Annotated in this window: 103 protein-coding genes, 8 tRNA genes and 2 pseudogenes (2 of these 113 cut by a window edge); 77 read left to right on the top strand and 36 right to left on the bottom strand. The window is 62.0% G+C overall.

The features are described from left to right. From DSOUD_RS12310 to DSOUD_RS12275, 8 genes are all read left to right on the top strand, one after another. Positions 1-617: the 3' portion of a type 1 glutamine amidotransferase gene (locus tag DSOUD_RS12310; protein ID WP_053551293.1), read on the top strand. Its footprint begins 82 nt before the window's first position; the window shows 617 of its 699 coding nt (coding positions 83-699); its start codon lies off the left edge, out of view; its stop codon occupies positions 615-617. A 194-nt stretch (positions 618-811) separates the two neighbouring features. After that, a complete protein-coding gene (gene nifV, locus DSOUD_RS12305) occupies positions 812-1,942 on the top strand; it encodes a homocitrate synthase (RefSeq protein ID WP_423739500.1) in 1,131 nt (376 codons plus the stop codon). Then, positions 1,942-2,760 carry a GNAT family N-acetyltransferase gene (locus DSOUD_RS12300; protein WP_053551291.1) on the top strand — a complete coding sequence of 273 codons (819 nt, stop codon included), beginning with the start codon at positions 1,942-1,944 and terminating at the stop codon, positions 2,758-2,760. Before nifV ends, DSOUD_RS12300 begins: the two co-directional genes overlap by 1 nt. 79 nt (positions 2,761-2,839) lie before the next feature. Next, positions 2,840-3,268: a hypothetical protein gene (locus DSOUD_RS12295; RefSeq protein ID WP_053551290.1), complete on the top strand. Its 429-nt coding sequence runs from the start codon at positions 2,840-2,842 to the stop codon at positions 3,266-3,268. A 108-nt stretch (positions 3,269-3,376) separates the two neighbouring features. Continuing rightward, complete coding sequence (gene resB, locus DSOUD_RS12290) at positions 3,377-4,741, top strand: cytochrome c biogenesis protein ResB (RefSeq protein ID WP_053551289.1); 1,365 nt, start codon at positions 3,377-3,379, stop codon at positions 4,739-4,741. 31 nt (positions 4,742-4,772) lie between these two features. Next, positions 4,773-5,609 (top strand): c-type cytochrome biogenesis protein CcsB, encoded by an 837-nt coding sequence (gene ccsB / locus DSOUD_RS12285; protein ID WP_053551288.1) that lies wholly within the window; start codon positions 4,773-4,775, stop codon positions 5,607-5,609. Between the two features lie 240 nt (positions 5,610-5,849). Beyond that, positions 5,850-7,871 (top strand): monovalent cation:proton antiporter family protein, encoded by a 2,022-nt coding sequence (locus DSOUD_RS12280; protein ID WP_053551287.1) that lies wholly within the window; start codon positions 5,850-5,852, stop codon positions 7,869-7,871. A 27-nt stretch (positions 7,872-7,898) separates the two neighbouring features. Next, complete coding sequence (locus DSOUD_RS12275) at positions 7,899-9,143, top strand: RelA/SpoT domain-containing protein (RefSeq protein WP_053551286.1); 1,245 nt, start codon at positions 7,899-7,901, stop codon at positions 9,141-9,143. Positions 9,144-9,253: 110 nt separating this feature from the next. On the opposite strand, the gene ablB is transcribed toward DSOUD_RS12275, so the two are convergent. The 10 genes from ablB to DSOUD_RS12225 all read right to left on the bottom strand — a co-directional run bounded on the left by ablB (position 9,254) and on the right by DSOUD_RS12225 (position 22,995). Beyond that, positions 9,254-10,093, bottom strand: coding sequence for a putative beta-lysine N-acetyltransferase (gene ablB / locus DSOUD_RS12270; protein WP_053551285.1), 840 nt, complete (start codon positions 10,091-10,093; stop codon positions 9,254-9,256). Next, positions 10,086-11,402 carry a lysine 2,3-aminomutase gene (kamA, locus tag DSOUD_RS12265; RefSeq protein ID WP_053551284.1) on the bottom strand — a complete coding sequence of 439 codons (1,317 nt, stop codon included), beginning with the start codon at positions 11,400-11,402 and terminating at the stop codon, positions 10,086-10,088. The genes ablB and kamA overlap by 8 nt, the downstream gene beginning before the upstream one ends. A gap of 177 nt (positions 11,403-11,579) precedes the next feature. Further along, the gene (locus DSOUD_RS12260) at positions 11,580-12,167 is read right to left on the bottom strand and encodes a MarR family winged helix-turn-helix transcriptional regulator (protein WP_082351258.1); all 588 of its coding nucleotides are present in this window, start codon (positions 12,165-12,167) and stop codon (positions 11,580-11,582) included. A 207-nt stretch (positions 12,168-12,374) separates the two neighbouring features. Then, positions 12,375-13,481: an Ig-like domain-containing domain gene (locus DSOUD_RS12255; RefSeq protein ID WP_053551282.1), complete on the bottom strand. Its 1,107-nt coding sequence runs from the start codon at positions 13,479-13,481 to the stop codon at positions 12,375-12,377. Between the two features lie 472 nt (positions 13,482-13,953). After that, positions 13,954-16,026 (bottom strand): putative bifunctional diguanylate cyclase/phosphodiesterase, encoded by a 2,073-nt coding sequence (locus tag DSOUD_RS12250; RefSeq protein WP_053551281.1) that lies wholly within the window; start codon positions 16,024-16,026, stop codon positions 13,954-13,956. A 139-nt stretch (positions 16,027-16,165) separates the two neighbouring features. Next, on the bottom strand, positions 16,166-16,441 hold the full coding sequence (locus DSOUD_RS12245) for a hypothetical protein (protein WP_157671863.1): 276 nt from the start codon (positions 16,439-16,441) through the stop codon (positions 16,166-16,168). A 24-nt stretch (positions 16,442-16,465) separates the two neighbouring features. Next, positions 16,466-17,893, bottom strand: coding sequence for an efflux transporter outer membrane subunit (locus tag DSOUD_RS12240; RefSeq protein WP_053551279.1), 1,428 nt, complete (start codon positions 17,891-17,893; stop codon positions 16,466-16,468). 20 nt (positions 17,894-17,913) lie between these two features. Beyond that, positions 17,914-20,997, bottom strand: coding sequence for an efflux RND transporter permease subunit (locus tag DSOUD_RS12235; protein WP_053551278.1), 3,084 nt, complete (start codon positions 20,995-20,997; stop codon positions 17,914-17,916). Positions 20,998-21,177: 180 nt separating this feature from the next. After that, positions 21,178-22,308 carry an efflux RND transporter periplasmic adaptor subunit gene (locus tag DSOUD_RS12230; RefSeq protein WP_157671862.1) on the bottom strand — a complete coding sequence of 377 codons (1,131 nt, stop codon included), beginning with the start codon at positions 22,306-22,308 and terminating at the stop codon, positions 21,178-21,180. A 102-nt stretch (positions 22,309-22,410) separates the two neighbouring features. Next, a complete protein-coding gene (locus DSOUD_RS12225; protein WP_053551276.1) occupies positions 22,411-22,995 on the bottom strand; it encodes a TetR/AcrR family transcriptional regulator in 585 nt (194 codons plus the stop codon). Positions 22,996-23,507: 512 nt separating this feature from the next. Between DSOUD_RS12225 and ilvB the strand changes: the two genes are divergently transcribed. Continuing rightward, positions 23,508-25,190: a biosynthetic-type acetolactate synthase large subunit gene (gene ilvB, locus DSOUD_RS12220; protein WP_053551275.1), complete on the top strand. Its 1,683-nt coding sequence runs from the start codon at positions 23,508-23,510 to the stop codon at positions 25,188-25,190. A 166-nt stretch (positions 25,191-25,356) separates the two neighbouring features. On the opposite strand, the gene DSOUD_RS12215 is transcribed toward ilvB, so the two are convergent. Next, positions 25,357-26,886, bottom strand: a complete 1,530-nt coding sequence (locus tag DSOUD_RS12215) for an SDR family oxidoreductase (protein ID WP_053551274.1) — start codon at positions 26,884-26,886, stop codon at positions 25,357-25,359. Between the two features lie 353 nt (positions 26,887-27,239). Between DSOUD_RS12215 and DSOUD_RS12210 the strand changes: the two genes are divergently transcribed. The 7 genes from DSOUD_RS12210 (at position 27,240) to DSOUD_RS12180 (ending at position 37,450) form a co-directional block, all read left to right on the top strand. Further along, positions 27,240-31,877, top strand: coding sequence for a PAS domain S-box protein (locus DSOUD_RS12210; RefSeq protein ID WP_053551273.1), 4,638 nt, complete (start codon positions 27,240-27,242; stop codon positions 31,875-31,877). Between the two features lie 166 nt (positions 31,878-32,043). Then, on the top strand, positions 32,044-33,210 hold the full coding sequence (locus DSOUD_RS12205; protein WP_053551272.1) for a sensor domain-containing diguanylate cyclase: 1,167 nt from the start codon (positions 32,044-32,046) through the stop codon (positions 33,208-33,210). 200 nt (positions 33,211-33,410) lie between these two features. Next, entirely contained in the window at positions 33,411-34,607 is a 1,197-nt protein-coding gene (serB, locus tag DSOUD_RS12200) for a phosphoserine phosphatase SerB (RefSeq protein WP_053552380.1), read from the top strand. Then, positions 34,604-35,296, top strand: coding sequence for a DNA/RNA nuclease SfsA (gene sfsA / locus DSOUD_RS12195; RefSeq protein ID WP_053551271.1), 693 nt, complete (start codon positions 34,604-34,606; stop codon positions 35,294-35,296). Before serB ends, sfsA begins: the two co-directional genes overlap by 4 nt. A 52-nt stretch (positions 35,297-35,348) precedes the next feature. Then, positions 35,349-35,753, top strand: coding sequence for a GxxExxY protein (locus DSOUD_RS12190; protein ID WP_053551270.1), 405 nt, complete (start codon positions 35,349-35,351; stop codon positions 35,751-35,753). 69 nt (positions 35,754-35,822) lie between these two features. Then, positions 35,823-37,070: a nucleotidyltransferase gene (locus DSOUD_RS12185; protein WP_053551269.1), complete on the top strand. Its 1,248-nt coding sequence runs from the start codon at positions 35,823-35,825 to the stop codon at positions 37,068-37,070. Positions 37,071-37,159: 89 nt separating this feature from the next. Continuing rightward, the gene (locus DSOUD_RS12180) at positions 37,160-37,450 is read left to right on the top strand and encodes a hypothetical protein (protein WP_053551268.1); all 291 of its coding nucleotides are present in this window, start codon (positions 37,160-37,162) and stop codon (positions 37,448-37,450) included. 91 nt (positions 37,451-37,541) lie between these two features. Here the strand turns inward: DSOUD_RS12180 and DSOUD_RS12175 are convergent, their stop codons facing one another. The 9 genes from DSOUD_RS12175 to hflK form a co-directional block, all read right to left on the bottom strand. Then, positions 37,542-38,171, bottom strand: a complete 630-nt coding sequence (locus DSOUD_RS12175; protein ID WP_053551267.1) for a nucleotidyltransferase family protein — start codon at positions 38,169-38,171, stop codon at positions 37,542-37,544. Between the two features lie 138 nt (positions 38,172-38,309). Further along, positions 38,310-38,939: a TPM domain-containing protein gene (locus DSOUD_RS12170; RefSeq protein WP_053551266.1), complete on the bottom strand. Its 630-nt coding sequence runs from the start codon at positions 38,937-38,939 to the stop codon at positions 38,310-38,312. Between the two features lie 71 nt (positions 38,940-39,010). After that, positions 39,011-39,739, bottom strand: a complete 729-nt coding sequence (locus tag DSOUD_RS12165; RefSeq protein ID WP_053551265.1) for a TPM domain-containing protein — start codon at positions 39,737-39,739, stop codon at positions 39,011-39,013. Between the two features lies 1 nt (position 39,740). Continuing rightward, positions 39,741-40,331: a LemA family protein gene (locus tag DSOUD_RS12160; protein WP_053551264.1), complete on the bottom strand. Its 591-nt coding sequence runs from the start codon at positions 40,329-40,331 to the stop codon at positions 39,741-39,743. 130 nt (positions 40,332-40,461) lie between these two features. Further along, the gene (locus DSOUD_RS12155; RefSeq protein ID WP_053551263.1) at positions 40,462-43,518 is read right to left on the bottom strand and encodes an AAA family ATPase; all 3,057 of its coding nucleotides are present in this window, start codon (positions 43,516-43,518) and stop codon (positions 40,462-40,464) included. Further along, positions 43,518-44,657 (bottom strand): exonuclease SbcCD subunit D, encoded by a 1,140-nt coding sequence (locus DSOUD_RS12150; protein ID WP_053551262.1) that lies wholly within the window; start codon positions 44,655-44,657, stop codon positions 43,518-43,520. Before DSOUD_RS12150 ends, DSOUD_RS12155 begins: the two co-directional genes overlap by 1 nt. Positions 44,658-45,070: 413 nt before the next feature. Beyond that, a complete protein-coding gene (locus DSOUD_RS18720) occupies positions 45,071-45,931 on the bottom strand; it encodes a hypothetical protein (protein ID WP_053551261.1) in 861 nt (286 codons plus the stop codon). A gap of 148 nt (positions 45,932-46,079) precedes the next feature. Next, the gene (gene hflC, locus DSOUD_RS12140; protein ID WP_053551260.1) at positions 46,080-47,009 is read right to left on the bottom strand and encodes a protease modulator HflC; all 930 of its coding nucleotides are present in this window, start codon (positions 47,007-47,009) and stop codon (positions 46,080-46,082) included. After that, the gene (gene hflK / locus DSOUD_RS12135; RefSeq protein ID WP_053551259.1) at positions 47,006-48,034 is read right to left on the bottom strand and encodes an FtsH protease activity modulator HflK; all 1,029 of its coding nucleotides are present in this window, start codon (positions 48,032-48,034) and stop codon (positions 47,006-47,008) included. The genes hflC and hflK overlap by 4 nt, the downstream gene beginning before the upstream one ends. Before the next feature lie 199 nt (positions 48,035-48,233). On the opposite strand from hflK, the gene DSOUD_RS18870 reads away from it, so the two are divergent. Genes DSOUD_RS18870 through aat form a run of 3 tightly spaced genes read left to right on the top strand, consistent with a single transcriptional unit; the run spans position 48,234 to position 51,537 of the window. After that, positions 48,234-48,539 (top strand): ATP-dependent Clp protease adaptor ClpS, encoded by a 306-nt coding sequence (locus DSOUD_RS18870; RefSeq protein ID WP_423739499.1) that lies wholly within the window; start codon positions 48,234-48,236, stop codon positions 48,537-48,539. Between the two features lie 22 nt (positions 48,540-48,561). Further along, positions 48,562-50,808 carry an ATP-dependent Clp protease ATP-binding subunit ClpA gene (gene clpA, locus DSOUD_RS12125; protein ID WP_053551258.1) on the top strand — a complete coding sequence of 749 codons (2,247 nt, stop codon included), beginning with the start codon at positions 48,562-48,564 and terminating at the stop codon, positions 50,806-50,808. Positions 50,809-50,826: 18 nt separating this feature from the next. Then, on the top strand, positions 50,827-51,537 hold the full coding sequence (gene aat, locus DSOUD_RS12120) for a leucyl/phenylalanyl-tRNA--protein transferase (protein ID WP_053552378.1): 711 nt from the start codon (positions 50,827-50,829) through the stop codon (positions 51,535-51,537). A 213-nt stretch (positions 51,538-51,750) separates the two neighbouring features. On the opposite strand, the gene DSOUD_RS12115 is transcribed toward aat, so the two are convergent. Both DSOUD_RS12115 and DSOUD_RS12110 read right to left on the bottom strand, forming a co-directional pair. Then, positions 51,751-52,479, bottom strand: a complete 729-nt coding sequence (locus tag DSOUD_RS12115) for a PilZ domain-containing protein (protein ID WP_053551257.1) — start codon at positions 52,477-52,479, stop codon at positions 51,751-51,753. Between the two features lie 148 nt (positions 52,480-52,627). Continuing rightward, positions 52,628-53,167, bottom strand: coding sequence for a cytochrome c3 family protein (locus DSOUD_RS12110; protein WP_053551256.1), 540 nt, complete (start codon positions 53,165-53,167; stop codon positions 52,628-52,630). 140 nt (positions 53,168-53,307) lie between these two features. Between DSOUD_RS12110 and DSOUD_RS12105 the strand changes: the two genes are divergently transcribed. The 3 genes from DSOUD_RS12105 (at position 53,308) to DSOUD_RS12095 (ending at position 55,634) form a co-directional block, all read left to right on the top strand. Continuing rightward, positions 53,308-54,420: a THUMP domain-containing class I SAM-dependent RNA methyltransferase gene (locus tag DSOUD_RS12105; protein WP_157671860.1), complete on the top strand. Its 1,113-nt coding sequence runs from the start codon at positions 53,308-53,310 to the stop codon at positions 54,418-54,420. 123 nt (positions 54,421-54,543) lie between these two features. Further along, positions 54,544-54,738 (top strand): 30S ribosomal protein S21, encoded by a 195-nt coding sequence (gene rpsU / locus DSOUD_RS12100; protein ID WP_053551254.1) that lies wholly within the window; start codon positions 54,544-54,546, stop codon positions 54,736-54,738. A gap of 260 nt (positions 54,739-54,998) precedes the next feature. Next, positions 54,999-55,634 (top strand): DUF3047 domain-containing protein, encoded by a 636-nt coding sequence (locus DSOUD_RS12095; RefSeq protein WP_053551253.1) that lies wholly within the window; start codon positions 54,999-55,001, stop codon positions 55,632-55,634. Positions 55,635-55,649: 15 nt separating this feature from the next. On the opposite strand, the gene DSOUD_RS12090 is transcribed toward DSOUD_RS12095, so the two are convergent. Continuing rightward, positions 55,650-56,573 (bottom strand): diguanylate cyclase, encoded by a 924-nt coding sequence (locus DSOUD_RS12090; protein WP_053551252.1) that lies wholly within the window; start codon positions 56,571-56,573, stop codon positions 55,650-55,652. A gap of 146 nt (positions 56,574-56,719) precedes the next feature. Here DSOUD_RS12090 and DSOUD_RS12085 point away from each other — a divergent pair, with 146 nt between their 5' ends. Then, the gene (locus DSOUD_RS12085) at positions 56,720-56,905 is read left to right on the top strand and encodes a hypothetical protein (protein ID WP_053551251.1); all 186 of its coding nucleotides are present in this window, start codon (positions 56,720-56,722) and stop codon (positions 56,903-56,905) included. An 11-nt stretch (positions 56,906-56,916) separates the two neighbouring features. Here DSOUD_RS12085 and hgcB read toward each other — a convergent pair whose 3' ends face one another. Genes hgcB through DSOUD_RS12070 form a run of 3 tightly spaced genes read right to left on the bottom strand, consistent with a single transcriptional unit; the run spans position 56,917 to position 59,566 of the window. Beyond that, positions 56,917-57,201, bottom strand: a complete 285-nt coding sequence (gene hgcB / locus DSOUD_RS12080) for a mercury methylation ferredoxin HgcB (RefSeq protein ID WP_053551250.1) — start codon at positions 57,199-57,201, stop codon at positions 56,917-56,919. Between the two features lie 58 nt (positions 57,202-57,259). After that, positions 57,260-58,456 carry a mercury methylation corrinoid protein HgcA gene (gene hgcA / locus DSOUD_RS12075; RefSeq protein WP_264175408.1) on the bottom strand — a complete coding sequence of 399 codons (1,197 nt, stop codon included), beginning with the start codon at positions 58,454-58,456 and terminating at the stop codon, positions 57,260-57,262. Positions 58,457-58,501: 45 nt separating this feature from the next. Then, on the bottom strand, positions 58,502-59,566 hold the full coding sequence (locus DSOUD_RS12070) for a 3-deoxy-7-phosphoheptulonate synthase (RefSeq protein WP_053551249.1): 1,065 nt from the start codon (positions 59,564-59,566) through the stop codon (positions 58,502-58,504). A 296-nt stretch (positions 59,567-59,862) separates the two neighbouring features. Here DSOUD_RS12070 and DSOUD_RS12065 point away from each other — a divergent pair, with 296 nt between their 5' ends. From DSOUD_RS12065 to gcvPB, 14 genes are all read left to right on the top strand, one after another. Continuing rightward, positions 59,863-60,159 (top strand): YggT family protein, encoded by a 297-nt coding sequence (locus DSOUD_RS12065; RefSeq protein ID WP_053551248.1) that lies wholly within the window; start codon positions 59,863-59,865, stop codon positions 60,157-60,159. 11 nt (positions 60,160-60,170) lie between these two features. Continuing rightward, positions 60,171-60,719, top strand: a complete 549-nt coding sequence (locus DSOUD_RS12060; protein WP_053551247.1) for a DivIVA domain-containing protein — start codon at positions 60,171-60,173, stop codon at positions 60,717-60,719. Further along, positions 60,719-61,012 (top strand): DUF167 domain-containing protein, encoded by a 294-nt coding sequence (locus DSOUD_RS12055; protein WP_053551246.1) that lies wholly within the window; start codon positions 60,719-60,721, stop codon positions 61,010-61,012. The genes DSOUD_RS12060 and DSOUD_RS12055 overlap by 1 nt, the downstream gene beginning before the upstream one ends. A 103-nt stretch (positions 61,013-61,115) precedes the next feature. Then, entirely contained in the window at positions 61,116-61,475 is a 360-nt protein-coding gene (locus DSOUD_RS12050) for a glutaredoxin family protein (RefSeq protein ID WP_157671859.1), read from the top strand. A gap of 100 nt (positions 61,476-61,575) precedes the next feature. After that, positions 61,576-62,124: an NADH peroxidase gene (locus DSOUD_RS12045; protein WP_053551244.1), complete on the top strand. Its 549-nt coding sequence runs from the start codon at positions 61,576-61,578 to the stop codon at positions 62,122-62,124. 250 nt (positions 62,125-62,374) lie between these two features. Continuing rightward, positions 62,375-63,466, top strand: a complete 1,092-nt coding sequence (locus DSOUD_RS12040; RefSeq protein ID WP_053551243.1) for an AAA family ATPase — start codon at positions 62,375-62,377, stop codon at positions 63,464-63,466. 99 nt (positions 63,467-63,565) lie between these two features. Next, positions 63,566-63,826, top strand: a complete 261-nt coding sequence (locus DSOUD_RS12035; protein WP_053551242.1) for an FmdB family zinc ribbon protein — start codon at positions 63,566-63,568, stop codon at positions 63,824-63,826. Positions 63,827-63,993: 167 nt separating this feature from the next. Then, positions 63,994-64,854, top strand: coding sequence for a bifunctional methylenetetrahydrofolate dehydrogenase/methenyltetrahydrofolate cyclohydrolase FolD (folD, locus tag DSOUD_RS12030; protein ID WP_053551241.1), 861 nt, complete (start codon positions 63,994-63,996; stop codon positions 64,852-64,854). Positions 64,855-64,926: 72 nt separating this feature from the next. After that, positions 64,927-65,574, top strand: coding sequence for a methylenetetrahydrofolate reductase C-terminal domain-containing protein (locus DSOUD_RS12025; RefSeq protein WP_053551240.1), 648 nt, complete (start codon positions 64,927-64,929; stop codon positions 65,572-65,574). Between the two features lie 13 nt (positions 65,575-65,587). Further along, positions 65,588-66,442 carry a methylenetetrahydrofolate reductase gene (locus tag DSOUD_RS12020; protein WP_053551239.1) on the top strand — a complete coding sequence of 285 codons (855 nt, stop codon included), beginning with the start codon at positions 65,588-65,590 and terminating at the stop codon, positions 66,440-66,442. 208 nt (positions 66,443-66,650) lie between these two features. Continuing rightward, positions 66,651-67,748 carry a glycine cleavage system aminomethyltransferase GcvT gene (gcvT, locus tag DSOUD_RS12015; protein ID WP_082351254.1) on the top strand — a complete coding sequence of 366 codons (1,098 nt, stop codon included), beginning with the start codon at positions 66,651-66,653 and terminating at the stop codon, positions 67,746-67,748. Between the two features lie 61 nt (positions 67,749-67,809). After that, the gene (gene gcvH, locus DSOUD_RS12010) at positions 67,810-68,196 is read left to right on the top strand and encodes a glycine cleavage system protein GcvH (protein ID WP_053551237.1); all 387 of its coding nucleotides are present in this window, start codon (positions 67,810-67,812) and stop codon (positions 68,194-68,196) included. Positions 68,197-68,239: 43 nt separating this feature from the next. Then, entirely contained in the window at positions 68,240-69,589 is a 1,350-nt protein-coding gene (gcvPA, locus tag DSOUD_RS12005) for an aminomethyl-transferring glycine dehydrogenase subunit GcvPA (RefSeq protein ID WP_053551236.1), read from the top strand. Further along, positions 69,586-71,040, top strand: a complete 1,455-nt coding sequence (gcvPB, locus tag DSOUD_RS12000) for an aminomethyl-transferring glycine dehydrogenase subunit GcvPB (RefSeq protein ID WP_082351253.1) — start codon at positions 69,586-69,588, stop codon at positions 71,038-71,040. The genes gcvPA and gcvPB overlap by 4 nt, the downstream gene beginning before the upstream one ends. A 60-nt stretch (positions 71,041-71,100) precedes the next feature. Here the strand turns inward: gcvPB and DSOUD_RS11995 are convergent, their stop codons facing one another. Then, the gene (locus DSOUD_RS11995) at positions 71,101-71,991 is read right to left on the bottom strand and encodes a TonB family protein (RefSeq protein ID WP_053551234.1); all 891 of its coding nucleotides are present in this window, start codon (positions 71,989-71,991) and stop codon (positions 71,101-71,103) included. A gap of 192 nt (positions 71,992-72,183) precedes the next feature. On the opposite strand from DSOUD_RS11995, the gene pta reads away from it, so the two are divergent. Next, the gene (gene pta, locus DSOUD_RS11990) at positions 72,184-73,185 is read left to right on the top strand and encodes a phosphate acetyltransferase (RefSeq protein WP_053551233.1); all 1,002 of its coding nucleotides are present in this window, start codon (positions 72,184-72,186) and stop codon (positions 73,183-73,185) included. 74 nt (positions 73,186-73,259) lie between these two features. Here the strand turns inward: pta and DSOUD_RS11985 are convergent, their stop codons facing one another. Both DSOUD_RS11985 and DSOUD_RS11980 read right to left on the bottom strand, forming a co-directional pair. Then, on the bottom strand, positions 73,260-74,177 hold the full coding sequence (locus DSOUD_RS11985) for a 3-oxoacyl-ACP synthase III family protein (protein WP_053551232.1): 918 nt from the start codon (positions 74,175-74,177) through the stop codon (positions 73,260-73,262). Positions 74,178-74,277: 100 nt separating this feature from the next. Continuing rightward, entirely contained in the window at positions 74,278-75,543 is a 1,266-nt protein-coding gene (locus tag DSOUD_RS11980; RefSeq protein ID WP_053551231.1) for an acetate kinase, read from the bottom strand. A 298-nt stretch (positions 75,544-75,841) separates the two neighbouring features. On the opposite strand from DSOUD_RS11980, the gene DSOUD_RS11975 reads away from it, so the two are divergent. Both DSOUD_RS11975 and tatA read left to right on the top strand, forming a co-directional pair. Beyond that, positions 75,842-76,012, top strand: coding sequence for a DUF362 domain-containing protein (locus DSOUD_RS11975; RefSeq protein WP_053551230.1), 171 nt, complete (start codon positions 75,842-75,844; stop codon positions 76,010-76,012). Positions 76,013-76,107: 95 nt separating this feature from the next. Then, on the top strand, positions 76,108-76,305 hold the full coding sequence (gene tatA / locus DSOUD_RS11970) for a twin-arginine translocase TatA/TatE family subunit (RefSeq protein WP_053551229.1): 198 nt from the start codon (positions 76,108-76,110) through the stop codon (positions 76,303-76,305). Positions 76,306-76,395: 90 nt separating this feature from the next. On the opposite strand, the gene DSOUD_RS11965 is transcribed toward tatA, so the two are convergent. Both DSOUD_RS11965 and hpt read right to left on the bottom strand, forming a co-directional pair. Then, the gene (locus DSOUD_RS11965; RefSeq protein WP_053551228.1) at positions 76,396-77,625 is read right to left on the bottom strand and encodes a DUF3426 domain-containing protein; all 1,230 of its coding nucleotides are present in this window, start codon (positions 77,623-77,625) and stop codon (positions 76,396-76,398) included. A gap of 24 nt (positions 77,626-77,649) precedes the next feature. Beyond that, positions 77,650-78,177 carry a hypoxanthine phosphoribosyltransferase gene (gene hpt, locus DSOUD_RS11960; RefSeq protein ID WP_053551227.1) on the bottom strand — a complete coding sequence of 176 codons (528 nt, stop codon included), beginning with the start codon at positions 78,175-78,177 and terminating at the stop codon, positions 77,650-77,652. Between the two features lie 184 nt (positions 78,178-78,361). On the opposite strand from hpt, the gene DSOUD_RS11955 reads away from it, so the two are divergent. Then, a complete protein-coding gene (locus DSOUD_RS11955) occupies positions 78,362-79,066 on the top strand; it encodes a DUF1573 domain-containing protein (RefSeq protein WP_082351251.1) in 705 nt (234 codons plus the stop codon). A 22-nt stretch (positions 79,067-79,088) separates the two neighbouring features. Here DSOUD_RS11955 and DSOUD_RS11950 read toward each other — a convergent pair whose 3' ends face one another. Beyond that, the gene (locus tag DSOUD_RS11950) at positions 79,089-79,655 is read right to left on the bottom strand and encodes an ATP-grasp domain-containing protein (RefSeq protein ID WP_269745874.1); all 567 of its coding nucleotides are present in this window, start codon (positions 79,653-79,655) and stop codon (positions 79,089-79,091) included. Positions 79,656-79,736: 81 nt separating this feature from the next. Next, a pseudogene (locus tag DSOUD_RS18865) lies at positions 79,737-80,032 on the bottom strand (glutathione synthase); the annotation flags it as partial. Positions 80,033-80,150: 118 nt separating this feature from the next. Between DSOUD_RS18865 and DSOUD_RS11945 the strand changes: the two are divergent. From DSOUD_RS11945 to DSOUD_RS11905, 9 genes are all read left to right on the top strand, one after another. Continuing rightward, positions 80,151-80,585: a ubiquinol-cytochrome c reductase iron-sulfur subunit gene (locus DSOUD_RS11945; protein ID WP_053551224.1), complete on the top strand. Its 435-nt coding sequence runs from the start codon at positions 80,151-80,153 to the stop codon at positions 80,583-80,585. A gap of 9 nt (positions 80,586-80,594) precedes the next feature. Continuing rightward, entirely contained in the window at positions 80,595-81,695 is a 1,101-nt protein-coding gene (locus DSOUD_RS11940; RefSeq protein ID WP_053551223.1) for a cytochrome b, read from the top strand. After that, complete coding sequence (locus DSOUD_RS11935) at positions 81,692-82,516, top strand: multiheme c-type cytochrome (RefSeq protein ID WP_082351249.1); 825 nt, start codon at positions 81,692-81,694, stop codon at positions 82,514-82,516. Before DSOUD_RS11940 ends, DSOUD_RS11935 begins: the two co-directional genes overlap by 4 nt. A gap of 3 nt (positions 82,517-82,519) precedes the next feature. Next, on the top strand, positions 82,520-83,728 hold the full coding sequence (locus DSOUD_RS11930; RefSeq protein ID WP_053551222.1) for a c-type cytochrome: 1,209 nt from the start codon (positions 82,520-82,522) through the stop codon (positions 83,726-83,728). A gap of 15 nt (positions 83,729-83,743) precedes the next feature. Further along, complete coding sequence (locus DSOUD_RS11925; protein ID WP_053551221.1) at positions 83,744-84,292, top strand: cytochrome c3 family protein; 549 nt, start codon at positions 83,744-83,746, stop codon at positions 84,290-84,292. A gap of 89 nt (positions 84,293-84,381) precedes the next feature. Beyond that, the gene (locus DSOUD_RS11920) at positions 84,382-87,168 is read left to right on the top strand and encodes a 4Fe-4S dicluster domain-containing protein (RefSeq protein WP_053551220.1); all 2,787 of its coding nucleotides are present in this window, start codon (positions 84,382-84,384) and stop codon (positions 87,166-87,168) included. Between the two features lie 21 nt (positions 87,169-87,189). Continuing rightward, on the top strand, positions 87,190-88,494 hold the full coding sequence (nrfD, locus tag DSOUD_RS11915) for an NrfD/PsrC family molybdoenzyme membrane anchor subunit (protein ID WP_053551219.1): 1,305 nt from the start codon (positions 87,190-87,192) through the stop codon (positions 88,492-88,494). After that, positions 88,494-88,940, top strand: a complete 447-nt coding sequence (locus DSOUD_RS11910; RefSeq protein ID WP_053551218.1) for a DUF3341 domain-containing protein — start codon at positions 88,494-88,496, stop codon at positions 88,938-88,940. Before nrfD ends, DSOUD_RS11910 begins: the two co-directional genes overlap by 1 nt. Then, positions 88,928-89,983, top strand: a complete 1,056-nt coding sequence (locus tag DSOUD_RS11905; protein WP_053551217.1) for a hypothetical protein — start codon at positions 88,928-88,930, stop codon at positions 89,981-89,983. The genes DSOUD_RS11910 and DSOUD_RS11905 overlap by 13 nt, the downstream gene beginning before the upstream one ends. A gap of 19 nt (positions 89,984-90,002) precedes the next feature. Here DSOUD_RS11905 and DSOUD_RS11900 read toward each other — a convergent pair whose 3' ends face one another. Continuing rightward, entirely contained in the window at positions 90,003-90,857 is an 855-nt protein-coding gene (locus DSOUD_RS11900) for an MBL fold metallo-hydrolase (RefSeq protein WP_053551216.1), read from the bottom strand. 121 nt (positions 90,858-90,978) lie between these two features. Here DSOUD_RS11900 and DSOUD_RS11895 point away from each other — a divergent pair. Then, positions 90,979-91,055: transfer RNA gene (locus tag DSOUD_RS11895), tRNA-Arg, on the top strand. A gap of 278 nt (positions 91,056-91,333) precedes the next feature. Continuing rightward, the gene (gene gloA, locus DSOUD_RS18525) at positions 91,334-91,714 is read left to right on the top strand and encodes a lactoylglutathione lyase (protein ID WP_053551215.1); all 381 of its coding nucleotides are present in this window, start codon (positions 91,334-91,336) and stop codon (positions 91,712-91,714) included. 43 nt (positions 91,715-91,757) lie between these two features. Here the strand turns inward: gloA and DSOUD_RS19195 are convergent. Both DSOUD_RS19195 and DSOUD_RS11885 read right to left on the bottom strand, forming a co-directional pair. After that, positions 91,758-92,098: pseudogene (locus DSOUD_RS19195) on the bottom strand (aconitate hydratase); the annotation flags it as partial. A gap of 105 nt (positions 92,099-92,203) precedes the next feature. Next, complete coding sequence (locus tag DSOUD_RS11885) at positions 92,204-92,899, bottom strand: pirin family protein (RefSeq protein WP_053551214.1); 696 nt, start codon at positions 92,897-92,899, stop codon at positions 92,204-92,206. A 728-nt stretch (positions 92,900-93,627) separates the two neighbouring features. Between DSOUD_RS11885 and DSOUD_RS11880 the strand changes: the two genes are divergently transcribed. From DSOUD_RS11880 to DSOUD_RS11760, 25 genes are all read left to right on the top strand, one after another. Beyond that, a tRNA-Pro gene (locus DSOUD_RS11880) sits at positions 93,628-93,704 on the top strand. A 3-nt stretch (positions 93,705-93,707) separates the two neighbouring features. Next, positions 93,708-93,784 (top strand) — tRNA-Arg (locus DSOUD_RS11875). 82 nt (positions 93,785-93,866) lie between these two features. Further along, positions 93,867-93,942, top strand: a tRNA-His gene (locus DSOUD_RS11870). A 195-nt stretch (positions 93,943-94,137) separates the two neighbouring features. Beyond that, positions 94,138-94,220, top strand: a tRNA-Leu gene (locus DSOUD_RS11865). A gap of 120 nt (positions 94,221-94,340) precedes the next feature. Next, positions 94,341-95,666: a trigger factor gene (gene tig, locus DSOUD_RS11860; RefSeq protein WP_053551213.1), complete on the top strand. Its 1,326-nt coding sequence runs from the start codon at positions 94,341-94,343 to the stop codon at positions 95,664-95,666. Between the two features lie 5 nt (positions 95,667-95,671). Next, positions 95,672-96,256, top strand: a complete 585-nt coding sequence (gene clpP, locus DSOUD_RS11855) for an ATP-dependent Clp endopeptidase proteolytic subunit ClpP (protein WP_053551212.1) — start codon at positions 95,672-95,674, stop codon at positions 96,254-96,256. 24 nt (positions 96,257-96,280) lie between these two features. Continuing rightward, positions 96,281-97,531 (top strand): ATP-dependent Clp protease ATP-binding subunit ClpX, encoded by a 1,251-nt coding sequence (gene clpX, locus DSOUD_RS11850; protein ID WP_053551211.1) that lies wholly within the window; start codon positions 96,281-96,283, stop codon positions 97,529-97,531. Between the two features lie 79 nt (positions 97,532-97,610). Continuing rightward, positions 97,611-100,028, top strand: a complete 2,418-nt coding sequence (gene lon / locus DSOUD_RS11845) for an endopeptidase La (RefSeq protein ID WP_053551210.1) — start codon at positions 97,611-97,613, stop codon at positions 100,026-100,028. Between the two features lie 105 nt (positions 100,029-100,133). Then, the gene (locus DSOUD_RS11840; protein ID WP_053551209.1) at positions 100,134-100,406 is read left to right on the top strand and encodes an HU family DNA-binding protein; all 273 of its coding nucleotides are present in this window, start codon (positions 100,134-100,136) and stop codon (positions 100,404-100,406) included. Positions 100,407-100,527: 121 nt separating this feature from the next. Beyond that, positions 100,528-100,604 (top strand) — tRNA-Asp (locus DSOUD_RS11835). Between the two features lie 12 nt (positions 100,605-100,616). Continuing rightward, positions 100,617-100,692: transfer RNA gene (locus tag DSOUD_RS11830), tRNA-Val, on the top strand. 33 nt (positions 100,693-100,725) lie between these two features. Continuing rightward, a tRNA-Asp gene (locus DSOUD_RS11825) sits at positions 100,726-100,802 on the top strand. 141 nt (positions 100,803-100,943) lie between these two features. Beyond that, positions 100,944-101,909 carry a peptidylprolyl isomerase gene (locus tag DSOUD_RS11820; RefSeq protein ID WP_053551208.1) on the top strand — a complete coding sequence of 322 codons (966 nt, stop codon included), beginning with the start codon at positions 100,944-100,946 and terminating at the stop codon, positions 101,907-101,909. Continuing rightward, entirely contained in the window at positions 101,906-102,958 is a 1,053-nt protein-coding gene (locus DSOUD_RS11815; RefSeq protein WP_053551207.1) for an SMP-30/gluconolactonase/LRE family protein, read from the top strand. Before DSOUD_RS11820 ends, DSOUD_RS11815 begins: the two co-directional genes overlap by 4 nt. 127 nt (positions 102,959-103,085) lie before the next feature. Continuing rightward, entirely contained in the window at positions 103,086-103,865 is a 780-nt protein-coding gene (locus tag DSOUD_RS18710; RefSeq protein WP_053551206.1) for a hypothetical protein, read from the top strand. A 10-nt stretch (positions 103,866-103,875) separates the two neighbouring features. Beyond that, positions 103,876-104,973, top strand: coding sequence for a cytochrome c3 family protein (locus DSOUD_RS11805; RefSeq protein WP_053551205.1), 1,098 nt, complete (start codon positions 103,876-103,878; stop codon positions 104,971-104,973). A 211-nt stretch (positions 104,974-105,184) separates the two neighbouring features. Then, positions 105,185-106,393, top strand: a complete 1,209-nt coding sequence (locus DSOUD_RS11800; protein ID WP_053551204.1) for a type II secretion system F family protein — start codon at positions 105,185-105,187, stop codon at positions 106,391-106,393. Between the two features lie 21 nt (positions 106,394-106,414). Beyond that, positions 106,415-108,145 (top strand): GspE/PulE family protein, encoded by a 1,731-nt coding sequence (locus DSOUD_RS11795; protein ID WP_053551203.1) that lies wholly within the window; start codon positions 106,415-106,417, stop codon positions 108,143-108,145. Beyond that, entirely contained in the window at positions 108,142-109,056 is a 915-nt protein-coding gene (pilM, locus tag DSOUD_RS11790) for a type IV pilus biogenesis protein PilM (RefSeq protein WP_053551202.1), read from the top strand. Before DSOUD_RS11795 ends, pilM begins: the two co-directional genes overlap by 4 nt. A gap of 9 nt (positions 109,057-109,065) precedes the next feature. After that, positions 109,066-109,623, top strand: a complete 558-nt coding sequence (locus tag DSOUD_RS11785; RefSeq protein WP_053551201.1) for a PilN domain-containing protein — start codon at positions 109,066-109,068, stop codon at positions 109,621-109,623. 1 nt (position 109,624) lies between these two features. After that, positions 109,625-110,197 (top strand): type IV pilus inner membrane component PilO, encoded by a 573-nt coding sequence (locus DSOUD_RS11780; RefSeq protein ID WP_053551200.1) that lies wholly within the window; start codon positions 109,625-109,627, stop codon positions 110,195-110,197. Positions 110,198-110,528: 331 nt separating this feature from the next. After that, positions 110,529-110,990, top strand: coding sequence for a hypothetical protein (locus DSOUD_RS11775; protein WP_053551199.1), 462 nt, complete (start codon positions 110,529-110,531; stop codon positions 110,988-110,990). After that, a complete protein-coding gene (locus DSOUD_RS11770; RefSeq protein ID WP_053551198.1) occupies positions 110,987-113,536 on the top strand; it encodes a cohesin domain-containing protein in 2,550 nt (849 codons plus the stop codon). Before DSOUD_RS11775 ends, DSOUD_RS11770 begins: the two co-directional genes overlap by 4 nt. Before the next feature lie 15 nt (positions 113,537-113,551). Then, positions 113,552-114,034 carry a prepilin-type N-terminal cleavage/methylation domain-containing protein gene (locus DSOUD_RS11765; protein WP_053551197.1) on the top strand — a complete coding sequence of 161 codons (483 nt, stop codon included), beginning with the start codon at positions 113,552-113,554 and terminating at the stop codon, positions 114,032-114,034. A gap of 5 nt (positions 114,035-114,039) precedes the next feature. Continuing rightward, a protein-coding gene (locus DSOUD_RS11760; protein WP_053551196.1) for a type IV pilin protein crosses the window boundary here: on the top strand, positions 114,040-114,106 show its 5' end (the start). Its footprint extends 344 nt past the window's final position; the window shows 67 of its 411 coding nt (coding positions 1-67); its start codon is at positions 114,040-114,042; its stop codon lies beyond the right edge, outside the window.

The following is a 114,106-nucleotide window of genomic DNA, read 5'->3' as shown; positions in this document are numbered from 1 at the left end:
GGGTGCTGCGCCTCTTTGCCGGCGATCCGATGCCTGACTCTTCCGAGACCTCCGCGGTCATCGTTCTCGGCGGCACCATGGGAGTGCATGACAGGGAGGATTTTCCTTTTCTCGAACCGTTGAGCGGCTTGATTCGGGACGCCGCCGACATCGGCACGCCCCTTCTCGGCATCTGTCTCGGCGGCCAGCTTCTGGCTCATGCCCTGGGGGGCGAAGTCCACAGCGGCTGCCGGGGGGAGAAGGGTTTGCAGCGGGTAAAGACCGTGGCGGACGATCCCCTCTTCGCCGGACTTCCTCCGTCCTTTTATGCCTTCCAGTGGCACAATGACTCCTTCTCCGTCCCTCCCGGAGCCGCTCATCTCGCCGTCTCGGAGATCTGCCCGGGGCAGGCCTTTCGCTATCGCAACACCTGGGGAGTGCAGTTCCATCCCGAAGTCGACCGCGCCACCGTCGCTGCCTGGAGCGCTACTGTCGACCCGGAGGGTCTTTTTGCCGAGAGGTTTGCCGCCGGCGAAAAAGAACACCGGGAACTGGCGCGGCGGATTCTGGGAAATTTTCTCGCCGTTTCCGCCCTCCGGAAGCCTTTTCCTGCTACCAAAGCGTTCAAGACTGCCTGATTTTGCGGCAGTCTGTGAGGGCTGCCGGCCGTCACCCCCGGGTTCAGCCCGATTCTCCCTTTGGCATGCCCCGTGCTAATTGAAAGACGAGTCACTTAAATAATACACCGGCAAGGATGCCGGTTAACGGGCAGCGCAGCCCCGGGATCCCTGGATCCCGGGGCTTTTTTTATGGGGAGGTCGGCATGGAGACCATGGCAGGGCGACGGATCATCATCGACGACACGACGCTGCGGGACGGCGAGCAGACCGCCGGGGTCGTCTTTTCCCTCGCGGAGAAAATCCGCATCGCCTCCATGCTCGACGAGATCGGCGTCGGCGAGCTGGAGTGCGGCATCCCGGCCATGGGGCCCGATGAGCAGGCGAGCGTCCGGGCCCTGGTCGATCTCGGCCTCAACGCCCGGCTGATCACCTGGAACCGGGCCCTGATCTCCGACATCCAGGCCTCCATCGATTCCGGTGTGAAGGCGGTGGACATTTCCCTCTCGGTTTCCGACCAGCATATCGTTCACAAGCTGCGGAAGGATCGGGCCTGGGTGATGGAGCAGCTCAGGGTGGCCCTCGGCTTCGCCAAGGCAAACGGCCTCTACGTCTCCGTCGGCGGCGAGGACGCCAGCCGCGCCGATCTCGACTTTCTCGCCGAGCTCATGAGCGTCGCCCGGGACATGGGGGCCGACCGTTTCCGTTACTGCGACACCCTCGGCGTTCTCGACCCCTTCACCATGTACGACAACATCAAGTTTCTGCGCTCGAAGGTCGATCTCGACATCGAGGTCCACACCCACAACGACCTGGGGATGGCGACGGCCAACGCCCTCGCCGGGCTGCGCGCCGGGGCGACCTTTGTCAACACCACGGTCAACGGCCTCGGCGAGCGGGCCGGCAACGCCCCCCTCGAGGAGGTGGTGATGGCCCTCCGTCACGCCTGCGGGGTCGAGACCGGCATCGACACCCGGCGCTTCGTCGAACTCTCCCGCTATGTGGGCCAGGCGAGCTGCCGGCCGGTCCCCGACTGGAAGGCGGTGGTCGGCGAAAAGGTCTTCTCCCACGAGTCGGGGCTCCACACCGACGGCGTGCTGAAAAATCCCCTCAACTACGAAGGGTTCGATCCCGGCGAGGTCGGTCTCCACCGTCATCTGGTGCTCGGCAAGCATTCGGGGAGCCAGGGGCTCATCCACCGCCTCGGCGAACTGGGGATTGAAGTCGACCGCCTGGAAGCCGTGGACCTGCTGGAGCGGGTGCGGGGGATCTCCCAGCGCAACAAGCGTCCCCTCAACGACGGCGAGCTGCTAGCCCTCTGCCGCTCCCTGCCGCGGGTCGCCTGATGGAGATCGCGGTTGCAGTGGAGGGGGATTGGCCGGACTTTCTCGTTCTGGCTAAGGACGAAGGGTGGCGGGTGCCGCCGGTCGAAGAGGCGCTTCTGACCGGAGTCCTTGCCCCCTGCGTCTCGGTGCTGCGGCAGCAGGGAGCCGCCTGCGGCTTCGTCAGCGCCGTTTGCCACGGCAGGAACGGCTGGATCGGCAACCTGATCGTCGCTCCGGCTGCGCGGCGCCGGGGGTATGGCGAGCGGCTTTTCGCCCACGCCCTGGCGGCGCTGGAGGAGAGGGGGGCCAGGTCCCTCTGGCTGACCGCCTCGGAGCTGGGGCGCCCCCTTTACGAGCGCCACGGATTTGTCGCCGTCGACGGCATCGAGCGCTGGATCTCTCCTCCCCGCGCCCGGAAGCCATCAGTCCCGGCCGCGATCCATGGCGCCACCGAGGCGCTTTCGGCCGCCGACCGCCGGGCCTGGGGGGAGAGGCGACTTCTCCTCCTCGGGGCCCTGACCGCCTCCGGGCAGCCCTTTGCCTGCAAGGAGACGGTGGCCCTTCTCCAGGGGGGAAGGGATTTGCAGGTGCTCGGCCCCTGGTACTCGGCGACCTGCTGTCCCCGGGAAAATCGCCAGGTTCTGTCGGCCCTGCTGGCGGCGGCCGACCCCGAAGTGGAGATCGCCTGCGACCTCCTGGCCTCCTCGCCCCTGCGATCCCTGCTGGCCGCCGCCGGTTTTGCGCCGGTCGGAGGGGCGGCGCTGATGGTTTCCGGCGATCGGGCGGGGGTCGATCTGAGGAGGGTGATGGCTCTGGCGAGTCTGGGGAGTATGGGCTGAAACGGCGCCGCGATTGCTGTTGCAAAAAACCTTGGGTCTGGCTTAGTATCTACCGGTACCCTTCCCGAGGAAGACGGCCTTGAGCTTTAAAGCATTTCTGACAAACAGACTGATCTGGTTCTCCCTCCTCGTCTATCTCCTGACCGGTTTCAGCAGTGCTTTCGGTGCCGTCTGGTGTCTTCACGCGGGGCAGGAGGGGCTGCCGCCTCTGGCGTCTCTGACCTGCTGTCCCGGCGAGGAAGGGTCCGTATCGCACGCCGGGGAGACGGACGTTCTTCGGGAAAGAGGCTGCGGTCCCTGCATCGACCTTCCGCTGGCTCCGCCGATTCTCAAGTCGCGCCTTCGCACCGGGCGCACCCTCGGCGCTCCGAGTCTCGCCCTCGCCCCGCCGGTTCTTTTCCGTTCCTTCCCCCCCGCCGACCTTCGCCTTGAGTCTTCTCCGCTGCAAACCCCGGCCGCTCCTTCCCCGGCACTGCTTCACCTTCGCACGGTCGTTCTGCTCAATTAACCCACCCCTGACCCCCCTTGAGCGTTTATTCCCTCCCCGAGCCTCAGCTTCACCGGGGAGAGGCCGTTTCTTCGTCCACTTTTGAATAATGACAGGAGCTAAAACGTTTTGAATTCAAAACAACCGACTTTTTTCCAGGTCATCTGGGATTTTTTCTGTTCCCTGAAACTGACCATTGTCACCCTGATTCTGCTGGCTTTGACCTCGATCATCGGGACGGTGATTCAGCAGAACCGCTCCCAGCAGGAGTACCTGGAGCTCTACGGAAAGAACCTCTACGATCTCTTCGAGACCCTGCAGTTCTTCAGCATGTACCAGTCCTGGTGGTTCCTCGGCCTCCTCACCGTCATCTCCCTCAACCTGACCGCCTGCTCGATCAAGCGTTTTCCCCGGGTCTGGAAGACCGTGACCGTGCCGCTGCTGGTCCCCGACGACGGGCACTACAAGTCGCTGGCCAATGGCGCCGAACTGCGCAGCCCCCTCCCTCCCCGGGAGGCCCTCCGGCGTCTGACGGCGACCCTCGGTCGCCGCTTCGCGCCGGCGACAATCACCGAACAGGACGGCAAAACCCACCTCTATGCCGAGAAGGGGGCCTGGTCCCGGTTCGGCGTCTATGTGACCCACCTCTCCATCCTGGTGGTCTTTGCCGGCGCCATCATCGGCAACATCTGGGGATTCAAGGCCTACGTCAATATCGAGGAGGGGACCTCCACGGACAAGGTCTGGGTGCAGGGGATGAAGGAGCCGCTCCTGCTCGGGTTTTCCCTGCGCTGCGACGATTTCGCCGTGACCTACTACGACGGCACCAACCGGCCGCGGGAGTTCATGAGCATTCTCGATGTCGTTGATGGCGGTCGGGAGGTGATTTCAGACCGCAAGATCGTCGTCAACGATCCCCTCAGCTACAAGGGGATCACTTTTTATCAGTCGAGTTACGGTCCGGCGGGGAACGCCACCCTCAAGATGCGGGTCAAGGTCCGGGAGACCGGCGAAACCCTGGAGGTTTCCGCCCGTGAAGGAGAGCATGTCCCGCTGCCGGACGGGGGCTCTTTTGCCGTCACCGGCTATGCCGAATCCTATGAGCGCTTCGGGCCGGCGATCCAGATGCATGTCAATACCCCCGATGGCCGGCACGGCAATCCCTTTATCGTTCTGCAGAACTTTGCCGGTTTTGACGAAAAGCGGGGCGGAACCTACGCCTTCACGCTCCTTGATTATGCAAAAAAGGAGTACACCGGCCTCCAGGTGAAAAAGGATCCCGGCGTCTGGGTGGTCTGGCTCGGCTGCCTGCTGATGATCGCAGGCTCCATCGCCGCCTTCTCCTATTCGCACCGTCGGATCTGGGTGACGGTGGAGGAGGGAGGAAAGGGCTCCATCATCCGGCTGGGGGGGAATGCCCATCGCAATCAGCCGGCCTTCGCCCTCTTTTTTGACGAGTTGTCCCAGGATCTCGGGAAAGAACTCGACGCCTGATTCAAACCGCCGTCCAAGGAGATCGTATTCCATGACCAGTTCCCAGCTCTTTAATATCACCACCATCGCCTATTTTGCGGCGATGATTCTCTTTCTCTCCTATCTCGTCATCCGCTCCCCCAGGGTCGGGCTGATTGCGACCCTCATCGCCTGGGCGGGGTTTGCCGCCAACAGCGGCGCGATTCTGGCGCGCTGGATGGAGGCCCGGGCCCTGGGGTTCGACCAGGCCCCCCTCTCCAACCTCTACGAGTCCATCGTCTTTTTCGCCTGGTCGATCCTCCTCTTCTACCTCCTCATCGACCTCCGCTACCGGCAGCGCGCCCTCGGAGCCTTTGTCCTCCCCTTCGCCTTCTTCGGGATGGTCTGGGCCCAGTTCGGACTCAACGACGCCATCGAGCCTCTGGTACCGGCTCTGCAGAGCAACTGGCTGACCTACCACGTCATCACCTGCTTCCTCGGCTATGCCGGTTTCGCCGTCGCCTGCGGCGCCTCCATCATGTATCTGCTCGTGGCCGGCAAAGACGGGCAAAAGCCGTCGGGGATTCGGGCTCTCTTCCCCGACAGCCGCATTCTCGACGACATCAACTACAAGGCGATCATGATCGGCTTTCCCCTGTTGACCCTGGGGATCGTCACCGGCGCCGCCTGGGCCAACTATGCCTGGGGCACCTACTGGAGCTGGGACCCCAAGGAGACCTGGAGCCTCATCGTCTGGTTCATCTACGCCGCCTTCCTCCATGCCCGCTTCACCCGGGGGTGGGTCGGCCGCCGGGCGGCCTACCTGTCCATCGCCGGTTTTGCCGCCACCATCTTCTGCTACCTCGGGGTCAACCTGGTTCTCTCGGGGCTCCATTCCTACGGGGGATAAGCTACCGGCCGATCGATACGGTAAATCACCCTTTGTAAGACCTTTATCCGCTGCTTGATCCCAGGCTGCGGGTAAAGGTCTTTTTTTCCGCTTTTTCTGCCGAGCCCTGAGGAAATGCCGGTCCCCCCGTCCTCTCCGGGACAATTAGGAACGACACCCAAGGCAGACTCTGTTAGACTTGCCGGAAGCGAAAATGGCCGGCTCTCCCTTTTTCGGACAACGACAGGAGTTTCGATTTCCATGCCCGAACTTTCCCTCCTTCAGGATATCCTGACCCTATTGGGGGTCGCCCTGGCCAGCGCCTGGCTCTTCAGCCGGCTGAATCTGTCGCCGATCATCGGTTATCTGGTCAGCGGAATGCTCGTCGGTCCCTACGGTTTCTCCCTGATCAGCGGCGTTCACGAAGTCGAGATCATGGCCGAAATCGGTGTGATCATGCTCCTCTTCACCATCGGCCTCGAATTCTCCTTTACCCGGATCCTGCGCCTCAAGGGGCTGATGTTCAAATGCGGCCTGACCCAGGTCCTGCTCACCGGCGCCCTGGTCTTCGCCGGCGCCCTTTGGCTGGGGCTCTCCACCCGAACCGCCGCCGTCCTCGGGATGGCCCTGGCCCTCTCCTCGACGGCCATCGTCCTCAAGCTCCTTATGGAGCGGGGAGAGGTCGACTCCGCCCACGGCCGGGTTTCCCTGGCCGTTCTTCTTTTCCAGGATCTGGCCGTCATCCTCTTTCTCGTCGTTCTCCCTCTTCTCGGGGGGACGGGGGGGGAATTTTCCCCGGTGGGGATCGTTCGCACGGCAGGCCTGCTGGTGGGGCTATTTGTCTTCTCCCGATACCTGCTGCAGCCGCTTTTGCGCTCCATCCTTCGCACCCGCGCCCCGGAACTCTTCCGCCTGACGATTCTCGCCCTGATCCTGGGGACCGCCTGGCTCACCAACGAGGCCGGTCTCTCCCTGGCGCTCGGCGCCTTTCTCGCCGGCCTGGCGCTGGCCGAATCGGACTATTCCCACCAGGTGCTCAGCGACATTATCCCCTTTCGCGACACCTTTCTCGCCCTCTTCTTCATCTCCATGGGGATGTTGGTCAACGTGGGGAGCCTCGTCACCGACTGGCCCCTGGTTCTCGGTCTTTTTCTCCTCCTTTCCCTCCTCAAGATCCTCGTCGCCACCCTGGCGGCCCTCTGGCCGCGCTATCCCCTGCGCATTGCCCTCCTCTCGGGGCTCTTCCTTTTTCAGGTCGGGGAATTCTCCTTTATCCTCCTGAAGAAGGCGATGCTTCTCGAACTCATCCCCGAGTCGGTCTACCAGGTGACCCTGTCGGTGATCGCCCTGACCATGATGGCGACCCCGCTCCTGATTTCCAGAGCTCCGGCGCTGGCCGCCCGGCTGGCCGCCTGGTTGGGCGGCAGGGAGGAGGTCGATTTCGAGGCGGAACTGGGAGGCGCGGCCGTTCTCGAGGGGCACGTGATCATCGCCGGCTACGGCGTCTCGGGGCGCAACGTCGCCCGGGTGCTGCGGGAGGTGCATATCCCCTATGTTCATGTGGAGATGAACGGCGAGGTGGTCCGCCGCGCCCGGGGGACCGGGGAGATGATCGTCTATGGCGACGCCACCTCCCCGGCGGTTCTCGAGGGGGTGGGGATCGAGCACGCCCGGGCGGTGGTCCTGGCGATCAACGACCCATCGGCCCTGGCTCGGGCCATCAGTGCCGCCCGGGAGCTCAATCCTTCCCTCTACATCCTCGCCCGGACCCGCTTTGTTCTCGAGCTCGATCACCTCACCGCTCTCGGAGCCGACGAGGTGATCCCCGATGAGTTCGAGGCCAGTCTGCAGCTCTCCGCCTGCCTCCTTCGCCGCTTTGCCGTCCCCGAAGGGCGAACGCTGAAGCTGATCGCCGGTCTGCGTCAATCCCATTACGGCGGCCTGCGCCGCCCGACAACGCCGCCGGCCGACCTTTCCCGCTACCTTTCCGCCCTGCAGGAAGGGGAGATCGAATTCATGGAGGTCCCTGCTACCTTCTCCGGTGTCGGCAAGACTCTGGCCGAACTGGCCTTCCGCAGCCGCACCGGGGTGACGGTGGTCGGCGTGCTGCGCAACGAACGGATCATCTATTCCCCCCCGGCCGAACAGCGCGTGGAAGGGGGAGATACCCTGGTGGTCCTCGGCGCCGCGCCGGAACTCGAACTGGCCAGGGCGCTACTGAAAACGACCGGGGAGGAAGCGCCTCAGGACGTTCAAAAAAGTGGAACTTCGGGAATGTCCTAGTCCTGTTTCAGAAAGAGAAGGGTGCCGATGGAAAAACCGGCGACAAGGAAGAATGGCGACACCTTTGACCGGGAGGCGGTTCGGGCGGTCTATCAGGCCCAGAAACCGGCCTATGAGGCGATTCTGCAGGATCTGCAGGGGGAGGTGCGCACCCTGCTGGAAAAAAACGGATTTACCCCGACCATTAAATTCCGGGTCAAGCGCTTCGAGGCCTACTTCGACAAACTGCTGCGGGTCAGCCGGCGCCCGGAGGGGGAAAAACAGCCGCTCATCACCGACGTCATCGCCCTGCGGATCGTTTTTCCCTTCCTCGAGGACGTCAATGCCGTCGAACGCCTCCTCTCCTCTGCCCTGGAGATCGTCGAATGGGAGCATAAAGGGGGGCACCACTCGTTCCGGGAGTTTGCCTACGATTCGGTCCATCTCCTCGTCAGAATCGATGACCGGCGCCTCGACGGCGGGGTGCCGTACGGTGCGGCGGTCTGCGAGGTGCAGCTGCGGACCATTCTCCAGGACGCCTGGGCCGAGGTGGAACACGAACTGATCTACAAGTCCGACATCTCCCTCCCCAACGAGTCGATCAAGCGCAAACTGGCCTCTCTCAATGCCACCCTGACCCTCTCCGATCTTATTTTTCAGGAAATCCGCGACTACCAGAAAGAGATCCGCTCCCGCGACCGCAAGCGCCGCCAGAGCCTGGAAGCCACCTTGTCGGGGGAACGATGCATTTCCATCACCCCTCCGCCTTTCCCTGATCTCCATCCGGCTTCCACGGCCGAGACGCCTCTTTTGAGCGGCGGCGTCTCACTGGAAAAGGCGATGCTCGAGGCGCTCCGGGCCCACAGCAATGACGAGCTGGAACGGGCCGTCGGACTGTACTCGCAGATATTGCGCATGAAGCTGACCGATCCGGTGCGCTCCCTGGTCTACAATCACCGGGGAATGGCCTATTTCGCCCTTTCGGACTACCGGCGGTCCCTGAAAGATTTCTCCCGGGCCCTCGATCTCGACGACGAGAATGTCCGCTGTCTCAACAACCGCGCCCTGACCTATCGGGTCCTGAAGCGTTTCCACGATTCCCTGCAGGAATACGATCGTTCCCTGGCCATCAATCCATCCCAGTTCGATGCCTTCTGGGGGCGTGCCCAGACCTGCTACGAGCTGCAGCTCTTCACCCAGGCGCTGGAAGACTGCCACCGGGCCCTGGGAATTCAACCCGGCTTCGCTCCGGCGCAGGCCCTCGTCAGGAGGATCGGCAACCGGGTGTTCTAGCCGACACGGCGTGATAAAGTCCAAACAGCACGGCCCCGACGAAGGATGGTTTTTTCGTCGGGGCCGTGTTGTTTTATGAAGAGAAGGGTTAACTGCGACTGAGGCGAAGTTTATGCCTGCAGATCCTTGTACCAGACGTTCATGCTCTCGAGTTTCCCCGAAATCTGGGTGTTGTGGGTCAGGGTGCCGCTGTAGGTGTAGCTGCTCTTGGCAAAGGTGATGTTCATGCCGTAGGAGTAGGCGCGGGCGATGGTGAAGGCGGTGCGGATCCCCTGGCGGCCGGCCGATTGCTCCAGGCGGGCGAGAAGGTAGTTGGCCAGCCCCCGGGAACGGAAGGCCGGATCGGTGGCGAAATCGGTCATCTCGGCGTTTTCCCCGGCAAGATCCTTTTCCGCCGAAGCCAGGGCGATTAATTCATCACCGTTCCAGATCCCGAAATAATCGACATGGGAGGCCATCGTCTCCTGCAGGTATTCCGGGTCGTGGATCGGAAAGGGGTAGGTGGCAAAGACCTGGCGGTAAAGCTGCGCCATGGCCTCTGCGTCCTCGGCCAGGGCCATCCGGCAGTGCAGGGGCGCCGCAAGAGGCGGCACCTCGAGGAGCGGCTCCTTCCCCTGGGCGGCGTCGAGTGCGGCCTGAACAAGGTCGGGATTGCGCTCCTCGCTCCGCTCGGCATCGAAGTATTTCCCCATGAAGCAGACGTCCCGCTCCCCCCGATAAAAACCGGGAATGGTCGCCTCGGAGAGGTAGCTGTTGGCCATGAAATCCTTCTTCGCTTTTGCCGGGACCTTGGCGAATATTTTGGTGTACCCCTCGGTGCGGGCGAGGTCGTCCAGATAGGGGAGGACGGCGGGGAGGTCGCCGGGGGCCAGGTTCATGAGATAGGCCCGGTTGCTGTGTTTGCCGTGCTGGATCGACGAATTGCCGATAGTGATGATTTCATCAGTCATTGTTGCGGCGCTCCATGCGTTCGTTGTTTTCCGGGGTCAGGGAAATGGTGGCGTCGTGGTCCGACAGCAGCATCTCGATGCCGGTGGCACCGATTTCCTCGGCCTCCTCCAGATTGAGCTGCAGGTGGCAGTCATCGCATTTGCGGTCGCAGAAGCCCGACTGGTAATTTTCCGGCTCCTGGTAGGTGGTGATGACGCCTTCGAAGTTGCGCAGCACCACCTTGTTGGTGGAGAGAGAGATGAGGTAGTTGGGCGTCAGCGGGATCTTGCCGCCGCCGCCGGGGGCGTCGATGACGTAGGTCGGCACGGAAAAGCCGCTGGTGTGGCCGATCAGGCTCTCCATGATCTCGATCCCCTTGCCGACCGGGGTGCGGAAGTGGGAGAGCCCGCGGGAGAGATCGCACTGATAGAGATAATAGGGGCGCACCCGGTTTTCCACCAGCTTGTGCACCAGGGATTTCATGATCCGCGGGCAGTCGTTGACTCCGGCGAGGAGGACGGTCTGGTTTCCCAGGGGGATACCGGCGTCGGCCATGCGCGCCAGGGCTTCCCGGGCCGAGGTGGTGATTTCCCGCGGATGGTTGAAATGGGTGTTGATCCACAGCGGGTGGTGCTTTTTGAGCATGGCCACCAGCTTGTCGGTCACCCGGTAGGGGAGAACCACCGGCATGCGCGTCCCGATGCGGATGACCTGCACGTGGGGGATCGTCCGCAGCTCGGTGAGGATCCAGTCGAGATAGTCGTCCGAGAGCATGAACGGGTCGCCGCCGGAGAGGAGGACGTCGCGGATCACCGGGGTGTTGCGGATGTAGTCGATGCCGGCGAGAATCGCGTCCTTCCCAGGAATCGAGTCCACGTCCCCGACCTTGCGCTTGCGGGTGCAGTGACGGCAGTACATGGCGCAGACATTGCTGATCTGCAGCAGCACCCGGTCAGGGTAGCGATGGGTGATGCCGGGAGTCGGGCTGTCCTTGTCCTCGTCCAGGGGATCGGCCATGTCGTGGCGGTCGATCTCCAGTTCGCAGGGGGAGGGGAAGGCCTGGCGGAAGACCGGGTCGTTGCGCCAGTCGTCGGTGTCGATCAAGGAGAGGTAATAGGGGGTGATGGAGAGGGGGAAGGTTTCGAGGGTCTCCTCGAGTTTCTTCCGTTCGTCGGCGCCGAAGGTGATCCCCAGAAGGGATTCGACGGTGGATATGTCCTGAATGGAATGTTTGCGCTGCCAGGCCCAGTCTCTCCAGTTCGACAGGGTGACTTTGTCCTGGGAAATCTTTCCGGCAAGTTCCTGCTGGTTGGGGCTGTAGATGGGCATTTGTTTCTCCTGGGTTGGGCAGAAATAGGTACGGGCGTCTTTGGTGGCGAAGCGGGTGCAGCCGCCAGGGACGTCGATTTCTTTCTGCTGAAGTCGTTGTGAAACTTATTGGGTTTCCAGGCCCCCCCGGGATCTTTATCGGAGGGCGCAGGGACGGCGTGGTTTCTTTTCGAGGCGTTACTTTGGGTGCGCGGGGGGCAAAAGCGGTCCGGTTTCCAGAACCGGTCCGGCGTCGATCTTGCGGGCGTCCATCAGATCGGCGACTTTTTCCAGAGCCCGGATGATGGTCACCTGCTCGGTTTCCGGCAGCGCCCTGAGGCGTTCGACCAGGGTCTCCTGAAGAGGGGAGGGGGCGCTTGTCGTCAGTTCCCGGCCTGCGGCGGTGATGGTGATCTGCACCTGCCGACGATCCCTGCTGCTGCGGCTGCGGTCGACCAGTCCCTTTTCCTCGAGACGGTCGACGATACCGACGATGGTGCTGGGGCTCAGGTAGACGATGTGGGCCAGGGCGGTCGGTGTCAAACTCTCGTGTTCCTGCAGAGCGAGGAGGCAGTTGAGCTGCGGGCCGGTGATCTGGTAGTCCTGGACCAGTTTGTGGGAATGAATTTCGATGGCGCGTATGATCTGCCGCAGCGACTGGAGGATGCGCAACTCATAACTTCCTTTAGGAATTTGCGGTACATAGCTCAGGATGGTCGCCCCCGGGTCGGCGGCAATGTCTGTCCCCTGAGCAAAACCCGAGGGTTTAGCCTCTCTGAAGGTCATGGCTCTTCTCTTTCCTGGTGGTCGTTCGAAAAAATGTCGATAAGAAAGGTTTCTGTCGAAATGTTTTCAATGCGAAGCAATTTATACCACCTTTGGGGCGCTGTGTCAAAAAAGGGGTGTCTTGGAAAGACCGCAAACGGCAACGGGCCGCCGGAACAGTAAACGATCCGGCGGCCCGCGGTGTTTTTACCCTGCCCGTACGTCCGCTCAGGGGGCGGTGAAGGCGCTGAGCTCCTCAATGACCCTGGTGATGCCGAGCGGAGTGCTGAACAGGCTGTCGCGCTTGACCGGACCGATTCCCGGGGCATACCACTTGGAGTTCCACTCCTGGACGACAAAAGCGGAACCGTCCCTGGAGAGGGTGATTTCGATCTGCGTCAGAGTATTGATCTTGGCCGTTGCTGTGAAATTGCCGGCTGGGAGGGAAAGATCCTCAAATTTTTCCATCAATGTGCTGATGGCGACGTCGCAGGTTTCATTGATCCCGTCGCCGTCTTCGTCCTGGCCGTAATCGATCCCGGTTTTGGCCAGAATCATCTGGCCTGCGCCTGGGGTCAAAGGGAAGACCATCTCCCGGTAGGGGGCCAGCAGCGGAGTAAGGGTGTCGGCGGGGTCGTCGGTGCCATAGTACCAGAGTCCGTCGCCGTCCTTGAGGCGATAGGTTTTCATGGTCAGGCCGTCGTCGTCGCGGTTCGATTCGGTATAGACATCAACGGTAATTCCATTGACAACGTCCGTTCCGGAGATCGTCAGGGTGTTGACGAAGGGACTTGTGTTGATCGTCCCGGTAAATTCCCAGGTGCGGCCGTTATCGGTGGGGAAATAGGTCAGAGGGTCCCCGGGAGAGGCGGACACAGTCGTAAAGGACCAGGTTTTTGGAAGTTCCAGATGGTCTCCGCTCATCCCCTTGAGGCCGGTTCCGATGGTCACCGTATAGGTTTCGCCATAGGCCAGGGAGGAAGCCGGAAAAGAAGTCAACGTCGATCCGAGGCAGACGACCTCGGCCGGGATGACCGCGCCGCCGGAGTTTTTCAGAATCATGGCCGTTGCTGCCGAGGCTGGATCGAGGGCTTCGCTGAAGTCGGCGCTGATCGAGGTAGAGACCGAAATATCCGTTGCGCCGCCTGCGGGACTGACCGCCGGGGCGGCAAGATAGGTGATGGTCGGCGTGACGGGTGTTGTCGGCGCAGAGTCCCCCCCCCCTCCGCCGCAGGCGACGAGAAGCGTCGAGAGAAGCAGTGCCGACAGGCTGACGGTGAGGGCTGGGGGTCGGAATGTCTTCGAGAAAATGCTGCCGGGACTCTGTCCTTTCATGACGCCTCCTTGGCCGGGTTGGCCGCCTTGCTGTCCTCAGGTGGATGCTGGTTTCAATTCAAGGGTAAAAAAGCCTTTTGCCGGATTTATCAGGCAGCTCCTCCGTCCATCCTTGCAGAAGTCCCGGCTTTTTCCGTCCCTTTTTCTTCCGGGGTTGTTCTTTAAAAAGTTGCTGTTTTTTAATTGGTTAACATACACGTATGGCTTGTCAATACGGCAAGGGAACTATTCAGCGCAGCTAGGAGCCTGTCGGACTATCCATGAGCCGGCTGCAAAATCGTCTATTTGGTCCATATCCGAGCTCCTTTTCGACCAATAGAGATGGCTATTGGCCCTCAAACGAGCTCGAATCTGTCCTCAAATAACCAATTTTTCGCTTCGGCCCGTATAGTCCGACAGGCTCCTGGGAGGGACAATTCTGGAGGAGGAAGGATGTTTCGGAATGATTCAGGGGTGCGAAACAGGCGGGATATCAGCGGAGAAATTCGATGAAGTCGGCGGCGGCAAGAGGGCGGGCGAAGAGGAATCCCTGCGCCTGCCGGCAACCGAGTTCGCAGAGGATGTCCCGTTGTTCTTCGATTTCCACGCCCTCGGCGATCGGCTCGAGGCCGAGATTCCAGGCGAGGGAGACGATGGAGCCGGCGATGGCCCTGCTCTGGGGGGCGTCTCCGAGGTCCCTGACGAAGGAGCGGTCGATCTTGAGGCGATGGAGGGGGAAGAGCCTCAGGTGACTCAGGGAGGAGAAACCGGAGCCGAAGTCGTCGATGGCGATGCGGACCCCCATGCGCGAGAGCGCCTGCAGGGTCGCCAGGGAGTTGTCGAAGTCGCTCATCAGCATGCTCTCGGTGATTTCAATTTCGAGGAACTGTGGAGCCAACCCGGTGGTTTCGAGGGTGCGGGTGATCTCCGTCACCAGATCGGTCTGCAGAAACTGGCGCATGGAAATGTTGACGGCCATGGTGACCGGCGGGTGGCCGGCGTCCTGCCAGGCCCGATTCTGGGCACAGGCGGTGCGCAGCACCCAGTCGCCGATGGGGATGATCAGTCCCGTTTGCTCGGCCAGGGGGATGAAGTCGCCGGGGGGGATCATCCCTTTTTGCGGATGCTGCCAGCGCAAAAGCGCCTCGACCCCCATCAGCTGGCCGGTGATCATGTCGACCTGGGGCTGGTAATGGAGAACGAACTGGTCCTCATCAAGGGCGCGGCGCAGGTCGTTCTCCATCTCCAGGAATTCATGGGCGCGGGCGTTCATGTCGGGAGTGTAGAACTGATAGTTGTTGCGCCCCATCTCCTTGGCGCGGTACATGGCGACTTCGGCGCATTTGAGGAGCCCTTCCGTGTCGAGTGCGTCGTCGGGAAAGAGGCAGATGCCGAGGCTTGCGGTGACCTGGACGCGGAAACTGTCGATCCGGATCGGCTGGTCGATGTCCAGCAGCAGGCGCTGGGCCATGGTGACGATGGAGGCGACCTGGCCGACGTCGTCGAGGAGAAGGAGAAATTCGTCCCCTCCCAGCCGGGCAAAGGTGTCGGATTTGCGAACCGTGCCGAGCAGGCGCCCGGTGATTTCGCAGAGCACCCGGTCGCCGACGGAGTGGCCGAGGGAATCGTTGATGGTCTTGAAACGGTCGAGTTCGATCAGGAGGATGGCGATTCGCCGCTGCGATCGCTGCGCCCTGGCGATGGCCTGGTCGAGGCGGTCGTGAAGGAGGTGGCGATTGGGGAGTCCGGTGAGGGTGTCGTGATTGGCAAGAAAGGCGAGATGGGTTTCCTTCTCGAGGAGGGAATCTTCAGCGGCCTCCCGTCTGCGTATCTGCCCCCGGAGGGACCCGACCCCGAGAGCGATTCCCCCCAGACCCAGAAACCACAGGAGTCCGTGTCCGAGAACGTAGGCGACAATGGTGCCGTGATTGGCGCTCCAGAGGGGAGCCAGGGGGATGGAGATGCTGATTCCGCCGCGGATATCGCCGATTTTGTACCCCTGTCGGCTATGGCACTTGAGGCACGCCTCCTCGACCCAAAAGGGGCGCATGAAGCGCAGGTATTCGGAGCCTTCCGTAGAGACGACGCTGGAAATCTCCTTTTCCCCCTCGGCGAAGCGTCGCAGGGCTTCGATCTCCCAGGGATCGGGGGCGTTTTGCGGGCGAAGGGGGTTGAGGCTGGTGAGGTGGCTGCGGATGCCGTGGCTCTTTTCGGCAAGATCGTAGACCATTCGGGTCATGTAGGCGGGATTGACCATGGTCAGGGTCCGTCCCGAGGTGGTCGTCACCTCCCTCTCCGGCACATCGAGGTAGGGATTGGGAGGAACCTGGGGGGAGACGGGGAGATAGACCGGTCCGTAGAGGGCGCCCCATCGCCGGTAGAGGAGGTCCTTGTCGAAGGCGTTGCGGGCGGAATTGCGGGCGATGCCGAGGATGGTGCGGTGGTTCTGGACAAGATTCCAGGCCAGGGAGGCGCCGATGCAGAGGGTCCAGGCGATCAGCAGGGCAAGGGTATAGCGGCGAAGGTCGAGGGGGCGACGTGCCTTTTGTGGTGTCGTTTCGCTCATGCGCCGGCCTCTCCCTGAATCGGTGTGCAGGTCGACGATAAATATAAGGTATTTTAATGGATTGTCGAGGAAAGAAAGGTGATTTCGGGAATTGATGAAAAGAAAAAGCGAGGAGGGTTTGCCGGAAGCCGGGGGAGAGTCAATCCCGGGAGCCTCTTTTCCCCTTGCTCCCGCCTCGCAGGCCGATCAGGGAGAAGAGGGCGAGGGGGAGGAGGTAGAGATTGGCGACAAAGATCCATTGCAGCTCCATCAGCGTCAGGGCCATCGCCTCGAAGCAAAGGAGGACGGCGACGACGGTCAGGCGCAGGAGGGCTCCTGCTCCGGCCGCGAACACCCGTCGCCCTCTCTTCCCCCGTCCCGGCAGAGCTCCGGCGAGCGCCGCTCCTTCCGCGGCCGTTTTATTTCCCCAGGCCATGCCGAGTCTCATCCAGGATCCCATTTACAGTGCGGCCTCTTCCCAACCGCCCCCCAGGGATTTGATCAGGGTGACCGTTGTCTGCAGTTGCCGGCCGAGGATGTCGGTGACCAGGCGCTCGCTCTGCAGGGCGGTGCGCTGGCTGTCGACGACCTCGAGGTAGCTCACCAGCCCGGCGCGGTAGCGCTTGTCCGAAAGGTCGGAGGCTCTGAGTGCGGCCTGCAGCGACCGCTGCTGCGCCTCTTCCTGTTTCTTGAGGGCGGTCAGGGCGGAAAGGGCGTCTTCCACGTCGCGGAAGGCGACCAGCACCTGCTGGCGGTAATTGGCCACCGCCTCCTCGTAGACCGCCTTGCTGCGCTGCAGATTGGCCCGATTCCGTCCGCCGGAGAAGATGGGGAGGGAGAGGCTCGGCCCCAGCCCCCAGGTGCGGTTGTCCCAGTTGAGGAGATCGGCCGTTTCACTGGAGGAAAAGCCGGCGTTGCCGGTGAGGCGGATCGCCGGGAAAAAGGCGGTTTTGGCGACGCCGATGCGGGCGTTGGCCGCCGCCATCGACCGCTCGGCGGCGGCGACGTCCGGGCGCCGTTCGAGGAGGGAGGCCGGCAGGCCGGGAGCGACGGCCGGCGCCCGGACGTCGAGGGGAGCCACGGCCAGGTTGAAAGTGGAGGGGTTCTGCCCGGCCAGGACGGCGAGGGCGTTTTCCAGCTTGCTGCGGCTTTCCTGCAGTCCGGCCTGTTCGGCCTCCGTCGCCGCCAGCTCGGCCCTGGCCCGGGCGACATCGAGTTCGCCGATCTGGCCGTTGTCGAAAAGGCTGGTCACCAGATTCAGGGACTGGCGGCGCAGGTCAATGTTGCGCTGCAGCAGGGCGCTCTGGGCGTCGACGGTACGCAGGGCGAAGTAGCTGCGGGCGACCTCTCCCTGCAACGTCAGGCGGATGGCCTCCAGGGCGGCCAGGCTCCCGTCGGCGTCAGCGGATGCCGCCTCGACGCTGCGCCGCACCCGCCCCCAGAGATCGATCTCATAGCTCAGATCCAAAGGGATATTGTAATAGTTGGTGATAAAGGAACTTGGCCCACTTGAGTCAATGCCGAATTGACTGAGTGATATTTTTGAACGTTGACCCGAAGCGTTCAAATCGACTCGCGGCAGGAATTCTGCCCGGCTGACGCCGAGGAGCGCCCTGGCCTGATCGAAGCGCGCCACGGCCGCCTGCACTTCCAGGTTGGCCGTGGAGGCCTTCTGTTCCAGTTCATTGAGGGCCGGATCGTTAAAGACCGCCCACCACAAGCCGCGGGATTGCTCATCCCGGGGAGCGGATTCCTGCCAGGACCCTTCGGCCTTGAAGCCGAGCGGAGTTTCCATGACCGGTCGGTGGTAGTCCGGGCCGAGGGTGCAGGCCGGCAGGGTCAGGATCAGCAGGGCCAGGGTGGCCAGGGTTCGAAGCGGTGATTTCATGATCGGTTCCTTTATTTTTGTCAGGCCCTGGCGGATTCAGGTACGGGGATCGTTGCCGGTTCATCCTCGCCCACGGCCGCTTTCCGCTTGCGGGCGATGAGGACGTAGGCGGCCGGCACTACAAAGAGGGTGAGGACGGTCCCCAGAGAGAGGCCGCCGACCAGGACCCAGCCGATCTGCTGCCGGCTTTCGGCGCCGGCGCCGTGGGCCAGGGCCAGGGGGAGGGAGCCGAGAACCATCGCCCCGGTGGTCATCAGCACCGGACGCAGGCGCAAGGTCGCCGACTCGATGACCGCTTCCAGCTTGGTCTTCCCGGCATCCTGCAGCTGGTTGGCGAACTCGACGATGAGGATGCCGTGCTTGGTGATCAGTCCGATGAGGGTGATCAGGCCGACCTGGCTGTAGATATTGAGGGAGTTGCCGGTCAACTCCAGGGCGAGGAGCGCCCCGACCATCGCCAGGGGGACGGTGAGGAGGATGATGAAGGGATCGACGAAGCTTTCGAACTGGGCCGAAAGCATCAGGTAGATGAAGGCCAGGGCGAGGATGAAGGTCACCGCCAGGCCGCTGTTCGAATCCTTGAACTCCCTGGACTGTCCCGTGTAGTCGATGCGGGCGTTGTCGGGGAGGATTTTGGCCGCCGTCCCCTCGAGATAGGTCAGGGCTTCGCCGAGGGCATAGCCGGGGAGGAGGTTGGCGCTGATGATGGCCGCCCGGCTGCGGTCGAAGTGGTTGAGGGACTGGGGACTGACCCCCTCGGCGATGGTCACCAGGTTGGAGAGCTGAACCGTCTCGCCGCCGCCGGTGCGGACGTAGATCTGGTTCAGGTCTCCGGGGGCGTTGCGCCGGGTCTCCTCGATCTTCACCTTGACGTCGTACTGCTTGCCGTCGACCTTGAAGCGGGTGACGTCCCGCCCTCCCATCATCGTTTCGATGGTGCGGCCGATGGTCGCGATATTGACGCCGAGATTGGCCGCCTTGTCGCGATCGATGGCCAGGCGCAATTCGGGGGTGTTGAATTTGAGATCGGACCGGGTGGCGACGATGTTCGGGTTGTTGCGGATCTCGGCCAAAAGATTTCCGACCATGGTGGAGAGTTCGTCGTAGGAGGCGGTGGTCTTCACCACCAGCTGCACCGGTTGATTCAAGGCCGGCTGGCCGAGGGACGGCGGGACGATGGGGAAGGCGAGGACGCCGGGAATGCCGAAGAGCTGGGGTCCGAGGGAGGCGGCAATCTCCTGCGAGGAGCGTTCTCGCTCGCTCCAGTCCTTGAGGTTGAGAATCGAGAGTCCTTCGGAAACCACGGTCCGTCCGGCAATGGAGAATATGTACCTCTTTTCGGGGACCTGCGCGAAGATCGCCTCCCCCTGCTTGATGTAATGGTCGGTATATTCGAGGCTCGACCCGTCGGGCGCAATGAAGATGGAGAAGAGAACCCCGCGGTCCTCGCTGGGGGAGAGTTCCGAGGGGAGCCCGGCCAAAAGCGCCCAAGTGCCGCCGGCCGCTGCCAGGGCGATGGCGACGCCGATGAGGCGGGTGCGCAGCGAGGCGCCGAGAACCCGGCGATAGAGGCTGTCGAGACCATCGAAGAAGCTCTCCATGATCCGGAAGAGGCGGTTGTGGCGGGCCTGGTGGCGAAGCATCTTGGAGCACATCATCGGCGTCAGCGTCAGGGCGACGAAACCGGAGACGATGACGGCGCCGGCCAGCGTCAGGGCGAACTCGGTAAAGAGTTTGCCGGTGCGCCCCTCCATGAGGGAGACGGGGATGTAGACGGCCGCCAGGGTGAAGGTCATGGCGATGATGGCAAAGCCGATTTCGCGGCTCCCCTTGAGCGCGGCCTGCCGGGGAGAGAGCCCATCCTCGATGTGGCGGTGGATGTTCTCCAGGACGACGATGGCGTCGTCGACCACCAGGCCGACGGCCAGGACGAGGGCGAGAAGGGTCAGGGTGTTGATGGTGAAGCCGAAGGCCCACATGAGGGCAAAGGCGCCGATCAGCGACACCGGTATGGTCACCAGCGGGATCAGCGTCGAGCGGAAGGATCGCAAAAAGACGAAGATGATCAGGAGAACCAGCACCACCGCTTCGAAGATGGTGGAAAAGACATTATTGATCGAGCGTTCGATGAAGATGGAGGAATCGAAGGCCATCTCGATGTTCATCCCCGCCGGGAGGGATTTGCGCAGTTCGGGGAGGAGGATTTTGAGCTCCGCCGAAATGTCGAGGGGGTTGGCCGTCGATTGTTTGACGATGCCGATGGCCACCGACTGCTCGCCGTTGAAACGCAGGTTGGTCCGCTCGCTCTCGGCGCCGATTTCGGCGCGGCCGATGTCCCTGAGGCGCACCAGATAGCCGTCGCTATTGCCGAGGACGATCTCCTCGAATTCCTCGGGGGTGTTCAGTGCGGTGTCGGTGAGTATGGTGAATTCGCGGGCCGCACTTTCTATCCGCCCCCCCGGGACCTCGAGGTTCTGGGCGCGCAGGGCGTTTTCCACATCCTGCGGCGTGAGGCCGCGGGCGGCCATTTTTGAAGGGTCGAGCCAGATGCGCATGGCGTAGCGGCGTTCGGCGAGGATCTGGGCCTCGGCGACGCCGGAGATCATCTCCAGCTGATCGGTGACGTGACGGTCGACGTAGTCGGTAATCTCGGTGGTCGAGTGACGGTCGCTGAAAAAGGCCATATAGATGATCGGCGAAGCGTCGGCCTCGACTTTGGCGATGATCGGTTCCTGGATCTCGAGAGGGAGTTTGCCGCGGATGCGCCCCACCCGGTCGCGGACTTCGGCGGCGGAGTCGTCGGCGTCGCGGTCCATGTTGAACTTGATGGAGATCTGGCTGACCTCCTGGCGGCTCTGGGAGGTGATGCTCTTGATCCCCTCGATCCCCGAAAGCGAGTCCTCGATGACCGTGGTGACCTCGGTTTCGATGATCTCGGGACTGGCCCCTTCATAGGCGGTGGTCACCGAGACCGTCGGTTCATCGATGTTGGGATATTCCCGCACCGAGAGGCGGTCGTAGGCCACCAGTCCGACCAGGAGGATAAAGAGGCTCATGACCGAGGCCAGGACCGGGCGCTTGATGCTGAGTTCGGAAATCTGCATGATCTATTGCTTTCTACTGTTTGTTGAAATGAACCGTTCACTCCCCATCAGGAATCGCGACTTGAAATGTACGGATTTTTTTACCACAGAGGCACAGAGGCACAGAGAAGTCTTTAGTATCATAGGTTTTTTACCTCTGTGTCTCCGTGCCTCTGTGGTGAGAGCTCCTTGTTCAGGAGGCTAATGGACCTTGGCGAACATCTGCGGATCGGCTTTTACGGCATTGACCGGGCTGCCGTCGCCGATCTTCTGCAGGCCGCCGGTGACGACGAAGTCGCCGGCGGAAAGGCCGGTGAGGATTTCCACCAGACCGTCGCGCCGCGGCCCGATCTCGATGGGGGTCAGCACCGCCTTGGCCTCGACCACCTTCATCACGAACATCTTGCCGGGCTGGGGAATCACCGCCTGCTCGGGGATAAAGAGGGCGCCCTCATGCTCTTCCACCACCAGGCGGCTGTTGACAAACTGCCCCGGGTGCAGCAGGCCGTCGCGGTTGTCGAGGAGGGCGCGGGCGGCGATGCTCCCCCCTTTTTCGTTGAAGCGGGGATCGATGGCGTAGAGTTCAGCGGCAAAATCCATGTCCGGGAAGGAGTCGGTGGTCAGGTTCAGCTTCTGGCCGACGGCAATGCGGGACGATTGTATCCCGGGGAGGTGGAGCTCCACCTTGAGACGGCTGATGTCCTCGAGATTGACCAGAGCCTGGCCCGGGGCGACGACATCGCCGACGCTGACCTGGCGCAGGCCGATCGTTCCGGAAAAGGGAGCCTTCAGCACCGTCTTGGCCAGCTGGGCCCGGGCCAGGCGGACACTGGCTTCGTCGAGCTGCCACTGAGCGTAGGCCTCGTCGCGCTCGCGCTCGGAAATGGCCCGGTCGGAGAGCAACGCCTCGGCCCGTTTGTAATTGGCCAGGTGCAGGGCGCGGGAGGCCTCGATCTGGTCGAACTGGGCCTGCAGTACCGTCCGGTCGAGGGTGACGAGCGGCTCCCCCTCCTTGACCTGCGTCCCTTCGGCAAAGTGGATGCGGGCAATGCGGCCGCCGATCTCGGGGCGGAGAATGATCGATTCGTTGGCGCGCAGGGTGCCGACGCTGGCGATCTCGCGCCGACCCGGAGCGACGATCACCTCGGCGACCTCGACGGTCGTTGCCGGGCGGGGCGGAGGGGAGGCCGGTTTGTTTTCGGCAAGGGCTGCCGGGTGGGTGAAGAGGGTGACGCCGATTGCGAGGGCGGCAAAAAGGGCCAGGGCCACCAGTGCGAGAATCTTTCCGCGCCGGCCCTTATTGAGCTCGGGATTTGACTGTCTCGATTCCATGGTCAACATGTCCTTGTTCTGGTTGAAAATCACGGAGTGACTGGTCACTCCTGAATGTGTTCCGAAAAAAATGGTTCCCTCTGGCCCGGCAAAAAGCTGCCCTTAGCGCTTGATCGCCTTCCACAGGGCCTGGATGGTGTTTTGAATCAGCTCTTCATCGAGATTGATAAATCCGGCCAGTTTGCTGCGGGTTAAAAAGAACGCCGGACCGGCGGTCAGGGCCATGAGGACTTCCGTGGGGAGGTTGACGATGAACCCCTCTTTTTTTGCCTCGCCGAAGAGAGCGACAAAGGGATCGGCTTCAAGGTTCTCGGGATCCTGCAGGCGAGCCTGGCGCACGGCGATGCCATAGGGGGAATTGTAGAACTGCTCGAGAAAACGAAACTCGCGGGGGTTCGCCGTCGTGTAATGAATCAGGTTGGAAAAAAGCTTGAAAAAACGCTCGGGAATCGGAAGGGTCGTGGCGTAATCGGTGAGAATCACTTCCCGGGCCCGGAGATCCATCTCCTTGTGGAGTTCCCGGATCAGGTCGTCCTTGTTCTCGAAGTAGCGGTAGAGGGTGCCGGTGCCGACTCCGGCCTTTTCGGCGATCATCGAGGTGGGTGACCCGTGAAAACCATTCTCGGCAAAAATTTCGAGGGCCGCCTGAAGAATGGCGCAGCGTTTATCTTTTTTCTCTTGGGTCATGGCGCCTCCGGTTGCGGACTGAACGATCACTCCGGAAGACTAGGCCAGTTCGGGACGCCGAGTCAAGGAGGAATTTTAATCGCATCCTTTACTTCCCTCCGAGGGCTAAAAACCCCCTTGACGATTCATGCAGCCTTCGTTATATTGACCCTCACTGGAGATAAAACAATGTTTCGTCAAATTATGGATATTCCTCTGCTATGGGTCGTCGTAGTCGTCGTAAGCTGACGGCTCGCTGCTGCCCACGTCGAGGAAACACTGACAGGACAGGGAGCGCGGGCAACATCCCGCGCTCCCTTTTTTCATCGGAAAAAAGGCCGCGGGGCAACCCGGCGGCCTTTTTTTTCGGATTCACAACCCGCACGAAGGGTTTTAGGCAAGAGACGCCGAGAGGTAATGCCGACCGCAGAGATGAAGGTTGTTTTTGAGATAAGTTCTCTCCACCTCTCCGCTCTTTGCGGCTCAGCGTTGAAATTTTTTTGAATCATCCCCAAACGGAAGGAGTGTTTGCCATGAAGACCGGAGCTCAGATTCTGCTCGAATGCCTCAAGCTCGAAGGGGTCGACACCATCTTCGGCTACCCCGGCGCCCGGACGCTGCTGGTGCACGACGCCCTGCTCGATGAACCGGGGATCAATCACATCCTGGTGCGTCACGAGCAGGGGGCGGCCCATGCCGCCGATGGTTATGCCCGCACCACCGGCAAGGTCGGGGTCTGCCTGACCACCTCCGGTCCGGGGGCCACCAACCTGGTCACGGGGATCGCCACCGCCTACATGGATTCGGTGCCGATGGTCGCCCTGACCTGCCAGGTGACGACCCGCGATATCGGCAACGACTCCTTTCAGGAGGCGGACATGATCGGCATCACCCGGCCGATCACCAAGCACAGCTACCTGGTGACCGACGTCAAGGACCTGGCCCGAATCGTTCGCGAAGCCTTCTTCGTCGCCCGCACCCGCCGTCCCGGTCCGGTCCTGGTCGATCTCCCCAGCGACGTCCTGGCGGCGAAGATCGAGGCGCAGATCCCCGGTGAGGTGGCCCGTCGCGGCTATCAGGAGAAACCGGCCGTCAATCTCAACCAGCTCAAGAAGGCGGCGGCGATGATCAACAAGGCCAAGCGCCCCCTGATCTATGCCGGCGGCGGCATTACCCTCTCCGGGTCGGCGGAGCTGCTGCGGTCCCTGGCTGCGGCGGGGACTATCCCGGTGACCCACACCCTGATGGCCATCGGCGTCATGGATCCCGCTTCGCCCCTGGCCGTGGGGATGCTCGGCATGTACGGCGCCTGGTACGCCAACAAGGCGGTCCATGACTGCGACTGTCTGGTCGCCCTCGGCGCCCGTTTTGACGACCGCGTCACCGGCCGGGTCGATGCCTTTGCCCCCCGGGCGAAAATCATCCACGTCGACATCGACCCGGCGAGCATCCGCAAGGTGGTCAAGGTCGACCTCCCCATCGTCGGCGACGTGCGCGAGGCCCTCGAAGTCATGATTCCGCTGATCGAGAAGAAGGATCGCAGCGCCTGGCTGCAGGAGATCGAGGACTGGAAGAAACAGGCTCCCCTGCCGCGCCCCGAGCGTCCCGAACTCGTCCCCCACGAAATCATGGAGGCGATCTCCGCCGTCGCCGGAGATGCGCCGATCGTGGCCTCCGACGTCGGCCTCTCGCAGATGTGGACCGCCAACTATCTCCCCTTTCCCGGCCCCCGCCAGTACATCACCAGCGGCGGTCTCGGCACCATGGGGTACGCCCTGCCGGCGGCCATGGGCGCCGCTCTCGGCAACCCGGGGCGGCCGGTCTTCGCCATCAACGGCGACGGCGCCTTTCAGATGAACATCCAGGAGCTCGCCACCTGCTCCTACTACAACCTGCCGGTGAAGACGGTGGTTCTCAACAACGGCAAGCTCGGCATGGTTCGCCAGTTCCAGAAGGTCTTTCTCAAGGAGCGCTACGCCTCGACCTGCATCGGCAACCATGTGGACTTCTGCATGGTCGCCCGCGGCTTCGGGGTCGCCGCCTTCAAGGTCGTCAAAAAGGAGGATCTCGCCGGCGTTCTCGAAAAGGCGATGGCCATCGACGGGCCGGTGGTCATCGATGTCGACATCGATCCCGACTGCTATTCCTTCCCCATGGTTCCGCCGGGGAAAAAGTCCGTCGAGGCGATCTTCTCTCCGGAGGAGTGGCAGGGTTAACCAAAGGATGGCGCCGTCCCGATGAACGGGACGGCGCCATTAAAGTCTTATTCCCGCAAAGGAATGAATCCGCTTTCCCCTTCTTCCCCGCCTCTTTTACGCCCCTTCTCTGCGTCCCCCCGATTTTCTCCGCGCTCTCCGCGTTGAAGACTCCAGCGTTTAACAATTATTTTGGAGCGGGCATCCGTTCCGGGCCGGTGACGATCTTTTTACCGGCGGCTTTTGCGATGCCGCGGAGCATTCCGGTGAAGACCAGGCGGTGAAAGGGGGAAACGGCGTACCAGTAGAGGAGGCCGAGCAGGCCGCGGGGGAGATAGCGAGCGATCTGCTGCAGTTCGGTGCTCCCGTCGTCGAGAGGGTGCAGGCGGAAGGCGAGGACCGCCTCTCCGGGGAGCTTCATCTCGGCGCCGAAAAGGAGCAGAGACGGCCGCTCGGCCTCGATCACCCGCCAGAAGTCGAGGGCGTCGCCCGTCCGCAGGTCGATGGCACAGCGCCGACCCCGGGAGAGCCCGACCCCGCCCACCAGCCGGTCGAGATGGCCGCGCACTTTCCACAGCCAGTCGGCGTAGTACCAGCCGGTCCGCCCGCCGATGGCGGCCAGGGCCGGCCAGATCTCCTCGGGCGTCCCGTCCAGCACCATCCGCCAGGAATCGTCGCAGACCGTCCCCCCTGCCCAGCCGGGGTCGCCGGTCATCGCCCATTCGGCCGGGGGGAGGGGACCCGAGTCGCTCCAGGAGGTCTCGATCTCCTGCTGCTGGCGGTCGAGGGCGAGGCGGATCGCCTGGCGGCAGTCGAGGAGGTTTTGGGGGATGAGGTCGCGGATGCGGAGATCCCGGCAGACCACCGGACAACTGAGGCCTTCGGCGAGGGGGCGGGCCAGGGCCGCGGGGATCGGGGTGACGAGGTGAATCCAGTAGGAACTCAGGCGCGGTGTGAGAAAGGGGACCGGCAGGATGAGGCGCTTCGGGAGTCCGGCCTCTTCGGCGTAGATCTCCATCAGCTGCCGGTAGGTGACGATCTCTTCCTGGCCGATGTCGAAGGTTTCCCCGGCGGTCTCCGGCACCTCGAGGCAGCCGGTGAGGTAGTGCAGGACGTTGCGCACCCCGATCGGCTGGCAGGGGGTGGAGACCCAGCGGGGCGTGACCATGGCCGGCAACCGGTCCACCAGGTAGCGGAGGATCTCGAAGGAGGCGCTCCCCGAGCCGATGATCATCGCCGCCCGCAGTACGGTGACCGGCACAGGTCCTTCGGCGAGGATGCGGGCCACCTCGGCACGGGACTGCAGGTGCGAACTCATTCCGGCGTCCTCGTCGCCGAGGCCGCTGAGATAGATCAGGCGCTCGAGCCCCGCTTCGCCGGCGATTTCGGCCATGTTGCCGGCCGCCCGGCGGTCGCTCTCGGCGAAATCGGCGACCCTGGGATTCATGGAGTGGACCAGGTAGTAGGCCGCCCGGCAGCCGCGGGCCGCCGTTAGAAGGGAGTCCCGGTCGAAGACGTCGCCGCGGACGATTTCCAGGCGCGGATGGCCGGACCAGGGGCGCCCCTTGAGCTTGCCCGGGGAGCGGGCCATCGCCCGGACGGGGTAGCCGGCGGCCAGCAGGAGGGGGATCAGGCGGCCGCCGATATAACCGCTGGCGCCGAGAATGAGGACCGGCCGTTGGTCTTTTGCCGGGGTGCTTTCTGTAGATTTTTTCATGTTCGCATTATCCCTGATAAAAGGGATGAAGACAAACCGATTCCTTTCCGCCCTCTTTTCTCTCCCGTATCCTGCGACCCTCCCCTGTCAAATATTTGGCCCGAGACCGCAGCGCTCCCCTCCGGAGCGCCGCGGTTTTTTTCTTTTCCCTGCCGAAGGTGGAAAAACGGCGACCCCTCCTGAGGATTAAAGAATGGAGCAGTTATTGCAGACAACAGGGAGGTGCCTGGATTATGAGCCATTTTTTTGAATTTTTTCAAAAGAGCTCTTTCACCCCGATCCGAAGAAACCAGCCGCGACAGTTTTCCTGATATTTTGCCCCTTCCGCCAACCTCCCTTACCGGAGACCGAATATGCTATTTGCTCAATCCTTCTTCCGTCCTATCTCACGGCTCGTCCCGATCGTCTTTGCCGTTTTCCTCCTCCTTCTTTCCGGGGGGCAGGGGTGGGGGGCGGCCGGGGGGGCGCAGGAGGTTCTGATCCTGCACTCCTACGATGCGGCCCTGCGCTGGACGGCCGATCTCGACACCGGCATGCAGGATACCCTCAACGATTCGGGGCTCGATCTGCAGATCCAGGTCGAGTATCTCGACAGCAAACGCAACCCCGGCCCCGACTACATCACCCGGGTGGTGGAGCCGACCCTGCGTTACAAACTGGCCGGACGGCATTTCGATCTGCTGCTCGTTTCCGACAACGATGCCTTTGACTTTGCTCTCAAATACCGGGACGAGCTCTTTGCCGGGACCCCCATCGTCTTCTCCGGCGTCAACGGCTTTCAACCCTACCTGCTCGCCAATCACCGGGGGGTGACCGGCGTCGTCACCGAGACGGCGGTGCACGACACGGTGGAGCTGATGGTGCGCCTTCATCCCGGGGCTCGGGAGATCCTGGTGATCGGCAGTACGGTCGACGCGGCCGGGCGGAGTCTCGACAGGGAAATCCGCCCTGTGGTGGCCGAGTCCGAGTCCCGGGTCAGGTTCTCTTTTTGCTACGATCTGACCGAGGCGGAGGCCTTCGAGCGCCTCGGCGCGCTGGGGGCGGAGAGTCTGGTGATCCTCTCGGCTCCCCTCCGGGAGGACTCCGGACGGCGTCTCTCCTACGTCGAGAGCGTCCGGCTGGTACGACAGGCGTCTGCCGTGCCGGTGTACGGGTACTGGGATTTCCTCATCGGCAACGGCATCGTCGGCGGCAAGGTCCTCGTGGCACGCGCCGTCGGTGAGGTCGCCGCCGCTCTCGGGGTACGCATCCTGCGCGGCGAGGAGGCCTCGGCGATTCCCATCGCCGTCACCCGCCCCGCTCTCTACATGTTCGACGACCAGGAACTGCGGCGTTTCGCCATTTCCCCGGCCCTCCTCCCCCGAAACAGCCTGATCCTCAACCGTCCCACCACCTACTATTCCCTGCACAAATGGCAGGTCTGGGGCGCCCTGGGCGTTCTGATCGTTCTTGCCTCCCTGGCGCTGGCCATGATCTGGAACAGGGCGCGGCGGCGGGCGGCCGAAAAGGCGCTCAAGGAGAAAAACTCCCTGCTGCAGACCATTATCGATGCCCTGCCGGCGCCGATCTTCTACAAGGATGAGCAGGGACTCTATCTCGGCTGCAACGAGGCTTTCGAAACGTATCTCGGTCGACACCGCGGGGAGATTGTCGGTCACAGCGTCCGGGATGTGGCGCCTTCCGAGCTGGCCGCCGTCTATGAAGAGGCGGATCGGGCCCTGATGGCCAGCGGCGGAGTCCAGCACTACGAAACGACCGTGGTCGGTTCCGACGGTGTTCCGAAGGAGTTACTCGTCCACAAGGCTGTTTTTACCCGTCCCGACGGCACGGCTGCCGGTCTGGTCGGCGCCATGGTCGATATCGGCGAGCGCAAGGCCCTGCTGGCGGCGGCCCGACTGGACCAGGAGCGGCTCCTCACCGTCCTCGACAGCTTCGACTCGATCATCTATGTCTCGGACATGGAGTCCCGGGAGATCCTCTTCGACAACAGGTATGCCCGGGAGACCGTCGGCGAGATGGCCGGCAACACCTGCTGGCGGACCCTGCAGAGCGGCGAGTCCTGCCCCTGCGGCCATTGTCCCAACGACAAGCTTCTCGGTCCCGACGGCGAGCCGACGGGGGTTTACCAGTGGGAATCGCCCACCACCTTCGACGGCCGTTATTACGAGATCCGCGACCGGGCGATCCGCTGGATAGACGGTCGCATGGTGCGCCTGGAGATCGCCACCGACGTCACCGAACGCCGGCTGGCCCAGATGGCTTTCGCGGAGCAGCGGGAATTTGCCGAGAATCTGGTGCAGAACACCACCGTCCCGACCTTCGTCCTCGGCGTCGATCACAAGGTCCTCCTCTGGAACCGCGCCTGCGAGGAACTCACCGGGGTCTCTGCTGAATCGTTGCTCGGCACGGAGAAGGGGTGGCAGGCCTTTTATCCGGAAGAACATCCGCTGCTGGCCGATCTGGTCCTCGACGGCCGGGACGCCGAAATATCGTCCTTCTACCCCTCCGGAGGCCCTTCCCAGGCGATCACGGCCGGGCTGCAGGCCGAGGGGTGGTACCCGGACCTCAACGGCCGCGAGCGCTACATCTCCTTCAACTCGGCGCCGATCCGGAATGCCCGGGGGGAAGTCATCGCCGCCATCGAGACCGTGGAGGACATCACCGAGCGCAAAAGAGGGGAAGAGGAGCTGCAGCGATCGCGGAACTTCTACCTGACCCTCTTCGAGGCCTTCCCCTCCATGATCTGGCGGGGCGACGCTGGAGGAGGCCGCAACTATTTCAACCGGACCTGGCTCGCCTTCACCGGCCGGTCGCTGGTCGACCAGAGCGGCGACGGCTGGCACGGGGGGATTCATCCCGAGGACCGGGATCGCGTCCTGGCCGAGCAGCGGAAAGCCTTCGCCGTCCGGCAGCCGCTCTCGCAGGAGTACCGGCTCCGCCGCCAGGATGGATCCTGGCGCTGGGTCCTCGATATGGCCCACCCCTTCTCCGATCTGGACAACGACTTCAAGGGATATATCGGCCACTGCATCGACATCACCGAACGCAAGGCATCGGAGGATCAGGTCCGCAAACTCTCGCTGGTGGTGGAGCAGAGCCCCCTGTCGGTGGTCGTGACCGATGTCGCCGGGACGATCGAGTACGTCAACGCGAGTTTTACCCGGCTGACCGGGTATGCCTCCGAGGACGTTCTCGGGAAGACGCCGCGCATCCTCAAGTCCGAGGAGACGCCGCCGCAGGTTTTGAAGGATCTGTGGAAGACGATCGCCGCCGGAAAGGAATGGCGGGGAACCCTCCGCAACCGCAGGAAGGGGGGAGGGGGGTACTGGGAGGCGCAAACCGTCGCTCCCCTCAAGGACGAAAAGGGCGTCATCACCCACTTCATCGCCTTCAAGGAAGACATCACCGAACGCAAGGATCATGAACGGCAGCTCGAAGCCCTGGGCCGGATCACCGACGCCCTGCGCGCCGCCCGGGGGAGTGCCGACATGTATCCGATTATTCTCGAGCATCTCCTCGACCTGGTCGCTCTCGAAGGCGCCTGCCTGCTGATTCGAGACTCGAAGAGCGACTCGGTCAAAGTCGAGATCACCCGGGGGGTCTGCCCCTGGCGGAAGGGAAATATCGAGATCCGGAGTACTGTGATCCCCCAGGTGTTCAAGGAGGGGGTTCCCTATATGAATCTGCAGCAAGAGCCGGGGCCGGGGGTCGGTCCTGGGGATGAGAGCGCAGGGTCCGGCACCCTCATCGTTCTCCCCCTCAACGCCTACGGGGAGACGAACTGCGCCATCTGCGTCGGCCGCAGCGGAGCGATTCCCGAGCGGGAGATCAGCCTCCTCTTCTTTATCGCCAATCTTGCCGCCAGCGCCATTCGCCGGGCGATGCTCCACGAGCAGATGGAGCGGCAGCTGCAGCGTCTCTCGGCCCTGCGCACGGTGGACATGGCTATTGCCGGCAGCCTCGATCTGCGCCTGACCCTCAATATCCTCCTCGAACAGATCCTGACCCATCTGAAAATCGATGCCGCCGCGGTCCTCCTTTATCATCCGACCCGCGGCCTCCTCGAATGCGCCGCCAGCAAGGGGTTCCATACCGACCGCATCGAAAAGACCTCCCTGAAGATCGGAGAAGGGGCGGCCGGAGCCGCCATCTACGAGCGCTCGCGGGTCAGCATCGACGATCTCGGACTCCCCGGCGGGGCGCTGCACGGCTCCGCTCTGGTCACCGCCGAAAAGTTCGTTTCCTACCACTGCTTCCCCCTGATCGCCCGCGGGGAGGTCAAGGGGGTGCTCGAAGTCTTCCATCGCTCGCCGCTGCAACCCGATGGGGAGTGGTTCGACTTCTTCGAGTCGCTGAGCATGCCGGCGGCGATCGCCATCGAAACCGCGACGCTCTTCAGCAAATACCAGCGCTCCAACGCCGACCTGGTCCTTTCCTACGACAAGACGATCGAGGGGTGGTCCCGGGCCCTCGACCTGCGGGACAAGGAGACCGAGGGGCACTCGCTGCGCGTCACCGACATGGCGACCCGCCTGGCCCAGGCGATGGGGATGGAGGACGAGGATCTCCTGCATATCCGCCGCGGCGCGCTCCTGCACGATATCGGCAAGGTGGGGATCCCCGATGCCATCCTCCTCAAGCCCGGCCCCTTGAGCGACGAGGAATGGGTGATCATGAAAAAGCACCCGACCCTGGCCTTCGAGCTCCTGTCGCCGATCGCCTATCTGCGCCCGGCCCTCGACGTCCCCTACGGTCACCATGAAAAGTGGGACGGCAGCGGCTATCCCCGGGGGCTCAAGGGAGAGCAGATCCCCCTGGCGGCGCGGATCTTTGCCGTCGTCGACGTCTGGGACGCCCTCCGTTCCGACCGCCCCTATCGCAACGCCTGGCCCGAGGAGCGGGTGCGGGGTATCATCGCCGAGGAGAGCGGCACCCATTTCGATCCCCGGGTCGCCGAGACCTTCCTCGCCATGGATTGGAGCCGGGGATAAATATTTTTGCAACGGGAAGATCTGGAAATTAACCACGGAGACACAGAGCTAACCAATTAACATATCGAATATGTTCTTCTTTCTTTCTCTGTGTCTCTGTGCCTCTGTGGTAAGATTATCGTGTTCATCGACAGTTGATATCGCTGCTCATAAAAGGCTCCATGCCATGAAATCGTCCCTCCCCCCGATCCGCCCGCAAATTTCCACACTGCGCATCGTCTTCGCCTATCTGGTGCTCAGCGGGGTGTGGGTTCTCTACTCCGATACCCTTCTCCTCCTGATGGTCGAGGACAGCCAGCGCCTCACCGAGCTGCAGACCGTCAAGGGGTGGCTCTTCGTCCTGGTGACCTCCTGCTTTCTCTACGTGCTGATCAACCGCCGTCTTCTGGCCGGGCACCTCGCCGAACGGGAGGCCGTCGATCGGCGCGACTACTACCTGACCATTCTCGAAGATTTTCCGGCCCTGATCTGGCGCGCCGGGCTCGATACCCACTGCAACTATTTCAACCGCACCTGGCTCGAATTTACCGGCCGCCCTCTGGAAATGGAACTTGGCGACGGCTGGACCGAGGGGGTTCATCCCGACGATTTTCAGGAGTGTGTCGACACCTACCTCGAAGCCTTCGCCGCCCAACGCCCCTTTTCCATGGAGTACCGCCTCAGGCGTTACGACGGAGAATACCGCTGGATTCTCGACATCGGCCGCCCTTTTTTCGACCCCGAAGGGGAATTTGCAGGCTACATCGGCAGCTGTTTCGATATCACCGACAAGAAGCTTGCCGAGGAGCAGATCCGCACCCTGGCTTACTATGACCCTCTGACCTCTCTTCCCAACCGCACCCTTTTTCAGGATCGGCTCAACCTCGCCCTGGCTCAGGCCCGCCGCGATGGCGGCAAGATGGCCGTCCTTTTTCTCGATCTCGACCGCTTCAAGAACATCAACGACACCCTGGGGCACCCCTGCGGCGACCTGCTGCTGCAGCAGGTCGCCGAGCGTCTCAAGACCTGTACCCGCGAGGGGGACACCGTGGCCCGATTCGGCGGGGACGAGTTCGTGATCCTCCTTCCGAAGGTGGCCGACGACAGGCCCGCGGCGATGGTTTCGGAAAAGATCCTCAAACTTTTCGAGTCACCCTTTCAGCTGGGGGAACGCACCCTGCGGACCTCGACCAGCATCGGCTACGTTCTCTATCCCGAGGACGGCCAGACCTGCGAAGACCTCCTCAAGCACGCCGATTCTGCCATGTACCGGGCCAAGGAACTGGGACGCAATCGCGCCGAGAAATATACCCCGGAGATGCGCCCGGCCGAGGACCTCCCTGCGATCGTCTGATTTTTGCCGCGGTCCTCACGTCAAGGCGTTCAACGCAGAGACGCTGAGAGCCGGAGAGAGCGCGGGACGATTCTGGCCATTCTCTCCCCCTCTGCTCCCTTCAAAATCTCTCCGTTGAAATTGGTTTTGCTTCTGAGGTCTCTTGCAGGACGAAATGATTGCAGGTAAGATACCGCGACTTTTTCCTGCGAGGTATTTTCATGGACAACCGCATGGTGCTCATCACCCTGACCGGCCCCGACAAGCCGGGGATCATCGCCAGCGTCACCGGCCAGATCGCCGAGGCCGGCGCCCGCATCCGCGACATCGAACAGACCGTCACCCACACCCTCCTTTCCCTGTCGGTCCTCATCGACTTCGCCTCCGGCGACGCCGACGGCAAGCCGCTGATCAAGGAACTCCTTTTTCTCGCCAAGGAGCTCGGCCTCGATCTCGATTTCCAGGTCATCGGCGAAGCCGAATACCGGCGCAAGACGACCCGCCATGCCTACGTCGTCACCATCATGGGGGGAGAGGTCAACGCCAAGGCCCTGGCCCGGGTGTCGCGGATCCTCGCCGACCACCAGGTCAATATCGAGCGGATTACCAAGCTCACCCAGGGGCAGCTGCGCTGTGTCGAGTTCCTGATCACCGCGCCCCCCGAGCTCGACGTCAAGCGACTGACACGCAAGCTTCTTCATGCCGCCACCAGTCTCGGCGTCGACATCGCCGTGCAGAAGGAGAGCCTCTACCGCCGCGCCAAGCGTCTGGTGGTGATGGACATGGATTCGACCCTGATCCAGATCGAGGTCATCGACGAACTGGCGCGCCTGGCCGGAGTCGGCGCGGAGGTGGCGGAGATCACCGAGCGGGCGATGAACGGCGAACTCGACTTTCAGGAGGCGCTGCGTGCGCGGGTCGCCCTCCTCAAGGGGCTTGAAGCCTCGGCTCTCGAGCAGGTCTACCGCACCATCCCCTTCACCCCCGGGGCCAAGACGCTGGTGCGCATCCTCAAGCGCCTTGGGTTCAAGACGGCGGTGATTTCCGGCGGCTTCAAGTTCTTTACCGACCGCCTCAAGGAGGAGCTCGGCCTCGACTACGCCTACGCCAATCAGCTGGAAATAATAGACGGCATCGTCACCGGCGGGGTCGTCGGGCCGATCATCGACGGCGCCCGCAAGGCGCAGCTCCTCGAAGAGATCGCCGCCGGAGAAGGGATCACCCTCGATCAGGTGATCGCCATCGGCGACGGCGCCAACGACCTGCCGATGCTCGGCAAGGCCGGACTGGGGATCGCCTTCAACGCCAAGGCCCGGGTCCGCGAACAGGCCGACACCCACATCAATCAGCAGAGCCTCGACTCGATCCTCTTCCTCCTCGGCCTCTCCGAGCGGGAGATGGAGGAGATCGGCGGGTGAGGCTCCCCGCTCCCCTGATTCCCGGGATTTTGCTGCGTCGCTACCAGCGCTTTCTCGCCGACGTCGAGCTTCAAGACGGCCGCATCGTCACCGCCCACACCCCCAATACCGGGAGCATGAAACAGTGCGCTGTCCCCGGGCACGCCGTCCTCCTCTCCGAAACCGACAATCCGAAGCGCAAGCTCAAATACACCCTCGAGCTGATCGCCGTCGGCGACTACTGGGTCGACACCCACACCCACCGCAGCAACCGGGTCGTCGAAGAAGGGCTGCGCTCCGGGACGATCCCCGAACTCGCCGGCTATAGCGTCACGGCCGAATCCCCCTATCACGACAGCCGCATCGACTTTCTCCTCACAAAGGGAGAGGAAAAAGTCCTGGTGGAGGTGAAGAACGTCACCCTCTGCTGCCGGGAGACGGTGGCCTGCTTCCCCGACGCCGTCACCCTGCGCGGCCAGAAGCATTTGCGCGAACTCCTCCGCGCCCGCGGCGAAGGGTACCGCTCGGTGATCTTTTTCCTCGTGCAGCGCGGCGAGGCGACGGCCTTTGCCCCCGCCGACGCCATCGACCCCGTTTACGGGCGCCTCCTGCGGGAGGTCGCCGCCGGAGGCGTGGAGATTTTGGCCTACCGGACGGTCATCACCCCGGAGAGCAACCGGGTGGGGGAGCGGATTCCATTGGCTTTTTAGGGACAACCACAGAGGCACAGAGACACAGAGAAAATTCAAGAGGGGCAAGGAGATGTCAGAGGCAATCGGGAGAGAGAAAACTATTTTTTTTCTGAAGGAATTGACAAACCAGATTATAGCCGCGGCTATTGAGGTCCATCGTCATCTCGGCCCTGGTCTCCTTGAGTCGGCGTACGAGGAATGTTTTTGTCATGAACTCAGTCTGAGGCGGCTCCTTTTTGAACGTCAAAGGCCATTACCTTTGGAATACAAGGGGATTCAGCTCGATTGCGGGTACCGAATCGATCTTCTGATTGCTAACCTTGTTATTGTTGAGTTGAAATGCGTTGAAAAAATTATCCCCGTACATGAAGCCCAGCTCTTGACTTATCTAAGGCTGGCTGGAGTCAAAGTAGGTCTCATCATGAACTTCCACGAACCCAAACTGACCAACGGAATCAGACGCATGGTCCTTTAACTGTAAATTAATTTATGGTTTTTGTTGTTCTCTGTGCCTCTGTGTCTCTGTGGTTAACAGGTTTTTAACATGCGCGCCGTCGGCTTGATCACCGAATACAACCCCTTCCACAACGGGCATCTCCACCACCTGCGGGAAAGCCTGTCCGTCACCGGCGCCGAAGTCTCGGTGGCGATAATGAGCGGCCACTTCCTGCAGCGCGGCGAGCCGGCCCTTCTCGACAAATGGCTGCGGGCCCAAATGGCCCTGGCCGCCGGCGTCGATGTGGTCATCGAGCTCCCCTTCCCCTGGGCCTGCAACAGCGCCCCCCACTTCGCCCGCGGCGCGGTGCAGGCCCTTACCGCCCTGGGAGGGATCGACGCCCTCTGTTTCGGCAGCGAAGCCGGGGAAATCGATCCCCTGCGCCGCTGCGCCGACCTCCTTGCCACCGAGGGGAAAACCGTCGCCGCCGAGACGGCCGCGCTCCTGCGCCAGGGAATCAATTATCCCGCCGCCCGGGCGCGCTCCGTGGCCGGTGTCGATTCGGCGGCGGCAGCCCTTCTCGAGACCCCGAACAACATCCTTGGCCTCGAGTATCTCAGGGCCCTCACCGGGACGGACAGTCCCATCGTCCCCTTCACCATTGCCAGGACCGGGGCCGGCTACCACGACGAAGAAGCTTGCGGCGAAATCGCCAGCGCCACCGGCATCCGCCGGATGCTCGGGGAGGGGAGGGGGGTCGAGCCCTACCTTCCCCCGGCGGTCCACGAGATTTTTGTCGGAGCGATGGCCTCTGGAATGAGTCTCGACTTCGACCATCTCCACCGCCTGCTGCTGGGGCGGATTCTCCGCGGTCCCGAATTCCTCGCCGGCCTCTACCAGATCGAGGACGGCCTCGCCGAGCGCCTCTTTGCCGCCGCCCTGGAGAGCTCCTCCTACGACGATCTGGTAGATTCCATCAAATCCCGCCACCTCACCCGCACCCGCATCCAGCGCATCCTTGCCTACGCCCTCAACGAAACGCGGCGCGACGAGATGGACGCCCTCCTCGAAGCCGGCCCCCTCTACCTGCACCTGCTTGGCAGCAGTGAAAAGGGGCGCGCCTTTCTCGGGTCCTGCCGCAAGACCCTGACCCTCCCTCTCGTGCAGAATTACAGCCGCATTCAGCCACTCCTCAAACGCCGCTACGGCGTCGCCACACCCTCCTTGCGTCTTGCCCGGCAGATGCTCGAAAGCGAGCTGCGCGCCACCCGGGTCTACACCCTGCTGATGAAGGACTTCGCAGCAGGCAATCGCAACCGGGATTTTTTTCGGGAGATTCGGATCCCTTTCGACTGATCGGTACGATCCGCCGGAAAAAAGGTGACGCCTCCGTCCCCCTGCGGTACTATTCAGCCATGAAAATGAAAACGACAACGGAGAAGCCGATGACCGCCAACGAATACTGCACAAAAATCAAATGGTACGACAGAGAGCACGCCGTCAGGATCGAATGGAAGGTCGAAAAGGGGGAGGTGGTCTACATCCTCTGCCAGGTCGACGGCAAGGAGGTCGTCCGGCTGGTCAAGGGGCTGTGGCTGGACAAAAAAGGCCGCCGCCATGACCCGGCGCACTTCTACAAACTGAAGCGGGCCTGCCTCGACAATTTCCGCCAGAGACGGCACGAAGCTGCGGAGCTGATGCCGATTTTCAGCATTCTCCACGGCGAAGAGATGTAGTTTCGACTTTCGGCAGAACATGTTTCAACAGCAAAGGGGCGACCAGACGGTCGCCCCTTTGCTGATGGTGGTGATCTCGTTTCGCTCCCGGTCAGTCCTTATCCCCCTCCCCTGGCAGCATGTCGCCGATGAGCCTGCGCAGCGCCTTGGCCCCGGCCCGTTCCATCGGTCGGCCGGTGATGCTGCTTTTGGAGACCTGGTGGCGCTCCGCCCTCGGGTAGACGGAACACTCGACGGTGACGCCTGCATCGTCGATGTAGATGTGGGAATAGTCGTGAAAGGCTCCCCCCTTGCGGATGCTGACGGTCTCCGTTTCGTAGGGGATCTCCTGCGTACGGAGGAAATTTTCGACCTCTTCGGGGTCGTCGGCGAAGAGGTGGAGGTCGATGTCGCTTCGGCTGGTGACGACGCCGGAGAGGACCGAACCGACCAGGTAAGGGGTAAAGGGGGCGAAGAGTTCCAGGTAGCCGAGGGCTCTCAGGCGCAGCTCCAGCAGGCGCCCGGGGAGCTCCTCCTCTTCGTGGAGTTCGAGGAGGGCGTGCAGCTCTTCATGGATCTCGGCGTTGGAGGGGAGGTGGGAACCGAGGGAGAGGGCCTTGTCCGACCCGAAGGGTTTTCCCGCCTTGCGCTTGGCGTCGCGGTATTCCTTGATCCCCTCTTCGTACATCAGCCGGGCCGCTTCCTTGGCGATCAATTGGCGAATTCTGTCGGTCCCTTTCATGCTCTTCAGTATAGCAGGGAGAAGGAAGGAGAAGGGAGAAGGGAGAAGGGAGAAGGGAGAAGGGAGAAGGGAGAAGGGAGAAGGGAGAAGGGAGGGCGCTCACGCCCCCCGGCGGGGGCGTGAGCGCTCAAAACAAGGTTAGGGGGTGATCAGGTTGGAGAGTTCGTTGGTGTCGTCGTGCTTGGCGGGAAAGTTCGCCTCGAGGAGGTCGCCGCAGCGGCCAATGGCAGCGCAGAGGGCTTCGCAGGTGCGTCCCTCGCGGATGCCGGCGGTGACGGTGGTGACGATTTCGTCCCAGGTCTCCTTGCCGACGACGTTGTTGATCCCCCGGTCGGCCAGGACATGGACCCGGTGCTCGAAGAGGGAGATGAGGATGAGGATGCCCGTTTCGTCCCGGGTGTGATGGAGGCCCTGCTCGATGAAGGAGACGAGGGCTTTTTCCTCCACTTCCTCGGTGATTTCCAGGGGGTGGATGAGCCGGCGCTTGAGGCCGGGGAGGGCGCGGATCAGCCATCGGAAGGGGAGGTAGGTAAGGAGGAAGATCGGCAGAAAGATCCACACCGAGGAATGGCCGAAACCCCAGCTGAGGCTGACGCCCGTCGCCAGGGCGAGGAAGCCGGCGCCGACGATCTCGGCCCGCGGGTAGGTGTAGGATTCATCGACGACCATCGGCACGATTTCGCCGCTGGTGCGCTCCTCGGCGGCCCGTACCGCGGCCTCGATGCGCTGGCGTTCATCGTCGCTGAAGAAGTCTTTTGCTCTTTTCATGAAAATCTCCGGTTAAAAACTGCTGGGGCCGTCTCTGCTCGGCCGGATCGGTCGGATTCGATGGGGCTCAATTACCATCCCCCCGACGACCCGCCGCCGCCGAAGCCGCCGCCGCCGAAACCACCGAAGCCACCACCTCCGCCGCCGCCGCGACCGCCGCCGAAGGGGATGCCGCCGATCCACAGGCCGCTGTGACGGCCGCGTCGGCCACCGCCGCCGCCGAGAAGCATCAGGCCGGGGCCGAGAAAGAGGAGGAGGGCCAGGGAGCCCCAGGGGTTGCGCTTTTTCTTCCCCCCTGTCGTCCCCGTCCCCTGGTATTCCCCCCGGACCGCTTCGGCCATGGCCGCCACGCCGGCGACGACGCCGCCGTCGAAGTCCCCGGCCTTGAAGCGCGGGGAGATCTCGTTGGCGATGATCCGTCCCGAGAGGAGGTCGGTGAGACGCCCTTCGAGGCCGTAACCGACCTCGATGCGGATCTTGCGGTCATCCCGGGAGATGAGGAGGAGGGCGCCGTTGTCCTTCCCCTTCTGACCGATCCCCCAGGTCTCGGCGACCTTGAGAGCGTATCCCTCAAGGGACTCGTCTTCGAGGGAAGGAATGGTCAGGACGGCCAGCTGGGTCGAGTCGCTCCTCTCGAACCCCTGGAGAAATTGCTCGAGCTTGAGACGGGTCGAATCCTTGAGAATGCCGGCCTGGTCGACGACGTAGCCGGTGGCCTTCGGGACGTCGAGGGCGGCCGCCGACAGCGGCAGGAGCAGAAACAGGGTGAGAAAACCGATGTAAAAGCGCTTCACGGCCATCCTAGAATTTCACCTGGGGGGCTTTTTCGGCCCCGGCTTCGGCCTTGAAGGGCTCCTTGCGCTCGAGGTGGAGGAGGAACTTGTTGGTCAGGTTGTTGGGAAAGGTGCGGATCGAGGAGTTGAAGTTTTGCACCGCCGCGTTGTAGCGCTGGCGGGCGACGTTGATGCGGTTTTCCGTCCCCTCGAGCTGATTCTGCAGATCGAGAAAATTCTGGTTGGCCTTGAGGTCGGGATAGCGCTCGGCGACGACGAGAAGGCGGGAGAGGGCCGAGGAGAGCCCCCCCTGGGCGGACTGGAATTTGGCCATGGCGGCCGGGTCGGAGAGGTCCTTGGCATCGATTTTCGTCTGCCCGACGCTGGCCCGCGCTTCGGTGACCGCCTGCAGCGTCTCCTGCTCGTGGGCGGCGTACCCCTTGACTGTTTCGACGAGGTTGGGGATCAGGTCGGCGCGGCGCTGGTAGGTAGCCTCGACATCGGCCCAGGCGGCGAAGACCCCCTCCTCGTTCTTCTGGATCTGGTTGTAGCCGCAGCCGGAGAGGGAGGGGAGGGTGACCAGGGCGGCAATCAGCAGGATCGTCAGACGTTTGAACATGGTGGGTAGGCTCCTTGTACGGGTTAGAAAATATTCGTTGAATACGGGTCAATATAGGCACGGAAGGTGAAAATGTAAAGGGTGCCGGCGTTTATTTGCCGAGTTCGGACCGGAGTGAGCCGCAAGAAATTCACGGGGTAACCAGGCGCACCCGGCTGCCGTCACGGCCGGAAATAACGTCAAGGCGCAGCGGCATCTGTTCCTTGAGCTCGGCCACATGGGAGATGATCCCGATCATCCGTCCGGATGCCTGGAGGTCGATGAGGGTGCGGACTGCCAGGTCGAGAGATTCGGCATCGAGGCTGCCGAACCCCTCGTCGATGAACAGGGTGTCGAGGCGGATACCGCCGGCGTAGGCCTGCACCACGTCGGAGAGTCCGAGAGCCATGGAGAGGGCGGCCATGAAACTCTCGCCGCCGGAGAGGGTGGCCACCGCCCGCACCTTGCCGGTATAGGCGTCCTCCACCTCGAGCTCCAGCCCCGAGGCCTTGTTCCCCTTGGACCGGTCCTCCTTGCGCAGCAACTGGTAGCGTCCCTTGCTCATCAGGGAGAGGCGGTGGCCGGCTTCGATGAGCACGTCGTCGAGGAGGACGCTGAGAACGAAGCGCTGCAGGCTGATCTTTTTGCCGGTCTGGCCGTTGGCGACGTCGCTGAGGGTGCCGATGACGGCGTAGCGGCGGTCGAGCTCGGCCTGATCCCTGGCGGCCTTCTCCAGCTTGGAGCGGGTGGCTTCGAGGAGTTGCCGGCGGCCGTCGAGGTGTTGCCAGAGGGTGAGGGCCGCGTTTTTGGCCTCTTCGGCCTGGAGCAATTCGGCTTCGGTCCGCTGCAGGTCCGGGCGGGACCGGCCCTCCACCGCCGCGCGCTGTTGCTCCACTGCACCGGCGATGCGCTGGCATTGCTGATCGTAATCGGCGACAGCCTGCCGGAGCGTTGCGACCTGAGCTTCGTCGAGGAGGGCGGCGCCATAGCTCTGCTCGTCGGCGAAGGGGCTGGCTGCCAGGGCCTCATCGCGACGGGATTGAGCCGAGGCCAACTCCTCCTGCGCTCTTTGCCGGGCTTGCTCTGCGGCCACGAGGGTGGCTCCGGCTGCTTCCCAGCGACCGTGGGCTTCTTTATATCTCTGGCCTGCGGCGGCGATCCGTTGTTCGAGCTCTCCGGCCTCGACACGGGTTCGGGCGATGGCCGCGTCGAGGGCGCCGACAGGGCGGTAGTGTTCGGGGAGCTCCTGTTCGGCGTCCTGAACCCGGGTTCTGGCTTTTTCCAGTGCGGTCGTCGTTTCAGCCGCCTGGCTGGCGGCCAGGTCCCGGGCTTTTCGCGCTTCGGCCTCACCCTCCTTGAGTTGTTTCAGGGCATCGGTCAGAACCGTAAATTCCCTGCGTCGTGCCTGAAGCGCCGCGACCTCTTGCTTCAGCCGGGCGTGATGACTTTGGAGTTGGTCGACCGGGAGTTGTGAACTCTCGCCGAGCCGGATCTGCAGATCGTCCAGCTGTTTTTGGGCATGCCCCACCTTCCCTCGGATTTCGCCGTAGGCTTCCCGGGCGGCGGAGAGCAGCAGACTCGTTTCCTGAGCGCGGACGCGGGCCTGCTCAAGCTCTTTCTCGGAGGGAATTGCCGCTTCGCTGCGGGCTGGAGCAGGGTGTTCGCTGCTCCCGCAAACGGGGCAAGGTTGGCCCGTCTGCAGTTCGGCGGCCAGGATGGCTGCCTGCCCCTGGTGCCAGGCCAGCTCCAGACTCCTGGCGTGCCTGCTCTGGGCCTCGTGCTCGTTCAGGAGCCGCCTCCCGAGGGCTTCTCCTTTTTCCAGCTCTGCCCGGTGCCGGGCCAACTGCCGCTGCAGGGTGTCTATCTCCCGGCGGGAGGCCAGCTGGTCCGCCAGGAGTTTCTCCTGCAGCTGCTTGTCGCCGAGTGTCGATAACTCATTTTGCCAGTCGGTCTGTTTCTGCTCCGCCGCCTCCCGTTGCCTCATGGTCTCCTGCAAGGTCGCTTCAGAGTGTTGCAAGCGGGCCTGAGCCGTTTTGACGTCCCCCCCGGCCTGCTCCCGCGTTTGCCGGGCCTCGGCCAGCCGGGTCGCCCGGGCACGCAAACCTTCGAGGCGGACCACCTCCTGCTTGGCGGCATCGAGGGGCTCGGAGAGTTTCTCGGCGGACTGCCGCTCTTCTTCGGCCTGGGCCAGAAGGACCTGCGCCCTGTCCCTGGCTTCGGCGGCCAGGGCAAGGCCGGTTTCGGCCGATTGCAAAGCTTTTTGGCTGCGACTTCTCTCGTCGAAAACCGGTTTGAGCTTGAGGGCCTCCTCGGCGGCGGTCAGGCGGAGTCGCTTCCCTGCCACGCATTCCTTTTGCGTCTGCAGGTTCGCCTCCCCGGCTTCGAGGCGTTCCAGTTCGACAAAAGCCTTTTCAAGGTCGAGGGCCAGCTGCTGCGCCCTGCCGGAGGCGACGTAGGCTTTTTCCCTGTCTGTTTTCAGCCGCAAGGCGTCTTCTGCTTCCCTGGCCCGGGTCGTCAGTTCCGTCTCCAGCGCCTCGGCGCTCTCGAGGTCGGCCCCTTCGAGAATCCCCTGGCGCAGCTGCTGCTGTCGTTCCCGGTCCTGGCGTATTTTCGCCGAGCGCGACCTGAGATTCTCCTCCAGGGCCTTGTAGATGCTGGTTTGAAAGAGCTGGCTGAAGATCTTTTCCCGCTCGTTCGATTCGGCCATGAGCAACTGGCGGAATTTCCCCTGGGGGAGAACCATCACCTGGCGGAACTGGTCGACGGAGAGCCCGGTGAGCTCCTCGATCTCCCGGGTTGCCTCGGACACCTTGCTCGAGACGATGAGGCGCTCAAGGCCGTCGCCCTGCAGTTCGACGAGCTGGGCTTCCGGGGCCTGGGTGGTGGTCCCTTCGCCGCGGGATTTGGGGCGCTGCTGTTCCGGCACCCGGCGGATGCGGAAGCGGCGGCCGGAGAGCCGGAACTCGAGGGTCACCTCGGTGAGTGTGTCGGCCGCGGAGAGGTCGCAGCGCATCTGCGCCCCTTCCCGCTCGTCGCCGGTGGTCTTGCCGTAGAGGGCAAAGCAGATGGCGTCGAGGATGGTGGTCTTCCCCGAACCGGTGGGACCGTTGATGAGAAAGAGGGGGTTCTCTCCCAGGTCGGTGAAACGGATCGTCTCGGTACCGGAAAAGGGCCCGAAGGCCGTCATGATCAGAGTCAAGGGGCGCATCAGGATTCCTGGCGGTGCAGGTCATCGAGGGTGTCGGCGATGATCTGCCTCTGCTCGGGACTTAAGGGGTCGCCGGTGACCTGGACAAAGAAGTCTTCGAACATCGCCAGTTCCCCCTTTTTCAGTCGGTCGCAATTGACCTCGAGGCCGTCGCCGCGAGCCATCAGTCCGGGGCGCTCCAGGTGCAGCACGTTGGGGTAGATTTCCCGCAGCTTGCTCATCACATCGAGGATGGCGTGGGTATCGGTGAGGCGCACCAGCAGGTAGTCGTCCCGGTGAGGATCGTCTTTTCCTGCCGCCAGGAGGGCGTCGAGAGAGCCTTCGAGGGTCCGCATGTTGTGACGGGGCTGCAGGGGGATCTGCTCGATAGCGGCCTTGCCCTCGGCATCGAGTTCGACCAGGGTGACGGACTTGCGCTGGCGCTCTTCGGAGAAGGAGTATTTGAGGGGAGAACCCGAGTAGCGGATGTGCGGCGCACCCCGGAACTGGGGGCCGTGGAGGTGACCGAGGGCGGCGTAGCTGAAGGGGCGGAAATGCTCCGGGGAAACCTGGTCGGCCCCGCCGATGGAGAGGGGCCGCTCCGACTCGGAGACCTCGCCTCCGGCGAGAAAACAGTGGGCGATCACCACGCAGGGGCGTGTGGGTCCGTTGTCCTGAAGCACCTGGTCGAGCAGGTAGGCCATCGCCTCTTCGTGGCTGGACACCTCCACGCCATGCACATGGCGCACCGTGGCCGGGTCGGCGTAAGGGATGGGATAGAAGGCCACCTCGCCGTCATCCCCCTTGATCAGGATCGGTTGCGGCACGCTCCAGAGGGGCCCGACCATGTGCAGCCCGGCGCCGGAGAGCTGTCGGGAGGCAAAGCCGAGGCGCTGGGGGCCGTCGTGGTTGCCGGCCAGGAGGATGAGCGGCACCTGCAGTTCGTCACAGATGCGGTGTACGGTGGCGTCGAGAAGTTCCACCGCCTGTGCCGGAGGGACCGAACGGTCGTAGATGTCGCCGGCCACCACGACGACATCGATTTGTCGGCTGCCAATAATGCCGATGATCTGCTCCAAGGCCAGGCGCTGGTCGTCGAGGAGCGAAACGTTGTGAAACTGGCGGCCGAGATGCCAGTCGGAGGTGTGAAGGATACGCATGGCAAAAACGTCCGGTCGAGAGGAGAGGGGAAGGAGAACCGACTCCAAAATAGCAGGAGCGCCGTGCCGTTGCAAAGCAAAAGGGGAGGGGAGTGTTTGCCGGCGGCCGGCTCTTCTCAGCGTTTATTCCGGCGCCGCAGGGCGGCGCGCAGGCCGAAGAAGAGGCCGGCGGCGGTGAGAATCCAGATCAGTCCGGTGACGATCAGTTCGCTGTGGGTCATATCGGTCTTCTCCTTGAAAGGTCGCAGGGGCAAGTAGAGCACCTTCGGATAGGCGGCGCCTTGACCTTTCTCAATTTAAAGGAAGATTTCCGTCCCCTTTCCCGGTCGGTCCGGACGGCGGAGAGAGGAAAACGAAAAACGGCCGGACCCCTGCTCGGATCCGGCCGTTTTTCGTTTGACTTTCTGCCGTCCTCAGGGGAGGACGAAGGGGGTTTTGCAGGAAGGGCACTTGACGTGCTTCCCCGTCAGGGCCTTTTTGTAGGCGAGTTTGTGGCCGCATCCTCCGCAGCGGGCGAGACTGACCTCAGGGCGGGCGGGGTCGTCCTCCAGACGGGTGATGGCGGGCGGCTCCGGCTCGGGTTCGGGTTCCGGTTCCGGTTCCGGCTCCGGTTCGGGCTCCGGTTCGGGCTCCGGCTCGGGCTCGGGTTCGGGCTCCGGTTCGGGCTCCGGTTCAGGCTCGGGTTCCGGCTCTGTAAAATCGAAGGAGGGGAATGCGCCGGTTTCCGTCCCTGCCGCTTCTCCGGTGACGAAGGGTTCATCGGCGGCCCCTTCGCCGGCCGAGGTCCAGTCGAAATTGGGGGAGAAGGAGAACATGTCGTCTTCCTTTTCCCGGGGAACCTCGGGATCCATGGTTTCCTCGGCCGGCTCGGGCTCGATGGCGTCGAGCTCCGGGAGGTCGCCGACATCGGGGAAGTCCGGGGAATATCCCCCCCCGCCAACAGTGAATGCGGTATCCAGATCCTCCTCGAAGGGAGCCGGAGCGAGAATCTCTTCCTCCGCTCCCCTGGTGGAGGCCGTCGGGGCGGCGGCCAGCGGCGCGGTGGCGGACTGCGTCGCCGGGGCGGCCGCCGCTCCCCTTTTTTCCAGGGCGTCAAGGATCCGGTCGAGGCGTGCGTTGAGACTTACCATCTCCTTCCGGGAGGCGGAGGTCCCCCGCCAGATGCGCCAGACCATGAAAAGAACCAGCAGCGCCAGCAGAGGATGGAGCAGGGGCGCCAGCAGGTCGCCGTACTCGGTGATGCGGGCGAGTATTTGCGGTGTTTCGGGGTTCATTCAGACTCCGGGAGGGTGGCTATGAACGGGGAATGATGATGTATTGACGCTGCGCCCTAAACTAATATCGTTACGGCAGCGGAGTGTCAATGGCTCTTCCCCCATTTTAATGAACAGAAGAAGCGCTCCATTGACACTCCCTGACAGCTTAACGCCCCTTTTGCAGATAGTGGTAGAACTCGTTATCCGTGGAAAGGACCAGGCGGGTGTTTTCCTTGATCGCCTTCTGGTACGATTCGAGGGTGCGTAAAAAGGAGTAGAACTCCGTATCCCTGCCATAGGCGGAGGCATAAATCCCTGCCGCCGTGGCGTCGGCCTTGCCGCGGGTTTCCACCGCCGTGCGATAGGCGCCCGATTCGATCTCCTTGAGTTCCTTCAGCATCTGACCGAGGATCTCGGCCTTTTCCCCTTCCCCTTCGGAACGGTATTCGGCGGCGACCTTCTTGCGCTCGGAGATCATCCGTTCGTAGACCCGTTGCTGGACCTGCTCGACGTAGTTGATGCGCTTGATCTGCACGTCGAGGAGTTCGATGCCGTATTCCGGGGTGCTCGCCTGGGCCTTTTTCAGCAGGCTACCGAGGATCTCTTCCCGCCCGGTGAGCTTGTCGACGGGGATCGCCGCCCCTTCGAAGTCGATGACCTCCTTGACTCCGGCTGGCGCCTTGTAGTCTTTTCCCCGCACCAGTTCCACCAGAAGGTGTCCGGAGACCGCGTCGCGCACCACGGAATCGAGGATGTCGTCGAGGCGGCTCAGAGCGCCGCGTTCGGTGGCGACGGTTTTGAAGAAGAGGAGGGGATCGGCGATGCGCCAGCGGGCCGTGGTGTCGATCCAGATGTATCGCTTGTCCTTGGTCGGGATCTGGTTGGGGTCGCCGTCCCATTTGAGAATGCGGCGCTGAAAACGGTGAACCTCCTGGATCAGCGGGACCTTGAAGTGCAGTCCTGCCATGCGCACATCCCCCTTGGGCTTGCCGAATTCGGTGACCAGGGCTTGTTCCCCCTCTTCGACCACGAACATGCTCCCCTTGGCAAGGAGAGCGATGAAAATGATGAGGGCAATCAGTATCGGTTTTTTCATTGCAGGGCCGTTCCTTTCGGGGTGCCCCTCAGGGGGAGGATGGGGAGTGCGCTGGTTCCCTTGGGGTCCATGACATAGATTTCATCGAGTAGGGGGAGGACCGCTTCGAGGGTTTCGAGATAGAGACGCTTGCGGGTGACCTCGGGGGCCTTGCGGTATTCGGTAAGGAGGTCGAGAAAACGGCGCGTTTCCCCCTGGGCCTTGTTGATGCGCTCCACGGCATACCCTTCGGCCTCGAGGATGGTGCTGTTGGCGACCCCGCGGGCCTTGGGGATCTCGCGGTTGTACTGCTCGCGGGCCTGGAAGATCAGGCTCTCCTTCTGCTGCTCCGCTTCGTTGACCTCGTTGAAGGCGGCCTTGACCGGATCGGGGGGATTGACGTCCTGGAACTTGACGGTGACGATCCGCACACCGATGTCGTAGTTGTTGAGGATCGTCTGCAGCTCGGTTTCGATGGCCGAGGCGAGCATGGCGCGGTCGGTGGTGAGGACGTCGGTGACGTTGGAGTTGCCGACCACCTTGCGGACCACCGACTCGGAGATATCGCGGATCGTCTCTTCGGGGGACTTGATGCCGAAGATGAACTTGAAAGGGTCGGCGATCTGATACTGAACGATCCACTCGATGTCGCTGACGTTGAGATCGCCGGTCAGGGTCAGTGATTCATCCTCGAGATCTTTTTTGGTGTAAGTGGTGCGCACCCCGGCCAGAACGGTGCGAAAGCCGAATTCCTCCTTCAGCACCCGTCCGGTTTTCACCAGGTAGACGGTGTCGATGCCGAAGGGGAGTTTGAAGTGCAGCCCCGATTCGGCAAAACCGATAAAGTTGCCGAAGCGCAGGATGACCCCGGTTTCTTCGGTGTTGACCTTGTAGTAGCTGCTGCTCCCCCCCCAGAGGAGAAGCAAAACGATCGCCAGGGCGGCAAAGAGTGCTCCCGGAGGTTTTTTCCCCTTGATCCGATTGATGATTTCCATGACCTTTTGTTCGAGCTGGTCACCGTCCCTTCCCCATTGCCCGTCCTGCATGCATTCACCTCTTGGTAGAAAAAAATCCCATCCGTCGGCTTTCCGGTGCCGGCGGCCGAATAACGGTGCAACGATAACATGTCTTGGGACGTTGCGGAAGGGAAAGAGGACGCATTTGTCCCTCTTGGAAGTTCCCCTCCGGATATGCTACCATGGCCGACATGACGATTACGGGTCGGAGGGACAGGATGTGAGCAGGATTGCGCCGGCAGGGGCCCCAAAAGTATCGGAGAAGACCGGCATCCAGCGGGAGTCGCCGCCGTTGTTCAAGGTGCTGATGCATAACGACGATTACACCACTATGGAGTTCGTGGTGGAGGTTCTGGAGAGCGTTTTTCACAAATCGTCTCCGGAAGCCAACCGGATCATGATCAACATCCATGTCCGGGGAATCGGTTATTGCGGGACCTATCCCTTTGAAATTGCAGAAACCAAGGTTGTCAAGGTGCATGGCCTGGCAAGGGCCGAGGGGTTTCCCCTGAAGTGTACCTTGGAAGAGGCCTGAGGCCGGGAGATAGAGAAAGCCGATGTTCAGCCAGGATGTGCAGATCGCCTTTTCATTGGCCGTGCGGGAGGCACAGCGCCGTCACCACGAGTACCTGACGACGGAGCACGTTCTTTTTGCCATGCTCTTCGAGGAGCACGGTCAGGAGATCGTCACCCGCTGCGGCGGGGATCTCGAAGCCCTCAGGGAAGAACTGGAAAACTTCTTCTCCCTGCAGATGGAAACCCTCCCCGGCGACGAGGAGTTTATCCCCGAGCAGACCGTCGGCCTGCAGCGGGTCCTGCAGCGCACGGTGGTGCACATGCATGCGGCGGGGAAAAAGGAAATCACCGTCGGCGATCTTCTGGCGGCCATCCTCGAAGAGCAGAACTCCCATGCCGCCAGTTTTCTCGAACGCCAGGGACTCAGCCGCCTCGATGTCCTCAACTTTATCTCCCACCAGGTGGGCAAGGATTCTTCCCCCGCGCCAAAGCCGGCGACTCCGGACAAGGAGGAGGCCCCGCCGGCGAAAACGGCTCCGGGCCGAAATCCCCTGACGGCCTATACCGTCAACCTCCTCGAACGGGCCCGGCAGGGGAAGATCGATCCCCTCATCGGCCGCGCCGAGGAACTGGAACGGACGCTTCAGGTTCTCTGCCGGCGGCGCAAGAATAACCCCATCTACGTCGGCGAACCGGGCGTCGGAAAGACCGCTCTTGCCGAGGGGCTGGCGCTGATGATTCATCGCGGCGAAGTTCCCGAACTGATGCGCGACAGCGTGATCTATGCTCTCGACATGGGGGCGCTTCTGGCCGGGACCAAATTCCGCGGCGACTTCGAGGAGCGGCTCAAGGGGGTTCTCGGCGCCCTGGCCGGCCGCCCCGAGGCGATCCTTTTCATCGACGAAATCCATACCATCGTCGGTGCCGGCGCCACCAGCGGCGGCTCCCTCGATGCCTCCAACATCCTCAAGCCGGTGCTGGCCTCGGGGGATCTGCGCTGCATCGGTTCGACCACCTACGAGGAATACAAAAACCTCTTCGAGAAGGACCGGGCCCTGTCGCGGCGTTTTCAGAAAATCGACATCCTCGAGCCGACGGTGGAGGAAACCTACGCCATTCTCAAGGGGCTCAAGGGCTATTACGAGGAGCACCACGGGGTTCGTTACCGCGATGAGGCGCTGCGTGCCGCCGCCGAACTTTCGGCCCGGCACATCAATTACCGGCATCTCCCCGACAAGGCCGTCGACGTCGTCGACGAGGTGGGCGCCTACGCCCGCCTCCATCCGCAGAAAAAGAAGACCATCGGTGTCGCCGAGGTCGAATCGATGGTCGCCCGGATGGCTCGCATCCCCGAGCGGACCGTCTCCGGTTCCGACCGCCAGCGGCTGAAGACCCTCGACCGCGACCTGAAGAAAAAGGTCTTCGGCCAGGACCCGGCCATCGACGCCCTGAGCCGCTCCATCCTCCGCGCCCGGGCCGGACTGGGCCATCCGGAAAAGCCGGTGGGCTCCTTCCTCTTTATCGGCCCGACGGGAGTCGGCAAGACTGAGGTGGCGCGGCAGCTGGCGGCCCTCCTCGGGATCGAATTCCTTCGCTTCGACATGAGCGAGTACATGGAGAAACACTCGGTGGCGCGCCTGATCGGGGCCCCGCCCGGATACGTCGGCTTCGACCAGGGGGGCCTCCTCACTGATGCGGTGGTCAAGCACCCCTATGCGGTCCTCCTCCTCGACGAGGTCGAAAAGGCCCATCCCGACGTCTTCAGCATTCTCCTTCAGGTCATGGATCACGGAACCCTGACCGACAACAACGGCAAGAAGGCCGATTTCCGCAATCTGGTCCTGATCATGACCAGTAACGCCGGGGCCCGGGAGATGAGCGCCACCCCCATCGGCTTCGGCGACCTCGTGGCGGCCACCCCCCGGCAGGCGGTGGAAAAGGCCTTCTCCCCCGAATTCCGCAACCGCCTCGACGCCATCATCTCATTTCAGGCTCTCGGCGAGAAGGTCATGGCCCTTGTGGTCGACAAATTCGTGGCGGAACTCCAGGAGCGTCTGGTTCAGCGGCGGGTCCTTCTCTTCCTCTCCGCCGCCGCCCGCCTCGAGCTGGCCCGGCGCGGTTATTCCCCGGTGTTCGGTGCCCGGCCGCTGGGGCGGCTGATCCAGACGGAGATCAGCGACGTGATCGCTCACGAAGTCCTCTTCGGGCGCCTCAAGGGGGGAGGGGAGGTCCGGATCGGTCTGCGGGACAAGAAACTCGTCTTCACCTACCGGAGCGAAGGGGAATAGGGACTTTTGCCCCGCACCATGCCCGTCTATCAACTCATCAGCCAGCTGGTCTTCCCCCCTCCGGAGCTCGCCGAGCCGGAGGGGCTTCTTGCCGTCGGCGGCGAACTCTCCCCCGAACGTCTGCTCCTGGCCTATTCGAGCGGCATCTTCCCCTGGTACAACGAAACCGACCCGATCCTCTGGTGGTCACCGGACCCGCGCTGCATCCTCGAACCGGACCGCCTGCGGGTTTCGCACCGCCTCGCCAGGACGCTGCGTCGCGGGACCTTTGCTGTGACCTTCGATCGCTGTTTCAACGCGGTCATCGAAGGTTGCGGCGCGGTGCGCACGGAAAAAGGGGAGGGGACCTGGCTCAGTGGCGACATGATCGACGCCTACCGGCGGCTTCATACGCTGGGGTTTGCTCATTCGGTGGAGTGCTGGCAGGGAGAACATCTTGTGGGGGGGCTCTACGGGGTGGCGCTGGGGCGCTGTTTTTTCGGGGAGTCGATGTTCCATCGCCGGACCGATGCGTCCAAGGTCGCGTTCGTGACCCTGGTGCGCCGCCTCCGGGAAGAGGGGGTCGGGCTGATCGACTGCCAGCTGCCGACGGCGCACCTGGCGTCCCTCGGCGCCGAGGAGATTCCCCGCAGCGATTTCCTGCAGCGTCTGCGCGCCGGCGGTGTCGTCCCTTCCGCCCATCCCGAACGCAGTCCGCTCTTGTCTAGGAGCCTGTCGGACTATCCATGAGCCGGCTGCAAAATCGTCTATTTGGTCCATATCCGAGCTCCTTTTCGACCAATAGAGACGACTATTGGCTCTCAAACGAACTCGAATCTGTCCTCAAATATCCAATTTTTCGCTTCGGCCCGAATAGTCCGACAGGCTCCAAGTCACTGAGAGGGGCGGTCGCCAAACGGCGGCGGGGGGAGCGGAAAATTGACCGGGGTCGGCGGGAGGGTTTCAGTCCGCTTTTTCCTGCTCCTGGACGCTCTTGCGCAGGGATGCCTTGACGAAGGCGCCGATGCGTTTCTGGTCCGCCTCGAGAATGTTGATGAACTGCATGCCGACCAGTTTCCGGCCCTCTTTTTCTTCCCCGGCGAGCCAGACGACTTCGGCGAGGGCGCAGATCGGCGGGGTTTCGTCGAGTTTGATCAGGAGCATGCAGAGGTCGGCGATCTCCACCGGCAGTTTAATGGCGAAGCGGATCCCGGTGGTGCTGAGGTTGGCGGAAATGCGGGGGAAGGCGGGGAGTTTGTCGAGGTTGCGGCCGTCGGCGATGATCCGGATGTTTTTTTCCCATTGGGCGCGAAAGGTGCGCAATGCCCCCTGACCCTTGGTATACCCCAGGCCGATGGTGATTTCCTGGCGGTCGCTGGCCCGGCGCTTGAAGATCTGTAGATCGTTGTTGAGATTCAGCCGGATCTGGTCCGGCCCCTTCTGGGCGCGAAAGCGGCCGGTCAGGCGCAGTCCCATCCCCATGCTGTCGGAGAGGATTTCAAAGGGCATCCCCTCGGAGAAGGGGATGTTTTCCCCTTCCTGAAACCGGTAGGGGAGGTTGAGATCGAGATAGCCGGCGCCGCATTCCTGCAGATAGGCCGTAAAGACCTCCAGGCGGTCATCTCCCGCTTCGCTGGAGAGGGAACGGAGGTGGATCTTCTGGCCGGGTTTGAAGTACTGAAAGTAGCGCACGGTTTTTCTCCTTCTCTCCGCCGCCCGGTGGGGCAGGACGAGGGACTCCCATACATATTCCGTTCCACCTGATCGGCCGTCAGTCGTTACGGAGACAAAAAAGGAGCGGCCGGGCCGCTCCTTTTTTAGTGCGAAGGAGCGGGTCCTGTCACATTGCGTGGCAGGTTTCGCAGTTCTCCCCGACGGTAAAGGCGGTGTTGCCGTCGTGGCAGGCGCCGCAGGACCGGCCCCCTTCCATCTCGGTCATGGTGGCGGTGTTCTTCCCCTGGGCCGGCTTGAATATCCCCGGGTGACACTCGCCGCAGCCGTAGAGTCCTGTGTGGACCTCGTGGCTGAAGGTGGCGTCGCCGGCGTCGGGAACCTTGAAGACGATGTCCCGGGTCGGATGGCACAGGGAGCAGTCATCTTTGACCGAGAAGGCGCGGGTGCCGTTATGGCAGGCGCCGCACGATTTCCCCTGCGCCATGTCGGCCATGGTAAAGACGGGGTTCTTTTTGACGACGATGTTGAAAATGGCATTGTGGCAGGAGGGGCAATTCTTGCCGACCGCCTCGAGATGGTTGTTGTGACTGAAGACGACCGGACCGGTCGCTTCGACGGGCATGACAACCTGATCCTTGATCCAGCGGGCGCAGACCGCGCTGGGGAGCAAAACCAGCAGGGCGACAATCAGCCAGCGATATTTCATGGGGCCTCCTCGGAGATAGATAAACTCGTTGCATTATACAGAAATTGACTTGCAGTCCAACCATTTATTTGCCGGCGACAGGCGGATTGCCGCCGGAGGGACTCTGTGCTAGGATGCCGCGGCACCATTCGGAGGATTGATTGAAAAAAACATCGGAGCAGTTGTTCGCCGTGACCGCCCCCGGCCTCGAAACCGTCTGCGCCGCAGAACTCAAAGCCCTCGGGATAGGCGAGGTGCGGGGGGTCGGCGGCGGGGTGGAGTTTGCCGGGGGATTGCGCGAGCTCTATCTGGCCAATCTGTGGCTGCGGAGCGCCAGTCGCGTGGTCGTCCGGGTCGGTGCCGTGAAATGCAGCGATTTTCCCGATCTGTTCCGGAAGTCGTCCCGCCTCCCCTGGGGAAAATTTCTCTCCCCGGCGACCCCGGTGGCGGTCCGGGCCGTCTGCCACCGTTCGCGCCTCATGCATACCGGGCGCATTGCCGCCACCATCGCCGAGGGAATCGACAGCGCCCTGGGACGCTCCGCTCCGGCCGAGGGGGGAGAAACGCAGCAGATCCTGGCGCGCTTCGAGGATGACCTCTGCCTTCTTTCCGTCGACAGTTCCGGCGAGCTTCTGCACCGCCGCGGCTACCGGGTCGAGACGGCCCACGCCCCTCTCCGCGAAACCCTCGCAGCCGGACTCCTGCAGCTGCTGGGCTGGCAGGGCGACAGAGCTCTTTTCGATCCCATGTGCGGCTCCGGAACCCTGGTGATCGAAGGGGCGCTCCTGGCCGGACGGCGGGCGCCGGGGATGGATCGTAATTTTGCTTTTATGAACTGGCCCGGCTATCGCCCCGGGCTCTGGGAGGCTCTGCGGTCCGAGGCCCGGCGGGGAGAGAAGACCCCGGCCGTTTTTCTGTCCGGATGCGACCGGGATGTGGGGGCGATCGATGCCGCCCGGCGCAACGGCGAGCGGGCGGGCGTCGGCGAAGCCGTCGTCTGGGATGTGCGGGAGCTGACCGAACAGGCGCCGCACCCCGGGCCGGGCCTTCTGCTGTGCAACCCTCCCTACGGCGAGCGCCTCGGCCGGGGGGAGGACCTGCGCCCCCTGTATCGCCAGTTGGGACAGGTCTGTCGCGCCTCCTTCGCCGGCTGGCAGGTCGCTATTCTCTGCCCGGACGAACGTCTGGCCCGGGCCACCGGCCTCCCTCTTGAAAAACGGGCCGGACTGGTCAACGGCGGGATTGACGTGACTCTTTACTCCACGCACAACTGATTCTTCCGGCGCGTATTTCTCCTTGCATTTGCCCCGGGAATAGACTATCGTCTGCACTTGTGTTTCACGGGTCTTCGCCGACTGTGGGGCCAGATAAAGATCAGAAAGCGAGGTGATTGGTCCGTGGAAATCCAGGTTATCGACAACAACGTCGAAAAAGCCATCCGGGTGCTCAAGCGCAAGCTGCAGCAAGAGGGTCTCTTTCGTGAAATGAAGCAGCGCAAATTTTACGAAAAACCGAGCGTCAAGCGCAAGCGCAAGGAGAAGGAAGCCCAGCGTCGTCTGCGCAAGAAATTGCGCCTGATGCGCCCCGAGTAATCCCTCGTATTTGTTTGTTTCTGGCAGAAGGGCCGGTCCATTGGACCGGCCCTTTTTCTTTTATCCCACAGATTTCCCGAATTCGCTTTCGTTGTCCCTTTATCGGAAAGCAAGTTGGAAACAGGGTTTTTAGCCACCAAGACACGAAGGCACCAAGAAAATCCATTGAAATACTCAGTTTCCTTGGTGTCTTGTAGGGTGGTCAGTTTTGACTTTTACGACAAATGCACATACAAATGACTCAAGGGGAGGTGGGGGCGATGGTGCGATGGCTGCTGCTGGTGCTGTTTCTTTGGTGCGTTCCTGTTACGGCGGGAGACCGGGTAATTCTCATCGACGATTTTGAGGCCGGATTGAATTCGGACTGGAAGGTGAAGGAATTCCGCGGCGAGACCGAATATCGCGTCGTGGCCGAAGGAAACGGCCACTGCCTCCAGGCCCGGAGCACGGCAAGCGCCTCGGGTCTGGTCCGGGAGATGAAGTATTCCCTCCAGGACTTTCCGGTTTTGCAGTGGCGCTGGAAGGTGGACAACGTACTGGCTCGCGGCGATGCCAGGACGAAGGGGGGAGACGACTACGCGGCCCGGGTCTATGTGGTTTTCCCCCACTGGTTTCCCCCGAAGACCCGCAGCATCAACTACATCTGGGCCAACCGCCTGCCCCGCGGCAGCCATATTCCCAACCCCTTTTTCTCCAATGCCGTCATGGTTGCGGTGGAAAGCGGCGCGGAGAGAACCGGCGCCTGGGTTGATGAGCGGCGCAGCGTGCTGGAGGATTACCGGACCATCTTCGGGGAGGAACCGCCAGCCGTGGGGGCGATTGCCATCATGACCGACACGGACAACACCGGCGAGTCGGCGCGGGCCTGTTATGACGACATCGTGATTTCACGGTAGGAACCGTGACGGACTTCAGGGGGAAGCCAGGACGACGCGGTTGCGTCCGTCTTGTTTGGCTCGGTAGAGAGCGGTATCGGCCTGGCGGATCAGATCGTCAGCATGGACGGAGGAGCCTGGCGAGACGACGGCGACTCCGGCGCTGATGGTCAACACGAGATCCGGGGCTCCCTCCCTGGCAAAAGAGAGATTGGCGGTCAGTTTCCGCAGCCGTTCGGCGACGGCGCCGGCCGCCGCCAGTTCCGTCGACGGGAGGACCAGGACGAACTCTTCGCCGCCGAAGCGGGCTGCCGTGTCGTAGGGGCGCAACTGTCCCTGGAGGAGGGCGGCGACGGCGACCAGCACGGCGTCGCCGACCTGGTGCCCGTAGGTGTCGTTGACCCTTTTGAAGTGGTCGATATCGACCATCACCAGCGACAGGTGGATATCAGTGCGGCAGCTGCGTTCGACTTCCCTGTCGAGGGTGTCCATCAGGTAACGCCGATTGTGCAGGCTGGTCAGCGGATCGGTGTTGGAGAGCTGCAGAAGGAGCTGGTTGCTCTTTTTCAGTGCGTCCTGGAGGGTTTTGATCTTGAGCTGGACCCTGACCCGGGCCATCAGTTCCGCCGGGTCGAAGGGTTTGGTGACGTAGTCGCTGGCCCCCTGATCGAGGCCGCGGATTTTGGTTTCGAGGTCTTCCCGTCCGGTGAGCATGATGACCGGGACATCCTTGAGTTCACCCCGGGCGTTGCGCATGGCGAGAAACTTGAAGCCGTCCATCCCCGGCATTTCCAGGTCGCAAACGATGACGTCGAAGGCCTGGTTCAACGCCGCCTTGAACCCTTCCATGCCGTCGGCCGCTTCGTGGTACGTCTCGAAGAGCGTCGTTTTTCGCAGGGTCGTCAGGATCTGCTGGCGCACCAGGGCCGAATCGTCGATGATCAGAATTGAATGTCCCATGGTCCCCGCCCAAAGATTTTTTTTAATCTATGCTTGCGGAATATTTTTGTAAAGGCAAAACGGATTCCCCTCTCTTCAAGCGGTCGGCCTCTTTCCGGTTATACTTGATAGAGAACGTGGTTACCCGAGGAAAAAGGAGGTACAGCATGTCCCTTGTCAAAACATGGTATGACACCGAAGCGGCCGCTTCCAAGTATGGGGTGGAGAAGAGTCGGGTACTCGAATGGGTCGAGGAAGGGTTGGTGCGCTGCGAGCGCGAAGGAGAGACGGTTGTACGGGTCAATATTGATGATGTCCGGTTGCAGGTCGAAGACCTGGTGCGCGAGGCCTGAAGGGAGGGGGCTCAGCAGCAGCTTTCGCCGCCGCAGTCGCAGCTCGGCTCCTTGCCGGTCAGCCAGCCGTAGATGATGGCGCTGGCGCAGCCGACACCGGCCTTGACGGCGAGAGCTGCGACCGGGCAGTTGCGGGCGCAGGCGCCGCACTCCATGCAGCGGTCGAGGTCGAGGATGCGCGCCTTCTTCTCCTCGACGGAAAAGACTCCGTGGGGGCAGACCATGGCGCAGAGTCCGCAGCCGATGCAGACTTGCCGGTCGAGCTTCAGGGTGCTCACCTCTTCCAGATAACGCATTGCTCTCCTTTATGACCCGGTCCCGGGTCAGAGTTTTCCGGCAAATTCCCCAGTCAGATCAAAACGCCGCGGCAATCCAGAATATCGCCGCCAGCAGAAGGGCCGTCCCCTGCAGCGGGATGGCGCGGCGCATCTCTTTTTCGACGCCCGAAGGGGATGTGAAGGTGGACGAGCCGGTGAAGTTCATGGCGCAGTAGGAGGCGGCAGCGGAGAGACCCAGAAGGAGCGCGCCTCCCTCGAGGAGGGATATTTTTCCCGGCAGCGCCAGAAGAACAACGGTTGCGACGGCGGCTCCGGCAATCCCCCCCTTGAGGGCGAAGGCCCGTCCGGGAATCCACGGGAGGGCGACGGGGGTGAGAACGGCGCCGGTGAGCAGGGCGGCGAAGAGGGCGAGAACCGCCGCAACGCCGCGGGTGAAAACGCCGCCGAGGGTGAAGACGCCGGGGCCGATGCCGCCGAGGACCAGGAGAATTGCCGAGACCCAGAGGGCGGTCTTGAGCATCCCCGTCAGTTCGACGGGGGTGAGAACCAGCCGCTCGAGGGTGGTGAAGGTGACCCGGCGCATCTGCGCCGTCGCCACCCCGTCCGCCGCCAAAAAAGCCTTGAGATCGGAGGCCCGGACTGGGCCGTAGAGGACCCGGAAACCGGACTCCCTCTGGACCTCGTGGGCGGCGACCCCGGGAGCGCCGAGCTGGGGGAGAATCAGGGTGCGGTGCCGGACGACCTGCTCCAGCCTGGCGGCCCGGATACGGCGCACGACCTCCTCCGTCCCGAAGGTTCCCTTGCCGGCGGCGCACCAGACGTTGATGCCGTAGGTTTCCAGAACCAGAATCCACAGGTTTTGCCCCTGAAGCTCCCGGCGCAGGGTGTCGAAGGTGAGTTTGTAGTTGGCGGTCACCAGGACCGGGGCGTCGCTGTCCGGACGGCCGACGGCGTAAAGCCCGGGGGTAATCCGGTACCGCGTCCGTCCGAGACCCCAGCGCATCTGCCAGCGGCCGAAAATATCCCTCTTTTCAAGGCGGGTGGCCACCTGGGGAACCGGTCCCGCTCCGGTTTCAATCCAGCCGGTGACGAAGGACCAGAGCTGCACCCCGGGGTGTTCGCCGCGGTTCGTCGGAGAGGGCGGGGGGGGAAAAGAGACCTCGGCCCCCTCCCCGGTGGCGGCCTCGACGTCTGGGGCTGCGGGCACCGCTCCCGGCGGCGCTTTCGGCGGTCAACAGCGGGGTTTGGCGATGTCGTCAGGGTTATTCGTCATGGTCTCGTCCGAAAAAAGGGGAGGTGCGGCAAGGGCGGTTGCGATTCAGATCGGGCGGCCGCCGCATTTCTTCAGCTCGGCATGGGCGTGGCGCAGCATCCGCTCGGTGGTCGCCCAGTCGACGCATTTGTCGGTGATGGAGACGCCGTAGGCGAGCTCCTTGAGGCTTTTGGCGATCGGCTGGTTCCCCGCCTCGAGGTAGCTTTCGATCATCACCGAGCAAATGGAGCGGTTGCCGGCGACGATCTGATTGATGACGTCGGAGAGGACCTCTTCCTGGCGTTCATGATTTTTGTAGGAGTTGGCGTGGCTGCAGTCGACCATGATCGCCGTGGGGAGCCCCGACTTGCCGAGGAGTTCCTCGGTTTTGCGGATGTCCTCGGCCCGGTAGTTGGGGCGGTCGTTGCCGCCGCGCAGCACGATATGGACGGCGGGGTTGCCGGTGGTCTGAACGATGGCGCTGCGCCCCTCGTTGTTGATGCCGAGAAAACTGTGGGGGTGGCGGGCGGCCGACATGGCATCGAGGGCAATCTGCAGGTTGCCGTCGGTGCCGTTTTTGAAGCCGACGGGGAAGGAGAGGCCGCTGGCCATCTCGCGATGGGTCTGCGACTCGGTGGTGCGGGCGCCGATGGCTCCCCAGCTGACCAGGTCGGCCAGGTAGTGGGGGGTGACGGGGTCGAGCATCTCTCCGGCCACCGGCAGCTCCAGATCGGTCATGGCGGAGAGGAGGCCGCGTCCGACGCCGAGCCCCTTGGAAATCTGGTGGGTGCCGTTGAGATCCGGGTCGTTGATCAGCCCCTTCCAGCCGATGGTGGTGCGCGGCTTCTCGAAGTAGACCCGCATCACCAGCAGGATCTGGTCGGAGAGTTCCTTGCCCAGGGCCGCCAGGCGCTCGGCATACTCGAGGGCGCCCCGGGTGTCGTGGATGGAGCAGGGGCCGACCACCGCCATGAGCCGCCGGTCCTGGTTGGCGAGGATCGCCTTGATCTGATCACGGGAACTGGTGACGAATTCGGAACCCTGGTCCGAAAGGGGAAAAACCAGCTTCAGGTCGTCCGGCGCGATGATCGGCTTCAGGGCGCGAATATTGAGGTTGCTCGTGCGTTTCATGTTTGACCCCCGGTAGTGTTATTGCGTCAGGGAGTGCGCCCCCTCGGGGCCCGGGATCCCATGACGAGGCGCATAATGTATCCTTTTTGGGAGCCGATGTCAAAAACCCGGTGACGTTTCCGGACCCCGAGGGAGCGGGGAAAGCGTTTGACACCCCAGCACCATTTCTGTATAAATGGAAATTTATTGGTTTCTGGCGTGAAAACCGTTATTTACAAGTAACCGCACCTTGGCGGCACTTATGGTGTCGGAGGCTGGGCGTCTCCGCCCCGACGCGGAAGAGGGAAAGGAAAAATATGGCGATCCTCCGAGAGCTTATCCTGGCCGTCGCCCAGGTGATCGATCTGGTCTTCAGCATCTATCTGTTTATTGTTATTGCCCGGGCGCTCATCTCCTGGGTCAGCCCGGACCCCTACAATCCCATCGTCCGTTTTCTCCACAGCGCCACCGACCCGGTCCTGAACCGCATCCAGCGTATTCTTCCGGTGAATTTCGGAGGGATCGACTTCTCCCCCGTGGTCCTGCTGATCGCCCTCTCCTTTCTCCAGCGGATGATCAGGGCGGTGCTCTACCATCTGGCCGCCGGTCTTTGACGAGGAGCCCCATGCGAATCACCCCCATCGACATTCAGCAGCAGCAATTCAAAACTCGCCCCCTGGGATACGAGAAGGCCGGCGTCGATCATTTTCTCGAGATGATCGCCGCCGAACTGGAGCGCCTCCATCGCCAGAACATGGAATACAAGGAGGATCTGGCCCGCACCCGCGCATCCCTGGAGGAAATGCGCGCTCGCGAGGCGACCCTCAAGGACACCCTGGTGACGACCCAGAAGGTGACCGACGACCTCAAGACCAATGCCCGCAAGGAGGCGGAAATCCTCATCGCCGATGCCCAGTTGCGCGGCGAGCGGATCGTGCGGGACGCCGAGCAGAGGCGTATCCAGATGATCAGCGAAATCCAGGAGATTCGGCGCCAGAAGATCTCCTTTGAATCGAGCCTGCGGGCCCTCGTCGAGAGCCATATCCATCTCCTTAACCTCGAGGTGGTTCAAATGGAAAAAGGGCGGGACGATCTGATGCTCGAGGAATCGCTCCCCTTTACCCCCGCCGGCGGTTTTTCCCGCAAGGGCGGCCCCGATCGCGAGGGGCGCTGATGGCCCCCTGGCTCCATGCCGCGGAAGGGGGCGTCACCATCGACCTGTTCGTGCAGCCTCGGGCCAGCAAAAACCAGATCGTCGGTGTCCAGGGGGACGAGCTCAAGGTGCGCCTCACCTCGCCCCCCGTCGACGGCGCCGCCAACAAACTGTGCGGGGAATATTTCGCCAAACTCTTCGGCGTCGCCAAGGGGGAGGTGACCCTGGTGGCCGGGGAGCGCTCGCGCCACAAGCGCCTTCTGGTCCGGGGGATGACGGTGGATGAGGTCCTGCGGGCCGTCGACATCCCCTAGTGTCCCCTTGAAAAAACGGCTCCGTCCCCCATTCTTGCCTTCCTCCGCGCCTTAATCGCAGCCCCGCACCGCCAAAGGACCCGGCCATCCCAAGGAGTAGATCGTGGATAAATTTTTCAGAATACTCATCATTTTATTGCTTGCCGGCGGAGTGTGCACCCCGGTTTTCGCGGGGGAGCAAAGCTCCGCACCTGCAGGTCGGGCCAGTATGCAGGGGGAGACCTATCCCAGGGTCGAACTCTTCACCACCGCCTGGTGCGGTTACTGCAAAAGGGCCAAGGCCTACCTGCGCTCCCGAGGGGTCCCCTTTACCGAGTACGACGTGGAGAAGGATTCCGCCGCCGCCCGGCGTTTTCGGATCCTCAATCCCGGTGGCGGTGTCCCCGTCGCCCTGATCGGAGATTTCCAGATCAACGGTTTTAACCCGGCCGCCTACGAGGCCGCTCTCGGCGGCCGGCCCTGAAAAAGGGAGAAATGGGTTGACAGATTCCTCTGCAGACCTATAATCATGACAAATATGGTCATGATTTGCCATGGCAACTTTCAAGGAGGAACGGATAAAGATGAAAAAATTTGTTTGCAGCGTCTGCGGCTATGTCCACGAAGGGGAGGCTCCCCCGGCCAACTGTCCCCAGTGCGGGGTCCCCGCCGGTAAATTCAATCTCCAGGGGGGAGACGTCGCGGCCTGGGCCGATGAGCACAAAATCGGCGTGGCCCAGGGGGTCGACGCCGCGGTTCTCGACGGACTGCGGGCCAACTTTTTGGGGGAGTGCACCGAGGTCGGGATGTACCTGGCGATGAGTCGTCAGGCCGATCGCGAGGGGTACCCGGAAATCGCCGAGGCCTACAAGCGCATCGCCTTCGAGGAGGCCGATCATGCCGCCCGTTTTGCCGAACTGCTCGGAGAGGTGGTCGTCGCCGATACCCGCACCAATCTGCAGAAGCGGGTGGATGCCGAGCATGGCGCCTGCAAGGGGAAAAAGGAGCTGGCGACCCGGGCCAAGGAACTCAATTACGATGCGATCCATGACACCGTCCATGAGATGTGCAAGGACGAGGCCCGCCACGGCATGGCCTTTGCCGGATTGCTGAAGCGGCACTTCGGCGTCTGAGGAGCCTTGTGCGGAGATCTTTCGGGCCGGTTCAGGGATGCTGTATTCCAGCGACTCTGGGCCGGCCCGAATTCTTTTTGGCCAACCGAAAAAGGGCCGCCCGGGGAGAGGCCGGGAAAAAAAGTGCGGCCCCGGCGTTTACGGTATAAAAGTATTGCCGGGCCCGGACGATCTGTGCAATGGTTCGCCGAAAAGGGAGGGATTCCCTTAAAGCATGAGGGGATACGGACAAACCCGAGGAGGCACGCCCATGGCTAGAAAGTTGTTTGTCGCGGCGACGGGACAGAACTGTGGAAAAACGACCATCAGCGTGTCGCTGATGCATCTGGCGCTGAAAAAATACGGCCGAGTCGGTTTCATCAAGCCGCTCGGCCCCAAGATCACGAACTTTGCCGGACGCCAGGTCGACAAGGACGCCGCCCTGATGGCCGGCGTCTTCGGGTTGAAGGACGATATCGCCCTGATGTCGCCGGTGGTTTTGCAGCCGGATTCGACGCGGCGCGTCCTGGACGGTGAAGTCTCCTCTGCAGGGATGCTCGATGCGATCCGCCGGGCGGCCGACGAACTGGAAAAAAACTGCGATTTTCTCATCATCGAGGGGTCCGGCCACAGCGGCGTCGGATCGGTCCTCGGCATGAGCAATGCCCGGGTGGCCAGAGAACTCGAGGCGGCGGTGATGATCGTCTCCGGGGGGGGGATCGGCAACGTCGTGGATTCCGTGACCCTGAACCTCGCCCTTTTCCAACAGGAAGGGGTGAAGGTCAAGCTGGTGCTGGCCAACAAACTGATCCCCGAAAAGCGCGAGACCAGCCTGCGCTATTTGCGTCTGGCCTTTGCCGGGGCCGACTTCGCCGTGGAAGGGGGGTTCAACTATTCGCCGATCCTGGCCAACCCGACCCTGGCACGAATCGCCAAGATTCTTTCCTGCCCCTTGAACGGGAGTCCCGAGGAGGGGCAGCGCATCGTCCACCATATCCACCTCGGCGCCGCTTCGGCGCAGCGGGTCGTCGATCTCCTCGATTCTTCGAGTCTCCTTCTGGTCAACAGTACCCGCGACGAACTGCTGGTCACGCTCTCCTCCCTCTACAAACATCCCGAGTACAAGGATAAGATCGCCGGCCTGGTGATCCCCGGGCTCAATCCGGTGTCGCGCATTACCCAGAAGATCCTCGATGGCAGCCGGATCCCCTATATCCGCACCGAAATGACCAATTCCGAGACCTTCTCGCTGATCAAGGACGATGTCTCCAAGCTGACCGCCGAGGATCAGGAAAAGATCGACCTGATCCGGTCCCTGGCCGACAGCGAACTCGACTTCGAGGCGATCGACGCTCTTCTCTAGGAGGCCGTCTTTCCGGTGAAGCAAGATCCCTGATCCCCCTTGACAAAATCGGCCCAAACTTCTAGATTGGGGGAGAAATTAATCACGGAGGATCGTTCCATGCCGATGTACGAATACCAATGCGAGGCCTGTGGCCTCATTTTCGAAGCGATGCAGAAATTTTCCGATGCGCCCCTCTCCGAATGCCGCACCTGTGGCGGTTCGGTGAAAAAACTTATTTCCCAGACCGGCTTTGCCCTCAAGGGCGAAGGGTGGTATCAGCAGGGGTATGCGTCCGCCGCACCCTCCTCTTCTGGGCCCTCCTGCCCCTCCGCCGGCGCCGGCGGTTGCGGCGGCTGCCCCAAGGCCTCCAACGAATAGGGTGTCGCCTTATTGACGCGAAAAATCCCCGGGGAACCCCCCGGGGATTTTTTTTCTTAAAACTAGGCCGAGCCCCTCCGGATTGAGGTGGGCGGGTCGCCCCTTCTCCTTTACTTTTCACGGACCCTTTCGTATAGTTGTCGGCATTTCTTCAGGAGGTATGCAGAATGGAAAAAATTATTGACGGCAAGGCCATTGCCGCACAGATGCGCCAGGGGATCGCCGAGGATGTGACCGTCCTCAAGGCGGCGGGGACGATTCCCGGCCTGGCCGTGGTCCTGGTCGGTGAGGATCCGGCGAGCCGGGTCTATGTGTCGATGAAGGAAAAGGCCTGCGAGCAGACAGGGATCTTTTCCGCCGAGCATAAACTGTCGGTCGAGACGACCGAGGCCGAGCTTCTCGCCCTGATCGACGCACTCAATGGCGATGGGCGCATCGACGGCATTCTCGTCCAGTTGCCGCTCCCCGCCCATATCGACGAGAGCAAGGTTCTCGAGGCGATCTCTCCGAAAAAGGATGTCGACGGATTCCACCCCTACAACGTCGGCCGTCTGGTGACTGGAAAGCCCCTCTTTCAGCCCTGCACTCCCTACGGAGTCATGAAGATGCTGGAGTACTCCGGTGTCAAGCTCTCCGGCAAGAACGTGGTCGTCGTCGGCCGCTCCAACATCGTCGGCAAACCCCTGGCCCTCATGTGTCTGGCGCAAAACGCCACGGTCACCATCTGCCACTCCCGGACCGTCGATCTGCCGGACCAGGTGCGCCGTGCCGACGTGGTCATCGCCGCCATCGGCCGCCCCGAGATGATCAAGGGCGACTGGCTCAAGGAGGGGGCGGTGGTGATCGACGTCGGGGTCAACCGCGTCGGGGAGAAGAAGTTGGTCGGCGACGTGGAATTCGCCTCGGCCCTCCCCCGGGTCAGCGCCATTACCCCCGTCCCCGGGGGGGTCGGGCCGATGACCATCACCATGCTCCTCTACAACACGGTGGAAAGCGCCAAACGGCGCGCATCCGGCAAAAGCGTCTGACTGGACGGCGCCCGGGGAGGAACGCCTCCGGGCGTCCCCTGATTCTCCACCCCTTCGGCGAGCTGGCTTCCGATGATCATCAGCGAACAGAAAAGCAAGGAAGAACTCCTTCTGGCCCTCGACGGCTGCAAGCGCCTCTTTCTGGTAGGGTGCGCCGCCTGCGCCACGGCCTGCAAGTCGGGGGGAGAGGAGGAGGTCTTCAGGATGCAGGAGTGGCTGACCTCCCTCGGATGCGAGGTCACCGGGAGCCTGATCATCGAGGAGGCGTGCCACATCATGCGTGCCGGGCGCGACCTGCGCCAGCACCGCCCGGCCGTCGAGGAGGCGGACGTCCTGCTGGTTCTCGCCTGCGGCGCCGGGATCCAGTCCGTTTCCTCCAGCACCGACAAGCGGGTGATCGGCGGCCTCAACTCCCTGTTTCTCGGCAACATCCGCCGTTTCGGCCAGTATGAGGAGAAGTGCTCCCTGTGCGGAGACTGCATCCTCAACGAGACGGCGGGGATCTGCCCGGTGACCAACTGCGCCAAGGGGCTTCTCAACGGACCCTGCGGCGGCATGGAAGAGGGGCGCTGCGAGGCCGACCGCGACAAGGAATGCGCCTGGAACGAGATCTACCAGCGGCTCAAGAAACAGGGGCGCCCGGGGGTTTTCGCCCGTACCGTCCCGCCGAAAAACTGGGGGAAGGTTCTCAAGCCCGGTCGTCACCGTATCAAGCCCTAACCCGGCAGGTCCTATGTCCTTGCTTCAGCAACAGCTTTCCGCCGGTCGTTTCGTGGTCACAGCGGAGATCGCTCCCCCCAAGGGGATCGATACCGCCGCGGCCCTGGAAACCGCCCGCGCCCTGCGCGATGTGACGGCGGTCAACGTCACCGACAACCAGGGGGCGAACATGCGCATGGCTCCCCTGGCCATGGCGGTCCTGCTGCTGCGCGAGGGGATCGAGCCGATCCTGCAGTTGACCTGCCGCGACCGCAACCGCCTGGCCCTCCAGTCCGATCTCCTCGGGGCCGCGGCCCTGGGGATTGAAAACCTTCTCCTCCTCTCCGGCGACCACCCCCGCTTCGGCGACCACCCCGGAGCACGCCCGGTCTTCGACCTCGACTCGGTGCAACTGCTGCAGGGGGTCGAAGAGCTCATGGCCGGACGCGACCTGTCGGGGCGTCCCCTTTGCGGTCTCCCCCGGTTTTTCCCCGGCGCGGCGGCGACCCCCGAGGCCGAGCCTTTCGAGCTGATGTTCCAGAAGTACAGCAAAAAGGTGGCGGCCGGCGCCCGTTTTTTCCAGACCCAGGCGGTCTTCGACATCCCCCGTTTCGAGATCTTCATGGACGAGGCCCGGCCTCTCAAGGCGCCGGTCCTCCTCGGGGTGCTTCTCCTCAAGAGCGCCCGCATGGCCCGCTTTCTCAACGCCAACATCCCGGGGGTACGGGTCCCCGAACCTCTCATCGCCCGCCTCGAGGCCGCATCCGACCCGCTCGACGAAGGGGTGGCCATCGCCCGGGAACTGGTGGCCTGCGCCCGTCTCCGCTGCCAGGGGGTGCACCTGATGACCTTGGGATGCGAGGAGCGTATTCCCGAAATCCTCGGATGATGGGGCCATCTGCAAGCTGTTTTTTAGCCACCAAGACAGGTTGGCACCAAGAAAATCAAATAAATCAAAGGATTTACTTGGTGTCTTGGTGCCTTGGTGGCAAAAAACGATTTTCCGACGCCTAAACGTTAATTTTGAACTTGTCCATTATTTGCGTTGAATTGCCGCCGAACGCTGCCAAACTCAACGTTCAATTCAATCTCCGGAGGTGAGGGTGAAAAAGACACCGTTGAATGAGGAACACCGAAAGCTCGGCGGTCGGATGGTCGAGTTCGGCGGCTGGGAGATGCCGGTGCAGTACACCGGGGTCATTGAAGAGCATCTGGCGGTGCGCAACGCCGCCGGCCTCTTCGACGTCTCGCACATGGGGGAGATCGAGGTCAGGGGGGGCGGAGGTCTGGCCTTCATCCAGGAGCTGACGATCAACGACGCCTCGCTCCTGGTCAACGGTCAGGTCCAGTACAGCGCGCTCTGCTACCCCCACGGCGGGGTGGTGGACGACGTCACCCTCTACCGCTTCGATGGCGACCACTACCTCTTCTGCGTCAACGCCGCCAACACCGACAAGGATTTTGCCTGGATGGAGGCAGCCCTCGAGGACGGGGGCTTTGCCGACGTGCAGCTGCGCAACCGCAGCGACGACTTCGCCCAGCTCGCCCTGCAGGGACCGGCCTCCGAGGCAATCCTCACCCGGCTCACCAATACCGACCTGAAGAAGATTCCCTACTACCATTTCTACGAGGGGTTGGTGGCCGAAGTTCCCGTCATCATCTCCCGCACCGGATACACCGGCGAGGACGGCTTCGAGCTCTATTTTGCTCCGGATTGCGCCGAAACCCTCTGGAAGGCCCTGCTGGAAACCGGCGCCGGCGACGGGCTCCTCCCCATCGGCCTCGGAGCCCGGGACACCTTGCGCCTGGAGATGAAGTACGCCCTCTACGGCCACGAACTCTCCGAGGAGATCTCCCCCCTGGAGGGGGGGCTCGGCTGGATCACCAAACTGGAGAAGGCGAGTTTCATCGGCCGGGAGGCCCTGCGGCGCCAGAAGGAAGAGGGAGTTCCGCGACGTCTGGTCGCCCTGACCCTCACCGAGCCGGGGGTGCCGAGAGCCGACTATCCGGTTTACGAAGGCGAGCGTCGGGTCGGGGTGGTGACCAGCGGCACCCTGTCGCCGTCCCTTCGGGTCGGCATCGCCCTGGCTCTGGTCGAACCCGATTGCGCCGTCATCGGCACCCCTTTGCAGATCGGCATCCGCAGCCGCACGGTCGCCGCGGTGGTGGTCAAGCCCCCCTTCGTCAGAAAATAGTCGTTATTCCCGGTCGGACGCTCTCCGTCCCCAAACCCCCAGGTTTCAGGAGGATCAAATCATGGAATTTCCCGAAGAGTACAGGTACACCGAAGAGCATGAGTGGGTTCTGGTGGAGGACCAGTTGGTCACCGTCGGCATCTCCGATTTCGCCCAGGACGCCCTCGGCGACGTGGTCTTCGTCGAGCTCCCCGAGGTCGGTACCCTCCTCGAAGCCGGCAAACCCTTCGGCGTCGTGGAATCGGTCAAGGCCGTCTCCGACGTCTATGCGCCGGTGAGCGGCGAGGTGATCGAAGTCAACGAAGAGCTTCCCGACGCTCCGGAGACCATCAACACCTCCCCCTACGAGGACGGCTGGATGATCAAGATCAAGATCTCCGATGCCGCCGAGCTCGATGATTTGATGGACGCGGACGCCTATCAGGCCTTCATCGAGGAAGAGGCCTGATTCCGCCGCCGGCGCCAGGGCTGTCTGCTTCAAGGAGAAATCCATGCGTTATATTCCCCATACCGCCGAGGATGTCCGGCAGATGCTGGAGACCGTCGGCGTCACCTCCGTCGACGACCTCTTCGCCGAGATCCCTTCCTCCTTGCGTCTGCGGCGCTCCCTGGCCCTTGGCGAGCCCCTCGCCGAGAGCGAACTCCTGAAAAAAATCCGCCGTCTGGCGGCGCAGAATGCCACGGCGGACACCCATGCGTCCTTTCTCGGCGGCGGCGCCTACAACCATTTCATCCCGGCGGTCATCGACCAGCTCATTTCCCGCAGCGAGTTCTATACCGCCTATACACCCTATCAGCCGGAAATCAGCCAGGGAACCCTGCAGGCGATTTACGAGTATCAGACCCTGATCTGCCAGCTCACCGGCATGGATGCCGCCAACGCCTCCATGTACGATGGCGCCTCAGGCTGCGCCGAAGCGGTGCTGATGGCCGTCCGCGCCACCGGCCGCCGCCGAATTCTTCTCTCTTCGGCACTCCATCCCGAATATCTGGCGACGGTGCGCACCTACTGCCGCTATCTCGATCTGGATCTCATCGAAGTCCCCTGCGATGCCGGCGGGGGGACCGACGGCGCCGCCCTCTTGCGGCTCCTCGACGACCGGACGGCGGCGCTGGTCAGCGGCTATCCCAATTTCTTCGGCGTGATCGAGGATCTCTCCGCGCAGGCTGCGGCCGTTCACGCCGTCGGCGGCCGGCTGGTGACGGTGGTTCAGGAGCCGATCGCCCTGGGACTCCTCAAAAGCCCGGGCGAACTCGGGGCCGACATCGTCGTCGGCGAGGGGCAGAGTTTCGGCATCCCCCTCTCCTATGGCGGCCCCTATCTCGGCTTTTTCGCCGTCCGGCAGGGGGATATCCGCTCCATGCCGGGACGCCTGGTGGGACAGACTTGCGATCGGGAGGGGCGGCGCGGCTTCGTCCTCACCCTGGCGACCCGCGAGCAGCACATCCGCCGCGAGAAGGCCACCTCCAATATCTGCTCCAACCAGGGGCTCTGCGCCCTGATGGCAACCATCTATCTGGCGCTCCTCGGCAAGGCCGGAATCCGCGAGGTGGCAGGCCATAACCTCGCCAAGGCCGAATATGCCAAGGGGAAAATCGCCGCGCTCCCCGGTTTCTCCCTCCCCCTTTCGGGGACGACCTTCAACGAATTCGTCGTCGAGGCCGACGAAGGGGCCGCTGTCGTTCTGGAGCGCCTCGAAAAGGAGGGGATCCTCGGCGGCATCCCTTTGCAGCGCTATTTTGCCGGGATGGACAAACGTTTTCTGGTCTGCGTGACCGAGCAGAACAGCCGGGAGGAGATCGATGCCCTGGTCTCGGCCCTGGCGGGAGGCAAGCAATGAAGAGTCTCGGAACCCAGGGGCTGATCCTCAACGAAAAGCTCCTCTTCGAACATTCCGATGCGGGGCGCAAGGGGTACAGCCTCCCCCGGCTCGACGTCCCCCCGGCCCGACTCCCCGCCGCGCTGGTGCGGGAGGAGGTTTCCGGTTTTCCCGAACTCTCCGAGGTCGACGTGGTGCGCCACTTCACCCGGCTCTCCACCTGGAACTACGGGGTCGATTCGGGATTCTACCCCCTGGGGAGCTGCACCATGAAGTACAACCCCAAGGTCAACGAGGTCGCCGCCCGCACCCCGGGGATGGCGGCGGCCCACCCCTCGACCCCCGACCACCTCAGTCAGGGAGCGCTGGCATTGATGCACGACCTGCAGGAGGCTCTCGCCGAGATCTCCGGATTTCCGGCGGTGACCCTGCAGCCGGCGGCCGGCGCCCACGGCGAACTGGCCGGGATGCTGATGATCCGCGCCTGGCACGAGGCGCAGGGGAATAGCCGCAAAAAGGTGCTGATCCCCGACACCGCCCACGGCACCAATCCGGCCACCGCCGCCCTCTGCGGTTACGAGGTGGTGCCGATCGCCTCCGACGGCGTCCTTTCGGCCGCTGCCGTGGCCGCAGCCATGGGCGGCGAGGTGGCGGCGCTCATGATCACCAATCCCAACACCCTCGGTCTTTTCGAAGCACAGATCCGGGAAATCTGCCAGATCATCCATGACGGGGGGGGGCTGGTCTACTGTGACGGCGCCAACCTCAACGCCCTGATGGGGATCGCCCGTCCCGGCGACATGGGGATCGACGTCATGCACTTCAATCTGCACAAGACCTTTTCCACCCCTCACGGGGGAGGCGGTCCCGGCTCCGGGCCGGTGGGGGTGACGGCGGTCCTCGCCCCCTTCCTGCCGGTTCCGGTGGTCGTCGAAGAGCAGGGTACCTACCGCCTCGAGGTCGACCGGCCCCTGTCCATCGGCCGGATGAAGGCTTTTGGCGGTCACTTCGGGATCATGGTCCGTGCCTGGGCCTACATCCGCAGCATGGGGGGAGAGGGGCTGAAGCGGGCCAGCGAGATGGCGGTGCTCAACGCCAACTACATTCGCGCCCGCCTCGAGGGGACCTATCATCTCCCCTACACCGCCCGGTCGCTGCACGAGGTGGTCTTCTCCGATCGGGATCTCGGAGGCAACTGCCATACCCTCGATCTGGCCAAGCGCCTGATCGATTACGGTTATCATCCGCCGACGATCTATTTTCCCCTGGTGGTCAAGGGGGCGATCATGATCGAACCGACGGAGACCGAGAGTAAGGAAGTCATCGATGAGTTCTGCGACGCCATGCTCTCCATCGCCGCCGAGGCCGGGGAGAATCCCGATTTGCTCCACCAGGCGCCGAAAAAGACCCGGGTGGGACGCATGGACGAAACAGGCGCCGCCCGCAAGCCGCGACTGAAGTGGGAAAAATGACCATAAAAAGGGGCTCCGTAACGGAGCCCCTTTTTGCTTCTGCAGAGGCGATGGCCTCGTTTAGTAAATGACCCGCCGCGACAGGCTGTAATTGAAAAAGGCGAAGATGTTGAGGATCTCCCCCGAATAGGCGCGGGGGAGGCTGCCGTAGGGCGCTCCCCGGCGAACGGCGGCCACCGCCTCGTCGTCGAGGATCTTGGAACCGGTACTCTCCAGGATCCTCACCTGCTGGACCTCTCCGGCGCGGGTGATGGTGATCTTGAGGAGGCAGGTCCCTTCTTCCCGGCGTTCGGCGGCTTGTCCGGGGTAGTTCCAGACGTTGTAGATGTTGTTGCGAAAGCGCTGGAAAAAGGAGATCAGGACATCCTTTTCCGTGTCGAGCCAGACGGCGTTCCCCTCCTCGACGTCGGCGCGGTATTTCTGCCGCCAGTCCTTTTCGAGTCGGGCCATGGTCGCTTCGGGGAGTTGCAGCAGCGACTTGCTGTCGAGGAGCGGCACCGGGGTCGGAGGGGTCTCCAGGGCGGTTTGGCTCTTTGCGGCCCCCGACTGCGGACCCTCTCCCGGCGGCGCCTGGCTGACCGGGACAGAGGTCTGCGGGGCGGTGCGCTGCGGTCTGGCCCTGGGGGCCGGAGGGACCGGGGCGTCGGGGCGCTGGTCCTCTTCGGCATCCCCCTTGGGGGCGGTCTCCTTGAGGACCGTCTGGTCCTCGGGGCCGAGACGTTTGGCGGGCGTTTCCCGGGGACGGTCGGTTTCCGGACGCAGCGGCAGATCGAGTTCCCTTTCCCGGGGCTCGGACGGGGCCGGGCGCATCTCGACATAGACGGGTTTCTCGTCCGGTTGCGGCGGAAAGAGTTGCAACTCCGGCAGCAGATAGACCAGCAGCAGGTGCAGCAGAAGCGAGAGGGTGATGAATCCCGCCAGGAGCAGATTGTGTCGGTTGTCCAGATCCATGAATCGACGCCGTCGGGGAGCGGTTAGGAAATTGTCGCCATTATACATGACAGGGGAGGGGAGGCGCTAGAAATCATCCCCGTTTTCTTCCGGGCCCTTCCGTATACGGAAGTGAAAGGAGTTGACCGCCTCGGAGCCATCGGGTATAAGGAGTGTTCGAAATCAAATCCTGTTTTGGAGGAGGTATCTGTTATGCATTTAGTGGATCAGATCAAGGCCAAGGCCCGCAAAAACCTGCAGACCGTGGTCCTGCCCGAGGGGTACGACGACCGGATGATCGAGGCGGCAGGGGAAGTTGTCAAGGACGGGCTGGCCAGGGTTGTGCTTCTCGGCAGCGCCGATGTGCTCAACGCCCGGGCCCGGGAGCTCGGCGCCTCCCTCGACGGGGTCACCCTTCTCGACCCCAAAACCTCGCCGAAACTCGAGGCCTATATCGACGAACTCGTCGAGCTGCGCAAGAAAAAGGGGCTCTCTCGCGAGGAGGCCAGGGCTCTTCTGGTCGGGGAAGACAACCTCTATTACGGCTCGATGATGGTCAGGCTCGGGGATGCCGGAGGCGCCGTCGCCGGAGCGTCCAATACCACCGGCGATGTACTCCGTGCAGCCTTTCAGGTGGTCGGCACCTCACCGGGGATGAAGACCGTCTCCTCGGTCTTTCTCATGGTCACCAAAACCCCCGAGTTCGGCGAGAACGGAGTCCTGCTCTTCGCCGATTGCGCCGTCAACCCCAATCCCGACGCCCAGGCCCTGGCGGAAATCGCTCTCTCCACCGCCCGCAGCTGCCAGAGCTTTCTCGGTGTTCCGGCCCGGGTGGGGATGCTCTCCTTTTCCACCAAGGGGAGCGCAGCGCATGAAGACGTCGACAAGGTTCTCAAGGCGCTGGAGATCGCCAAGGCGATGGATCCGTCCTTGCAGATCGACGGCGAACTGCAGGCCGATGCCGCCCTCCTTCCCAAGGTCGGAGCCAAGAAGGCCCCCGGTTCTCCCGTGGCCGGCAAGGCCAACACCATCATCTTCCCCACCCTCGATGCCGGCAACATCGGCTACAAGCTCGTCGAGCGTCTCGCCGGGGCCGAGGCCGTGGGTCCGATCATTCAGGGATTGGCCAAACCGGTCAACGACCTCTCCCGCGGTTGCTCGGTCCAGGACATTGTCAACGTCTCGGCGATTACCGCAGTGCAGGCCCAGGGATAGCTGCCGGTCCTCTTCGATTATTATCAGATACAATTTGCAAAGGCCGGCGGGGTTTCCCGCCGGCCTTTGCCGTTTCAGACCCGGCGCAGCAGGGAGCTGGCCCAGGAAAGCCCGACGCCGAAGCCGCAGATGGCGATGGTCCGCGCCGTCCCGTCGAACTCGTTTTGCAGCAGGATCGGGATGGTCGAGGAGACGGTATTGCCGTAGTCCTGGGTGGCGTAGGGGACCTTTTCGGCGGGGAGGCCGAGTTTGGCGGCAATGGTGTCGACGATGATCTTGCTCCCCTGGTGGATGAGAAAGCGGTCGATCTCCTCCAGGGCGATGCCGTTTTTGGCGGCCATTTCCCGCAGGTCGTCGGGGACGACCTTGGCGGCGAAGTTGAAAATGGCGCGGCCGTTCATGAACAGGGTGCTGTCCCGGCAGATCAGCTTTTGGTACTCGCTCCCCAGGGTGCCGAAGGTGGAGCGTCCGGTCACAAATCGGGGATGTTCCGAGATCAGGGTGACGGCGGCGCCGTCGCCGAAGAGGAGGGTGGTGTTCTTATCCTGGGGATCGACGACCTTTGAGTAGGGGTCGGCGGTGAAGAGAAGCCCCCGCTTCATTCCGTTGGCGGCCATGAAGGCCTGAAAGACGGAGAGGGCGTAGACGAACCCCGAGCACCCCAGGGAGATGTCGAAAGCGGCGCAACGGGAGGGAAGCCCGAGTTTGCCGTGGACAATGGCCGAGGTGTGAGGGATGTTGTAGTCGGGATTCTGGGTCACCACCACCACGGCCTCGATCTCCTCCTTGTTCAGGGAAATGCGGCGCTGCAGGTCCTCGAAGGCGGAAAGGCACAGATCCGATGTCTCCTCCTCGGGGCTCTTGACCGAGACCCGGCGCACCCCGATCTTCTCTTCGATGAAAAAATCATCGATGCCGAACTGGCTCTTCCGGTCGTAGTTGGAAATCCTCCCGATCGGGAGGTAGGTGCCGATTTCTTCGATGCCGAGCATGGACAGGTTCTCCGCAGAGGGGTGAAAAACCGCTGAAAACGAAGGGAGACCGACGGTCAATCCGCCGATCCCCCCGATTTCGCTATCGGTTCCGCAGTGGTTACTTGCGCTGAAAATCGGTTCCGCTGAAGGAATAGCGGAAATTCATGTGATCGGTATAGGTCCCCTCGAGAATGCCGACCACGTCTTCGGTGAAGACGAGCTCCTCGTCCGTCGGGATGACGAAAACCTTCACCGGCGATTCGGGGGTTGTGATGACGCTCTCGCGCTTGCGGGTCATGGTGTTCTTGTTCTTTTCCTTGTCGAGAATAATCCCCATGAATTCAAGGCCTTCCAGGGCTTTTTCGCGAATCAGCCACCCCATTTCTCCGACGCCGGCGGTAAAGACCACGGCATCGAGGGCACCGATGGCGGCGGCGTAGGAGCCGATATACTTTTTGAGGCGGTATCCCTCGATCGCCAGGGCCAGGGTGCAGCGCGCGTCCCCGTTTTCGCTCCCTTCGATGACATCGCGGCGGTCGGTGTACTGACCGGTGATCCCGAGAACCCCTGATTTCTTGTTGAGGATCGAATCGATTTCCTTGGGGGTGTACCCTTCCTGCTCCATTATAAAGGCGGGAATGGCCGGGTCGATGTCGCCGCAGCGGGTCCCCATGACCGCGCCTTCCAGGGGCGTCAGCCCCATGGAGGTGTCGACGGACACGCCCCCCTTGATGGCGCAGTGGGAGACGCCGTTGCCGATGTGCATGGTGATGATGTTGCAGTCTTTGGGATCTTTGCCGAGCAGGACTGCCGCTCTTTTGGAAACATAGAGGTGGCTTGTGCCGTGGAATCCGTAGCGCCGCACCCCGTATTTTTCGTACCACTCGTAGGGGAGTGGGTAGGTATAGGCGTGGGCCGGCATGGACTGGTGAAAGGCCGTGTCGAAAATGGCGATGTGCGGCACGTCGGGAAGGACAGCCTTGGCCGCCTCAATCCCCGAGATGTTGGGGGGGTTGTGCAAGGGCGCCAGGTGCTGAACCCCTTTTATGGCGTCGAGAACGGTCTCATCGATGAGGACCGAACAGGTGAAATGTTCACCGCCGTGGACCACGCGGTGGCCGACGGCGGAGATCTGGCTCATGTCCTTGACGACGCCGTGAGTGCTGGCCGTCAACGTTTTGATGATCAACTGGACGGCAATGCGGTGATCGGGGCATTCATATTCTTCGCGATAGGTTTCCCGTCCGGGAACCTCATGGATGATGAACGAATCGCCGATGGTGACCCGCTCGACCATCCCCTTGGCGACGACTTCCTTTCGCTTCCAGTCAAAGAGCTGGTACTTGACAGAAGAACTGCCACAGTTCAATGCAAGAATATCCATGAAACAATAACCTCCTCCAGTTTTGGTCAGGGGTCAGGCGGCACCGTAAGCTTTTTGAAATACTGTTTTGATGCCCAGCTGAAACCCATAATAATCAAAGCGGGTTTTCCCGAAAAAACCCGCCCTGAGCGGAAATGAGTCTTGGTAAAAATGTTATAAAAGACTATAGGAAGACACTGGTATTTGCAAGGATTTTGTGCCCTTCCTCTGCTGTTTTGGGGGTGGACAGCATTTTGGAAGTAGTATAAGATGCTCTTTCGAAAAGACCAGATTTTCCACCATGAAGGAGGTGATTCCCTTGGCTTACACCATCAATGACGAATGTATCAACTGTGGCGCCTGCGAACCCGTTTGCCCCGTCACCGCGATCAGCGAAAAAGGCGATGTCCGTGTCATCGATGCAGGAACCTGCATCGACTGCGGCGCCTGCGTCGACACCTGTCCGGTGAACGCAATCGAAGCACCCTGATTCAGGTCCGGGAGCGGCCCCTGCGGCCGCTCCCGGTTTGTCTTGCCTACGCGGGCAGTTGCCGGCCTCATCCATGATCGGGGCGGGAGGATTTTATGTTCGGACTCGGTTCCACGGAATTGATCATAATTCTTGTTCTTGTGCTGGTTATTTTCGGTGCCGGCAAGCTCCCGGAAATCGGCGGCGCCCTCGGCAAGGGGATCCGCAGCTTCAAAAAGGGGATTTTGGACTCGGACGCCATCGACGTCACGCCCAAAACGGAAGAGAAGGACGAGGAGAAGGAGAAGAAGTAAGTCTCCTGCCTTGGTCGTTTGCTCCGGAGTGAAAAGAAAAAGCCGCACAGGGATGTGCGGCTTTCGTCGTTTTAGCGCCGGGATTTGTCTTTACTGCTTGGAACCGGGCTGGGACGAGCTCACCTCGGTGGCGAATTCGGCCAGTTCCGCAGGGAGATTTTTGAAAACGATGGCAAAAGGGATCGTTTTTCCCGGTCCCACATTGAGATTGGAGAGGGAGTCGCCGAACTGGTTGCTCATGCTCTCCTCGATTTTGGCAAAGGGCCATTCCTGCAGGACCTGGTCGTCGAGGGGATTGCCGCAGTAGGCCGTCTGCTGGATCAGGGCCTGTCCGCTCTTGCTGTAGAGTGTCCCCTTGACGGCAATGGCCGAGCGGGCCTCGGAGTATTCGTTGACGGCCTTGCCGCGTATGACGAAGAGTTGCCCCTCCGTCCTGTTGGCGACGAAAAAGCCGCTCACCGCCGTCAACTTGATCTGTCCGGCTTCTGCCGCCGGGATCTTGCGGCCGGTCAGCCGAGCGAGCAGCTGCTCCATATCCAGGGATTTGCCGGACCAGACAAAATAGCCCGCCGCACCCCCGAGGATCAGAAGGAGCACCAGGAGAAAGACGGTCAGGCCGGTCATCGGACCCTTGGGGCGGCTGGCGGGCGGAGGCGTTACGGCGCTGGGTTTTCGTCTTTTCTCTGTATTTTCAACATCTTGGACCGAATTGACGCCCTGTCCTGCCGGCGCGGCCAGGGGCGGCGGTTCGTTGAGATTTTCCTCGAGGTCGGATTCAAAGTCGAAGGAGGTGTCCTCCCCGCCGCCGAAATCGAAATCGTCCGCCGGCCCGCCGACGTCCGGACTCGCCCAGGAGGGGGCGTCGTCCTTTTCGGCAAAGGGGTTGTCGGCGTCGAGGGAAAAGTCGTCATCCGCGGCCCCGGTCTCATCCTGGTCGAAGGAGAAGTCTGCAGCAGCGCTCTCGTCGCCGCCGAAGGAGAATTCGCCTCCGGTCTCTGTGTCGAGGGAGAAATCGTCGGTATCGGGGGTCGGTTCGAAGGAGAAATCCAAATCCCCGCCAGCCGCTTCGGAGGGCGGGCCGGCGGCAGGAGAAGACTCGACACCGAAGTCGAAATCTCCTCCCTGCCCGGCGTCGAAGCCACTGAAGTCGTCCTGGCCCGGCTCGGAGATCTCTTCGGCGGCGGGCTCCGGTTCACTCGGGGGGGGCATGACGGTGAAAATATGCTGGCATTTGGTGCAGCGGACCTTGACCCCCCCGGACTTCAACTTGTCGTCGGCAAGCTTGAAGCGGGATTGGCACTCGGTGCATTGGATAATCATGTAGCTGTCTCCTTTGGGCCGGCTTCAGGGGCCTTCCACAAGGTAGATGTCCGGAAGATTGCGGTAGCGCTCGTCGTAATCGAGGCCATAGCCGATGATGAAGCCGTCGTCCATGGTGATGCCGACATAGTCGGGCTCAATGGCGACTTCCCGCCGGGCCTTCTTGTCGATCAGGGTACAGATTTTCAGGGAGCGGGGCCCCCGCTGCATCAGGCGATGGTAAAGGGTTTCCAGGGTCAGTCCGCTGTCGACGATATCCTCAACGATGATGACGTCCCGTCCCCTGATGGGCATTTCGAGGTCCTTGCGGATTTCGACGATTCCCGAGGACTGGGTTTCCGATCCGTAACTGGCCAGACGAACGAAATCGACGACGAGCGGCGAGGTGATCGAGCGGACGAGATCGGCGATAAAAAGAAACGAGCCCTTGAGGACGCCGACCAGGAGGACTTCCTGATCCCGGTAGTCGTGACTGATTTCGGCGGCGATGCGATGGACCTGACTGGCGATCTGTTCCCTGGAGTAGAGCAGTTTTAAAATGGGGTCGGACATGAGGTAAATCCTGAGGTAAGATGTCGAAGGTTGCGGGGTATTCTATAGCAAGTTGAGCAATCTGTGTCAATTTATTCGGCAGGACGCAAAGGATTGTTCCCGGCGCCGAAGCCGTGGTACTATCGCTGTCGTTAACATCTTGAATTTCTGTCATCCCCAGGGATGGAAAGGGACAGGTCAGACGATGAAGAGAACGCTCTGCGGCCTACTGCTTTTGCTCCTATTGCCTGCTCTACCGGTCTTGGCCGCGACTCCCAGGCTGGTGGCCGAGGCGCCGGATTTCAATTTCGGCCAGATCTATGCTGGACAGAAAGTGGAGCATACCTTCACTTTTCTCAATCAGGGAGATGCCCCCCTGGAAATCGAGCAGGTGCGCAGTTCCTGCGGCTGTACCGCGGCGCTGGTCTCCGTTCGCTCCATCCCCCCCGGCGAGCGGGGGGAGATCCGGACCACCTTCGACTCGAGCCGCTTCCGCGGGAATGTGGTCAAGACCGTGACCCTCTACTCCAACGACCCCGCTCAGAAGACGGCCCAGTTTCAGTTGCGGGGGATCGTCAGGCAGGAGATCCTGCCGGCTCCCGAGCGGATCAACCTCGGGACCATGATTCCCGGGGCCTCCCGGGAGGTGCAACTGACCCTGACCAACCAGGGGAGCCGTGACCTCCTCCAGATCTCGGCGCAGGCCACCCATCCGGACCTCAAGGTCTCCCTCGGGGCCACCCGCCTCGGCCCCGGCGAATCCACCCTGGCCACGGTCACCGCCACCCCGGGGACCTCCACCACCAGTCTGAACGCCTATATCCTGATTCGCGACATCGCCGCCGGAGCCGCGGAAATCCGCGTACCGGTTTCCGGTGTCGTGCAGGAGGCGCCGGTTCCGGTTCGCTAAAGGCGAAGGAGGCCGCCGGCCTTCAGGGTCGGCAGCATCCTTCCACATAGTCGATAACCTTTTCCTCCAGGCGCTCATTTCCCAGGTCATTCATCTCCCGCAGGCAGGAGGGGCTGGTGATGTTGACCTCGAGGACATGGCTGCCGACGATATCCACTCCGGCCAGATGGATCCCCTCCCGGACCAGCCAGGGAGCCAGGCGTGCACAGATGTCCCGGTCCCCGGCACTGAGTTCGCAGGGGACGCAGCGCCCGCCGGCATTGACGTTGGAGCGGAAATCCCCCGCTTTCGGCACCCGCCTGATCCAGCCCAGAATCTTTCCCCCCAGCAGCAGGACCCGTTTGTCTCCGCCTTCGATCTCCGGCAGAAACCGCTGCCCCTGCACGAAGCGACTGCCGCCGGCGGTCGCCTGCCTGAGGAGGAGATGGCGGTCGGGTTCATCCCTGTCGAGGGCAATGATCCCCCGTCCGCTGCAGTCCGTCAGGGGTTTGACGACGATGCGTCCGGTGCGTTGGAGGAAGAAGTCGAGTTCCTCCGGTGAGCGGGTCACGAGCGATTCCGGGGCAAGTCCCGGAAAGTGGAGGGGAATGAGTTTCTCGCAGAACTTTTGCAGGGCCCGGGCGGGATTGACCTGCAGTACGGTCTCGGGGAGCAGGTCGAGGAGGTAGGTAGCATGCAGGTAGGCCTCGTCGACCGGCGGGTCCTTGCGCATAAAGACGGCGTCTGTTTGAGCCAGGGGGATGTCGCAGAGAGGGCCGGTCGTGAAGAGTTCGACCCCGGGTTCAAAGACAACGGGGCGGCAGCGCCCCGGGGAGATCCCTCCTCGAGGCGCAGGTCGTCGAGGGTGCAGAACAGGACCCGGTGCTCCCGGGCCAGTCCCTCCCGCATCAGCGCCAGAGAGGTGTCTGTGGGTGGATCGAGGCGCTCGGGAGGGTCGAGAATAAAGACAAGAGTGAGACGGCGCATGGTTTTTGTCCTGCCGGTTGGTTGTAACAGGCCTGTAACCGTTTATAATCTATTTCGTTTTGATTAAGTTTGCAACCTGCCGCTCAGGCATTGCCTGCCGGCGTTGACAGGAGGTCCGATGGAAGAGGGTCCGATTTCGCCGTCACGGCGGCGGTTTTTTTTGTCCCTGCTGCTGGCCGGAATCGGGGCGGTTCTGTCCGCCGCCGCCCTCTGGCCCCTGTGGCGCTACCTCTCGCCCCGTGCCGGAAGAGGGGAGGAGGAGAAGATGGCCATGGACCGGAATCTGGTGCCGGTCGGCGGCGCCCACTTTTTCCAGTTCAGCGGGCATCCGGCGGTGTTGCTGCAGAATTCCCCCGGCAGTTTTCTCGCCTTCTCGGCGGTCTGCACCCATCTGGGCTGCATCATCCAGTGGCAGCCGGAAAAGGGGGAGTTCCTCTGCCCCTGTCATGCCGGGCGTTTTTCCAGTACCGGCGCAGTTCTCGCCGGGCCGCCGCCCAAACCCCTGGAATCGATTCCGGTCACCCTTTCGGGAGACCAGGTCCTGGTCGGATAGGAGAGGGACATGGGAGTGAAAACAAAGATCGTCGATTTTCTCGATGTACGCCTGGGGATACGGGATCTCCTCGAGCAGAACCTGACCAAATATCTCCTGCCGCGCAACATCAACGTCTGGTATACCCTCGGAGCGGTTCTCCTCACCCTCTTTGCCCTCCAGTTCGCCACCGGGATTCTCCTTCTCATCTATTATATTCCCAACACCGCCGATGCCTTTGCCAGCGTGCAGAAGATCATGAACGAGGTCCCCTTCGGCTGGCTCATCCGCACCGTCCATGCCGTAGGCGCCAACATTGTCGTACTGGCGCTGCTGCTGCACATGCTTTCGGTCCTGTTCATGGCGAGCTACAAGCGTCCCCGGGAACTGACCTGGGTGGCGGGTTTTTTGATCCTTCTCCTCTCCCTTGGGATGTGCCTGACGGGTTATCTCCTCCCCTGGAGCCAGCTCTCCTTCTGGGCGACGACGGTCGCGACCGAGAGTTCGAGCGAAATCCCTCTGATCGGAGATGCCGTCGTACGGTTCCTGCGCGGCGGGGCGATGGTCGGCCAGCCGACTCTGGGGCGCTTCTTCGCCCTGCATGTCATGGGTTTCCCTCTCCTTTTCGGACCCCTGGTTCTCTTTCACCTTTTCTGCGTCCGGCGTGCAGGGGTCTCCCGCCCCCCCTTCGGCGAGGATTACCGTCCTTCCGAGCCGCTCCCCGTTTTCCGGCACGAAGAACATCCGGAGGGGATCCCCTTCTTCCCCAACTACATGGCCAAGGACGCGGCGGTAATCGCCTTCTTCCTCGCCCTTCTCTTCGCCGTCGTCTTCTTCGCCCCGGGGCTCTTTTTCCCGCCGGCCGCCTTCGATCCGGCGGACCCCTTTGTGACCCCGGCGGGGATCAAGCCGGAGTGGTATTTCCTCTGGGCCTACCAGACCCTCAAGATCTTTCCCAGCGAGTTTCTCGGACTGGCGGTGCAGGGAGGGATGGTGACCTTCCTCCTTCTCCTCCCCTTTATCGATCGTTTCCGGGAGCGGCGGCCGGGCAAACGCCCCGTCTTCGTCACCTGCTACGCCCTTGGCATCCTCCTCTTTGTCGGACTTTCGATCTGGGGGCATTATTCATGATGAATTCTCCGTTGTTTTTTCGCACTCTCCTTTCGGCCGTCGTGATGGCCGCAGTCTTCCTCCAGCCCCCTTCGGCCCTGGCCCAGGTGACAGAAAACTCCTGTCTCCAATGCCATGAATCGCAGACCGGGCGACTTGGCGAACCGGTGACCCTGTGGCGCACCAGCATCCATGCCGACAACGGGATCGCCTGTCACAGCTGTCACGGCGGCGATCCGGCGCTCATGTCCATGGAGGCCATGGCGCCGGGCCGCGGCTTTCTCGGCGTCCCCGCCGAGACGGACATCCCCGACTTCTGCGGGCGCTGCCATGTCGGGGTCCGGGAGGATTACCTGAAAAGCGCCCATGGCCGGGCCCTAGGAAAGGGCGGCCCCCAGTGCGTCACCTGTCACGGCAACCACCGGGTGATGAAGGCCTCTCCGGCCCTCATCAACCCTCAGGACTGTTCCCGCTGTCATGAATACGGCCGCGCCGGCGAGATCAAGGGGGCCGTCGAGGAAACCGACCGTTTGATCGGCGTCCTCGAGGGAGATCTCGCCGATCTGCACCGGGCCGGCATCGCCACAAAGGAGATGGAGGGCGAACTCTTCTCTCTGCGCAACTCCTTTCATCGTCTTTTTCACAGCGTTGAGGTGGAGAAGGTGCGAGCCGAGACGGCCCGCGTGCGCGATGATCTGGAAAAAATCCGCGTCCAGGTGGAGCAGATTCAGCAGACTCTCTTTGTCCGCAAGGTGGGGGGTGGGATCGTCGTCGGTCTGCTCGTCGTAGCCGGCCTCCTTGCCGCCTTCATCCGTCGCACTTACCATGAGGAGGAGGCTTAAGGGTTGAAGTTCCTTTACTTCTTTACCCTCTTTGTTCACCTCGGCTTTGCCGCCATCCTTTACGGTGGCTCTTGCCTGGCGGTCTTCTTTGACCTCATCTCCGGCCGGGAGCAGGAGAGCCTCCATCGGAAACTCTCCGCCGACCTGCTGGCCCGGGTGATATTGACCCCCGGCTCCAGTCTCCTGTTTGTGTTCACTCTGGCCCTGGTCTTTTTCTCCCTCGAGAAAAGCTATGCCTCGGTGCGCCTCCCCGCCTTTTTCGCGGGCGGCGTTCTCCTTCTTCTGGCCCTGGCGCTCCTTCTCCTTCATCTTTATCGAGGCCTCCGGGAGAAGGGATCGGGTCGGGGCGTCGCCCTGGTCGTCGGACTGGCCGCGCTCTCTTTGCTGAGCGGCGTTTATTTCATTCTCGCCTGCGGCTCGACCTTTTTCCTCATGCCGGAGCGGTGGCCGGTCCTTGCCGCGACACCCACCCTGGTCCTTTCCTGGAGCGGCGTCGCCCGTTTTCTCCAGTTCGTCAGTCTCGCCTTCATCCTCACCGGGGGGGGGATGGTCCTCTTTTCCGGCCGCGACGGCGAGGACAAGCGCCTGGCCGGCCGCATCGGAGCGGCGGTCGCCCTGGCCTTTCTCCTGGCCCTGCCGCTGTGCCTCCTCCTCGAACTGGTCAATCTTCCCCTCCTCGCCCATTCCGCACCCCTTTTCGGCGTCGCCGCGATGACGGTGATCACGGCCGCAACGACCGCCCTCCTGCTTCTCCCCTTTTGCTTCGAGCCTGTCCGGCGCAACGTCAAGCCCCCCTTTGTCCTGGCGCTCGGGCTCCTTTTTCTCTTCGTCCTCGGCGATCATCTCGGCCGGGAGAGCGCCCTGACCCCTCTTGTCATTCAGGCGTTGGCTGCCGAAAACAGGGACTCCCCACTCCCCCGGGCGGAGTCGATCCCTGCGGCGCCCCCCTCGTCCCAGGAGGCGATAGCCGGGCGCGGCGAGGAGATCTTCAACCGGGTCTGCTCCGGCTGCCATGCCTTCGAGGGACGGAGGGTCGGCCCGCCCCTCAGCGAGGTGATTCCCGGCTACCGCGGGCGCAGGGGCGCCCTCGCGAATTTCATCGCCAACCCGGTAAAAATGAACCCCGACTATCCGGCGATGCCCGATCCCGGCCTGTCCGAGGCGGAAATATCGGCCGTCGTCGATTTTCTGCTGGGCAATGACACTCCCTGAGGTGCAGGTCTGACCATGGCGGCAAAACTGACCGACGAACAGAAACGGTGGCTGGTCGCCTTCCTGGTGCGGGGAGGGGTCCTCGGCTACTTCGCTCTTTGCCTGGTCCTTGTGGGCGCCCGCGCGCTCTGGTGGTCCGGTGCCGACCTCCAACCCCGGCAGCCCATCGCCTTTGCCCATGCGGTGCACGCCGGAGAATTGGCGATGGCCTGCACCTTCTGCCACCCGACGGCGGACACCTCACCGCAGGCGGGGGTGGCGGCCGTGGACAGATGCATGTCCTGCCATCGCACCGTCGCCGTCGATCGGCCCGAGGTGCAGAAATTGCGCGGGTACGCCGAACGCAGGGAACCCATTTTCTGGAACAGGGTTCACGATCTCCCCGATTTTATCTACTTCACCCATAAGCGGCACCTGCGGGCTGGAATCGACTGCTTCGCCTGCCATGGGGCGGTGGCGAAAATGACGACGGCGCGACGGGTGCGCCCCCTGCAGATGGGGTGGTGCATCACCTGTCACCGACAGTTCGAAGGTCCCACCGACTGCGCCGCCTGTCATCATTAATTCCTTGGGGCAGGGGGGTGGGCAGGCCGCTTGAGGGAAGGAGAATCGCCCTTGGGTCAGCATATCCCGAAAACGGATTGAGGACATTTATGGATCGTCGTGAATTTCTCCAGACTCTCGGTCTGGCGTCGAGTGCCACCCTTCTCTCTTCCTGCGGATCGGAGAAAGATCAGAAGAAACTGATCTCCTATCTGGTCCCTCCGGACGACGGGGTGCTTCCCGGGGAGGCGCGCTGGGTGCCGGGAACCTGCACCGAATGTCCTGCCGGATGCGGGATCCAGGTGCGGGTTCGAGAGAGGAGGGCGGTCAAGCTGGAAGGAATTGCCGATCACCCGATCAGCTCCGGGGGGCTGTGCATGCGCGGCCAGGCGTCCATGGGGCGGCTCTACCATCCCGAGCGCTTCCGGTCCCCCCTGGAGCGCGACGGCGCCGGAGGTTACCGCAGGATTTCCTGGGAGGAGGCCTACCGGCGGATCGGTCGGACCCTTGGGGAAACGCACCGACAGGGGAAGACGAACCTCTACCTTGCCGGGCGCACCACCGGCACCCTCTCGGCCATGCTCGATTCCTTTTGCGCCAAGCTGGCCGTGGAACGGGCTCCCGACTTCGAACTCTTCGCCCATGCCGCCCTGCGCCAGGCCTACGGCCTCCTCTTCGGCCGGCCGGAGCTCCCCCGCTACCGTGTGGAGGAGGCCGATTTTCTCCTCACCCTCGGCGCCGATCTCTTCGAAACCTTCGTCAGCCCCGTCGGATTTGCCGCCGGTCTGGCCCGTGCCTCCGAGCGAGGGACCTTCCGCTGGGAACATCTCGAGCCCCACGTCTCTCTGACCGGGGTCAATGCCGACCGGCGTCTCCCCCTGGTTCCCGGCAGCGAACCGTACCTTCTCCTCTATCTGCTGAGCCATACGACCGGCAAGGGGGAACGGCGCCTCCCCGAGAAACTGCGCCGTGCCATCCCCCCTTTCAGCGCCAGGCAGGCTTCCGCCCTGACCGGGGTGCCGGAGAAGGTCCTGGGCGAACTTCTCGACCGCCTGGAGAGGGCCGAGCGCCCCCTGGTCATCGTCGGCGGCCTGGGCGTCGCCCACCGCGACGGGATGCGGGCGGCGGTCTTTGCAGGGCTTCTCCAATGGCTCACGGGGATGACGGAAACGACGGTCGATTTCGACGGCGGCGAAAATTACCGCGGCGTCGGCTCGCTCATCGACATGGATCGCCTCGCAAGAAGGCTCGGTGCCGGGGAGGTTGGAGTCCTGTTCATCTCCCGAGCCGATCCCCTCTACCAGGTTCCCGACTCCATCGATCTTGCCGGCCACCTGAAAAAGGCGACCCTGAGCGTCGCTTTTGCCGACCTCCCCGACGAGACCTCGCAGGGGGTGGACCTCATTCTCCCCCTCGCCCATCCCCTCGAGACCTGGGGGGATGCCGAGCCGCGTTCCGGAGTGCACACCCTGGTGCAGCCGGCCTCTCCGCCCCTCGATGACACCCGCGGCGAAGGAGATATTCTTCTCGACCTGATGCGTCAGGCCGGCGACGGACCCGACGGCGATTACCGGCAATTTCTGGAGGCCGCCTGGGATAAGCGCTTCGGGCCGGGTGGTCGGCAGACCCTTCTGGAAAAAGGATTTTTGACGATTCCGCAGCCCGAAGTCCCCCTCGCTCTGGATGCCGGGCGGGCCGCCGAATTTTTCGGAGAGAGATCGGCCCGGGAGAGTCTGGACGGTCCGCTGCTTGTGGTGGCACCCTCGATCCGCACCTTCGACGGCCGCAGCGCCGCGCTCCCCCTCCTTGCCGAGATCCCCGATCCCCTCACCACCGTCACCTATGGGTCCTGGGTCTCTCTGCCGCCGTCAATGGCCGCCCGGTTGAAGGCCGTCGATCGCGACGAATTGGCCCTCACCACCGCCTCCTGGGGGGGCAAATTTCCGGGCAAGGTTCAGCCGGGGCTGCAGGAAGGGGTGCTGGTGATCCAGCGTGACGCCCTTGTCGGCGCCCCCTACGGCTGGGTGCCGGCGAGCGGCGAGGCGCTCTTCTATCTTGAAGAGGTGCAGGTTGAAAAAACCGGCGGCGTCCTGGTGCTGGCGGTGATGGCGGGGTCGGCTTCGCAGCAGGGGCGCGGGCTCATTCCCGATCCCGTTCACCGTAAGGAAGAGCACCGACGCGCCGACCTTTACCCGCCCCATGCCCATGAGGATTACCGCTGGACCCTGGCCATTGATCTCTCCCGCTGCATCGGCTGTGGAGCCTGCGTCGCCTCCTGCTCCGTGGAAAACAATGTCCCGGTGGTCGGCGAAGCCGATCATCTCAAGGGGCGGGAAATGAGCTGGCTGCGCATCGAGCCCTTTTACAACGAGGACGGCGGGGTGGAGTTTCTCCCCATGCTCTGTCAGCACTGCCACCACGCCCCCTGCGAGCCGGTCTGCCCGGTTTACGCCGCCTATCACAACGGCGAGGGACTCAACGTCCAGGTCTACGACCGCTGCGTGGGCACCCGATATTGCTCCAACAACTGCCCCTACAAGGTCCGTCGCTTCAACTGGCGGGATTACCATCGACCTGAGCCGCTGCCGCGGATGCTCAACCCCGACCTCTCGGTGCGCAGCCGGGGAATGATGGAAAAGTGTACTTTCTGCATCCAGCGTCTGCGGCATGCCAAGGATCGGGCCAGGGACGAGGGGCGCAAGGTCAGGGATGCAGAGGTGACCACCGCCTGTGCCCAGAGCTGCCCCACCGGCGCCATCGTTTTCGGCAATCTGCTGGACGCCAACTCCCGCGTCTATGCGCTGGCGCACTCGGAGCGCGCCTATCGGGTCTTCGAGGAACTGGGGACGGAGCCGTCGGTCTTTTATCTGGCCAAGGCGGTGACGGGTGACGGGTGACGGATACCCGGAGGATGAGGGATGAAAGAGAGCAAGGCGCTTGACCCAAGAGAAGAGGTGGAGAGGGATGTGCTGGCGGTCCTTTGCCGGCCGGGGGTGAAATGGCTGGCGGCGGTGGCCCTCTGTGCCGCCCTCGTCCTCCTCGGCCTCGGCCTGTGGGGCTACCAGATCCACAGGGGCCTCGGCGTTTCCGGCCTCATGCACCCGGTCAACTGGGGAGTCTACATCACCAACTTCGTCTTCTGGGTCGGCATCGCCCACTCGGGGACGCTCATTTCGGCCGTCCTCTTCCTCTTCCGGGCCCGGTTTCGCACCAGCTTCAACCGGGCGGCCGAGGCGATGACCATCTTCGCCCTGACCGTCGCCGGGCTTTTCCCCCTCATCCACCTGGGGAGGGTGTGGATCTTCTACTACCTCTTCCCCTATCCGACCGAACGTCATCTCTGGGTCAATTTCCGTTCTCCACTGATCTGGGACGTTTTCGCCGTTTCCACCTACATGATCGTCAGTCTCATCTTCTTCTATGTCGGGCTCCTCCCCGATCTCGCCATCGCCCGTCGCCGCTTCTCGGGAATTCGCAAGAAAATCTTCGCCGTCCTCTCCCTCGGCTGGGTCGGGTCCCTCGACCAGTGGCGCCACTACAACCGCCTCTATCTCTTCCTCGCCGCCTTTGCCACTCCGCTGGTCGCCTCCGTGCACTCCATCGTCTCCTGGGACTTTGCGGTGAGCATCGTCCCCGGATGGCATACCACCATCTTTGCCCCCTATTTCGTCGCCGGGGCGATCTTCTCCGGCACGGCGATGGTCATCACGCTCGTCTATCCGATGCAGCGCATCCTGAAACTCGAGAAGTACATCACCGTCGATCACTTCGAGGCCATCGCCAAGATCCTCCTCTTCACCTCCCTGATCATCAGCTACTCCTATCTGGTCGAGACCGGCTTTGCCTTCTACGGCGACAACGTCTTCGAGGCCGAGCAGTTCCGCTATCGCAGCTTCGGCCACTATGCGCACCTCTACTGGGTGATGATTTTCTGCAACTCGCTGCTGCCGCTGACCCTCTTCATCCGCCGGTTGAGACGGTCTCTCCCCTTCCTCTTTGCCGTTTCCCTGCTGGTCAACGTCGGCATGTGGATGGAGCGCTTCGTCATCATCGTCAACTCCCTGGCCCGGGACTACGATCCCTACGCCTGGGGGACCTACACCCCCAGCCTGGTGGAAATCGGCATCACGGTCATGTCCTTTGCCCTCTTCTTCCTCCTCTACCTCCTTTTTCTCAAGGCCGTCCCCGTCCTGTCGATGACCGAAATCAAGGAGCACCTGTGATGGCCGAGACCCTTGTGTTTCTAGAGAAGGAAGATTTTCTGGCCAGGCTGCGCGAGCTGAAGAAGGACGGCTACAGCCGGCGGAATCTGGCGCTTTACCTCCCCTGGCATCTCCCCGAGGTGGAGGAAATCCTCGAGGTGAGCCCCGGGCCCTTGCGGTACTTCGCCTTCTTCGGCGGCCTTTGCGGATTTGTCGGCGGCATGGGATTTATTCTCTATACCGTCCTTTCCTGGCCCCTGATCACCGGTGGGAAACCGTTGATCTCCATCCCCCCCTTCCTTCTCGTCTCGTATATTCTCACCATTCTATTCGGATCCCTGGCCACCTTTGTCGGGTTTCTTTTCCTGGCGCGGCTGCCGAGCATTCAGGGGATCGGTGGCGCGGAGGAATACGGCAACCGGTTCGTCATCGTCATCGAGGAGGGACTGCGGCCATGGAATCCCTGAAACTGAGGCCGGCGGTATTTTACCTGCTGCTCTTGAGTGCCGTCGGGGGGATCGCCCTGGCGGAATACGGCGGATCGGGTGGCGGGAAGGGGTCGCTCCTCGTCACCCTCGTCTTCTGGTCCTGTCTTGCCCAGGGGGCCGTGGCGGTGGTGGCGATCACCGATCTGGTGCGGGCACGCTGGGTCGCCTCTCTCAAGCGCGAACTCCTCTCCCTTTATCCCCTGCAGTTCCTCGTTTTCCTTCTCTTTCTTCTCTGGACCCCCCGCCTTTCCCTTTATCCCTGGAGTGCAGAGCCGGGTCTCTGGCTCAATGAACCCTTCTTTGTCGGCCGCAATCTGGCGCTCCTCCTCCTCTCCTCCCTGCTGGCCGCACTTTTTGCCCGCCTCTCCCTGCGCGGAGACCGGCGGGCCAATCTCCTTGCCGTCCTTTATCTCCTGGTCTTCGTCGCCTCCCAGAGTCTTGTCGCCTTCGACTGGGTGATGACCCTCGAATACCCCTGGTACAGCACCCTCTTCGGCGCCTTCTTCTGCGTCGAGGCCATTTACGCCGGGTTCGCCCTGGCCGGCGTCGCCTCCTATCTCCTCCGCCGGCAGCGATGCGATGCGGATCCCGAGACCGCGCGCAAGGGGCTGCGCGATGTCGGCAACCTTCTTTTCGGTTTCAGTGTCCTGTGGGCGGGGCTCTTTTTCGCCCAGTACCTCCTCCTCTGGTACGGCAACCTCCCCGAGGAGGTCCACTACATCCTTCGCCGGACCGGATCGACGTCCGCTCTGGCGCTCAGCGGCCTGTTTCTCGCCGGCAACTTTGTCCTCCCCTTTGCGGTCTTTCTCTCCCGGAAGGGGAAACGCTTGCCGGCGGTCGTCGGAGGGGTTTCGCTTGTCGTGCTGGGGGGATTGTTTGTCGAGAGGGTCGTTTACGTCTTTCCCGTGCTTTCCTTGCATGCCGGGGTGCTCTTTGTCGAAAATGTGCTGATCATTTTCGTCGGGATGGCCGCTTTTTATGGCCGCAAGACGCTGCTGCCGCGGGGAGGGGAAGGGGACTAGGCAATAGGGAGCTGGGGGACTAGGGGAGGAGATTCTCCTTCAGATCGAGGTAGGCGCGCTCGACGTTCCCCTTCAGGAGGGTGTCGTAACCGGCATACTCCCGATAGCGGGGGAGCTCGAAGGTCCGCAGGGTTTCCTTGAGACTCTCTCCGCGCTCGATATGGGCGAGGACCTCGGTGAGGAAATCGCGGAGGTAGGACTTGAAAGCCGCCAGCTGCTCCCCGGTGGCGACGGGGCCGCTGCCGGGGATGATCCGCCTGGCCCCCAGTTGCTGCAGAAACTCGAGGGCCAGGACCCACTCCTGCATGTGGCCGTCCCCCAGGTAGCCGATGTTCCCGACATAGAGGAGATCGCTGGCAAAAAGGACCCCTTCATCGGGGAGATAGACCACCGTATCCCCTTCGCTGTGCCCCCTGGCCATGTTGGTGAGAATGACCGTCTGTTTTCCCGTTTCCAGGGTCAGGCCGTCGCTGTAGAAGAGGACCGGATATTCGGTTTTGCGCACCTCGCTCTCCAGGGCCTTCCAGGTCTGCCACGACATGAGGACGTCGACGCCCGGGGGGATGTCGAAGTCGATGTGGGAGTAGCCGCGGTGATGGTGGGTCAGGATCAGGTAGCGCAGAGGTAGCGACGTCGCCTCTCCGATGGCCGAGAGCAGTCCGGTAATCGCTTCCTTGGTCAGATGGGCCCCCCCGGCCACCACGTAGCTGTCGCCCACCACGAAAAAAGCGTTGCCGGTCGCCCCGCCGCCGGAAGTGGCGATGGCGGCAAAAACCCCTACACCCAGCTTCTCCACGGTGAAAGCTGGCGGGGCGGCCCCGGCCGGAACGGAGAAAAGGAGGAGGGCGGCGCAGGTCAGGATGAAGCTCTTCATGGATGGCAATCTCCTCGGCGGGGTCCGGGGCGGATTATAACAAAGGTGCCGGAAGAGGGCAAGGAACGGCTATTTTTGGGGTTGCATTCCCCCTTAGGATGCGGTATAAATCCGCCTCTATGCGCGATTAGCTCAGTTGGATAGAGCGTTGGCCTCCGAAGCCAAAGGTCGCAAGTTCGAATCTTGCATCGCGCACCATGACAGAAACAAGGGGTTACGCCGTCGGCGTAACCCCTTTTTGTTCTGTGCCCCCGGCGGTACGATTTTGCCCTGTCGGTGTCGGGCCGGAAATGGCCGTCAACCGTTTCAGCCTGGCAAATTCTGCTTCTTCCTCGGTCGGGGCGGAGGGTCGCTGGGGAAAAAAACCGATCCGCTCTGGCGCTGCGGCCGGAATCGGGGTAAAGTCTTGGTCCCGGCCCAGAAGAGAGGGTCGCCCTTCTTATTCAGGGGAGGCATTCCACTTAAGGAGTCGATCGATGAACTATCAGATGATTCACACCTGCATCAGGGTCCTGAACCTCGAAAAGGCCGAAGAGTTTTACCGGCAGGCCTTCGGTTTCGTGGTGGCCCGGCGCAAGGATTTTCCCGACCACAAGTTCACCCTCAGTTATCTGCGGGCGCCGGAGGGGGCCTTCGAGCTGGAGCTCACCTACAATTACGACCGCCGCGAGCCCTACCTCCTTGGCGACGGCTATTCCCACCTGGCGGTGGGGGTGGAGGACCTGGAGGGTTCCCATCGCCGTCACCAGGAGGCGGGACTCGATCCCGAGCCGCTCAAGGGTCTGGCCGGCGGCAAGCCCCGTTTTTACTTTCTGCGCGACCCCGACGGCTACCTGGTGGAGGTGGTCCGCCGCTGAGGAGTCCGGCCAATTTTCAATATTTCCCTTCGGCCCACGGCTCCTAGACCCCGCCGGGCTCCCGGGCGGTCTCCCGCATCCCCTGCAGCACGTAGTTGAGAATCCCTCCGCACTGAAAATAGGCGACTTCCTCGGCGGTATCGATCCGGCAGAGGAGCTCGACCTCCCGTTTTCCCCCATGCCGACCAGGTTAAAGCGATGGATGCGTTCGAAACTCTCGGCAATCACCCCTTGGACGCCGAGGATGAGGGTCCCCTTGGCTGCCCAGTCGCGGCTCGATCCGGTGCCGTATTCGCGCCCGGCGACGATCACCAGGGGCGTCCCCTCTCCCAGGTAGCGCATGGCCGCGTCGTAAATCGACATCTCCTCGCTGGCGGGGTGGTGGAGGGCGATAAGTATAACCCGGACAAGGCGCTCTGCCACCTGTCCATTGCAATTGAACGCCCATCCGGCGATCTGCGGATGGGGGCGTCGTCGCCGGAAAATCCGTCAGTTCAGGTCGAAGAGGAGGAGCCGGGCCTCTCCGCTGGCCGTCAGGGATATCCGCTCCTCTTCGCTGATTTTTGCGCCGTCGCCGGCCTGCAGGGCGAGGCCGTTGAGAAGCAGGGAGCCGGCGAAAACCTGCAGCCACCCGTGACGCCCGGCGGCGAAGGTATGGTCGACGGTCGCCTCGTCCTCGAGGGTGGCGGTAAAGAGGACGACGTCCTGATGGATTATTGCCGCGCCGTCTCCGCCGTCCCGGGAGGCGATGGGCCACAGGCGGTTCTTTTCCCTGCCGGTAAAGCGCTTCACCTCGTATCCCGGCTCGAGCCCCGTCTTCTCGGGAAGGATCCAGATCTGCAGAAGGTGGACGCCCTCTTGCGACGAGGGGTTGGCTTCGCTGTGGCGGATCCCCGTGCCGGCGGTGATGCGCTGCACTTCGCCGGCGCCGATGATCTCCCTGCTGCCGAGGGAATCCCGGTGTTCGAGGGCGCCTTCCAGGATCAGGGTGAGGATTTCCATGTCGCGGTGGGGGTGGAGGGGGAACCCGTGCCCCGGTTGGACCCGGTCCTCGTTGATGACCCGCAGGGTACGGAACCCCATGTGCCGGGGATCGTGATAGGTGTCGAAGGAGAAGGTGTGACGGCTGTCGAGCCAGTCACTGCTGAAATGACCGCGTTCTTCGGATTTGCGCAGGGTGATCATGCTTTTACTCCTTTTCCGCGCTGCCGCAGGGCCAGGTTCCCTTTTTCAGGGTCATCGCCTCCCTTGGTGGCGCGATGCCGCTGCTCTATTTTTGGCCGGGGATCCGGCGGAGGTTGAAGGACTTGACGATTCATCCCGATTTCCGTTTTATCGTTTGATATTAACCTAGGTGCCGGGATCTCTTTTGTCAAGAATGCACCGGTGGGATTCGCCGGCGATGAGCCAGTGGAACTCGACCCGCCCGCCCCTTTTCGAGTTGTCCACAAATGTTGTGGATAAGCTCCGTCAAAGAGGAGTTCGGACAGAGCGAAAGGGTTAGTTTATTGTCAAAAATAGCTCTTTGCTCTTTTTTTGGGCAGATAATTATACCAATAAAAACAAATAGTTATGCTTGACAGGCCGGTTGCTGGCCTCCCGGAGAGTGTATGCAATTCTGCCGAAGGGCTGTTGCCGTTTTCATAGAACGGCATTACATCCGTTCAATGCTCGATTCCCGGGGGCACGAGGGAAGGTGAGCTGAGAATTTTGAAATACGGGGTTCCGTTCAGGAGGGGGAGGGGGATGGTTAATTCCCCCTCTTTGCCGTCGGGTCCAATCTTCGCCCCGGGGAGGAGTTCGGGGACCCTCCCGGACCCTTGTCGATGCCTCTTCCCCCCTGTTCGATGGCGACACCTGGGTGCTTTTCCTGTTGCACAAAATCAGGGACTATGCTAGAAATCTCCCCTTGTCGGGGCGTAGCGCAGTCTGGTAGCGCACCTGCCTTGGGAGCAGGGGGCCGCTGGTTCGAATCCAGTCGCCCCGACCATTCGCGCCAGTAGCTCAGCTGGATAGAGCAACGGATTTCTAATCCGTAGGCCGCAGGTTCGAGTCCTGCCTGGCGCACCAGTTTTTGTCGTTCAACGGAAATGCCCCGAATTTCCCATTGACAAACGAATCATCTATTGGCTAGCATGCCGTTCCCTTTGTGGTGGGTGCAGCTCAGTCGATAGAGCAATGGATTGTGACTCCAGTTGTCGAGGGTTCGATCGCCTTGACTTACCCCATCAGATGACCTGGCCCGCCTTTCTCCCGTATCAACGAATGTGGCATTCGCGCCGCAGGTGGGTCGGTGAAGGGGCGGGTTTTGTGTTTGTCGCCTTCGCCAGGAAAGTCGCCATGCTTCGGCGGCGGTTTTCCCGGTCGGCCGGAGACCGGGGCAACGCTTATTTGATCCCTTGAAAACGATCATATCACTCTTTGCGAGAGTGGCGGAATTGGCAGACGCACTGGACTTAGGATCCAGCGGGCAACCGTGGGGGTTCGACTCCCCCCTCTCGCACCATTTTTCTCATTTCGTAAAGTATCGATCCGCCGCAATGACCCGACCCCCATCTGGCCCACAGGCTCTCCGTCTGTGGTCTGCCGTTATTTTTAACCAAATCCATGTCTGCGAGGTAGTGTCATGAATGTAAAGATAGAAGATCTCAGCAGTGTCAAGAAAAAGCTCTCCTTCGAGGTGCCGGCCGAGCAGGTCGACAGCGAGATTCAAAAGGCCTACAAGAAAATCGCCAAGACGGCCAAGGTCAAGGGTTTTCGCGCCGGAAAGGTGCCCCAGCCGATTCTTGAAAAGCATTACGGCCCGCAGATGGAAGAGCAGGTTCTTGGGCGCCTGATCAACGATTCCTATTTCAAGGCCCTTGTCGAGCATCGGATTCCCGCCATTTCCGACCCCGAAATCATCGAGAACAGCCCCTTGGAAAAGGGGAAGATCTTCAGTTACGAGGCCCAGGTCGAGGTCAAGCCGGAGATTGAGGTCAAGGATTATGCCGGCCTTGCCCTGCAGAAGGAGAAGTTCGCGCCGGATGCCAAGGTGATTGACGAGCGCATCGAGGAGATGCGTGCGGCCCGTGCCCAGATCGAGGTGACTTCCCGCAAGACGGCCCGCAGCGGCGACTCCGTCGTCATCGATTTCGAGGGCTTCGTCGACGGAGTCCCCTTTGAGGGGGGGGCGGCCGAAGGTCATGTCCTCGAGCTCGGGTCCGGCTCCTTCATCCCCGGTTTCGAGGAGCAGCTCGAGGGGATGAAGCGGGAGGAAGAAAGGGATATCGAGGTCACCTTCCCGGAAAATTACGGCAACAAGGATCTGGCCGGCAAACCTGCTCTCTTCAAGGTGAAACTCCACGAAATCAAGGAAAAGGTCCTTCCTGAGCTCGATGACGAATTTGCCAGGGGTTTCGGCCTCGAGACCTTCGCCGAGCTGCGTCAGAAGCTCGACGAGGATTACCAGACCCAGGAACGCAATCGCGTCGAGGGCGACCTTCGTGAGCGTCTGGTGACGGCCCTGATCGAGCGCAATCCCGTCGAAGTTCCCGAGGCGATGCTGGCCGGACAGCTCGACTATATGCTGGAGAATATCCGCAATCGCATGAAATCCCAGGGTATGACCATTGAGATGCTGGGGATGAACGAAACGTCCTTCAAGGCGATGTACCGGGAAACCGGCGTCAAGCAAGTGCAGGGGAGCCTCCTCCTCGAAGCCCTGGCCCGTCAGGAAAATCTCAAGGTGGAAGATTCGGAGATCGACGGCAAACTGGAAGAGATTGCCCGGATGGCCAACGCCCCTCTCGAGGCGGTGAAGAAGCACTACGCCGGCGAAGATGCCCGCCGCGGACTGATTTCGCAGATCGCCGAGGAGAAGGTCGTTCAATTCCTGCTGGAGAAGGCGAAGATCGAAGAAGTCGACAAGGATCAGTTGACAACCCAGAATTCGAACGACGACAAGGAGTGATCTTTATGAGCCTCATCCCCATGGTGGTCGAGCAGACGGGTCGTGGCGAACGTGCCTATGATATTTATTCGCGTCTGCTCAAGGACCGGATTATCTTTCTCGGGGGGCAGATCGAGGATCACATGGCCAACCTGATCATCGCCCAGCTGCTCTTTCTCGAGTCGGAGGATGCCGAAAAGGATATCCACCTCTACGTCAACTCTCCGGGAGGCGTCGTGACGGCCGGGATGGCCATTTACGACACCATGCAGTATCTCAAGGCACCCGTCTCCACCATCTGCGTCGGTCAGGCGGCCAGTATGGGGGCAGTCCTTCTCGCCGCCGGCGCACCCGGCAAGCGCTACGCTCTCCCCCATGCCCGGGTCATGATCCACCAGCCCCTTGGTGGATTTCAGGGACAGGCCTCGGATATCAGCATTCATGCCCGGGAGATTCTCCGCATGCGGGATACCCTCAACGGCGTGCTGGCGCATCACTCCGGGCAGTCCATTGAGCGGGTCGCCGCCGATACCGAGCGGGATTTTTTCATGGGTAGCGAGGAAGCCAGGGAATATGGTATTATTGACAACATCGTACAGAGAAAAGCCTGACCTTTTCACCGTGGAGGCAGTTTCGTGACTCAGAATGAAGGTCAAGACGGGCAGCTCACCTGTTCGTTCTGCGGCAAAGCGCAGGACGAGGTGAAAAAGCTGATTGCCGGGCCCGCCGTGTATATATGCGACGAATGTATTGAACTCTGCAAGGACATCATCGCCGAAGAGGCAAAGCTGGAGGATTCGACGGATATCGGCATCGGCAACCTCCCCCGGCCGGCCGAGATTAAAGATACCCTCGACGATTTCGTCATCGGCCAGGAACGCGCCAAGAAGGTCCTTGCCGTAGCGGTCTACAACCACTACAAGCGCGTCGAGTACGCCAGAAAACCGAACGACGTCGAGGTTCAGAAAAGCAATATCCTCCTGCTCGGACCGACCGGCAGCGGCAAGACCCTGCTGGCCCAGACCCTCGCCCGGGTGCTCAACGTCCCCTTCGCCATCGCCGATGCCACCAATCTCACCGAAGCGGGATATGTCGGCGAGGACGTGGAAAACATCATCCTGAACCTTTTGCAGGCCGCCGATTACGACCTGGAAAGGGCCCAGAAGGGGATCATCTATATCGACGAAGTCGACAAGATTGCCCGAAAATCCGACTCTCCCTCGATTACCCGCGATGTCTCCGGCGAAGGGGTGCAGCAGGCCCTTCTGAAAATCATCGAGGGGACGATGGCCAGCGTCCCTCCCAAGGGGGGCCGCAAACATCCGCAGCAGGAATTCCTCAAGGTCGATACCACCAATATCCTCTTCATCTGCGGTGGGGCCTTTTCCGGCCTGGAGACGATCATCAACCAGCGGACCGGGGCCAAGACCATGGGTTTCGGGGCCGAAATCCGCCTGAGCAAGGATCAGAAACTCGGAGAGACGCTGGCAAAAGTCGAGCCGGAGGATCTTCTCAAGTACGGCCTGATTCCCGAGTTCATTGGTCGACTGCCGGTGGTGTCGACCCTCAATGAACTGGATGAGGAGTCCCTCGTCCAGATTCTCAAGGAACCGAAGAACGCCCTGATCAAGCAGTACCAGAAGCTCTTCGACATGGAAAAGGTCAACCTTAAGTTCACCGACGGAGCACTGATCGCCGTGGCCAAGGAGGCTCTCAAGCGCAAGACCGGGGCACGCGGCCTGCGCTCGATCCTTGAAAACGCCATGCTCGACGTGATGTACGACATCCCCTCCCAGGACCGGGTCAAGGAGGTTGTCATCAACGAGGATGTGGTTTACGGCAAGGCACGCCCCATCGTTTTGTACGAGTGTGCTGAATCGGCGTAAGCGGTCGGCTCAGGCGATCGTCGCCTTTGCCGTGTAGAGTCGTATTCATGGCAAATCGTTCAGGGATGGATCGGACAAGATGACAGAATACGTGGAACAGATCCAGATCGGTGAAGGGGGCGGATTACTCTACCCCCTTTTGCCTTTGCGCGACATCGTTGTCTTCCCCTACATGGTGACCCCTCTCTTTGTCGGGCGGCCCAAGTCGATCCGCGCCCTGGAAGGGGCGATGGAGAAGGACAAGACGGTCTTCCTCGTCACGCAAAAAGATGCAAAAATCGATGACCCGGAAGCCGGGGACGTTTACGAGATCGGCACTCTGGGGCAGGTTATCCAACTCCTCAAGCTCCCCGACGGTACAGTCAAGGTCCTTGTCGAAGGGAAGGGGAGGGGGCGCATCGCCGCCTTCGTCGAGCGGGATGAATGCCTCTTTGTCGAGGTGGAAGAACTCCCCGATCGCCCCTCCGACTCCCCGGAAGTCGAGGCCCTCCTCCGGAGTGTGACCGATTCCTTCGAAAATTATGTCAATCTGAGCAAAAAGGTTCCGCCGGAGATGGTCGCCTCCGTCGCCGGGATCGATGATCCCGGGCGGCTGGCCGACACCATCATAGCCCACCTCAACGTGCGGATTACCGACAAACAGGATATCCTGGCGATGACCGACCCGCGCGAGCGGCTCGAGCAGCTCCTCACCCTGATGGAAAGGGAGTCGGAGATACTGCAGATCGAGAAAAAAATCCGCGGCCGCGTCAAGAGCCAGATGGAGCGCAGCCAGAAGGAATATTATCTCAACGAGCAGATGCGGGCCATCCAGAAGGAACTCGGGGAAAAGGACGAATTCAAGCAGGAACTCCGGGAACTCGAAGAAAAAATCAAGAAGAAGGGGATGTCCAGAGAGGCCACCGACAAGGCCCTCGGGGAACTGCGCAAGCTCAGGATGATGTCGCCCATGTCCGCCGAGGCCTCGGTGGTTCGCAACTACCTGGACTGGCTGGTTTCTCTCCCCTGGAAAAAGGGGACCAAGGACCGCCTCGACATCGGCCGGGCCGAGGACATTCTTGAAGCCGATCATTACGGTCTCGAAAAAGTCAAGGAGCGCATCCTCGAGTACTTGGCCGTTCAGGCTCTGGTCAAGAAGATCAAGGGGCCGATCCTCTGCCTGGTCGGCCCTCCGGGGGTCGGCAAGACCTCACTGGGGCGTTCCATCGCCAAGGCCCTCGGCCGCAAGTTCTCGAGAATTTCCCTCGGCGGCGTCCGCGATGAGGCCGAAATCCGAGGCCATCGCCGCACCTACATCGGTGCCATGCCCGGCAAGATTATTCAGGGGCTTCGCAAGTCCGGGGTGAAAAATCCCGTGATTCTGATGGATGAGATCGACAAGCTGAGCACCGATTTCCGGGGGGATCCCTCCTCGGCCCTCCTCGAGGTTCTCGACCCGGAACAGAACTGCACCTTCGGCGATCATTTCCTCGATGTGGAATACGATCTCTCCAATGTGCTGTTTGTGGCCACGGCCAATACCCTTTTCTCCATTCCCCGTCCTCTCCTGGATCGGATGGAGGTCATTCGCATCGAGGGGTATACCGAGGAAGAGAAGGCGGCCATTGCCCGCCGCTATCTTTTGGCCAAGCAGTTGGAGGCCCACGGGCTGTCGCCGGAGAGGGTCAGTTTCACCGATGCCGCCTTCTATGAAATTATTCGTCGCTTTACCCGGGAGGCCGGCGTGCGCAATCTCGAAAGGGAGATCGCCAACATCTGCCGGAAAATCGCCCGGGAGGTCGTTCGCTCCAAGGATAAGGAGAAACGCTTCAACGTCGGCGCCCAGCAGGTGAAAAAATATCTGGGGGTGCCAAGGTACAGCTATGGCGTCAAGGAAGACGAAGACCGTATCGGCCTGGTGACCGGGCTGGCCTGGACCGAGGTCGGGGGAGAAATCCTGACCATCGAAACGGCCGTCCTCCCCGGTCAGGGGAAGCTCACGGTGACCGGCAAGCTCGGCGACGTGATGCGTGAGTCCGCCCAGGCCGCCATGAGCTATGTCCGTTCGCGCTGGCGGGAGCTGGGACTCGAACCCGATTTTTATCACAAGCTCGACATCCATATACATGTCCCCGAGGGTGCCATCCCCAAGGACGGTCCTTCGGCCGGAATTACCATGGCGACCGCCCTGGCCTCGGCTCTGACCGGGCGGCCGGTCGATCGGAATCTGGCCATGACAGGGGAGATCACTCTTCGCGGACGCGTCCTCCCCATCGGGGGACTCAAAGAGAAGCTCCTGGCCGCCAAGAGGGCCGGTATCAGCAAGGTTTTGATCCCCCTGGACAACGAAAAGAATCTGGAAGAAGTGCCGCCGAACATCCTCAAGGCCCTCACCGTGATTCCCGTCGGTCATATGGACCAGGTCCTCGAAGAGGCGCTCATGGTCCAAGTGCCGGTTTCTCCCCTTCCTCCCCCTTCGGATCTGAAGGTGGACATCGAGGACAGGGTGCGCCATTAGGCGTTTTTTAACTAAATAATATCTTGACACTCTTTTTGAAATCCTGATATAAGTACCAACGTTTTCAGCAGGGCTTAAATAATCCCTAATTCGTGGAGGTGTGTTGTGACGAAGGCCGATCTTGTTAATGCGATAGCTGAAAAGGCTGGACTGAGCAAAGCCGACGGTGAGAAGGCTCTCAAGGCGTTTACCGACGCCGTGACCGAGGCTCTTAAAGCCGGTGAGAAGGTGGCTTTGGTCGGGTTCGGTACCTTCAGCGTCGGGGACCGTGCTGCCCGTACCGGTCAGAATCCCCAGACCGGAGCGAAGATCGAGATTCCTGCCGCCAAGAACCCCAAGTTCAAGGCCGGCAAGGCACTCAAGGACGCCGTCCAATAAGTGTTCGAACCGCGGTTTTTTTGCGGTGCAGTTTAAGAAAACAGGAAGCAGGAAATAACGCCCCGGTTGCCACCTGATTCGCACGTATTTCCGCTTCCCGTTTTCTGTTTTTTTTTCATGCGGGGCTGTAGTAGAGTCGGTTACAACGCCGGCCTGTCACGCCGGAGGTCGCGGGTTCAAGTCCCGTCAGCCCCGCCATTAAAAAATCAAGGGCGAATAGCTCAGCTGGGAGAGCATCGGCCTTACAAGCCGAGGGTCACAGGTTCGAGCCCTGTTTCGCCCACCAGTCACAAAGCCTCAACGGCTTATCAATGTATTTGGGGCTGTAGTAGAGTCGGTTACAACGCCGGCCTGTCACGCCGGAGGTCGCGGGTTCAAGTCCCGTCAGCCCCGCCATTATCGAGAAAAGGCGACCCTACCGGGGTCGCCTTTTCTCGTTGGTTCATTTGCCTTGACTTGGTCAAAGGCAACTCCTTATCATAGCAAGGGCCCGGTTGGGCTTTCCTTGTTAACGAAAATAGAGGAGTATTTATCAAGATGGTTTTTGCCAGATGGTTCAGGTTGTCAACTCTTGTCGGGGCTCTGGTTCTGACCGGTTTGTCGTCCCAGGTGTGTGCCGAAGGCGATATCGTCGCCAAGGTGGGAGGCGTTTCTCTGACCCGGTACGAGCTCGATCGGGAAGTGCAAAAGATCATGCCCTTCAATGTCAGTTTTCATGGGAAGGTTTCCCAGGAGAAGATCGATGATATTCGCAATCAGGCTTTAACCGCTCTTCTGGAGAGGGCCTATAAGGTCCGCTTCGCTCTCGCGGAAGAAATTTCCGTTGCCAATGAGGCCGTCGAAGAGGAAATGGCCAAATACCGATCAAAATTCGAATCCCAGGCCCAGTTCGAACAGGCCTTGGGCGCCGAAGGTCTCAGTGCCTTTCGCGGCTCCATCTATCGCGAGCTCCTAGCAAAAAAAGCCGAAGCGGTCGCCGTGGATTCAGGGGTCAAGGTGACCGACGAAGAGGTACGTGCCTTTTATGACAAAAACAAGTCCATGTATATGCGCCCCAGGCAATTCAAGGCGAGCCATATCCTGGTGAAAGTCGATCCCGCTTCGAGCAAGGCCGAACGGGACGTGCTGTTGAAAAAAGCGCAAGGGCTGGCTGCCCAGGCCGAGGCCGGCGAAGATTTTTACAATCTTGCCTATTACAATTCCGATGACCGCTCCAAATACGTCGGAGGAGATCTCGGTTACTTTCACGAGGGGCAGACCGTTCCCGAGTTCGAGGAGGCCTTGGTCAAGATGAAGCCGGGAGAAATTGCCGGCCCGATAAAAACCATGTTCGGATATCACATCGTCAAACTCGTTGAGCTCAATGAGCCGCGGCAACTCAATTTCGAGGAAGTGAAGGATAATCTCCGCCAGAGCCTGGAAAAAAAGCAGAGAGAGAATCTCTATGACGCGTGGATGAACGGCTTGAAGGCCCGCTTCGAAGTGGAGCGCTTCGACAAGTGATCCCCCTGCCAGCGGGACGATTTTTCCTGATTCTGCTTTTCGGCGCATTTCTCCTTCCCGGTTGCGCCGCACCGCGCACCGCCGAGATTGCCTGGAATGAGGCCGGCGTCGATCGGGTCTGGCCTTCCCCCCCCTCGACTCCACGCATCAGATACCTGCGGACAATTTCCGGCACCGGCGATTTCGCCAGCGACGGGGCAGGGGCGCGCTTTCTGCGGTGGGTCGCCGGAGATCCCGACCGGGGTCCTGACCTGCAATCTCCCTACGGCGTCGCCGCCGACGGTGATGGGCTGATCTGGGTCGCCGATTCGGGGACGCAGGCTGTCCATGCTTTTGACCTGGCCCGGGGCAAGGTGACCTATCTGACCAACTTCGGCAAGGAACGACTCGTGACTCCCGTCGGGCTCGCCGTCGACAGCCAGCGCCGCATCCTTTATGTCTCCGACGCCGGATTGGGAAAAGTCTTTGCCGTCGATTACCAGGGGGATCTCCTGGGGCTGCGCGAGCCGCCGGGGGGGTACGGCCGACCGGCGGGGATGGCCACGGATCTACAGGGCAATCTCTATGTCGTCGATGTGGTCAAGGGGCTAATTGCCGTCTTCTCACCGGAGGGAACCTTTGTCCGGGCGATCGACGGACACCAGCTGGAGGGGGGTGGATTCAACCTTCCGTCCAACGTCTTTGTCGATCAGGCCGGGAACGTCTTTGTCACCGATTCTATGAACTTCCGGGTTGCCGTCTTCGATCATCGGGGAGACGTTCTGGGCACTATCGGGGAACTCGGGGACGGACCGGGAACCCTCGCCCGACCGAGGGGGGTCGCCGTCGATTCCCGAGGGGATGTTTTCGTCGGCGATGCGGCATTTGACAATATTCAACTCTTCGATTTGACGGGGCAACTCCTCCTTTATTTCGGCAGCCCTGGAAATGGGCCCGGTGAGTTCGCCCTTCCGGCCGGCCTCTTCATCGACCGCTTTGATCGCCTCTACGTCGCCGATGCCCATAATCACCGGATTCAGATCTTCCAGTTCCTTTCCGGAGATAAATGATCAGGGGCGCCGCAAGTCATTTTCTTGGAAGACGGCGGCCTGGCACTATTGTTGCTTGCTTATTTCTGCACCTTGATGGTCTCGCTACAAAATCAGGGGAGCGAAGCCGTCGTTCCTGGAGAAATTGATGAAGTATCTGCACTTTTTGGTTTTAATCGTTCCTTTGGCGCTTCTTTCGGCCGGCTTCTCCTTCGCGGCGACGATCAGCCCCCGTTCCCTCGGGTATGACACCGGAGCGGCGGGCGTCACCGGTCGCAACGCCAATCCGCACAATCTTTCCAATCGCAACGACGGCACGACCCTGCATGCAACCAACGGGGAAGACCGCATCTGCGTCTTCTGTCATACGCCCCACGGGTCGTCTCCCCAGACCCCCCTGTGGAACCGTCCCAATCTCGCCAATCCCGACGCAAGTTATCCTCTGTATGCCGGCGCCCTCGTCATCAAAGCGATCGGCGGCCCCGCCAAGTACGATTATTCGGTCCAATACCCCAACGGGGCTTCGCGGATGTGCCTTTCCTGCCATGACGGCGTGACCGCGGTGGGCAAGGTGCTCAACGGAGCCGACCTGGCCACCCTGACCATGCCCCCCAACGGCATCGTCGATCTGAGCAAGTCCCATCCGATTTCCTTTGTCTACAACGCCGCTGTCCTCACCGGTCTCAATCCGGCCAATTACCAACTGCCGGTGACGGACGCCAAGGTTCCCCGCGATGCCGAGAGCCGCATGCAGTGCACCACCTGTCATGATCCCCACCTCGACACCAAGGATCCCTTTCCGGGGTATTCGCTCCCCTTCTGGCGAAACTACACGAGTGACGAGGCTCTTGATTACGATGCCACATGCAATGAGTGTCATATCGGGGGGGCCTATAATCCTGCCGTCCCGCCCATGCATAACTTTTAAGGCGATCTTTATGGTCTGGTGTTTGTTGTTCATTTTTTTGACCCTGGGCGGAGCAGCGGATTCCTTTGCGGCTCCTTCCGACCAGGGGATTCTCCAGGGGATCCACGGCGACCGCTCCATCATGCCCAAATCGTGCCGGGCCTGCCATCGCGGTATGTCCATGCGGGTCAGCGGCGAGGAGTCGACCTGCCTTTTTTGCCACGGCAACTCCTCGGATCGCGGACTGATGGTCTCCGCCGGCTATCTGGGGCGTTCCGGGGGGTATGAGCTGGCGAACATCGATGCCGAATTGCGCAAACCCTATGCCCATCCGGTCCGTACCGTGGAGGGGGCGCACCGCTCCTTCGAAAAACTCCCCGAGGAGGTCGTCAGTGCCCCTCGCCATGCCGAGTGTGTTGACTGTCATGATCCGCATCGTGTCGACCGGGATGCACCCTTTGCCGGCCTCCCCGGGAAACGGGTCGGCAACTTCATCGCCGAAATCGACCAGGAATACCAGCTCTGTTACAAGTGTCACTCGGAGAGCGCCAACCTGCCGGCGCGGTCGACGGACAAACATGCCGAATTCAAAATCACCAACCCCTCTTTTCATCCCGTGGAAGGGGAGGGGGCCAACGCCTATGTGATCAGCCTCAAGGAACCCTATGCGGCCCGGAAGCAAAATCCGGCCGATGTTTCCCAGATCACCTGCGGCTCTTGTCACGGCAACGATGACCCGGCCGGTCCCAAGGGGCCGCACGGCTCGCGATTCCGTGGTCTGCTGAAGGCCAACTTCGAGATGGAAGACGGTCGGGCGGAATCCGAGACGTCCTACGCCCTCTGTTACGACTGCCATGACCGGACCAGCATCCTCGGCAACGAAAGCTTCGCCTTCCACGCCCAGCATATCCAGGGAACCGGTGCCGGAGGGGAGGGGGGGACCTCCTGTTTTACCTGCCACGATGCCCACGGCAGCACCCGCTATCAGTACCTGATCCGCTTCAACGAGGAGGTGGTGCTCCCCAATGCCGACTTGAAACTGGAATTCAAGGCTCAGGGGGTCGCCTCCCGGCACGGTTCCTGTCTGCTGAAGTGTCACGGGGTGGAGCACAATCCCAAAGAGTATTAAATGAAATTTTTTCATTGCTGATAATCGGCCGGGCGGTCTTGACTGCCCGGCCTTTTTATTCAAATGTTGTAAACTCTCTTTTCCTTCGTTCCTGTGCGCCTCGCTCTTTAAGACGTGCTTCGGGCATCCCGTCATTCTCCGAGCCAAGGTGAAGGACGCCCCAAGGGTTTTCCATTCAAATTTCATCGAAGGTATGGTATCTATACGCGCTATGTCATTTTTCCATTGTAAAATCGGTACCGCCGACGGACGGGTCGTCGAGAAGGATTACCAGGCTGCCAGCGGCGACCTGCTCAGGGAAAGCCTTGAAGAGCAGGGTTTTTTCGTTTTTTATGTCAAGAAACAGCGTTTTCAGTTTTTGCGGGGATCGGACGCCTTTCGGGCGCGTCTCGGCGGCCGACGCTTTCTTTCCTTCAACCAGGAACTGCTGGTTCTCCTCCGTGCCGGTCTCCCCATCCTTCAGGTCCTTGACACCATCATCGAGCGGACGGAACCGGGGGGGATGCTCGAGGTGCTTCGCGAGATTCGGGAGGATGTCCGGGGGGGGAGCGTTCTGTCCGAGGCCTTCGCCAAGATGCCGGGATACTTTCCCCACCTCTATCTGGCGGCGATCAAGGCCGGAGAACGCACCGGCGATCTGCCGGTGACCATCGCCCGCTTCATCGACTATCAGAAGCGGGTCGAAACCCTCAAGGCCAGGGTCCGCAGTGCCGCCTTTTACCCGATACTGCTGTGCATCGCCGTCACTGTCGTCCTGCTCTTCCTGATGCTCTATGTCGTTCCCACGTTCACACAGATCTTTGCCGACGCCAATGTCAAACTGCCGATTCTGACCCGGGCGCTGATCGCCGTCGCCGAGGGGCTGACGCAGAGTCTGCCGACCCTGGTCCTTTCTCTGGCGGCGACGGTGGTGGCCATCCGGCTCTTTATCCATTCGGAACGGGGGGCGCTCCTTCTCGACCGCTTGAAACTGACCCTTCCCTTTGCCGGCGGGCTCCTTCTGGATTATGCCCTTTCCGGCTTTTGCCGGACCTTTGCGACCATCCTGAAGAGCGGCATTCCCATCGTCCAGGCCATGCAGATGGCGCGGGGGACCCTCAATAACCGGATTCTGGAGAGAAAACTTGGCGCCGCCATCCAGCGGGTCGAGGAGGGGAGCGCCGTTTCTCTGGCCCTGGAGGAGACCGGGTTCTTTCCGGTGATCGCCCTGCGGATGATCGCCGCCGGGGAAACCGGCGGAGCCCTCTCCGATATGCTCGGTGACGTCTCCGAATATTACGAGAGCGAGGTGGAGCGTCGCCTGGATCGGCTGACCACCATGATCGAACCGCTGATGATGATGGGCATGGGGCTCTTGATCGCCGGCATCGTCGTCGCCATGTATCTGCCGATCTTTCAGATGGGCGCAACCGTTGGATGATTTACCTCAGAGGCCGTCAGAATGAGTTTGCAGCGCAAAAATATCGGTGAAATCCTCATTGAAATGGGCGCCCTGACCCCGGCTGAGGTCGACCTGATCCTCGAGAGGATGCAGCTGACCAAAAGTCGCTTCGGCCAGACCGGAGTCGTCGAAGGGTTTTTTCCGGAGGAGATGCTGGCCCAGGCCCTGGCCCGGCAGTTTCACCTGGAATACCTGGACCTCGAGGGATTTTTCCCCGACTCAGAGCTTCTCTCATCCCTTCCTTCCGGCATTCCGCTGCGTTATCAGATCCTTCCCCTTGAGCGCCTCGAAAAGAGCCTGGTCATTGCCGTCGCCGACCCCACGGACGTGGCCGCTCTGGACGATCTCGAGATGCTTCTCGGCACCTCTCTGATCCTGAAGGTTGCGGCGCCCGGGAAAATCACCCGGATCCTCGAACGGGGGGAAGGGTCGAAACGCGTTCTGCGCGAGGTTTCCGAAGATTTCAAGCTGCAGCTGGTCAAGGAAACGGAAAAGGGTGAAGAAGTCCTCTCCATCGAAAAACTCACCGCCGACACCAGTCCCATCATCCGCCTCATCGATTCCACCCTCTTCGATGCCCTGACCAAGCGCGCCAGCGACATTCATATCGAGTCGACGCAGGAGGGCGTGGTCATCAAGTATCGCGTCGACGGCGTCCTCTTCCGTGCCACCGAGCCCCTGGCCGCCCGTTTTCAGAGCCCGATCATCTCCCGCATCAAGGTCATGAGCGAACTCGACATCTCCGAGCGGCGCATCCCCCAGGATGGCCGTTTCAAGGTGCGCCTGGGAGGGAAATCCATCGATTTTCGCGTCTCCATCATGCCGAGCATCTTCGGCGAGGATGCCGTCATCAGGATCCTCGACAAGGAATCCATCGCTTCCGATCTCAAGGGGCTGACCCTCGAGTCCCTTGGGATCAGCACCCGGGAAATCGTCCGCATCCGTCGCATGATCCGCGAACCCTACGGCATGGTGCTGGTCACCGGCCCCACAGGGAGCGGCAAGACCACGACCCTGTATGCCGCCCTCTCCGAGATCAACAATGAAGAGGAAAAGGTCATCACCATCGAGGATCCGGTGGAATACCAGGTCCGCGGCGTGGTGCAGATTCCCGTCAACGAAAAAAAGGGACTGACCTTCGCCCGGGGGCTGCGCTCCATCCTCCGCCACGACCCCGACAAGATCATGGTCGGGGAGATCCGCGATCCGGAAACGGCGCAGATCGCCGTCCAGTCCGCCCTGACCGGTCACCTGGTCTTCACCACCGTTCATGCCAACAACGTCTTCGATGTCCTGGGGCGATTTCTCCACATGGGGATCGATCCCTACAATTTCGTTTCCTGCCTCAACTGTGTCGCCGCCCAGCGCCTGGTGCGCAAAATCTGCATCCACTGCAAAAAGCCGGTCCACTACGACCGCCAGACCCTCGAGGAATCGGGGCTCAATTACGAGCGCTACCGAGATTTTTCCTTCTACGAGGGGGCCGGATGCGAGGAGTGCCACGGCACCGGTTATCACGGGCGCAGCGCCATCGTCGAACTCCTCGATCTCAATGACGAGCTGCGCGAGCTGATCGTCAGCAAGGCCCCCGTGACCCGCCTGAAGCTGGCGGCCCGGCAGGCGGGCACCATCTTTTTGCGGGAGGCCGCTCTGGAAAAGGTCTTTTCCGGAGACAGTACTCTCAAGGAAATCAATCGCGTGACCTTTGTTGAACAGGTGGAGGCCCTGTGATATCAAGAACCTTTATCGGTCTCGATGTCAGGGCCAATGAACTGCGGGCCGTTGCCCTGCGCCGCAAGGGGCGCGGCACCCTGCTGCAGGGGGCCAGGGTCGTGGCCCCCCGCGACGGCATCCTGGCGATCTCCGGTCGGGAAGCCAATATCCTCGACCGCCGGCGATTTATCGAAACCGTTCATGACCTCCTCGACCCCCTGGCCGGACGGGAAGAACGGATTGCTCTTTCCCTCCCCGACGGGACGGGAAGGATATTGCTGACGGAAGTGGAGACGACCTTCAAGACGCAGGCCGAGGGGGTTGAAATCCTCAAATGGCATTTGAAGAAGAGCCTTCCTGCCGACCCCCGGGAGGTCCAGCTCGACTATCAGGTCCTTGATAAAAACGATTCCGGCCGTTACCGGGTCGTGGTGTCGGTGATGGTGCAGAAAATATTGCATCAGTATGAGGAGGCGTTCCTTGAGGCCGGTTACGCCCCGGCGGTGGTCGATTTCTATTCGATGAATCTGCACAATTTTTATCGCCCCCGCCTTGACCTGGGGACCGATTATATCCTCGTCGGCGTCGAAGGAGAGGTTCTGAGCCTCCAGGTCGTGCAGGGGCGAATTCTGACCTTCTCAAGGGTAGCCGACGTGCCTCTAGATCCCGCGCGGGTCTTTTACGAAATCAACCGCTCGCTGGTCGGTTTGCGGGGATCTCAACCGGGACTGCGCCGCATTGCGGTCTTTTTGCACAGCGACTGGGACGACCCTTTACCGCTCAAGGATGCGGTCGCCTCGGCCTTTGACTGTGAGGTCGTCCTCCTCGATCCCCATCTCGAGCGACTTGCGGCTTCCCCCCTGGATTTTTCATCTTCCCGCGCCCGCGCCCTGCTGGCGGCGGTGGGTGCGGCCGAGCGGATGATGTGAGGTGAAGAAATGAATCTGAATCTCAATCTGGCCAGCCGCGCCTATGTCAACCGCCAGGCGCTCTTTCTCTGTTACACTCTGCTGATCGCACTGCTGACGGTTTTTCTGCTGCTGTTGGGAAACTCCTATTACCGGCTCCATGCCGACAACGGCCGGATCGCCGCCCAGTTGGAGGAGATCAACCGGGATCTCGGTTTTCAGGGGTCGGCGAGTCAGGAAATTACCTCTCCAGCCTATCAAAAGTTGCAGGAGCGGGTGGCCCTGGCCAATCAGCTTCTGGTCAAGGACAGTTTCCGCTGGACGGCGCTCCTCGATCACCTCGAAGAGGTGGTCACCGACGGCGTCAGAATCCGTTCCATCCAGCCTGATTACCGCCAGGGGGGACTCAAGCTCATCGGCGTGGCTCGCGGACTCGGTGATCTGCGATCGTTTCTCGACCGTCTGATCGCCTCGCCGCACTTCTCCGAGGTTTTTTTGCTCGACCAGGCCAGCGTGGCGATCAAGGACAATCTCGGCCAGGATCATTCGTCCCTGACCTTCACCATCGATCTGAAAGGAGCCTTTTGAGATGAGCGCAAAACGCCTCCTTGCCGCCGCCTGGCGGGTGAACAGGGTCTTTCCGGTGGCGATTGCTCTGCTGCTCTTGGTCAACCTTGCCGGTTTTCTCCTGTTTACCCAGGTTTATTCTCCGCACCATGAGGACCTGAAACGGGAACTGATCCAAAAGCAGGGGCTGGCTCGTCAGGCACGCCTTCAGGGGAAGGTCGTCCTTCCGCCCCAGGAGGCCTACCGGCAGGGGGAGGAGGGGCTCAACGCTCTCAACGAGGCGATTCCTGACCGCACCGAATTTACCGCCCTGATCGGCGAAATCTTCTCCCTGGCCAAGGGGGCGGGGCTCGGCATCGCCAAGGTCGGATATCAGCCGAAGTCCCTCCCCGAGCGGGGGCTGCTGGAATATACTCTCGATTTCGGGGTCACCGGCGACTACCTGCAGATCAAACGCTTTATTTTTTCCCTCGAGCAGTCGCCCCGGATCATCATTATTGAAAAAGTCGATATGAGTCGCGTCAAGGAAACCGACAGGGAGTCCGTCGGCCTCGGGATCCGCCTCACGACCTATTTCAAGTCGGACATTTCATGAACAAGCAGAAAAAAGTCCTCCTTCTTTTGCTCGGAGTCCTGGTCCTCTCCCTGGGCTATGCCTTCTGGCGCACGCCGAAACAGGAGCGGGTGACTGCGCCCCCGCCTCACCGGACCCCGCCCAAGGGCGCACCGGCCGCAGATGCACCTGCGGCGGCGCAATCGGAGTTCCGGGTGCAACTCGAACTGTTGGAGCGAAAAGAGACAAAATTCCCCGGGGCCAGGAGGGACATCTTCGGCCCCCTGTACCTGGTCAAGCCTCCCGCGCCCCCCCGCCGCCGCCCCCGCCCGTTGCCCCTCCCCCCCCCAGGGTCGAGGCGCCGGCTCCGGCCATGGAAACCGTGCGGCAGCAGCTGGCACGCTTTACCTTCCTCGGTTTTTTGGAGAAAGATCGGGAAAAGACCATCTTTCTCTCCAGTGCCGACGATATTTTCCTGGTGAAAAAGGGGGAGAGCCTGGGGAAAAACAAGGAATACCTGGTGACCGAACTGACCGCCGAAAAGCTGGTTTTGCAGTACCGGGATGACCCGCGCAAGATTACCGTTCCTCTCCTCGAGCAGACCCCCCTGACGCCGACGATGATGCGGATGCCGGCCTTGCCACCATCGGCTCAGCCCGAGAGTTCAGGACGTCCGGCACCCGGCGGTTTCGTCCGTCGCTATCCGGGACGGGGCCTGCCGACACCGCCAGCCCCTGAGGAAGAGTCAGCTACCGAACCCCTTGAGGTCCCCGCCGACCTGCTGCAACCTGTACCCGGCAGTGAAGAGCCGCCGGCAGAAGAGGTCAAACAATGAACGTGTTGTGGATAAAAAAATTCGTGACGGTGCTGGTTCTGCTGAGTCTGGTCAGCGGCTGTGCTTCGGGGCACGGTTCCTTCAAGAGGGGACAGGACTATGCTGACAAGGGGATGTACGATGAGGCCGTGGCCGCCTTGGCCCTGGCTGTCACGGAAAACCCCGAGAGCCACGAATACCGGATGAAGCTGCAGACCGCCCGGGCGAAGGCGGCGCAAAAACATCTTCAGACCGGGCGCAGGGCGGGAGACCAGGGGGATTATCGGGCCGCCGCCCAGAATTTCAGCCAGGCCGCCGCCCTCGACCCGACCTTGGAGGTCGCCAGGCAGATGTTGGCCCAGGCCCAGGAGCTGGTGCGCTCCGAAGAACTGACCAACGACGCCGAGACTCTCTATCGCGGACGGCGCCTTTCCCAGGCCAGAACGACCCTGGAGGAGGCGATACAGCTCAACCCCGCCAACACCCGGGCCCGGGAGCTGCTGGAGAAGACCCGCCAGGAGAAGCTGACGACCATCGACGGCTTCGAACTCGATGTCGCCTCGGACAAGCCGATCACCCTCAAGTTCAAGGACGCCAAGATCCGCGACGTCTTCAATATCGTCTCCAAACTTTCGGGGATCAACTTCATCTTCGACGAGGACATCAAGCCGCAGAGCGTGACCGTTCTCCTCGAAAATGCGAGCTTTGCCCAGGCTCTCGAACTCCTCCTGAGGATGAACAATCTGGGAAAAAAGGTTCTCAACGCCAAGACCATCATCATCTACCCCCGGACCAAGGAGAAGGACAAGCAGTACGAGGACCAGATCATCCAGATTTTCTACCTCTCCAACATCGACGCCAAAAAGGCGGTGAATCTGCTGCGCACCATGCTCCAGCTGCGCAAGGTCTACGTCCACGAGGAACTCAACGCCCTGGTCATCCGCGACTCGCCCGATGTCATCAAGCTGGCCCAGCAGGTCATCGAGTCCGCCGACCGCGCCGACTCGGAGGTCGTCTTCGATCTCGAGCTGGTGGAGATCAGTCACACCGACAATCTCAACATCGGGGCGCGACTCGATACTTACCAGGTCAAGGGGGGGTTCGGCGAGCCGGGGATCTCTCCCCCCGCATTTGTCGGTTTGACTCAGCACTTCAAGCCTCTTGATTTTCTCTACACCATTCCGAATGCCACCTTCGATTTCCAGAAGTCCCTCAGCGACGCCGAGATCCTCGCCAATCCTAAGATTCGGCTGAAAAACGGCGCCAAGGCCAAGGTCCACGTCGGCAGCCGCGAACCGATCGTCACGACCACCAACAACGCCAACGGCGATGTCACCTCGACCAACATCCAGTATGTCGACGTCGGCGTCAAGCTCGACCTCGAGGCCAAGGTCCAGCTCGACGGCACCGTCCTCACCAAGGTCAATCTCGAGGTCAGCAACAAGGGGGCGACCGTCGGTACCGAGCAAAACATCGCCTTTGCCATCAGCACCACCAACGCCATGACGGAGCTGGTCCTCAAGGACGGCGAGCAGACCATTATCGGCGGCCTCATCAGGGACGACGTCAGCAACAGCAAAACGACCTTTCCCATCCTCGGCCGCATCCCGCTCCTCGGTCCCCTTCTCAGCGGGTACAAAAAGGACAAAACCAAGCGGGAAATCCTCCTGTCGATCACCCCGCACATCGTCAAGAACGTCGACATCCCCGGAGCCAGCGCCGGTACCATCTGGTCCGGCGGCGAAGACGATCTCCGGGCCGGAAAGAACTTCGGCTCCTTTGCCACCGCCTTCAAGGCGGCCACGGAACCGGTCCCTCTCGAGGTGGCCCCGGCCCGGGTTGAACTCGGCGACACCCCGGCCTTCCCGCCGGAGCCGGAGAATCTCTTCCCGCTGCCGGCCGCCGAAGAGGCCCCTGTCCCGACCCCTCCCGTTCCCGAGGAGGTTCTCCCCCTCGAACCGGTCCTCCCCGTCCCCCCGGAGTCCGGAGTCGCACCGCAGGGGATGCCTCCGGAGCTGCCGCCGTCGGCCGATGCCGGGTCCGCTCTCCCCGGCGAGGCCGCTGTCGCGCCGGTTATCGTCCCACAGGAGGAGACTGCGACCGAGCCGGTGGAGAACGTGACCCTTCCCCCCCTCGACCTCCCTCCGGTCGCTGCCGACTCCCGGGTTTTTGTCACCGGACCGAATCTGGTGAACGCCGGCGAAACCTTTACGGTCGAGGTGGCGGTCGACGAGGTGCAGAATCTTTACAGCGCTCCGCTCTTCGTGACTTACCCTCCCCAGCTTCTCGATTTCGTCGCCGGCGAAGAGGGGACCTTTCTCCGCCAGGGGGAGGCGTCGACGATCTTCACCTCCAGTCCCAACCGGGAGCGGGGGCAGCTGATCGTCGGCTACAAACAGGGTCTCGGCGGCGCCGGGGCCAGCGGCGGCGGCGCTCTCTTCCGTCTCACCTTCAAGGCTAAGGCGCCGGGGATGGCCGAGATCGCCCTGGATCGTATCAACTTCCGGGACCCCGCGGGAAATCGCCTGTCGGTCGTCCCTGCCGGACTGCAGGTGGAGGTCCGCTAGTTGAGAATTTGCGGTTTGTCCCAAGGGAGAGCGGGTCAGCGGGGTCTGACCCTGATCGAGCTGGTGATCGCTCTGGCGATCCTGGCGATTCTGGCCGCCGCGGTTCTGCCGATGGCCGAGATGACCGTCAAGCGCACCAAGGAGATCGAGCTGCGCCGGTCGTTGCGCATTCTGCGCACCGCCATCGACGAGTTCAAGGCCGATTACGACAAGGCCAAGTCCGAGAAGAAGATCATCACGTCCATCAACGAAACGGGTTATCCGAAAGAGCTCGACGATCTGATTAAGGGGGACGACTGGGGCGGAATGTACCCCTTCAAACGCCGCTATCTGCGGCGGATTCCCAAGGACCCCTTTGACGAGTACGACCTCGGCTGGGGACTACGCTCCTATGCCGACGATCCCGATTCGACCGTCTGGGGGGGGGAGGATATCTACGACGTCTATTCCCAGAGCGAAAAGACCGGTCTCGACGGAACCCCCTACAACACATGGTAAAGGGAATGAATCGATATAATCCGACCATCGATCGGCAGCGGGGTTTTACCCTGATCGAACTGTTGATCGTCA

This window comes from Desulfuromonas soudanensis, assembly GCF_001278055.1.
Taxonomy (GTDB): domain Bacteria; phylum Desulfobacterota; class Desulfuromonadia; order Desulfuromonadales; family WTL; genus Deferrimonas; species Deferrimonas soudanensis.
Note: the sequence above shows the minus strand (reverse complement) of the source record. Positions and strands in the feature narration are given on the sequence as shown.

Bases quoted from the DNA above. Each gene is read 5' to 3' on its own strand.
- nifV (WP_423739500.1), top strand. From the start codon at position 812: ATGGCAGGGCGACGGATCATCATCGACGACACGACGCTGCGGGACGGC.
- DSOUD_RS12300 (WP_053551291.1), top strand. From the start codon at position 1,942: ATGGAGATCGCGGTTGCAGTGGAGGGGGATTGGCCGGACTTTCTCGTT.
- ccsB (WP_053551288.1), top strand. From the start codon at position 4,773: ATGACCAGTTCCCAGCTCTTTAATATCACCACCATCGCCTATTTTGCG.
- DSOUD_RS12280 (WP_053551287.1), top strand. From the start codon at position 5,850: ATGCCCGAACTTTCCCTCCTTCAGGATATCCTGACCCTATTGGGGGTC.
- DSOUD_RS12275 (WP_053551286.1), top strand. From the start codon at position 7,899: ATGGAAAAACCGGCGACAAGGAAGAATGGCGACACCTTTGACCGGGAG.
- ablB (WP_053551285.1), bottom strand. From the start codon at position 10,093: ATGACTGATGAAATCATCACTATCGGCAATTCGTCGATCCAGCACGGC.
- kamA (WP_053551284.1), bottom strand. From the start codon at position 11,402: ATGCCCATCTACAGCCCCAACCAGCAGGAACTTGCCGGAAAGATTTCC.
- DSOUD_RS12260 (WP_082351258.1), bottom strand. From the start codon at position 12,167: ATGACCTTCAGAGAGGCTAAACCCTCGGGTTTTGCTCAGGGGACAGAC.
- DSOUD_RS12255 (WP_053551282.1), bottom strand. From the start codon at position 13,481: ATGAAAGGACAGAGTCCCGGCAGCATTTTCTCGAAGACATTCCGACCC.
- DSOUD_RS12250 (WP_053551281.1), bottom strand. From the start codon at position 16,026: ATGAGCGAAACGACACCACAAAAGGCACGTCGCCCCCTCGACCTTCGC.
- DSOUD_RS12245 (WP_157671863.1), bottom strand. From the start codon at position 16,441: ATGGCCTGGGGAAATAAAACGGCCGCGGAAGGAGCGGCGCTCGCCGGA.
- DSOUD_RS12240 (WP_053551279.1), bottom strand. From the start codon at position 17,893: ATGAAATCACCGCTTCGAACCCTGGCCACCCTGGCCCTGCTGATCCTG.
- DSOUD_RS12235 (WP_053551278.1), bottom strand. From the start codon at position 20,997: ATGCAGATTTCCGAACTCAGCATCAAGCGCCCGGTCCTGGCCTCGGTC.
- DSOUD_RS12230 (WP_157671862.1), bottom strand. From the start codon at position 22,308: ATGGAATCGAGACAGTCAAATCCCGAGCTCAATAAGGGCCGGCGCGGA.
- DSOUD_RS12225 (WP_053551276.1), bottom strand. From the start codon at position 22,995: ATGACCCAAGAGAAAAAAGATAAACGCTGCGCCATTCTTCAGGCGGCC.
- ilvB (WP_053551275.1), top strand. From the start codon at position 23,508: ATGAAGACCGGAGCTCAGATTCTGCTCGAATGCCTCAAGCTCGAAGGG.
- DSOUD_RS12215 (WP_053551274.1), bottom strand. From the start codon at position 26,886: ATGAAAAAATCTACAGAAAGCACCCCGGCAAAAGACCAACGGCCGGTC.
- DSOUD_RS12210 (WP_053551273.1), top strand. From the start codon at position 27,240: ATGCTATTTGCTCAATCCTTCTTCCGTCCTATCTCACGGCTCGTCCCG.
- DSOUD_RS12205 (WP_053551272.1), top strand. From the start codon at position 32,044: ATGAAATCGTCCCTCCCCCCGATCCGCCCGCAAATTTCCACACTGCGC.
- serB (WP_053552380.1), top strand. From the start codon at position 33,411: ATGGACAACCGCATGGTGCTCATCACCCTGACCGGCCCCGACAAGCCG.
- DSOUD_RS12190 (WP_053551270.1), top strand. From the start codon at position 35,349: ATGTCAGAGGCAATCGGGAGAGAGAAAACTATTTTTTTTCTGAAGGAA.
- DSOUD_RS12185 (WP_053551269.1), top strand. From the start codon at position 35,823: ATGCGCGCCGTCGGCTTGATCACCGAATACAACCCCTTCCACAACGGG.
- DSOUD_RS12180 (WP_053551268.1), top strand. From the start codon at position 37,160: ATGACCGCCAACGAATACTGCACAAAAATCAAATGGTACGACAGAGAG.
- DSOUD_RS12175 (WP_053551267.1), bottom strand. From the start codon at position 38,171: ATGAAAGGGACCGACAGAATTCGCCAATTGATCGCCAAGGAAGCGGCC.
- DSOUD_RS12170 (WP_053551266.1), bottom strand. From the start codon at position 38,939: ATGAAAAGAGCAAAAGACTTCTTCAGCGACGATGAACGCCAGCGCATC.
- DSOUD_RS12165 (WP_053551265.1), bottom strand. From the start codon at position 39,739: ATGGCCGTGAAGCGCTTTTACATCGGTTTTCTCACCCTGTTTCTGCTC.
- DSOUD_RS12160 (WP_053551264.1), bottom strand. From the start codon at position 40,331: ATGTTCAAACGTCTGACGATCCTGCTGATTGCCGCCCTGGTCACCCTC.
- DSOUD_RS12155 (WP_053551263.1), bottom strand. From the start codon at position 43,518: ATGCGCCCCTTGACTCTGATCATGACGGCCTTCGGGCCCTTTTCCGGT.
- DSOUD_RS12150 (WP_053551262.1), bottom strand. From the start codon at position 44,657: ATGCGTATCCTTCACACCTCCGACTGGCATCTCGGCCGCCAGTTTCAC.
- DSOUD_RS18720 (WP_053551261.1), bottom strand. From the start codon at position 45,931: ATGAACCCCGAAACACCGCAAATACTCGCCCGCATCACCGAGTACGGC.
- hflC (WP_053551260.1), bottom strand. From the start codon at position 47,009: ATGAAAAAACCGATACTGATTGCCCTCATCATTTTCATCGCTCTCCTT.
- hflK (WP_053551259.1), bottom strand. From the start codon at position 48,034: ATGCAGGACGGGCAATGGGGAAGGGACGGTGACCAGCTCGAACAAAAG.
- clpA (WP_053551258.1), top strand. From the start codon at position 48,562: ATGTTCAGCCAGGATGTGCAGATCGCCTTTTCATTGGCCGTGCGGGAG.
- aat (WP_053552378.1), top strand. From the start codon at position 50,827: ATGCCCGTCTATCAACTCATCAGCCAGCTGGTCTTCCCCCCTCCGGAG.
- DSOUD_RS12110 (WP_053551256.1), bottom strand. From the start codon at position 53,167: ATGAAATATCGCTGGCTGATTGTCGCCCTGCTGGTTTTGCTCCCCAGC.
- DSOUD_RS12095 (WP_053551253.1), top strand. From the start codon at position 54,999: ATGGTGCGATGGCTGCTGCTGGTGCTGTTTCTTTGGTGCGTTCCTGTT.
- DSOUD_RS12090 (WP_053551252.1), bottom strand. From the start codon at position 56,573: ATGGGACATTCAATTCTGATCATCGACGATTCGGCCCTGGTGCGCCAG.
- DSOUD_RS12085 (WP_053551251.1), top strand. From the start codon at position 56,720: ATGTCCCTTGTCAAAACATGGTATGACACCGAAGCGGCCGCTTCCAAG.
- hgcB (WP_053551250.1), bottom strand. From the start codon at position 57,201: ATGCGTTATCTGGAAGAGGTGAGCACCCTGAAGCTCGACCGGCAAGTC.
- DSOUD_RS12070 (WP_053551249.1), bottom strand. From the start codon at position 59,566: ATGAAACGCACGAGCAACCTCAATATTCGCGCCCTGAAGCCGATCATC.
- DSOUD_RS12065 (WP_053551248.1), top strand. From the start codon at position 59,863: ATGGCGATCCTCCGAGAGCTTATCCTGGCCGTCGCCCAGGTGATCGAT.
- DSOUD_RS12060 (WP_053551247.1), top strand. From the start codon at position 60,171: ATGCGAATCACCCCCATCGACATTCAGCAGCAGCAATTCAAAACTCGC.
- DSOUD_RS12055 (WP_053551246.1), top strand. From the start codon at position 60,719: ATGGCCCCCTGGCTCCATGCCGCGGAAGGGGGCGTCACCATCGACCTG.
- DSOUD_RS12045 (WP_053551244.1), top strand. From the start codon at position 61,576: ATGAAAAAATTTGTTTGCAGCGTCTGCGGCTATGTCCACGAAGGGGAG.
- DSOUD_RS12040 (WP_053551243.1), top strand. From the start codon at position 62,375: ATGGCTAGAAAGTTGTTTGTCGCGGCGACGGGACAGAACTGTGGAAAA.
- DSOUD_RS12035 (WP_053551242.1), top strand. From the start codon at position 63,566: ATGCCGATGTACGAATACCAATGCGAGGCCTGTGGCCTCATTTTCGAA.
- folD (WP_053551241.1), top strand. From the start codon at position 63,994: ATGGAAAAAATTATTGACGGCAAGGCCATTGCCGCACAGATGCGCCAG.
- DSOUD_RS12025 (WP_053551240.1), top strand. From the start codon at position 64,927: ATGATCATCAGCGAACAGAAAAGCAAGGAAGAACTCCTTCTGGCCCTC.
- DSOUD_RS12020 (WP_053551239.1), top strand. From the start codon at position 65,588: ATGTCCTTGCTTCAGCAACAGCTTTCCGCCGGTCGTTTCGTGGTCACA.
- gcvH (WP_053551237.1), top strand. From the start codon at position 67,810: ATGGAATTTCCCGAAGAGTACAGGTACACCGAAGAGCATGAGTGGGTT.
- gcvPA (WP_053551236.1), top strand. From the start codon at position 68,240: ATGCGTTATATTCCCCATACCGCCGAGGATGTCCGGCAGATGCTGGAG.
- gcvPB (WP_082351253.1), top strand. From the start codon at position 69,586: ATGAAGAGTCTCGGAACCCAGGGGCTGATCCTCAACGAAAAGCTCCTC.
- DSOUD_RS11995 (WP_053551234.1), bottom strand. From the start codon at position 71,991: ATGGATCTGGACAACCGACACAATCTGCTCCTGGCGGGATTCATCACC.
- pta (WP_053551233.1), top strand. From the start codon at position 72,184: ATGCATTTAGTGGATCAGATCAAGGCCAAGGCCCGCAAAAACCTGCAG.
- DSOUD_RS11985 (WP_053551232.1), bottom strand. From the start codon at position 74,177: ATGCTCGGCATCGAAGAAATCGGCACCTACCTCCCGATCGGGAGGATT.
- DSOUD_RS11980 (WP_053551231.1), bottom strand. From the start codon at position 75,543: ATGGATATTCTTGCATTGAACTGTGGCAGTTCTTCTGTCAAGTACCAG.
- tatA (WP_053551229.1), top strand. From the start codon at position 76,108: ATGTTCGGACTCGGTTCCACGGAATTGATCATAATTCTTGTTCTTGTG.
- DSOUD_RS11965 (WP_053551228.1), bottom strand. From the start codon at position 77,625: ATGATTATCCAATGCACCGAGTGCCAATCCCGCTTCAAGCTTGCCGAC.
- hpt (WP_053551227.1), bottom strand. From the start codon at position 78,177: ATGTCCGACCCCATTTTAAAACTGCTCTACTCCAGGGAACAGATCGCC.
- DSOUD_RS11955 (WP_082351251.1), top strand. From the start codon at position 78,362: ATGAAGAGAACGCTCTGCGGCCTACTGCTTTTGCTCCTATTGCCTGCT.
- DSOUD_RS11945 (WP_053551224.1), top strand. From the start codon at position 80,151: ATGGAAGAGGGTCCGATTTCGCCGTCACGGCGGCGGTTTTTTTTGTCC.
- DSOUD_RS11940 (WP_053551223.1), top strand. From the start codon at position 80,595: ATGGGAGTGAAAACAAAGATCGTCGATTTTCTCGATGTACGCCTGGGG.
- DSOUD_RS11935 (WP_082351249.1), top strand. From the start codon at position 81,692: ATGATGAATTCTCCGTTGTTTTTTCGCACTCTCCTTTCGGCCGTCGTG.
- DSOUD_RS11925 (WP_053551221.1), top strand. From the start codon at position 83,744: ATGGCGGCAAAACTGACCGACGAACAGAAACGGTGGCTGGTCGCCTTC.
- DSOUD_RS11920 (WP_053551220.1), top strand. From the start codon at position 84,382: ATGGATCGTCGTGAATTTCTCCAGACTCTCGGTCTGGCGTCGAGTGCC.
- nrfD (WP_053551219.1), top strand. From the start codon at position 87,190: ATGAAAGAGAGCAAGGCGCTTGACCCAAGAGAAGAGGTGGAGAGGGAT.
- DSOUD_RS11910 (WP_053551218.1), top strand. From the start codon at position 88,494: ATGGCCGAGACCCTTGTGTTTCTAGAGAAGGAAGATTTTCTGGCCAGG.
- DSOUD_RS11905 (WP_053551217.1), top strand. From the start codon at position 88,928: ATGGAATCCCTGAAACTGAGGCCGGCGGTATTTTACCTGCTGCTCTTG.
- DSOUD_RS11900 (WP_053551216.1), bottom strand. From the start codon at position 90,857: ATGAAGAGCTTCATCCTGACCTGCGCCGCCCTCCTCCTTTTCTCCGTT.
- gloA (WP_053551215.1), top strand. From the start codon at position 91,334: ATGAACTATCAGATGATTCACACCTGCATCAGGGTCCTGAACCTCGAA.
- DSOUD_RS11885 (WP_053551214.1), bottom strand. From the start codon at position 92,899: ATGATCACCCTGCGCAAATCCGAAGAACGCGGTCATTTCAGCAGTGAC.
- tig (WP_053551213.1), top strand. From the start codon at position 94,341: ATGAATGTAAAGATAGAAGATCTCAGCAGTGTCAAGAAAAAGCTCTCC.
- clpP (WP_053551212.1), top strand. From the start codon at position 95,672: ATGAGCCTCATCCCCATGGTGGTCGAGCAGACGGGTCGTGGCGAACGT.
- lon (WP_053551210.1), top strand. From the start codon at position 97,611: ATGACAGAATACGTGGAACAGATCCAGATCGGTGAAGGGGGCGGATTA.
- DSOUD_RS11820 (WP_053551208.1), top strand. From the start codon at position 100,944: ATGGTTTTTGCCAGATGGTTCAGGTTGTCAACTCTTGTCGGGGCTCTG.
- DSOUD_RS18710 (WP_053551206.1), top strand. From the start codon at position 103,086: ATGAAGTATCTGCACTTTTTGGTTTTAATCGTTCCTTTGGCGCTTCTT.
- DSOUD_RS11805 (WP_053551205.1), top strand. From the start codon at position 103,876: ATGGTCTGGTGTTTGTTGTTCATTTTTTTGACCCTGGGCGGAGCAGCG.
- DSOUD_RS11800 (WP_053551204.1), top strand. From the start codon at position 105,185: ATGTCATTTTTCCATTGTAAAATCGGTACCGCCGACGGACGGGTCGTC.
- DSOUD_RS11795 (WP_053551203.1), top strand. From the start codon at position 106,415: ATGAGTTTGCAGCGCAAAAATATCGGTGAAATCCTCATTGAAATGGGC.
- DSOUD_RS11785 (WP_053551201.1), top strand. From the start codon at position 109,066: ATGAATCTGAATCTCAATCTGGCCAGCCGCGCCTATGTCAACCGCCAG.
- DSOUD_RS11780 (WP_053551200.1), top strand. From the start codon at position 109,625: ATGAGCGCAAAACGCCTCCTTGCCGCCGCCTGGCGGGTGAACAGGGTC.
- DSOUD_RS11775 (WP_053551199.1), top strand. From the start codon at position 110,529: ATGGAAACCGTGCGGCAGCAGCTGGCACGCTTTACCTTCCTCGGTTTT.
- DSOUD_RS11770 (WP_053551198.1), top strand. From the start codon at position 110,987: ATGAACGTGTTGTGGATAAAAAAATTCGTGACGGTGCTGGTTCTGCTG.